Below are 98,796 nucleotides of genomic sequence, written 5' to 3' on the forward strand. Positions count from 1 at the left end.
GGCTCCCCAGACTGGACTCGAACCAGTGACCTACGGATTAACAGTCCGCCGCTCTAACCAACTGAGCTACTAGGGAACAGCATTCAACGGGGCGCAATACTAATGCCAGCTATACCCCCTGTCAACACTTTGAATCACTGATTTTCACTAACTTGAGCTACTTGCATAATGTTTGAACAAAGCGCTGTTTGTAGCAGCAACTTTTTCTGAAAAAAATTAAATTTTTTATATAGCACTAAAAAAACTGAGCTATGCCTAGTGTCTATGCGCACTGCACAGAGTTACCCACAGAATCTGTGGATAACTCTGTGAGTTGTCAGCGTGTTAGTTGGGGAAACACCGGTGTCTATTGGCTTGGCTGCAGGTCAAGCAACTTGCGACGAATATTTTATTTGTTTTATAACAATGAGTTACGTTGGCGTGTCTGCTGTGGCTATGCTTTGCGAGCCGAATTGGCTTTCCTCGGTGGATTTGTGAACTGTTTTACTACAAATGGGGTATTTAGATAAATACCATCATTGAGTAGAAAATCAGGATGAAACGGCATAGCTTGCACTCAGGCTTTTCTTTACAATGGCGCTACGTCGGATCCAATTTGTAATTATGACCAGAAAAAAAAGCACCTATTCATTAACTAAAGACGATATTCAAGCCACGCTTGTCGCTATGACATTGCCAATGTTAGTAGGCATGATTACGTTAATGACGTTTTCTTTGGTCGATACGTTTTTTATTAGCATGCTCGGTACGGTTCAACTTGCCGCTATCAGTTTTACCTTTCCGGTATCTTTTGCCCTAATTAGCTTATCTATAGGCTTAAGCATTGGAACCTCTGCAGTTATTGCTAAAGCTCTGGGTGCAGGGCGTTTAGATGATGCCCGAAATGACGGTCAAGTTGCGTTAGCGTTGTCGTCAGCGTTAGTTGCAATATTGGCGGTGTTGGGGTTTTGTTTTAGTGCACCGCTATTTTCCTTGCTGGGTGCTGATGCCGACACCCTCGTTTATATTCATCAATATATGGACATCTGGTTTTGTGGCGCGGTGTTATTAGTGCTACCCATGGTAGGAAATGCAGTGCTTCGTGCTGCCGGCGATACGAAAACGCCGAGCATTATTATGGTGTGTTCAGGTTTAGTGAATGCGGTGTTAGACCCGATACTTATTTTTGGTTTGGGGCCAATACCGGCGATGGGTATGCAAGGCGCGGCTATTGCAACCCTTGCTTCTTGGGTGTTGGGCGCGGTGCTTATTCTGCATTTATTAATCAAACGCCAACTGATTAGTACCCATTGGATCAACGCTGTTGAACTGCTTACTATTTGTCGTAAAATTTTGCGTATTGGTTTACCCGCTGCTGGTGCCAATATGTTAACGCCGTTAGCGATGGCTATTTTAACGGCCATGATGGCAAGCTATGGTGCGCAAGCGGTTGCTGCTTTTGGTGTTGGTGCAAGGCTAGAAAGCATCGCTTGCATAGTCGTGCTGGCATTATCGATGACCTTACCGCCTTTTATTAGCCAGAATTACGGCGCAGGCATTATGCAGCGGGTGCAACAAGCGTATCGTTTGTGTGGCCGTTTTGTGCTGTTTTGGCAGTTTGGCATCTATCTAGTGTTAGCCGTACTGGCGTATCCGCTAGCACGAGTATTTAGTGACGAGCCAGAAGTGGTACGTATTGTGTGTTTATTTATTTGGCTGGTACCGTTAGGGTATGGTTTACAGGGCATCACTATTTTAACGAATTCATCGTTTAATGCGCTACATAAGCCCGGTAGTGCGTTGGCACTGAGTTTAGTGCGCTTATTTATATTTTATGTGCCGATGGCATGGTTGGGCGGAAATTTATTTGGTATTACCGGCTTATTTATTGGCTGCGTTATCGCCAATCTGTGTACTGCAGTGCTAGCGTGGCGCTGGTTTAATTATGCGGTAACGCGCACGGTATCTGAGGTTACAGCATGACACGTCATTTTGAATTGGTTTCGCAATACAAGCCGGCGGGTGATCAGCCTCAAGCTATAGATAAATTGGTTGAAGGTCTTGAGTCTGGCTTAGCCCATCAAACCTTACTGGGTGTTACTGGCTCGGGTAAAACCTTTACCATGGCCAATGTTATTGCACAGGTTGACCGGCCAACGTTAATCATGGCGCATAATAAAACTTTAGCGGCGCAACTATACGGCGAAATGAAAGAGTTTTTTCCGCATAATTCGGTCGAGTATTTTGTTTCGTATTACGATTATTATCAGCCAGAAGCGTATGTGCCCTCTACCGATACCTTTATTGAAAAAGATGCGTCGATTAATGAGCATATAGAACAAATGCGTTTGTCAGCAACCAAAGCACTGATGGAGCGCCGTGACGTTATTATTATTGCCTCGGTTTCTGCGATCTATGGTTTGGGTGATCCAGAATCGTACATGAAAATGTTGCTGCATTTAAAAGTGGGCGATATTGTTGACCAGCGTTTTATTTTGCGCCGTTTGGCCGAGTTGCAATATAGCCGCAATGATATTGAGTTTCAGCGCGCAACTTATCGTGTGCGCGGCGATGTTATTGACGTGTTTCCGGCTGAATCTGACGATATTGCGGTGCGTATCGAGCTGTTTGATGAAGAAATTGAGCGGCTGAGTATTTTCGACCCGCTAACTGGCGCCGTAGAAAAAGTAGTAACTCGTTTTACCGTGTACCCGAAAACGCACTATGTGACACCACGCGAGAAAATTTTGGCGGCGGTAGATGAAATAAAAATAGAATTAAAGCAGCGCCGTGAAGAGTTAATTACCAACAATAAGCTGGTAGAAGAGCAACGTCTAAGCCAGCGTACCTTGTTTGATATTGAAATGATGGTAGAGCTGGGGTATTGCTCAGGTATCGAAAACTATTCACGCTATTTATCTGGCCGAGCCAATGGCGAGCCGCCACCAACCTTACTAGATTATTTTCCCGCTGACGGCTTGATGTTTATTGATGAGTCGCACGTTACGGTGTCGCAAATAGGCGCTATGTATAAAGGCGACCGCTCACGCAAAGAAAACTTGGTTAACTATGGTTTTCGCTTGCCGTCTGCGTTGGATAATCGGCCATTAAAATTTGATGAATTTGAAGCCATAGCGCCACAACGCATTTATGTATCGGCAACACCTGCCGTATACGAGCTTGAGCAGTCTGCTGGCGAGGTTGTTGAACAAGTAGTAAGACCAACCGGCTTGCTTGACCCAATCATTGAAATTAGGCCGGTAGCCAGTCAGGTAGACGATTTACTGTCTGAAGCTTTTATTCGTGCTGAGCGAAAAGAACGGGTTCTGGTAACCACGCTAACGAAAAAAATGGCCGAAAACTTAAGTGAGTATCTGCATGATCATGGTGTTAAGGTGCGTTATTTACACTCAGATATCGACACTGTCGAGCGGATGGAGATTATCCGCGATTTACGCTTAGGCGTATTTGATGTTTTAGTGGGCATTAACCTATTGCGTGAAGGCTTAGATATTCCTGAAGTGTCATTAGTGGCTATTTTAGATGCGGACAAAGAAGGCTTTTTACGCTCAGAGCGCTCGCTGATCCAAACTATTGGCCGTGCCGCGCGTAACTTATCAGGCCGCGCTATTTTGTATGCAGATCGTATTACCGGTTCAATGCAACGGGCTATTGATGAAACCGATCGCCGCCGCGTAAAGCAGCAGCAATTCAACCTAGATCATGGTATTTCGCCAACCGCGATTAAAAAGAAAATATCTGATGTAATGGATTTGGGGCAAGACACTAACCAAGCGTTACCTATGGTGGCGGAGAAGCTGCGCTTAGTTAAAGGTAAAACACCGTACCAAGTTGAGGCCGAAATTAAGCAGCTTGAACAAAAAATGCTGCAACATGCGCGTGATCTTGAATTTGAGCAAGCGGCTGCGCTGCGAGACAAGGTGCATATGCTTAAACAAGCGTTATTAGAATTATAAATGCCTTGTAGAGTTAGCTAAATAGCCCGAATTCATTGATCGTTCAGACATAGCTGCTAACATGCGCCCGATCTGGCATACCTGCTCGATCACGTGCATTTATTTAGTAAGGGACAATTATGAGACGTACAATACTTGCAACCTTGGTTACGGTTTTTTCGGCTTCGACATTTGCTAGTACTTTTCAACATCAGACAGACGCTAACTTTGGCTGGCTTGATATAAATGGCGCCGAGCTGCAACAGTGGAATTTAGCGCATCAATTTTATCTTGCCCCAGTTAATTTAAATGGCAAAGCGCCTTTCGCCGAAGCCGGCTTTTTAAGCCGCATTGCTAGCGTTAACGGCACATATAGCTACACAGATATAGATTTAGGTGCTACTAGCCAAAGTAGCAGCAATTGGTCTATTGGTGGCGAATACAAAGATATAAGCCACAACTTTTATGCGAGCGCGCAATTATTAGAACTGAATGGCAGTAAAGACCGCGCCATCTTAGCCAGCGCTGGTTTGTTTATTAGCTCTGATTGGCTGGTTAAACTCGATGCACGTAATATCAGGCCAGACAGTGTTGGTAGCTATACTGAATATGGTATTAGCACGAAAAAACTGATGGCGTTAGATAATGGTAACTTTATTAATATTGAAGCCAGTTTTATGGACGTGCGCGGCGATAACGACTCGGAATACAGCGTAGCGGCAGATTACTATTTTGGCCGTAATATTGCGTTAGGTTTAGCCTATGATTGGACCTCAGATGACGTGGTTAACGCCAACAGCGATAGCATAACCGTGCGGGGTAGTTGGTATTTGCAGCCGAATATTGCACTGCGTGCTGCGGTTAGCTTTGACTATCTTGGCTCTGGTGAAGAGCAATATCAGTTAGGTGCTAGCTACCGTTTCTAGCACGATAGCAGCAGTTCGCTTCAACTTACCCGCCAACTTGGCGGGTTTTTCCTTTCTGAATTAAATTAACAGGTTTATACTTAGCCGGCACATACCCCTATGTTGCTGTTATTGCGCAAAATATCGCCAATAAGCTAGGCTATACCTGTTAATTTGATTGTTAGGAACCCTTACTATGCCAGCTAAGAACCTGCTGTGTTCTGCTTTTATACTCTCTGTTGTATTTTTTCTTAACGCGTGTGAGCACGCTACAGAGCAGGTAACAGAGCCTTTAATTCGGCCGGTTAAACTGTTTACCGTCAATGCCGGTGGTGCAGGGGTGATCCGGCAGTTTCCGGCGGTAGTCGAGCCTAGCGAAAATGTAAGATTAACCTTTAGGGTTGGCGGTAAGTTAACTAAGGTATTGGTGCGACCTGGGCATAGTGTTGTGGCTGGGCAACTTTTAGCCAAGCTGGACGACACTGACTTAGCCCTAAAAGTAGAGCAAGCTAATGCGCGTTTTGAGCTGGCCAAAACCCAATACGAGCGGGCAGAGCAATTGTTAGCGCAAAAACTGGTATCACAATCGGTATTTGATGAAGCTAAAGCCCAGTTTCAGGTAGCATCAGCAGATTTAAAAACCAGCACAACCGCGTTAAGTTATACCGAGCTACATGCGCCTTTTGCCGGCATTATTTCTCATCAGTTAATTGAAAATCATGAAAACGTGGCCGCGCAACAACCTATTTTAGAGCTGCAGTTACGTGGCAGTATCGATATTGTAATCCAAGTGCCAGAAGATGTTATTTCTAGCGTAAAAAAAGAGGTCGATTATAAGCCCGATGTGATTTTTGACACGCATCCAAAATATCGTTATCAAGCAAAAATTAAAGAATGGAATACTCGCCCAGACGCAGCAACGAATAGCTATAAAGTGGTGTTTAGTATGCCGAACCCAGAAGAGTTTAATGTGTTTTCTGGCATGACGGCTAACGTTATTGTGCAGATGGATAAAGTTAGCCGTCACGACAATTATATTAGTTATATTCCCGCCAGTGCGGTGTTTAGCCCTGCAGCGCAAAGTGTGGATGAGCAACAGAATTATGTTTGGGTGTATAACCCTGAATCACAGCAAGTTAACCAACGTTTAATTACCATTGGCGAACTAACGAGTGCCGGTTTAGCCGTAACCTCAGGTGTGAAAGTGGGCGAGCAGATTGTTAGTGCTGGCGTGCAGCAGCTTAGTGAAAAACAGCAAGTAAGGCCGTGGGTGCGTGAGCGGGGGCTGTAATCATGGATTTTGCCGCTTACTTTATTAAAAACCGTACCTCATCATGGCTGTTTGCCTTAATTTTATTATTTGGCGGCGCTATTGCTTATAGTGGTTTAGGCCGTTTAGAAGATCCGCAGTTTACGCTAAAACAAGCCATGATCATTACGCAGTATCCAGGTGCTTCACCGCAACAAGTGGAAGAAGAAGTTAGCTATTTGCTGGAAAATGCCATTCAACAACTGCCTTATGTCGATCATGTTACCTCGGTGTCTAGTGCTGGTATGTCGCAAATTATGGTTGATATGAAAGACACTTATCGAGCTAAAGAGCTAAAGCAAATTTGGGACGAACTACGGCATAAAGTCAGTGACTTACAAGGCCAACTGCCACCTGGTGTTGGTGCGCCCAGTGTCCGCGACGATTTTGGCGATGTCTATGGTATTTTATATGCGGTTACCGGTGATGGTTTTACTGATGATGAGCTGCGTGACTACGTTGATTTTCTGCGTCGTGAATTAGTTACCTTGTCGGTGGTAGGTAAAATAGTGGTTGGTGGTGCACAGCAGGAACAGGTAATTGTTGAAATTTCTCGCTCACGCTTAGCCGCAATTGGTATTTCACCCGCGCAGTTGGCTAACCTGTTTCAAAGCCAAAATGTGGTGTCAAATGCAGGTTCAATTAAAGTTGATGCCGAACGTATTAGAATTCACCCTACTGGCGAGTTTCAGCATGTATCTGAACTTGAAAGCCTAATTATAAGTAACCCCGCCGCAAGTGAGCTAATTTACCTTGGCGATATTGCCACCGTGTATCGCGCGCCAACCGAAACACCGATGCAGGTGATCCGCCAAGCCGGTAAAAATGCCCTTACTTTGGGCATTTCGTTTAGCTCTGGCGTAAACGTAGTAAAAGCTGGCGAGCAGGTTGCGCTGCGTTTACAACAGCTAAATTATAATCGGCCAATGGGTATAGAGCTGCACACCATATACAACCAGCCGGATGAAGTATCGCAATCGGTAACCGGGTTTATTATTAACTTGGCCGAAGCTGTGGCTATTGTGGTTATCGTGCTGCTGGTATTTATGGGGCTGCGCAGTGGCTTTTTAATAGGCTTAATTTTATTACTTACCGTGCTTGGCACCTTTATATTTATGCGGCAAATGCAAATTGAACTGCAGCGCGTGTCGCTTGGGGCATTAATTATTGCTTTAGGTATGCTGGTTGATAATGCCATTGTGATAACCGAGGGCATATTAATTGGTATGCAGCGCCGTTTAAAATTAGCAGACGCGGCATCGTTAATTGTTAAGCAAACTCAGTGGCCACTGCTTGGCGCCACCGTTATTGCGATAACGGCATTTGCGCCTATAGGTTTATCTAGCGACGCTACTGGCGAGTTTGCGGGCAGTTTGTTTTGGGTATTGCTAGTGTCATTGTTACTCAGCTGGGTAACAGCCGTTACCTTAACGCCATTTTTTGCCAGTATGTTATTTAAAGATCGGTTGTCGCCAGCAAATTCTACAGAAAACAATACACAAACTAATGATGCGGACCTATACAAAGGTGTTATTTTTAACGTCTATCGCACGGCTCTGCGCTTAGCGCTGCGTTATCGCGCCCTAACTTATATCTTAACTTTAGCGTTGCTAGTTAGCAGTCTATTGGTATTCACCAAGGTAAAGCAGGTGTTTTTTCCGCCCTCTAATACGCCTATTTTTCTCGTTGATTTGTGGCAGCCTGCTGGCACAGATATTCAGTATTCCACGGCGCAAGCAGAAGAAATTATGGCCTATTTGCAACAGCAAGAGGGTGTAATTAATATTACCTCAACCTCTGGCCGCGGCGCTGAGCGCTTTATGCTGACTTACCAGCCAGAAAAAATATATGCTGATTACAGTCAGCTCATTGTGCGCATGGCAGATAAAGCCATGTTGCCGGCAATAATGGCTCAGGTGCGCGAGCATATTTATCTGCATTATCCCAATATTGAATCTAAGCTAATGCGCTTGGAAGTAGGGCCATCAACCCCTGCTAAAGTTGAAGCGCGGTTTAGCGGCGCTGATCCTGATGTGTTACGGCAGTTATCTGAGCAAGCACAAGCGATATTACTCGCCGATGCCGGTGCGCATAATGTTCGCGACAACTGGCGTAATAGGCAAAAGCTGATCCGGCCAAGATTTAATGAAGCTATGGCGCGCCGTGCCGGCATAAGCAAACAAGATATTGATGATGTGATGCTTAGCAGTTTATCGGGTAAAACCTTTGGTGTGTATCGTGACGGTACGCATTTATTACCTATTGTTGTGCGCTCTCCGCTTAGCGAACGTGATAATGTTGATGCCTTATATGACTTACAGGTATACAGCAGTAAACTTGGCCGCTATATCCCTATTACCCAAGTGGTTAATGGTTTTGATTTGCAGTGGGAAGATGCACAAATACAGCGCCGTGATCGTAAGCGCACCATAACAGTAATGGCTGACCACGATATTCTTGGCGACGATACCGCAGCGAACTTGCTAGCGCGAGTAAAAGATAAGATTGAAGCCATACCCTTACCTGCGGGTTATTTTTTACACTGGGGTGGCGAATATGAAAAGCAGCAAAAAGCGCAAAAGGCGCTATTTGGTTCGCTACCTTTAGGTTATCTGGTAATGTTTATTATTACCGTGTTGTTGTTTAATTCATTACGCTCAGCGCTAGTGATCTGGGCCTGTGTGCCGTTAGCGGTTATTGGAGTCAGCTTTGGTTTAAGCTTAATGGGCGCCCCTTTTGGTTTTATGGCGCTATTGGGCTTTCTTAGTTTGTCCGGCATGCTGGTTAAAAATGGTATTGTACTGGTCGAGCAAATTAAGCTTGAGTTAGAGCAAGGCAAAGAAGCGTATTTAGCCGTATTTGAAAGTGCGGTTAGTCGGGTGCGGCCGGTTGCTATGGCGGCAATAACCACTATTCTTGGCATGGTGCCGTTACTCGTAGACGATTTTTTTGCCAGTATGGCAGTAGTTATTATGTTTGGCTTAGGTTTTGCGACAGTACTCACCTTGTTATTCTTACCTGTGTTGTATTGCACAGTATTTAAAATAAAAACGAGAACAGAATAATGATCAGTAAGTTTATATCTCCAGTATTCGTTAGTACCGTACTGTTAAGTGCGGGTGCTTTTGCCGCTACTGATTGGTTACCCCCATTACCGCAGTGGCAGGGGGCGAGTGAAGCCTTAATTAAAAATAAAAATCATCCTTGGGTTAGCCCAGCTGAGCTTACTGATTTAACTGATAGCCCCAATTATGCCGCTACCTTAGCGTATCTACGCAAACTGGTTGATAGCTCTGATTTACTAGAGCTAGAGCAGCTAGGCTCAAGTGCGCAGGGGCGGCCGTTGTACTTAGTTAAGGCCAGTTCGGCACTGCATAAGATTGCACAAAACCCACAAAGGCCAATGTTATTAGTGCAAGCCGGTATTCATAGCGGTGAAATTGACGGTAAAGATGCAGGTTTAATGTTACTGCGTGATATTGCCCATGGTGATAAAGCTAATTTACTCGCTAATACTGATTTGTTATTTATCCCGGTATTCTCGCCAGATGGTCACGAACGTCGTTCGGTTACCAGTCGGATGAACCAGCGCGGTCCAATAACCCAAGGCTGGCGCGCAACTGCGCAAAATCTGAATTTAAACCGTGATTACGCTAAAGCCGACACGCCAGAAATGCGCGTATTAATTGATGTAATAAACCGGTATCAACCGGATTTATATATCGATATTCACGTTACTGATGGCGAAGATTATCAGTACGACATTACTTATGGCTTTAACGAACCCTTTGCTGCGATTAGCCCCAATGGTGCCAGTTGGTTAGCCAAATTATATCGGCCCGCGGTAAATGCTGCACTAACTCATGCTGGGCATATTCCCGGACCGTTAGTATTTGGTGTTGATAGCAAAGATTTCAGTAAAGGCATTAGCGGCTGGACAGCTAGCCCACGTTACTCTAATGGTTATGGTGATGTTAGGCATTTGCCAACGGTGTTGGTAGAAAACCATAGTCTCAAACCTTACCGTCAGCGGGTACTCGGTACCTATGTTTTGCTAGAGCAAACGTTAAAATTACTTAATGAGCAAGGCAAAGCGCTTATTTTAGCCCGACAAGCTGATTTACAAGCGCGGCCTAAACGCATGGTGTTAAGTTATAAAGCCAGTGAACAGCCTGAATTTGTCGATTTTAAAGGTATGGCTTATCAACTTAAACCTTCAGCCGTTAGTGGCGATACCTATGTGTACTGGACCGGCGAGCCGAAGTTATACGAAAAACTGCCAATATTTTGGGATAAAGTAGCAGATAAAGAAACTGTTATTCCTAAAGCTTATTGGTTGCCACCTGAGCAGCACGAGGTGATCCAGCGTTTGAAAATACATGGCATTGAGTTAAGTGTATTAACCGCGCCACAAAAACTGACTGCACAGCAGTTAACGGTAACCCGTCATAGTTTTACTAATGCCCCGATTGAAGGGCATTTTATGCCGCAAAATGTGCAATTTAGTAAGGAAAATGTCAGTCGTAACTTAACTGCGGGTTGGATAAAGGTGAGTACAGATCAGCCGCTGGGACGGTTGGCGGTAGCGCTGCTAGAACCAAGTGCGCCAGACTCATTCTTTAGTTGGGGCTTCTTCCCAACCCTATTTGAGCGTACTGAATACTTTGAGCCCTATGCGATAGAGCCGCTAATTAACGCCATGCTAGAGCAGCAGCCCGATTTAAAGCAGCAGTTTGAACAAGCACTGGCAAATGATGCAGCACTGCGTAGCAGCCCTCGTGAGCGTTATAACTGGTTTTATCGCCAGATGCCGTATTACGACCAAAATTACCTTAAATATCCGGTATTAATAGAGATGTAGGCTTGCGCTTGCATCTCTATCTCGACTTAGCCTAAAGCTATACTTTTAAACCCCAATCGTGCCAAGCCTGTTCAGCTAGGCTGGCCCGAAATTCGGGGGCGGCAATATCAATTAGCCCGCGCGCGCGTTCGGTTAAGCTTTTTGCTCTTAGGTTAGCAATACCGTATTCAGTCACAATATAGTGGGCGTGAGCACGGGTAGTAACTACACCGGCACCAGGGCTTAATAGCGAGCTAATACGTGATACCTTACCACCGGCGGCAGTAGCGGGCAGGGCGATAATAGCGCGGCCGCCCTCAGATAACGAAGCACCACGAACAAAGTCCATTTGCCCGCCGACACCTGAATATACTTTAGTACCTAACGAGTCAGCACAGACCTGACCGCTTAAATCGACTTGTAACGCACTATTAATTGCCACAACCTGCGGATTTTGGCGTATTACTGCCGTGTCATTGGTGTATTCCACATCAAGAAAGCTAACCAGTGGATTATCGTCGATAAAGTCATATAGCTTCTGGCTACCCATAGCAAAGGTGGTAACAATTTTGCCGCGGTGTTTGCGTTTATTTTGGTTGGTAATAACGCCGCTTTCAATCAGTGGCAATACACCATCTGAAAACATTTCGGTATGAATACCTAAATGCTGGCGATCAGTAAGATAACGCAATGTCGCATCAGGAATCGCGCCAATACCCATTTGTAAGCAATCACCATCGCGAATAAGGCTGGCTACATTGCTACCTATTTTGTCGGTTATCGCATCCTGTGCTGCCGGTAAGTGCAGTGGAATAGCCGCGGCATGCTCAACATAGCGGTCAATTTGGCTAATATGAATAAACGAATCACCATGAGTGCGTGGCATCATTGGGTTAACCCAAGCAATCACTTTTTTTGCCATTTGTAACGCGGCACGAGTGGCTTCAACTGATACGCCAAGGCTGCAAAAACCATGATTATCTGGTGGCGACACCTGAATTAATGCAACATCTAATTTTTGTTCGTGGCGACGAAATAGCTTAGGAATTTCTGATAAAAAAATCGGTACATAATCGGCTCGGCCACAGTTAACCGCATTGCGTGTGCTGCGACCAACAAAAAAACAGCGCTGGCGTAAATGGCCTTCAAGCTCTGGCGCACAAAGCATTTCGCTATTTTCAGTATGCAGTTGCAGCAAGGTTAGGTTGCGCTTGCTAAGTGCAACCTTGGCTAGCGCTTGTAATAGGTAGTAGGGGGTAGCCGCCATTGAATGGCACCAGATTGAATCATTATCGGATAAAATTTGTAGAGCTTGTTCTGCACTATCAACTCGCATTGGTGTGATCTCCTAGCGTTTCTAGATTAAGTAACATTTAGCCTAACCGTTTTCTGTGCGCACATTATGACAGGGATCAAAGAGTTACAGCCAGTGTTATAAAACTAAAGGATAATGAATAAGGTGTTAGTAATGCTACCGCTATTAATTTTTTTAATCTGCTCGTTAGAGGTATTGTCGAAATGAAAAAGCCCCGCGGCGTGATGCCAGCGGGGCTTTTGCTTAAAGCAAACAGCTTAGTTGTTTTTAGCTGCTTTCTTTTCTTTTTCTTTAGCTATTACCGCTTCAGCTACGTTGTTAGGGCATGCAGCATAGTGAGCAAATTCCATAGAGAACTGACCACGACCTGATGTCATTGTACGCAGGCTGCTGATATAACCAAACATTTCTGATAATGGCACGTCAGCTTTGATCCGTACGCCAGAAGCGCCAGCTTCTTGACCAGAGATCATGCCGCGACGACGGTTTAAGTCACCGATAACATCACCAACGTGATCTTCTGGGGTGAACACGTCAACCTTCATGATTGGCTCAAGTAATTGCGGGCCTGCTTTTGGCATACTTTGACGGAATGCACCTTTAGCCGCGATTTCAAACGCGATAGCTGATGAGTCAACGGCGTGGAAACCACCGTCTACCAGTTCAACTTCAACGTCTAATACTGGGAAACCGGCCAGAGGACCTGTAGTCATCATAGACTGGAAGCCTTTTTCAATGGCTGGGAAGAATTCTTTCGGAACGCTACCACCAACTACTGTAGACTTAAATTTAAAGCCAGTGTTTTGCTCGCCAGGGCGAATGAAGTAGTCAATTTTACCAAACTGACCAGAACCACCAGATTGCTTCTTGTGCGTGTAGCTATCTTCGATTTCGCGAGTAATAGTTTCACGGTAAGCAACCTGAGGCTGACCAACAACTAAATCAACACCGTAGGTACGTTTTAAAATATCTACTTTGATATCTAAGTGTAATTCACCCATACCACGTAAAATGGTTTCACCTGAATCGGTATCAGTTTCAACACGGAAAGTTGGATCTTCTGAAACCATCTTACCAATAGCAATACCCATTTTATCAACTGAGTTTTTGTCTTTTGGCGTTACAGAGATTGAAATTACTGGCTCTGGGAATACCATTGGCTCTAGCGTACATTCATGCTTAGGATCACACAATGTGTGGCCAGTTTGGGTATTATTTTTCATACCTACTAGCGCAATGATGTCACCAGCCTGAGCTGAGGTTAAATCGATACGGTCATTCGCGTACATTTCAACCATACGGCCGATACGTTCAGTTTTACCCGTGAATGAGTTAAGGATGGTATCGCCTTTGTTCAATACGCCAGAGTATACGCGTACGAAGGTTAGGGCGCCAAAACGGTCATCCATGATTTTGAACGCTAATGCGCGGAACGGCTCGTCAGCAGAAACAACGGCGAACTTGCCATTTGGGTTGCCTTCTTCATCAGTCAGAGGCTGTGGGTCAACTTCAGTTGGCGATGGTAAATAGTCAACAACCGCGTCTAATACTAATTGCATACCTTTGTTTTTAAAGGCAGAACCACAGTATGTAGGGAAGAATGCTAAATCACGTGTGCCTTTACGAATACAACGCTTTAAATCTTCAATTGAAGGCTGTTCGCCTTCCATGTAAGCCATTAATAAATCGTCGTCTTGCTCAACAGCCGTTTCTACTAACTGCTCGCGGTACATTTCAACGTCATCAGCCATATCAGCTGGTACGTCAGATACGGTGAAGTTATCAGGGTTACCTGAGTCATCCCAGATGTAAGCTTTACGAGTTAATAGATCAACTACACCACAGAATGTTTCTTCACGACCGATAGGTAAGGTCATGATAAGTGGCGTTGCGCCTAATACTTTTTTAACTTGTTCAGTTACGCGGATAAAATCTGAACCGATACGGTCAAGTTTGTTGATGAAGATTAGACGAGCTACTTCTGCATCGTTCGCATAACGCCAGTTGGTTTCTGACTGAGGTTCAACACCGCCAGAACCACAGAATACACCGATACCGCCATCCAGTACTTTTAATGAACGGTAAACTTCAACCGTAAAGTCAACGTGGCCCGGGGTATCAATAACGTTAAAACGGTAACCTTTCCAAAAACAAGTTACAGCAGCTGACTGGATAGTAATACCACGCTCAGCTTCTTGTTCCATAAAGTCGGTAGTTGTTGAACCATCGTGCGTATCCCCGGCTTTATGTATTTTACCGGTCAGTTTCAGGATACGTTCCGTAGTGGTGGTTTTGCCGGCATCAACGTGGGCGAAGATACCAATGTTTCTGTATAAGGATAAATCTGCTGACATAGTAATCTCATTAAGCTAGGGTTTGAAAATAGTGCGACAATATACAGGATTTCAAATCGATTTACCCGAAAAAAAACAAGATAAAGCGATGGTTTTTTATTCGTGCTGCAATATTGTCTTGTAAAATTGTCGATCTACGCTGTTAAAGCTATGTAGTTTTACCACTGCTTACTAATGTGTAAGCCAACAGTACTAAGGCCCGCAGTAGGCGTGATCTGAAAACCGTAATAGGGTTTACTAAAATAATAACTGGCAGCAATACCAATTAATGCACCAGCGACAACATCGCCAGTATCATGATGATCATTTTTTACTCGGGTATAACCAACGTAGGTAGCTAGAGCATAAGCGGGCGCACCATACTGCCAACCGTACCGGCGTTGTAAAAAGGCCGCACCTTGAAAGGCCATGGCACTGTGACCGGATGGAAAGGCATCGTTATCTGAGCCATCCGGGCGATTTTTATGAATAGTACTTTTTAAGGCATAGGTCGCGGCAATAGTGCTGGCAAAACTATAATAGAATTGCGTTGTACCCTCGTCATCGCCTAGATATTGGCTCATGCCCCAGGCTGCTGCTGGTATGGCAATACGCAGTACATCAGCAGCTTTATCTTCGCTATTAGCCTGCGCGTTTTGCAACGGCATAAGGCTTAGTAGTGCGCTAATGGCCCAGTAATAAATGCGCGGTTTCATGCTTACTCCGTAAATTTTTGCTTAGATAGCGATAATATTTAAAGCCCAAGTTGTTACAACGCGCATTATTAAAACTCAATATACTGCGGCCAACCCAGTAAAGGATTGGTTAAGCCTTGTTTACCTTCCAATGCGTCAAGCCGTTCTGGCGTGGCGTCGGTTAAGGCTAATGCTTGATAGTCTTTCGCAAAGGATAAAGTACGCAACAGCGCGGGAATAAAGTGCTGGCCTAAATCTTGGCGGATAGCCTCGGCGTTAGCCGCTGGCAATTGCGCTAAGGTTGCTTCGGTTTGCAGTTCAATAAAGGTCGGGTTAAACCAATGCTCTTGCAGTGTAATAGTGCGTAGCCGTTGTTTTAAATCTTGGCGTACTTTATCGCTGCCAGTTAGAGCGCGATATAACACCACTTCGGCCAGTACTTCTTCCAAACTAAAATGATCAAACTCATCAAAGTGCGTGCGTACGTAAAACTGTTGTTGTAATAGCTGCATTGACTGGCTGCGGCGATGCTCGGTTAAGGCGGTTTGATAGTGTGCCCAACCGTGCCAATCTTCTGCATCTGGTGGGCTAGATATATTTTGCACTAACTGTTCTTCTACATCACCGTACAGCGAGTTTTTACCCGTTTTTTTACTTACCGTTGCCAGCATACTCCAGCCTTTTTGAAACGGCTTTACAATACCTTCTGGTGCGAGCAATAGCCCAAGTGCGCGTTCGGTATCGTTATCGCTTAGCTCTTGTAGCCCCAAGCTTACTATGCCGATGATGTCGCAGGCCGCTTGCTCTAGTAAATGCATTTTATATTTATTATAAAATTTATCGGCAAATTTAAGGCTCATTAACACCGCTTTGCTTTTCAGCTGAGTTAGCTGTGCGCTGCTTAAGGTTTCTGCGGCCTGAGCTTTGCTGATCACCTGGGTTAAAAACGGGCCAAAACTGCCATCACGTAGTATTAACTGCATGAAATATACCCTTAATCGAGGAAGCTAAACATGTCGTCTACTTCGCTGTACTCGTTATCAACGGCTTGGTTTTTCTCTTTGGCTTGCATTACTAGCTCAGCAGCAAATTTATTAATAATACCTTCCCAGCCTGAGTTTTCATTACGAATAAGTGCTTTTATTGCCTGCTCTACGTCAGGGGTTAACTGGCGAATTAATGCCAGTAAACTGCGTGGATCATCCATGCTCAGGTTATGCACATCTTCTACTTGTTGCCGTTCGGTGTAGGCTTCAGCTTCTTCTAGATGCTCTTCATCTTCGTGTAGCTTGTCTTCCCAGTAGTTTTCATACTCCAACACTTCGCCACGGTATAGCTCAATAAAGGGAATGCTTAAATAAAATAAACCGGCCGGATCTTCGGCAATACAGTCTAAAATAGCCGCTTGTTTTTCTTCAGTTTCTTGGGTACGAATGAGGTAGGTTAAAAAATCAAAGGTGTGCTGTTTTAAATCTTCAGCATTATTTTTAATTTTCTCTTCCCAATACAGCGGTTGCTGACAGACGATATCGCGAATACGCTCTGGGCTCATTAGCTCGGAAATAATCGATGGGAACGAAATGTCATGTTCGCTGTTAATCTGGGTTAGCGTAACAATATCAATGCCTTCAATAACCTCTACCAGCTGCGCATCGCTCATCGTATTGGCAATGATTTCAAATCGTTTGCTGGCTTGCTTCGGTTCAATAACGGCTAATTCTTTAATTTCTGCGACAGCGATTTCAATTAAGTTGGTGCTCATTAAACTTACTCTCCCTTAAAGCGTATATCGTCGTATTGGTCGTTATAACCGTCTTCTTCGTCTTCATCGTCGTCGTTCGTGTAATCGTCGTTGTCGTAGTTATGCTCGGCATCAGCGTCATCATCATCGTCGTGCTCTGGCTCTGCAGCACTGCTACGACTAGTCGGTTTCACCTTGTCATTTTCTAATAAAAACAATACCGCGCACGCTTCAATTAATGCCGCTTCTGAGTATGAGCGAACTGCTTTTACGAGCTCTAAATCAGGGTTGCTAAAGGCGACTGAGGTTTTAAACTCATCCCAGCTTGGCACGCTAGCTTTACTGATCCATTGTTGCCATTGAGTTGTGTTAGCCGCTGAAAACTTAACTCGGCCATACAGTGCAATCGGTAAATATTCTGGTAATGACTCCAGTAGTTTTGGCTCGGCCAATAAAATGGTTTTTATCTTTGCCGTAAATTGTTCTAACGCATTTGGCGTTTCAGGATCCATGTACGAATGGATGTTTTCTAGTGCATCAGTTTGCAACGCATGCACGCGTGTCATATTCAATTTTGTCGTCATAGTAGTCTCACGAAAATCGGCTTACGAATAGTATTGATCCCACAACTCCTGCATGGCAGAGGCCGGATCGTTAACGATGACATTGTTAAAATCTTTAATAAATGCCGCTTTTTGCTTTGCATCTGATAACACATTATAGGCAGCGGTTATGCGTTGCAGCTGCTCGTTGGCGTGTTCTTTTTCATCGTCGCTAGCACTATGTAGTTTATCTGGATGGTATTTGTTAGCTAAGCGACGATAGGCTTTTTTAATATCGTCATCGCTGGCATTGGTTTTTACGCCAAGAACGCGAAAGTGGTTAATCATAAGTTATCCTGAAACACGAAGACCTAAATAACAAGACCGGAAACACCAAGAAAAAGCGTGTTTGCCTGCTGTGCTAATGGGTAAATAGCAAACAGCAGGCAATAATAACAGATCGCGTGCGCCAGTTCACCTGATGCCGTAATTGTGCTTACTTTAGATTATGAATAAACCAAATTGGGTCAACGCTGACACGAAATAATAACGGTGCAAATTTATTAAAGTTGTTGGCGTTAGCTGGGCATTGAATATTGTCGGGGTAATGCTTTTTCCAGGCATCATTTACCAGATACAAGCTATCTTTATATACCGCAACGCCTTCTACTGCGGTTTGTACCATTTTTTCGTAAGCGGGGCAGTTACTGTTACTGCCCGTGGGCGCGTAGTAGCTCATTTGCATGACAAAAGGTGGTTGTTGTTGGCTAATGTCGATGATCCATAATTGGTCGTCATTTCGTGCTACGGCAACTAAATAACCCGGATGGTTTGCTTTGGGGCTGGGTAAGTAATCCAGATCGTTAATCGGGTGGTCTTTATCGTCTGGCACCGGCAGGACAAAGGCACTATCTTGCACTTTTACATAATCATCGTGCAGCCAAAACTCTGTGTTATAAGGTGTTTTGAATATCATTGGTGCATTAGCGGCATTTTGCTCTAAGGCTAAATACAGATTACCACTGTTATCAAAGGCTAAACCTTCAATGCCATCGTTAGGCGCATTGCCTACCAATGCCGCTTTAGGAAACTGCACTGGCCGCACTGCGGTAATTTGCGCTTGTGTTAAGGCTTTATCGGTTTCAATTTTCACTAATAGCGTAGGGTAGTCGGTTGAGTTGGTTTCACCATAACGTGCTTTACATTCTGGGCTTAGGCTCACAAAGCGCGAGTCTTCGGTAACGGTAATTAGTACGGTATCGTCGTGGCGATCCCAAGTTAATGCTTCAAAATCGGGATATTGGCGAAACAGCTCACCAAAGCAGCCGTTTAGTACTTGGTCTGATACTGTAATGGCAATTGGCGGCGCATTAAGCTGTGCGGTTTGTGGGTTAACTTTCAGTAATTTATTGCGCATCGCTTCAATCGCGCTATTGTCACCTAAATGAATAATTTCGTTATGGCGCCAGGTAAATCCTGAACTTTGCGGATCAGTTAAGGTTTCACCTTGTAAATCGGTAAGCCAGATACCGGCGGCGTTACCGAGTTTTACTTCATTGGCGGCGCTGGGCAGTGCAGTGCAAGCTAAGCCCATTAAGGCAACAGTGGTGACAAAAATAGAGCGCTGTATAAACATATAAATACCAAGATAACGATTAGTGTTTTAACTAGTGTGCCAGCGAAATGTGACAAACAAAACTCTTAGGGTAGATTTAACGCTCTGCCACCATCTAATTCAATTATTTTCCCGGTCAGATACCGGCTTTGTAGTAAATAGAGCACAGTGTTGCTTAGTTCGCTGGCGCCTGGCTCTATTTGCAGTAATGACTTGTTCAACGCCTTGGCTTTATAGGCATCATCATCGTGCTGGTTAAACATCAGTAGCGCCGGAGCGATGGCATTTACCTTTACCTTGGGCGCTAACGCACGAGCAAAACTTAAGGTTAAGTTAGTCAGTGCTGCTTTAGATGCCGCATAGGCCATATGTTTTGCGCTACCCACGCTGGCAACAAAATCGGTTAGATGAATAATATCACCCGCGAGGGCACTTTTGGCCAGCAGTGGTGCCAGTGCGCGATTAAGAATATAGGGTGCTTTTGCATGTACGGCGTGCATAGCATCAAATATTGCGCTATCGGCGGCAATATCCAAATCGGGATTGTTTTGGCTTGACGCATCGGCATGCCAGTCAGAGGCATTATGGATCAGTGCACGTAGTTCGTTAGTCTGGGTAAAAATATGTCTAATAAAATCTGCCAGCGCAACACTATTGGTAACATCAAGCTGAAAGCATTCAATGCCGGCTTGGCGTAGTCGAGACAGCCCTGGTTTTTCACTGCGATAAGTGGCGATAACGCGATAACCAGCTTGGTTAAGCGTTAAAGCACAGTGCAAACCGAGGCGCTGTGCGGCGCCGGTAATAATAATGACATTAGACATTCAGAGTTCCTGTGAACCAAAGGTAAAGTGCAGTATGATGTAACCGATACGTTACATCGCCGCTTTGGTTTAGTTTTTTGCTTTGTGCTGGCAATTAATCCAATCAGCAACTAAAACTGTATCTGTTACACCCACAATAATAACAACATCCTACGCAAAACAGTAAACACATCAATGAGGAGTCATTATGACGACCAGCAGAAGACGTTTTTTAAAGTTATCAGCCGGAGGTTTAGTTGGCCTAAGTGTTGGCGGTATTAGTTTAAAGGCATTTGCTAATGAACATGTCGACCCAGAAAGCCCGCAGGCAAAGGCATTACAATATGTGCATAAATCAGAAAAAGACGGTGCCATTTGCAGCAACTGTGCGTTAGTTCAAGGTGCTGATGGCGAAGAGTGGCGTCCGTGTGCCATTTTCCCCGGTAAACTGGTAAATAAAGACGGCTGGTGTGCCGCCTATGCAAAAAAGCCAGCGTAACTGAGTAAGATTTATTAGTAATATCAGCGAACTGGCTGAGAGCAAGTCAGTTCTCGTTTAACTAGTAAGCATGATACTTAGCGGGCTTAATATGTTGGCTTTCATCAAGCTAATTGCAGGCAAAGCCGATGCAAAATAGCAGCTGTTGCACCCCAAATAAATTTATCTTGATACGGCATTGCATGCAGCTGTTGCACTTTACCCCGCAGCGGTAGGTTAAATTGATGTCGGTTTTCTTGTTGTAAAAAATGCGTTAGTGGCACTTCAAAAATACCGGCTACTTCAGCCGGTTGCAGTAACCAGCGTTGTTGCGGCGCTAATAAACCCACCCAAGGCACGATATTAAAACCGGTGCTAGTCGGTTGCAGCGGCAAGCGGCCAAGTAAAGTAACCGCATTAGGCGTTAAACCGATTTCTTCTTCAGCCTCACGCAGTGCCGCCTCAGCGCTTTGCTCACCCGGCTCAATACGGCCGCCGGGAAAGCTAATTTGCCCAGGATGATGGCGCAAGTGCAGCGCGCGCTGAGTAAACAATACTTGCAGCCTGTCGCCATAATCAATTACTGGCACCAATACTGCAGCTTGGTGTTGATCGCTGCTAGGTACCGCATCACCGGCAGCAGTAGGGTGTAACAAAAACCGTTGGCGAAACTCACTAGCAAGCATAGGTTTTATTCTGTGTTTGCTAAAACCGGCAAAATTTTATTTACCTTATCTAGCGTCTCTTGATATTCGCTGTCTACTTCTGAGTCGGCCACTATACCGCCGCCAGCTTGACAATATATGTTGCCATCACAGCAAATTAGGGTGCGAATAGCAATGTTAGTATCCATGTTGCCAGCGCTATTAATATAGCCAATAGCACCGCAATATACCGAGCGACGCTGCGGCTCAAGTTGCTCGATAATTTCCATGGCGCGCACTTTAGGCGCACCAGTAATAGAGCCACCAGGAAAGGCACCACGCAACAAATCACTCGCGCTATATTCTGCCGCTAAAGTGCCGGTAACGGTGCTGACTAAATGATGTACTGCCGGAAAACTTTCTATGGCAAATAAACTGGGCACCTCAACACTGCCTGATACACAGACTTTGCCTAAATCGTTACGCAGTAAATCAACAATCATCACGTTTTCAGCGCGATCTTTCGCCGAGTGCCTAAGGTTGTCGGCTTCTACTGCATCGGTCATGGGGCAAAAGCCGCGAGGCCGAGTGCCTTTTATCGGTTTAGTTTCTACCTTGCTCTCGTGTAGCTGCAAAAAACGTTCAGGCGAGATGCTTAATACCGCGCCCTCAGGTAAGCGAATAAACGCTGAAAACGGCGCGGCATTTTTATCACGTAGTTGTAAATACGCCTGCCATGCATCACCTTGATAACGGGCACTAAAGCGCTGAGTTAGGTTAATTTGATAACAGTCGCCACTAAGCAAATATTGCTGCACCTTATTAAAGCGTGCGCTATAGCCGGCTTTATCCATATTGGCTTGCCAAGGGCTAGTTAAGGTAAACGAGGTAGGCGGCAGGGTGTGTTGTAAACGCTGAACCAGTTTTTGCCAACCCGGTTCGGCTTGGCCTTGATAGTCGACATACCATAAGCATTGCTGCTGTTTATCTAAAATAAGCGCCCACTGATAAAAACCGATCGCCATATCGGGCAGGGTAATATCTTGCTCGGCTATACTGGGTAGCTGTTCAACATAGCGGCCTAAGTCGTAGCCAAAGTAGCCCAATGCGCCGCCGACAAACGGCAGTGAGCTGCTTGGTTTATCTGGGAAATAGCGTTTTAGTGCACCATCCAATACAGTAAAAGGGTCGTGTTGGTATTCGTGCACGCCTTGGCTATCGCGTAAAATGCACACACCTTGCTTAGCTTCTAAGGTGGCAATAGGTTCGGCCACTAAAATATCATAGCGGCTATTGATATGCGCCTGCGCCGCTGAGTCAAGCAGCATGGCCCAAGGCTGCCCAGCGAAATAACTGAACAGGTTTAGTAGGTTTTCTGGTGTATCACCAAAAGTTTCAGACGGAATAAGGTACTGCTGCATGAATGGGGCTAGCCGCTGTTTCTGATGCGCGCTATCATAACAGCACCGACACTAATAGTTAAATAAGGCGCTGTTAGAAGCGTTTGAGGACAAGTAAACATGACGGTTATTCGCCAGCAAGATTTTATCGACAGCATTGAAGATGCGCTGCAGTATATTTCGTATTATCACCCGCTAGACTTTATTCAAGCCTTAGAAGTTGCTTATCACAAAGAACAAAACCCAGCGGCAAAAGATGCTATTGCACAAATTCTCATTAACTCACGCATGTCGGCTGAAGGCCATCGGCCAATTTGTCAGGATACCGGCATTGTTACCTGCTTTGTTAAAATAGGTATGGATGTTAAGTGGGATAAAACTAATTTAACCGTGCAAGAAATGGTAAACGAAGGCACCCGTCGTGCGTATTTAAACCCAGATAACCCGTTACGTGCGTCTATTGTTGCCGACCCTGCTGGCGCGCGTAAAAACACCAAAGATAATACCCCTGCGGTAGTGCATATAGATTTAGTAGCCGGTAATCAGGTAGAAGTAATGATTGCCGCTAAAGGCGGTGGTTCAGAAAATAAAACTAAAATGGCAATGTTAAATCCGTCAGACTCTATCGTTGACTGGGTATTAGAAACCTTACCTAAAATGGGTGCCGGTTGGTGTCCGCCAGGTATGTTAGGTATAGGCATTGGCGGTACGGCAGAAAAAGCCGCAGTATTGGCTAAAGAATCATTAATGGAGCCGGTGAATATTCAGCAACTTATTGATAAAGGCGCAGAAACCGCCGAAGAAAAACTGCGTTTAGAGCTATACGAAAAAGTGAATAAACTGGGTATCGGTGCCCAAGGTTTAGGGGGTTTAACTACCGTGGTGGATGTGAAAATTAATAGCGTACCCACCCATGCCGCTAGCTTACCCGTGGTTATGATCCCAAACTGTGCCGCAACTCGGCATCTACACTTTCATTTAGACGGCAGTGGCCCGGCCGAAATTACGCCACCAAAATTAGAAGACTGGCCGCAAGTTACTTGGGAGCTAGGCAGTAATGTACGCCGGGTTAATTTAGATACCTTAACACCTGCCGAGGTGCAAACCTGGCAAGCCGGTGAAACGGTATTATTAAGCGGCAAAATGCTAACTGGGCGCGATGCGGCACATAAACGCATTGCCGATATGTTAGGTCGTGGCGAAGCCTTACCGGATGGCGTAGATTTTAAAAACCGGTTTATTTATTACGTTGGCCCAGTAGATGCTGTAGGTGATGAAGTGGTTGGCCCAGCAGGCCCAACTACGGCAACGCGAATGGATAAATTTACCGATATGATGCTCGGCCAAGCCGGCTTATTAGGCATGATTGGTAAATCAGAACGTGGCGATAAAACCGTTGCCAGCATTAAACAGCACAAAGCCGTGTACTTAATGGCAGTGGGTGGTGCGGCTTACTTAGTGTCTAAAGCGATTAAAAAATCACGTGTTGTTGCTTTTGCCGATCTCGGTATGGAAGCCATTTACGAATTTGATGTGCAGGATATGCCGGTAACCGTTGCAGTTGATTCAAATGGTAATAACGTGCACCAGCAGGGGCCGGCTATTTGGAAGGTGAATATTCAGCAAATGGACCAAGCATAACGCTTGCTCTTAAAAGGCTGTAGCAATGCTACGGCCTTATTTTTTCAGCCTATAACAACAAAAAATAGGGATACGCATGAAGAAGACGTTAATAACATTATCGCTACTGCCAGCATTGTCGCTATTAGCGGCAGGTGCAGTGAGCGCCAATGCGCCGCTAAGTGTCGAACATTTAAATCAGCTTAATAAGTTACACGACGTGGTGTTATCACCTGATGGTAGGTTTTTAGCTTATGGCCAAACTAATGGCGGTTTTAGCCCAGCAGATACGTCATCTGATCTGTATTTAATGGATTTATCAAACCTTAACAAGGTTACACGCTTAACGCAGAACGCCAGTCGTGAAAGCCAGTTGCAGTGGGCAGCAGATGGCCAAAGTATTTACTTTATTGCCAATCGCACAGGCTTAAGCCAAGTATGGCAATTACCGTTATATGGTGGTGAAGCATTACAAGTAACCGATTTACCGGTGCCGGTAGAAGGGTTTAAAGTTTCAGCTGATGCTAAGCAGTTGGCTTTGGCACTGTCGGTTAAACCGGGTTGTCAAACTTTGCAATGTACACTTGATGCTAAAGCTGCTGAGGCAAATAAAAAAGACAGTGCCATGGCGTACGACCAACTGATGGTAAGGCACTGGGATAGCTGGTTAACGCCATATCGTAGCCAGTTACACGTTGCAGCCTTAGGTAAGGGCGTAGTTAAAGATGCGACTAACCTGATGAGCGAGTGGAATACCGACATTGCCGGCATCAGTGAAGTTGCTTTTACTCCCGACAATAGCCGCTTAGTGTTTAGTGCAAAAATTCCGGCAGCGGATCAAGCTTGGCATACCAACTTTGATATTTTTATGGTGTCGATAAACGGTGGTGAAAAGCAAAACCTGACCTCGTCTAATCCGGCATGGGATGCCCAGCCGTCGTTTTCAGCGGATGGCCGTTTTATGGCCTATAAAGCCATGAGCAAACCGGCATCAGAGGCAGACAAATTTAGCCTGATGTTACTCGATATGGTAACTGGGCAACGTAAAGAGCTGGCACCAGAATTCGACAGCTCAATTGGTGAATACCAATTTGGTGCCGACAACCGTACCGTTTACGTTACTACGCAAGACGTTGGTCAATATAGTATTTACGCTATTAACACTAGCTTTGGTGATGTGCGTAAAGTGTACGGTGATGGCACTGCTGGCGCGTTAAATATTGCTAGCGATAAAATTGTATTTACCAATCATAAACTCGACATGCCCGCTGAAATATTTCAGCTTAATGTTGATGGTACAGGTTTAAGCCAGTTAACCGATATTAATGCCCAGTGGCGTAAACAGGTGAAGTTTGGCGACTATGAGCAATTTAGCTTTAAAGGCGCCAATGACGATACCGTTTATGGCTACTTGGTAAAGCCGTGGAATTTTGACGCTAAGAAAAAATACCCCATGGCATTTTTAGTGCACGGTGGGCCACAGGGTAGCTTTGGCAATATGTTTAATGAGCGCTGGAACGCGCAAATGTATGCCGCCAAAGGCTACGCGGTAGTGATGATAGACTTTCATGGTTCTACCGGTTACGGCCAAGCTTTTACCGACTCGATTAGCCGTGACTGGGGTGTTAAACCGCTTGAAGATTTAAAGAAAGGCTTTAACTATATTGTGCAAGCACAGCCGTGGATTGATGGTGACCGTGCTTGTGCGCTTGGCGCATCTTACGGTGGCTACATGATGAACTGGATTGCCGGTAACTGGCCAACCGGTTTTAAATGTTTAGTTAACCATGCGGGTTTATACGATATGCCAAGCTTTTACGGTAGTACCGAAGAGCTGTGGTTTCCAGAATATGATTTAGGCGGCCCAGTATGGCAAGAGGGCTCTGATTATCAGAAGTTTAACCCAGCTGCATTAGCCGATAAATGGCAAACACCTATGCTGGTGTTGCACGGTTTAAAAGACTATCGCGTGCCGTATGCGCAAGGTTTAGGGGCATTTACTAACTTACAGCGTAAAGGCATTGATTCACGCTTGGTTATTTTTCCCGATGAAAACCATTGGATCTTAAATAAAGATAACCGTGTACGTTGGTATAACGAAGTGTTTCAGTGGTTAGATAAATACACTAAAGCTAATTAAATTAAACCTAATTAAGCTAAACCAAAGAAAAGGACAGCGTCGCTGATGAATATGCCAGAGGTAGTTATTGTTGGTAGTGCGCGCACTGCTATTGGTAGCTTTGCTGGCAGTTTGTCAGCACTCAGCCCGGCAGAGCTTGGCACTGCAGCCGCAATAGCGGCTATTGAGCGGGCCAATATTACGCCAAGCGATATCGACCATGCTGTATTTGGCCATATTATTACTACCTCGGCAGCCGATGCATATTTGGCGCGGCATATTGCGCTTAATAGCGGTATGCTAACAACATCAGTGGCGTTTAACGTAAACCGATTGTGCGGCTCTGCAGTGCAATCGGTTATTTCTGCGGCACAATTAATTCAGCTAGGCCAAAGTAACATTGCGCTAGCCGGTGGTGCAGAAAGTATGAGTAATGGTGCTTATATTCTGCCTAAACTGCGCCAAGGTTTACGCATGGGCCATGGCAATATAACTGATTTAACTTTAGGCATTTTAACTGATCCTTTTGCTAGTGGTCATATGGGCCTTACTGCAGAAACTATCGCTAAACACTATGGTTTTAGTCGCGCTGATTTAGATGCTTATGCCGCGCAAAGCCACTATCGAGCTGCCTATGCGCAGCAGCAAGGTTATTTTGCTGAGCAAATTGTACCGGTATCAATAGCTGATCCGCGCAATAAGCAGAATACGCTGGTATTTGCGCATGATGAACATATTAGACCTGATACCACGATACAAAGCTTAGCGAAATTAAAACCCGCATTTAAACAAGATGGTGTCGTTAGCGCAGGTAATGCCTCAGGATTAAATGATGCTGGCGCCGCCATAGTATTAACCAGCCGTGCTGAAGCTAATAAACGCGGGTTAACCGCACAAGCCCGTATTGCCGGTTATAGCTTTGCCGGTGTTGAGCCCGGTGTAATGGGGCTTGGACCAATACCTGCGGTGCAAAAACTATTAAAGCAAACGGGATTAGCGCTGGCTGATATTGCGCTAATTGAATCAAATGAAGCTTTTGCTGCTCAGGCAATGGCGGTTACACAAAGCTTGGGCTTAGACCTTGCTAAGGTTAACCCCAACGGCGGCGCGATAGCTATGGGACATCCAGTAGGTGCTACGGGGTCAATTTTAATTATTAAGTTATTAGCTGAGCTGCAGCGTATTAATGGCCGTTTTGGTGTAGTAACTATGTGTATTGGTGGCGGCCAAGGTATCGCTCTGTTGCTTGAGGCGCTTTAAGTCATTTCGCTGGCTATTTGCAGTAATGCCGTGGCAAGTTGTTTAGGCTCTTGTGCGCCAGAGATTAAATACTGATTATTAATAATAAAGGCTGGTACTGATGAAATACCCGCTTGCTTATATTTTGCAATATCGTCATTTACCTCATCGATATAATCGTTGCTGGCTAATATACGCGCCGCTTTGGTTTTATCTAACCCCGCTTGCTCGGCACATTCTGCTAATACCTGATGATCGGCCACATTTTTTGCCTCACCAAAATAAGCGTTAAATAACGCCAGTTTCATCTCGTCGGCTTTTTGCTGGCTTGCGGCCCATTTTACTAAACGATGGCCATCAAAGGTATTACAGGTATAACGCTGTTGTAGCTTAGTAAAGTTAAGCCCTAAATCAGCAGCAATTTTCATCATTTGTGCCTGATTTTCGGCCATTTCTTGCTCGCTACGGCCATATTTTCTGCTAAGAGCCGGTAATATTGGTTCTTGCGGCGCGTTTTTATCAGGGTTTAACTCAAAAGCATGCCATTCTAGCTCAACCGGAATTTGCGGTAGTGTGCTTAATGCTTGTTGTAGCCTTGCATAACCTATTGCACACCATGGGCAGGCAATATCCGACACTAAATCTATTTTTATGGTTTGCATTTACGTCATCCTGTAACTGAAGTGTAAATAACTATAACGAATAGCATAGGTGTTTTATAACGCTGACTCAATAGTTTTACTTATCAGCATATCCCACGGTTCAGTGTAATTGTCCCAATCAGCTAACGCATGCATCGCCGATAGGGTAAAAATAGCAATTGGGTTATAGTTAGTAGTATTATTTTGCCTCTGCGCTTTATTTTTTAAGGAGTTACCCATGAACATGATTAAAACTCGCGCCGCTGTGGCTTGGGGCCCGGGCCAGCCATTGTCTATTGAAGAAGTAGATTTAATGCCACCACAAAAAGGTGAAGTGTTAGTAAAAATTATCGCTACAGGTGTTTGTCATACTGATGCTTTTACCTTATCAGGCGATGATCCTGAAGGTATTTTCCCGGCTATTTTAGGCCATGAAGGTGGCGGCATTGTTGAAGCCATAGGCGAGGGCGTTACCTCGGTTGCGGTGGGCGACCACGTTATTCCGTTATATACGCCAGAATGTGGCAAGTGTAAGTTTTGTTTATCGGGCAAAACCAATTTATGCCAAGCTATTCGTGCGACTCAAGGCAAAGGCTTAATGCCTGATGGTACAACCCGCTTTTCGAAAAACGGCAAACCTATTTATCACTACATGGGCACCTCAACATTCTCAGAATACACGGTACTACCGGAGATATCTTTAGCCAAAATTAATAAAGCTGCACCACTAGAAAAGGTGTGTTTATTAGGTTGCGGCGTTACCACCGGTATGGGCGCGGTCATTAATACCGCTAAAGTACAGCCGGGTGATACGGTTGCCGTATTTGGTTTAGGTGGTATAGGTTTATCTGCGATTATTGGTGCAGTAATGGCCAAAGCCGGACGTATTATTGCTATTGATATTAACGAAGATAAATTTGAAATAGCCAAGCAACTTGGCGCAACGGACGTTATTAACCCGAAAAAGTACGATAAACCTATTCAAGACGTTATTGTTGAGATGACCGACGGTGGTGTCGATTTTTCTTTTGAATGTATTGGTAACGTTAACGTGATGCGCTCAGCCCTAGAGTGCTGCCATAAAGGGTGGGGTGAGTCGATTATTATTGGTGTTGCCGGTGCAGGCCAAGAAATTTCTACTCGTCCGTTTCAGCTAGTAACAGGTCGGGTTTGGCGTGGTACTGCTTTTGGTGGCGTAAAAGGCCGCAGCGAATTACCAGAATACGTTGAGCGTTATTTAAATGGTGAGTTCGAGCTAGATACCTTTATTACTCATACCATGGGGCTTGAAGATATTAATAAAGCCTTTGATTTAATGCATGAAGGTAAATCAATACGTACGGTGATTCATTTTTAACTTGAAATTGTAACAGTACGATAGGGGTAGGTTGGGATCCCGTTAGCGCAGCCACAGAGTGTCTGAGCCCTGCCGTAGGCATTAGGGCGAGTTGCTGTGGTGAGCATAGCGGGAATCGCAACCGACAATATTGAGACTTACGTGATGGATAGCCAATGACAAATTCGACATTAATTAAACTAAGCGAACAACTTACCTTTGGTGGTAAACAAATCCGCTTTAAGCACAGCTCGAAAACCTTAAATTGTGAAATGCAGTTTTCGGTGTTTTTACCAGAGCAAGCGCAAACAGAGAAAGTGCCGGCGCTGTATTGGTTATCGGGTTTAACCTGCACTGATGAAAACTTTTCCAGTAAAGCCGGGGCGCAGCGTGTTGCTGCCCAATTAGGTATCGCATTAATCATGCCCGATACTAGCCCGCGCGGTGACGGCGTAGCCGATGACGAAAACGCTGCCTACGATTTTGGTTTAGGTGCGGGTTTTTATGTTAATGCCACAGCCGAACCTTATGCTAAGCACTATCAAATGTATGATTATATTGTAACCGAGCTACCCCAGTTACTCGAGGCGCAATTACCACTATCAAACAAGCGGGCTATTAGCGGTCATTCTATGGGCGGCCATGGTGCCTTAGTTATTGGTTTACGTAATCCAGAACGCTATAGCAGCATTTCTGCGTTTTCACCCATTTGCAACCCGATTAATTGCGCTTGGGGTATTAAGGCTTTTACCGGCTATTTAGGCGACAATAAGCAACAATGGCAGCAATATGATGCCTCTTTGCTATTAGCCGCTACTGAAAAACCCTTACCAATTTTGGTTGATCAGGGCACAGCAGATACTTTTTGGCCGGATCAGTTAAACACTGATAGCTTAATCACTGCGGCCAAACAACATAATACTGATATAGAAATACGTTATCAGCAGGGCTATGATCATAGCTACTATTTTATTGCCAGCTTTATTGAACAACATTTACGCTTTCATGCCAAATACTTAACCTAAACCGATGCGTTGGCGTTACCTGCCAGCGCTTGCTAATTGGATGATGCAATGAATTACGATACCAACAATATTTTTGCCAAAATTTTACGCGGTGAAATACCTAGTTTTAAAGTGTATGAAGATGCATATACCCTGGCATTTATGGATATTATGCCGCAGGCCGATGGCCATACCTTGGTTATTCCCAAATTTGCCGCTGAAACCTTATTAGATATTCCTGCTGATATGCTGGCGCATACAATGACGACGGTACAAAAAGTGATGTCGGCATTAAAGTCAACTTTAGGCGTAGAAGGCGTAGTGCTAATGCAACTCAATGGCAGTGCTGCAGGGCAAACAGTGCCGCATTTGCATTTTCATTTAATACCCGAGCACTTATCGAAATTAAAGGGCCATGGCTCGGCAATGGGCGATATGGACAAAATTAAAGCGTTAGCGGTAAAAATTAGTGCCGCATTATAGATAATTATTTGGGCAGCTCTTTATGCGATTTATTTCGATACTCTTTTCGTTAGCATTATTACTAAGCTGTAGCACAACGCCGCCACCAGAGGTGGCGCTGCGTTTAAGTATTATTCATATTAATGACACCCACTCGCATTTTGACCCTAGCCCAGCCACCGTTACCGATGTCGATAATCAGGCGCTGTACACTTATATTGGCGGCCATCCACGCATACTTACGCAAGCGAATAAATTACGCCAACAAGCTGCAAAGCAGGGCACGCCAACCCTGTTTTTACATGGCGGCGATGCGTTTAAAGGTAGCGCGTATTTTGAGTTATTTGAGCAAGAAATTAATATCGATATGCTCAATCGATTTGGGCTTGATGCCATGGCAATGGGCAACCATGAATTCGACATAGGCCTAACCAAGCTTGCTGATTTTATTGCTAAAGTTAACTTTCCGCTGTTAGCCGCAAATATTGATAGCCAAGCGGAACCCTTGTTAAGTAACGCCGTTAATTTACTTCCCTATCAGTTATTTATCTTGCAGCATAATCAGCTTAAGCCAGTGGCGAATATTAACCCCGCAAATACCGAGCAGGTAGTAGCGGTATTGGGCTTAGCGCTAGAGGATATGCGAGCCATAGCAACTAATACTGGCAAGCTGGTATTTAACAATGAAATTATCACCGCACAGCGCACGGTTGATGCACTAAACCAAATGGGCGTTACGCATATTATTGCCCTAACGCATTTGGGAAATCAGCGCGATTTAGCGTTAGCGGCTGCCGTTAATGGCATTGACGCTATCGTTGGCGGGCATTCGCATAGTTTACTAGGCGATTTTAGCCATTGGCATTTAGGCACGCAGCGCGCCTATGCGCAGCTAATTACTAATGCCGACGGTAACGGCCAAACCTGTGTGGTACAAGCCGGTGAATTTGCCCAAGCAATAGGGCAGGTAAACCTTGAATTTAACCGCGCTGGTGAGCTACTAAGCTGCGCCGGTAATAATACAATATTAGCCAGTAATGACTATTATCTTGCACCAAAGCGCGATGCAAACAGTAAAATAGCTGCAGATCAACAAGCCGAAACTGAGCGCTATATTGCGGCTTTACCCCGCACTGCAATAGTTAAAGAAGACGCAACCCTGCGCAACGTCTTAAATACGCAGTACTTACCTGCGGTGCAGCAAGCTTATGGCACAGCAATTAGCTATACCGATAAACTCATTCAGCATGTGCGCTTACCCGGTTCCGACGGTAGCAACCAGCATGGCTCTGAACTGGCGGGTTATATTGCTGACGGCATTACCTTTTGGCTAAACCAACCTCAGCTACAAGCGAAAACTGGCCGGCAGGTTGATTTCGCGCTAATTGGCGCAGGTAATATTCGCGCACCATTACAGGCAGGTACTGTGTATGAAGGGCATATTCGCCTAGAAGTACTGCCGTTTGATACGCCTTTATCCGTTATGAGTATTAGTGGCACGGATATTAACGCGCTATTAACCGACATTATTAGTGCCAGCTTAGCGCCAGGCGCGCACACCGGAAAATATCCCTATAGCGGTAATTTGCGTTATATCGCCAAGCAAACCGCAGCAGGCCAAGCTAGCTTAACCCAGCTACAAGTATGGCGAGATGGCAAGTGGCAAGACATACAGCCTGATACTACATACACCATGGCTACCACCAGTTACTTAGCCGATGGTAACGATGGCTGGCAACATTTACAGCAAATACAACAGCAACATAGCGACCGGCTAGATATTATTTTACAACAGCAGCAACCCAGTGTATTTGCTGTAATACGGGTTAATGCCACACAAGATAGCAGCGGCAGCACATCATATAAAGCGCAATACAAAACGGTAGAAGACTTGCCGTGCAAAGCTGAGGGCACTGATTGCAAAGCCGCTGCCAAAGCCTTTATTGATTACTTAACCGCCAAGCCAGAGCTTTGGCAAAAACCGAGGCAAGCGACAGTGACACTAGAGCAATAAAGCGGCATTGCCACACTGGCCAAACTTAACAATTACACCGCTGTGCGAAGTTAAAAACTTAACCTGCCAACAGTGATACTGCGCGCTGGCCTGAACCTGTTGTTAGGCCTGTTGGCCAAGGCACCACCATTGAACAGTTGTCTCGTCATCCGGTTGTGTAACATCGTGGCCATGTTCGATAAGGCTTTGTGGTAGCAGCAACCCTAGTTTTTCAGATATACGCTCTGGTGCGAGTGAATTCTGCTCCCCAAGAAAACCTTTGTAGTAATCCTGGCTGTAGAAAATGGTTACTTCGCTCCGGTGTAACCAAGGCCATGTAAGCAAGCAGGCTACCCGATAATAGCCTTTTGGATTGTCAGGAGCTGCGTCAGCTAAATATTTCGCCGCTCTCAAAAGTTGCATAACGCAAAATGCTTGGATTTCAATGGTTGTTTGGTTGCCTTCCACAAGTGCTGAGTGGATTGGAATTTTCCAATTGAAATACTTTTCTTTTGATGTCGATTGAGGGCGTGATAATCCTTCAAAGCGTGAAGCCCATTTCTCCAGAGACCGGAGGCGACGAGGTATACCTCTTAATTTTTTATTGCTAACAGCGATCTGCCTCATAAAGGCCTAACGCCTCAATCAGCCGGCGCGTCAGCGGTCGGCTGCATTGAATTGTTAGGTAACTCTACACCCTCGCCAATCAATATGGGCAATATATGATTTCTACTTAGACGATGGTGCGTTGCATTTTTATATTTACTATCGTGTGCATTTAGCAAGAGAACGATCAAGAGATCTCGATTCGGAACAAACTGAATCAGAGCGGTGTAACCATAGTCAGTGCTGCCCCCCATCTGAATGATCGGTTCACCATTGATTTCGACCTGAGCTAAACTACCTAACAACCACCGTTCATTTGCTTCAGTAAAAACTGGATTTGACGACCCAGCGGAGAATATTGTCCCATTTTTAAGTGCAGCAGACCAAATAGCTAAATCATCAATTGACGTAACCATGCCCCCAGCACCAACTAGCGCCCAAGTTAACCCTTTTTCAAAAGTGGTACTGCCTTGATCATCGCCGCCGTATCCACGAGCCATGTTGTGGACTGAAATTCGTTGATCTTGATAGAAACCGGTGTTATTCAAATTTAACGGAACAAGTAAGTTGTCGTGAACGTAATCTTGAAATGACTGACCGCTCACTTTCTCGACAATAGCCGCCAACAGGGTATAACCTGCATTAGAATACGCAATTTTCTCGTCCGGCTTCGCAATTAACGGCATAGCTAAGATTCTGCTTTCAGCCTGAGCTTTATCCATTAATTCAAAGTCAGAATCATTATGAAAGTTATCCAAACCACTTGAATGCCCCAAGAGCTGCATAATTGTTATCAGCTTTACTTCATCGGGTGCCGTTGGATAAAAATCTCCAATCGTGTCGGAAAGTTGCAACCTTTCATTTTGGGCAAGTTGTAGCACTGCGGCTGCCGTAAACGTTTTCGCAATTGACCCCATATCAGAGATAGCGGCGACACTATTTTTTTCGGAGCCTTCTCTGTCTGCACAACCATAAGTACTTTTAAATAAAACAGTATTACCCTCAGCAACCAGCACCAACCCGTCAAAAGTACCCGCCATGTGTTCTCGCTGAAGTTCACCCGCCAAATTAGTGATAATCTCGTTGTCCAACTGAATGATTGAAGACACATTACGGCAGTCAGGCACGCCACTACAGCCTGAAAGAAATAGGACAAATAAAAAAATAGCTATCCGATACATAATATTCCTAAGTTACCTAACGCCGTTCATAACCGGCGACTCCGAAGGAGGCGTCCGGCGCGCGCCTTTTGCGCGCAAAGTTTATGACTTTGTTAGGCAAAATTACTGCTGCGTACGGTTGCAGGCAAAAATTACTAAATCGTCCTTACTTGAACCTGACACTAGCTCGGCCCACTGAACATTGTCGTACATCTTGATATTGGATTGTCGGTCTTCTCCATAACCCAAGTCTTGGTAACGTCGATTACTACAATCAATACGTGTCACCGAATATCCGTGGCTAGAAGAGCTAATACGACTGTGTACGGTCCGCACATACTCCCCATCAGGTTCGCTTGTGATCAAGTAATAGCTGGCCTGTTCTGACATGCTCCTTGGGATTAACTCACCCTCTACTACGGGAGTGGCTTGCGACTGCGAGGGTGCGGCCGAGGATGAACCATCGGAACACGCAGGTAGTAATGTGCTTGCAGTGATCAAAGCCAATATTTTCAACGATTTCATGGAGCCTCCTAGTGAATGCCTAACGCCCAAATTTAGCGCGGAAAGCCGCGCAGCGGGTTGACGTCGCAGCCAGCGCTTTTTGCTGGCGATAAGATTTTTTTGTTATGTTCACTTGCTATTTTAAATGCACCCATGCAAAAAGCTTTAAAAAAATACAATTAGTTAATCCAGCAAAAGCCTATCCTGAAAAGGTTTGGCTGACTAACTTTGAAAAATTCTCTTTCTGGTAATCTTCCATTGATGCGTAAAATGCAACACACCCAAGCACTAAAACCAAAGCAGTGTATGCAGCTGTTTTTCTTAAATTTTTACTCATGTGTAACTCCGTAATTATGATTTGAGGTGAATATAACGCCCGGCTTTGGGGCGGACTTGTAGCCGCGCAACGGCGGAAAGGCCGTCCCAGCCACGAAGGGGCGACAACAGCCGTTTGTTATGTGATTTGAAGGTAAGACTAGACACCGGCTAGAACCATATCTTTGATCTTCACCGCTTTCTCGAAGTGATCCAATTTGTGAGTTTCTATCCACCACCGAGCCGCTTCCATGAGAACCTCTGGCTGATCGTTTTTATTCTTGAAGAACGCGTAAAACGACAGCCCGACCGTCGTGCCCTTTTTGTTGATTTTTAAATCACATACTTCGACAATTTTTTCTCTAAGTTCTTTCCGCAAAGCAGTATTCCTTCATTGGGCTGATCACATAACGCCCCGCGCATGCGCGCGAACTCGTGAGCGTCGCAGGGGCTGAAGGCCCCGAATGACGCGGATTGTTATGTTGTAATGAACTCTGAACGGAGCAAGCCGAAACATTTGAGATCATGATACTTATTCTTCCAATATCCACACTCACGCCGAAGCCCTTCTTCTTTAAATCCAAGCTGACGAAGCAATGATTCAGAGGCACGATTACCTGGAACTGTATCTGCTTGAACTCGATGCAATTCACCACACGGAAGCTTTCCTGCAAATCCAGCACTAATAATGGCGCGAACAGCTTCTGAGGAATAACCTTGTCGCCAAAATTCAGGAAGCAGGTCATAACCGATGACGGCATTATGCATTTTGCTGCTCCACGAGTTAAAGCCGCAGGTGCCGATCAATCGACCAGATGACTTTAACCGGATTGCCCACCTGATACCTTGCTGCTCCTCATATCTTGATTTAAAAAGGCTAATCAAATTGGCTGCTTGGCTATGTTCGCGAAACACATCTAAATCGTAGTATTCGACCACAGATGGATTGGAAAACAATTTGAACAGATCAGCTTCATCATCAACACGAAGTTCCGTAAGTAATAGCCGATCAGTTTCTAGTGATGGAAATACCATCTAAATTCCTTTTTCAACATAACGCCCGCCACACACGCGAGCAACTTGTTGCGAGTCGAGCGCCGCAGGCGCGTTGTGCTGGCGATTGTTAGAGCTCACAGCTTGATTATTGCCAACATATCTTCACCATCTTCATCCAAACCCACTTCCTGAAAGCCAAAACTTGAGTAAAAATCTTTGGCCACTGGGTTTTCAGGGTCATAGCAAATTTCTATTTCTTTTACTTTGTCGCAAGCTTTGATTTCATTTAAAGCCAAATTTAAAGCCGCTCTACCAATCCCTGCTTTTTGATAGCGCTGATCAACCATAAAACGCCAGATAGATACTTTCTCAGGCGTTTCAGATACCCACATAAAAAAACCTACAGGGATGTCGTTCTGGTATATTGCTCTGCAGGTATGGCCTTGGCAATAATGTGATTCAACTAGCGACCACATATTGCTGGCAACATACTCCTGCTGCTCATCTGTGACATCCAAGTCGCAAACCGCTTCATAATTTGAACTAGTAACTTCTTCCAGTGTGATACTCATGACTTTCCTTAGCTCTAACGCCAAGCTAAGCGGCGCGCGTTAGCGCGTCCTTGCTTGAGCGCCTTGTTAAGCGTCATTGCTCGGAAGGTGCAAGATTTCACCTATGAGCAGATACGTATTTAAAAATAAGGCTCTTGCTTCCTCTACAGTAACCTCATTGTGGACGCCAGTAGATACCCGGTCATAAAGGTTGGCCAAATTTTGGCGGAATCTCTTTTTCCTTGTATTGCTGTCGATCCGCTGATGAATATAGGCATTAATCCTGTTTTGGTGTCGATTAGCTGCCAATGACAGTTGATTGCCGCCAATTTCAATAGTTTCTTCTGATGGAGGGAAAATACTATCTGCGAAAGAATCTATAACTCTGCGACAAGTTGTAAGTGATTGACTTATTGCCTCTTGATCGCCTTCTGCTAGGCGGCTCATTACAGATGGAATTTGTTCAAGAACATCCCCACACGATTCAGCGATTAGGCTATCTACGTCGCTTTTGTATCTCTCAAAGATAGATTCGGACAAACTATCAAACTGCTTTTCGTAATATATTTCACTAACAAACGCGTGCAGTTGCGCCAAAACTCTGGTTCTAATTCCGCTCAATCTAGAAATGTTGTTGCTTGCCTGAGTCATTGCGTTGGTTACATTGGCAATTGCGACACTGGCCCATTCACCACTTGAGTCTGGAGTACGAAGTGCAGCGAGTTTTGCTTTCTCAGCTTCTATGGCTGCTTCTTGTTGGGCAAGCGGCCCCCAGTATCCAGTTTGTTTCTCCCTATTTAACCAACGACCTGTGATTCCCATATATTTTATTGATATTTCATTAGAGCCGTTATAGCCTCCCATTTCGAGCTTCAGCCAATAGCGGATTTCTTCAGAACCAACCCATCTAGCTAATCTTGATGCTTTTAAAATTAAGCTCTCTGCACTTGTACGACTTAGCTCAATGTCATCCAGAAGCTCTTTAGCCAATTCAAGAATGTGTTCTGATCTACTCTGGTCTGCCACGACCTCTCCTTTTGACGCTTAACGCTTATTGGGCGGAAAGATCCGTATTTAAACACGGAGTTTTCCGCTTTTGTAAATATAGTGTGATGACATTACATCGGTTATTGTTTAAGTACAATAGGTTATAGGTACAGCAGGTTTTGTGGTGGCGACAAATGCGGAAAGGTCAGTCTAACAACACTCACTCGGCAGTAGTGGTTTAATGCAGTGGCTTAATAAAGCCGCACTGCATTTAGCGCTTAAATTTAGTTTCTAAAATAACCGACGAGTTAGTGCGTTCTACGCCGTCTAAATTACCAATGTCGTCAAGAATATGGCTTAACTGCTCGGTACTTTGCGCTTGCACTATAGCAATGAGGTCGTATTCGCCGCTGATGGCATATAGTGCGGCGACTTGTGATATTTGCTTTAGCTCGATATTGGTTTTGGCGGTTAGCTTTTGCTTTACCTTAATACTTACGTGGGCTGATACCAAAGAGGCTAAATAGTCTTCACCGTAATCGACAGAATAGCCTTTAATTATGCCGCTTTGCTCTAGCTTGGCAATGCGGGTTTGCACGGTAGAGCGGGATAAATCTAGCATGCGGGCTAAATCTGAAATGCTGGCACGCGCTTGGTGTTTTAACACAGCTAATAGCTTTTCATCTTCCTTGCTTATCATTTTGATTAATCCTTACGTTAAATTGGCGTGCTTGCTAGCTAAATTGCTGATAATGATACTGCAATATGACAGCCCTGAGCAATATAATAGGGCACGTTTTTCGCGCCTGCCACTTATATAGATTGATAAAGGCTGGGCTCTTCCTACTGTAACAGTGAGGTATTTATGCAAGTTTCAAGAAGCTTATTCGACGAAGTAATGGTGCCCAATTATGCACCTTCAAAAATTATTCCAGTAAAAGGCCAAGGCTCACGCGTGTGGGATCAAAATGGCACTGAGTTTATCGACTTCGCCGGCGGCATCGCTGTTAACTGTTTAGGTCATTGTCACCCAGCATTAGTTGGCGCGTTAAAAGATCAAGCGGATAAAATTTGGCACTTATCTAACGTAATGACTAACGAGCCGGCATTGTTATTAGCTAAAGCGTTAGTAGACGCTACCTTTGCGGAAAAAGTGTACTTTGCTAACTCTGGCGCGGAAGCCAACGAAGCGGCGTTAAAGCTGGCCCGTCGTTATGCTAAAGACAAATACGGTGAGCAAAAAGATCAGATTATTTCATTTAAGCAAGGTTTTCACGGTCGTACCTTCTTTACTGTAACCGTAGGCGGTCAGTCTGCTTATTCTGATGGTTTTGGTCCTAAGCCTGAAGCTATAGTACACGCCGAGTTTAATAATCTGGCTAGCTTAAAAGCCATTATTAATGACAATACCTGTGCGGTAATGGTAGAGCCAATTCAAGGCGAGGGCGGGGTATTAGCCGCTACTGCCGAATTTATTAAAGGCGTGCGTGAGCTGTGTGATGCACACAATGCCTTACTTATTTTTGATGAAGTGCAAACGGGTGTTGGCCGTACTGGCGATTTGTACGCTTACATGGGTTATGGCGTAACGCCTGACATTTTAACTACCGCTAAAGCCTTAGGTGGCGGTTTCCCAATTGGTGCCATGTTAACCACTACTGACATTGCTAAGCATTTAGTGGTGGGTACGCACGGTTCTACTTATGGTGGTAACCCATTAGCCTGTGCGGTAGGCCTTGCTGCAGTAAATACGGTAAATACGCCTGAAGTATTAAATGGCGTAAAAGCTAAAGCGCAATTATTCCGCGACGGTTTAGAGAAAATTAATGCTAAGCACCATGTATTTGCTGAAGTGCGTTGCTACGGCTTGTTAATTGGTGCGGTATTAAAACCAGAATACAGCGGTAAAGCCCGCGACTTTATGGTTGCCGCGGCGGATCAAGGTTTAATGGCCTTAGTGGCTGGTACTAGTGTGGTGCGTTTTGCACCGTCGTTAGTTATACCCGATGCCGACATTGTTGAAGGCTTAGCCCGTTTTGAAACAGCGGTAGCTAACGTAGTAAAAGGTTAAACCATGTTAGTTATTCGGCCGATAAACGCCGCTGATTTTACCGCGCTTAAAACTATCGCTATTGAGTCAGGCGCGGGTTTTACCTCATTGCCGGTAAATGATGAGCGACTAAAGCAAAAAATTCAGCATGCTGAACATAGCTTTGCGGCCAAGGTGGAGCAACCTGGTGATCAAGGTTATCTGTTTGTGTTGGAAGATACACAAACAGGTGAAATTGTTGGTACCACAGGTATTGAAGCCGCGGTGGGCACTGGCACGCCGCTGTACCATTTTCAGCAGAATACGGTTATTCACCACAGCGCTGAGCTAAATGTGTTTAATCAGCTAAAAACACTAACGCTATGTAACGATTACACCGGTGCATCAGAAATTTGTACGCTGTTTTTACGCGAAGATTACCGCCGTAACCATGCTGGACGCTTTTTATCTAAAGTGCGATTTTTGTTTATGGCAGAGTATCCAGAGCGTTTTAGTGAGCGGGTTATTGCTGAAATGCGCGGTGTTGCTGATAAAGACGGCCAGCCACCATTTTGGCACTGGTTACAAAAGCTATTTTTAACTATCGATTTTACTACCGCCGATCATCTAATTGGCATTGGTAAAAAAGCCTTTATTGCTGAACTAATGCCACGCCACCCAATTTATGTGGGGTTGCTGCCAGAAAGTGCACAAGAGGTTATTGGCCAAGTGCATCAAAACACTAAGCCGGCGCTTAACTTATTAGAAAATGAAGGTTTTACTCATAAAGGCTATATCGATTTATTTGACGCTGGGCCAACGGTTGAAGCGCAACTTAAGCAAATTAAATCGGTAGCTGAAAGCAAAAAAGTGCCAGTGAAAATTGCCGCCGTGCAAGGCGAGCAAACTTTGGCGGTTGCCAATACCTCATTGCAGCAGTTTCGTGCCAGCTTTAGCACTGAAGCGCAGTATGACGCTGAGCAAGAGCTACTGTTGTTAAGTGCAGAATTTGCCGCTGCACTGCAGCTGCGCGATGGCGATATGGCAAGATTTATAGTTTTAGACAAGGCCTAACGGCCCAACAAGTAACAACTGATAAACGTAAAGGCGGATTTTAAATGCATACTGATGTAAAAGTGTTGTTTGCCAACTTATGGCAAGACTATGTAGCGGTAACTCCATCTGCCAAAAACGTGCACCGTTTATTAGGCAGTTCGCAGCAACAAGATATTATTAATGATCATATTGCGCTGCGCACGTTTAATTTAGAAAAAGTGGGCTTAGAAAAGTTAGCGGCGCATTTTAAAGCGCTGGGTTATGAAGAGTGCGGTGAATATCATTTTGAAGCAAAAAAGTTATATGCCAAGCATTATGAACATCCCGATCGCAGCCTACCTAAGGTGTTTATTTCTGAGTTATTGCTAGATAAATGTTCTGATTATTTGCGTGAAACTATCACGGCATTAGTTGAGCAAATTCCAGCAGAAGCCGTAACGGCAGATAATTTTTTATATAGCGGCACGCATTGGCAAGTAAGCCAAGCCACCTATGAAAAATTATTAGCCGAAAGCGAATACGCAGCTTGGGTATCAGCTTGGGGCTATCGCGCGAATCACTTTACCGTAAGCGTGAATGATTTAGAAAGCTATGACAGCTTAGAGCAAGTAAATAGTGCGCTAAAACAAGCGGGCTTCTTACTTAATACCTCAGGTGGCGAAATTAAAGGCACACCAGAGGTGTACCTTGAGCAAACCTCTACCTTGGCCGATTTGCATACTGTGCAATTTAGCGACTGCAGCGCAACTATTCCAAGTTGCTTTTATGAGTTTGCCCGTCGTTACCCCATGAGCAATGGTATGTTGTATACCGGTTTTGTTGCCGCATCAGCCGACAAAATTTTTGAAAGCACTAACGCGCGTTAATTGTTCAGCGGTTAATTAATGCAAAAGCCAGCAAGATATTGCTGGCTTTTTTGTTGTACTAGTAAAAACATTGACGTCATGTTATTAGTTCTACACTGTATTTTACTGAGTTACTCATAATAATGCGTGCAGGTTTCGCTGTTGGTTTCGTTTTTGTTGCTATGCATAGTGTTGCGGCAGAGCAGGTACGTTTTGATAAAGTAGACATACCCTTAGCGCACCCGGCCAATGGCAGTCTATTAGTTTTGCCGAAAAAACAACAATTGTTGGTATCAGGTTTTAACCAGTTTGAGCGTTGGTTAAGCCAGGTATCGCTTGCTGATTTTAGCGTGACGCCTATTGATATACCCAATAACGCACAATTTTTTTCTAGTGCCATTTTAGCGAATATTTCTGCTGAGCAGTTGGTGTTTCTTACAACCGATGGCGTAAGCTTGCGGGCGGAAAATGGAGCCATTAAACCTCTAGTAACCAGCAGTTCGTTATACCGAGTTTTAGACCCAAGCCGTTTGCGTGAGCATAATTTTGTTATTCATTTGGGCTCTGAATTAAGTGATTTTTTAATACCCGATTTTAATCATTTACAGTTATATCGGCAGCAGCCCGATGGCCAGTTTGTGCACTATGCGCTTAAAACGCCAGCCTTACTGGAAAGCTGGAATAAAGGCCTAAATTATCAAGCCCGTCCTTACTATCTGCTAGATACCAATATGGACGGCTTACTCGATATCGTCGTAGTGCAACAAGGCCAGTTTTATGCTTTTTTGCAACAGTCTGATGGGGCGTTTTTAACCGACGCCCAGGCCTTAGCTTGGCCGGTAAGTTTATCGACAGAGCAGCAAAGCGATCAACGTAACGATGCAGGTAGTACCTATGCTGGTAAGCACATTGATAGCTTAAATAAAATTACTGATATTGATGGCGATGGCGTGTTGGATATTGTGGTTAATCGTGAGCAGTTTATTGATGCGTTAGAGCGCAAGAATAGCTTTCGCGTACATTTTGGCGAAAAAACTGCAACAGGCCTTAGGTTTTCAGCACAACCTGACACCACTATTAATACGGATTCATCACCATTAGAGGTAAGAATTGGTGATATTAATGGTGACGGTAAACAAGATTTTTATATTACCAGCACCCATTTTGGCGTAGGCACTATTATTCGAGTGCTACTGCGCGGCAGCGCGAATTTAGATGTCGATTTTTATTTATTAGATGAACAGCGCCGTTACAAAACTAAAGCTGACTTTCGCCAACGCGCAACTATTGACGTTAGTATTGGTAACTTTCGTTTTGATATGCCATTGCTGCAACTGACAGATTTACATAATGACGGAAAAAGCAGTTTGCTCATTGGTGATGGCTTAACTAAATTGAAATTTTATTTACCTGATAACAAACGTTTATTTCAACGCAGCAGCGTCGAGCTAAGTGTTGATTTGCCGCGTGATGCTAAGCAAGTAAAGGTTGTTGATGTAAACAATGATAATAAACAAGATATTATTTTACCCTTCTCAGGCCAAGATAATGAGCAACAAGGCAATCGGCTTATATTATTGTTAAATAGCACCTCTGACAAAAGCTAATACCCATAATAAAAAAAGCTAACCGCAGGTGGTTAGCTTTTTTGTTAGGAAATGCCGTTAGTTATTTTTCAAAGAAAAATGCTTGGCGTTTTTTGTTACGAAGGCCTATTTCATCTAAGGTGTTGGCGTCAAATAACCGACCATTGACCATAGTATGGCTTACCTTATCGCTAACCCTAATATCAGTTAGTGGGTTGCCATCAATAACAATTAAATCGGCGAGTTTACCGGCCTCAAGGCTGCCTAGCTGATGGTCCATACCAAAGGTTTTTGCTGGGTTGATAGTGGCGGTTTTAAGCGCTTCTAGTGGGCTCATGCCACCTTGAGCAAACATCCATATTTCCCAATGCACACCTAAACCGTCACGCTGACCGTGGGCACCAATATTAGTTACGACGCCTAAGTCCGACAATTCCTTGGCTACTTTAGCGACCGAGAAATGATTGTAATGATTATCTGGCGCCTTAGGTCGGCGCATACTACGAGCGGCGAGCTGATCACGAGGTACTAGATTTTGTAACTTAGGGTGCTTCCACACTTCAGTTTTATCATACCAGTAGTTTTCGCCCCAAATACCGCCATAGGCGACAATTAATGTTGGCGTATACGCAGTTTTACTGGCTTGCCACAGCTGCTTTATATCATCATAAATTGCTGCTGCCGGTAATGAATGTTCAACGGTAGTGTGGCCATCAACAACCATGCTCAGGTTATGTTGCATTAATGAACCGCCTTCTGGCACCACCATCATATCCAGCTCACGCGCGGCTTGAATCACTTGTTGACGCTGGTTTCGTCGTGGCTGGTTATAGCTTTTTACACTAAATGCGCCAACTTTCTTTAAACGTTCTAAATGAAATTTAGCGTCATCTAGGCTATCAATATGCGAGGTATAACCGGCACCTTCGGCGCCATATAATATTGTGCCGGTAGAGAAAAGACGTGGTCCGGCAATAATGCCGGCCTTTTGCATTTCGCTAGCGGTAAATATTTCACGGCTATCATTAGACGGATCATGCGATGCGGTAACACCAAATGCTAACGCAACGTAGTTTTGCCAGTTTTGTTGTGGTATTAACTGGTTGCTACCTTGCGAGCCATGTGCGTGAGCATCAAAAAAGCCTGGCATAATGGTTTTGCCACTTATATCCATTACTTTTGCATTGCTTGGCACCACAACGTCGCCACGCTTTCCTACGGCTTTAATTTTATTGTTTTCTACTATGACTATACCATCTTGAATAACGTCGTCGCCATTCATGGTGATGACCTGACCGCCAACAAAAGCAACTACGCCATTTGGTATATCGGCAGGCACACTAAAGCCTAAATTAACGCCATTTTTTGCGGCAAAATCGGTTTTGTCAGTAAAGTCGAATAAGCCTTCAATACTAGTATGGTATAGCTCAGGGCCAAGGCTCCAGTATAGATTGCGGCTATTGCTGCTCCAGCTAAGGTATTCACCAGCGCGCACTGACAGTTGTTTAACCGGAAATTGCTTATCGTTACCGCTAATATCAATGGCGCTGCCACGCTCAGTAAAAGGCGTAACAAACACTTTAAACCGATCGGCAAAGGCTAAATATTTGCCATCAGGAGATAGTTTAAATTCAGTGCCAAATTTGGCGGTGTATAAAGTTTGTTGTGTTAGCTTGGTAAGGTCAATGCGAATTAAACTCGGTGCTGAGCCGTAATTCATGGCATAAACGGCATTGCTTTGCGCACCAAACATTGGGTTATAGCCATTACGGCTAATCAGCTCTGGTGTACCACCATTACTACTGATTTTATATAAACCGGTATTTAACGACCATTGTTTTGCTAATAAACCACCTGGCCCGGTTTTACGGTAAACCACGGTTTTTCCATCTGGGCTAAATACCGGCTCAACGTATTTGCCTGGCTCGTTGGTTAGCTTAGTGATGCGGCCATTGCGTAAGTTAAGTAGATTTACCGCACCTTGTTCATTGTCATTCCAACTAACGAAAACCAATTGTTTGCCATCACGCGAAAACTGCGGATAAAACTCAAAATCGCTACTTTGTTTGGTTAAGCGTCTAGGTTTAGGGTTGTCGATATCGGTAATATATAACTGGCCTAGTGCGCTAAACACCGCTTGTTTGCCATCGGGTGATACCTGAACAAAGCGCAGCATTTTGCTATCAACTTGGGTTTTATCTAGGTCTTGCTTAACGCGTACCGCTGTTTGAATTTGCTTATCAGTATTAACGCTAAACGGAATGGTCGTAACCTTTTTATCCGCTAGTTTTAGCTGCTTAATTTCGCCGCCAGCCCAAAATAATAAGGCCTTATTGTCTTTGGTCCAGCTTAGGCTAGGGTACACACCATGAATAGCCCAGGTTTCTTGCATGTCACGGTCTAAACCGTCATACAGCTTAATATGTTCGCCACTGGTTAAGTCATATAAAAACAGTGTGCTTTGAAAATCTACCCGACGAATATAAGCGAGGTATTTACCATCGGGTGAGGGAGTTGGGCGAATTGCACCACCTTCGCCATCTAGTATTACATCCCACTTTCCGGTTTCACGCTCAAAACGTTTTATTTTATAAATACCGCTTTCTGAGTCTTTGCTGTAATGAAAGGTTTTACCCGGTGTGTCGTCTTGTGAAAAGTAAACATATTTACCATCTGGCGAAAACGCTGGTTCGCCTAAATCTTTCTGATCATTATCTCGACTGGTAAGCATAATGCCTGTGCCACCGGTTTTGTGATATTGCCAAATTTCGCCGGCACCGAGTGAACGACTCGCAGTAAAGTGCTTACGCGCGACCAAAAACTCGCCATCTGGGCTCCAAGCTGGGCTATTTAATAAACGAAAGGTTTCGTTAGTGACAGCTCGAGGCGCTGAACCATCAGCATTCATTAGCCAAATGTTATCGCCACCACCTTCATCATTGGTATAGGCAATGTGTTTGCCATCAGGGCTAAAGGTCGGCTGCATTTGCCAACCAATATCCGAGGTTAACCGTGTTGCGCTACCCCCGGTAATTGGCATGGTATAAATATCACCTAATAGATCAAAGGCAATGGTTTTGCCATCAGGGCTAACGGCAATATTCATCCAACTACCTTGAGATACGTTGATGTTTACCGTTTCAAATTGCCCTTGGGGCGCATTAACATCCCAAGCTGGTGCTTTATCTGTTTCTGCGTGTAGAAAAAAACTGCTAATAGCCAATGCCAGCAGTGACGGCGCAAATGGTTTCATAGATCTATTCCCGTATGTTCTAATATTATTTTAGTTATCATTTATATGCAGCTAACTCAGAGTGACATAAACTGACAACAGAGTTAAGTTATTCAAAGCGGCTTGCGTTAGAAGCATAGTAATAGTCGATAAGTTTAGGAGAGCGCTGTGATTGAGTCACCTTGTGTCGCTTGTTGTCGGCTTAACAGCGATAAATTTTGTGTCGGCTGTTATCGGCATATTACGGAAATCGTCGGCTGGGGTAGGCGGCCTGATGACGAAAACCTACTGATTTTAGAAAAAATTATTGAGAGAAAACAAGACCCTATGTTACAAAATATACCTGATGCGAAAACCAGCCCAATTACGCAAGCTGAATGGCAAGCCGCTAAATTGCAAATCAGTTTATTAAAAGGATAGTGTATGTTGGACTGGCAGTTAATTTTTAGTATTCATCCTTTTAGTTGGACGGCTCTTGGTGCAGCATTAGTCAGTGGTTTTATTATCGGAATTGAGCGGCAACTGCGCGGTAAACCGGCCGGCATTCGTACCTCTATTCTTATTGTTATGGGCACTTATGTGTTTATTGCTGCTTCTATGTCTATTAACAGTGAGATGACTGATCCGTCACGTATTATTGGTCAGGTTATAACCGGCGTTGGCTTTTTAGGCGCAGGGGTAATGTTAGCCAGAGACGGCATGGTGCTTGGTGTAACATCGGCAGCAACAATATGGGTGCTGGCCGCGATAGGCGTAAGTATTGGTATTGGTTTTGAGCTAGTGGGAATAAAACTCTCGATATTGGTGGTAGGTGTACTTACGGGCATTGATTTACTAGAGAATTCTTCATCAGCACTGCGTCGTGGTGTACATCGCACCTATAGTGAATGGCTAAACGGCAGCTATGGAGGTTTATTTAACCGACGCAAGAGTGACAAGCCGAAACCTCAGGATATTGATGATCCACATTAACTCAGCAGCAACGGTATTAGGTTAGTATATTGAATTGATATAAAAGGGAACGGTAATAAATGCTTGAAGCGGTCTGGATAGGTTTTGCTTTTTCTCTTGGTTTATTGGTCCGAGCTATAGGTTTACCGCCACTAATCGGTTATTTGATAGCAGGCTTTGTCATATCGGCTACTTCTGCCGATTTAAATTACCCGTCTGAGGGTAACGACATTATTCATCACGTTGCGCATTTAGGTGTGTTGCTACTGCTATTTACTGTGGGTTTAAAGCTTAATGTCCGCAGTTTAGGTAAGTCTGAAGTGCTGGGTACTAGCATGCTGCATTTCGGGTTATCAATAGTTTTAACTTTACCCGCAGCACTGTTTATTTTTGATGTTAGCCTATATCAGGCATTATTACTGGCGGTAGCCTTAGCGTTCTCTAGCACGGTGTTAGCAGCCAAAGTGTTGGAAGGTAAACGAGAAATACGCGCCTTTCATGGCCGAGTTGCCATCGGCATTTTAATTATGCAAGATTTACTAGCATTATTAGTAATGAGCATTGCTAACGGCACTGCGCCTTCACCTTGGGCGTTACTGGTGTTTTTATTACCTTTGCTGCGGCCAGTGTTATATAAATTGCTTGATGTTAGCGGCCATGAAGATTTACTTATTTTGTTTGGTTTAATGCTGGCATTAGTGGTTGGCGGCCAAGGCTTTGAAATGGTTGGTTTAAGCTCTGAGCTTGGTGCTTTGGTGTTTGGCGCAATATTGGCAAAACATCCCCGTGCAGGCGAGCTGGCGAAATCATTATGGAGTATTAAAGAGTTTTTCTTAGTTGGGTTTTTTCTACAAATTGGTATTGATGGTTTACCCGATGCCAATGCATGGCTATTTGCCGGTGTTATGTCGCTATTGTTACCGATAAAAGCACTACTGTTTTTCTTGTTATTGGTGTTTTTTAAACTTCGGGCACGTAGTGCATTTTTAGCCAGTTTAAGCCTAACTAATTACAGTGAGTTTGGTCTTATTGTTGCTAGCGTGGTGTTGCCGCAGTGGCTAATTCCGTTGGCGTTAACGGTTGCTATCTCTTTTGTTATTTCAGCGCCACTAAACCGCTTTGCCCATCCGTTATATGACCGGTTATGTAATAGGTTATTAAAGTTCGAACGCAATATTCATCACCCTGATGAGCAACCTATATCTCTAGGCGAAGCAGAAATACTCATTATGGGCATGGGCCGTACGGGTAATGCGGCTTATCATTATCTTGAAGATAAGCGTAATATTATTGCTATGGATTCAGATCCAGCTAAAGTGCTGGAACATAAAAGTAAGGGTATTAATATATTTTATGCTGACGCAGAAGATCAGATATTTTGGCAGGGCTTAAACTTTGGTGCTGTTGAAGCCGTCATTTTGAGTATGAATGATGTTGAGGCAAAAATGATTGCTGCGAGAAAATTGCGTGATGCTGGTTTTAAAGGCTTTATTGTTTCGCATAGTATGCATGATGATGAAGCGCGAGATATTATTGCTGCTGGTGCAGACCAAACCTATTTAACCATGTCAGAAGCGGGTGTGGGTATTGCCGAACACGTAAAACAACATTGCTTTAATAAAAGTGCATAGTTAGTCATAAAGCAGAAACAAACAAGGCGCCATTAGGCGCCTTGTTTTATATATTCAGCGTATTAGCTAGCGCTACGCTCTTTGATGGCAGCGATAATAGGTGATGCACCAAAGCCATTGCTTGCTGCCCATTCAACGTCACCTGACGCAGCAACTTGGCTACCAGGTAATTGGCTGATAATAAAGCCAGCAGCATCTGCAGCATTATGCTTAATAGCATGACGAACTAATGGTAAACCATCACAAACGATACCGTCATACACGTTACGTAAACGTAAGCGGTTATCCGCTAAGGTTTTACGCAGGTTGTTTTTGCTATCAGCGGCTACATAAGAACAAATAGATTGTGCCAGCTGTTCGTCAGCTGCAACTGGAGTGCTGATAAATGAAGTTGCTGCGATGATCGTAGCTAAAGAAAGTAATTTTGCGTTCATAGTCGTGCTCCAAAATGAGTTATTTCACAATCAATAATTAAGTAATTTCAATTATTTAAAGTACTTATCGCGAAAGGACATGCAGCATGTCGAGTAACTCTGACGGAGCAGAATAAACATCGCATTTGCGACGGCAGCCCAGCTATCGTAGATGCCATACTATGGCAACCCTTAGACCTGAAGCTTTGCGTGTACACCCTTTCGGATGACTTGCCTTTCGATTGTTAACATTTTAAATAGTGCCGGTTTTTTATGCAAGCTTAATTTTATTATTAAGCGGTTAATACCTCAAAAGCGTAGATAGTTTACATATAGTCGTTATAAATACTTCATTTAACGCTACAATTAACCGCAACGCAGCATTTAGATAGTAAATACACTATTTGTTATCGCTAAATTTGGAGTACTTATGATCGTTACCTTTAAAACTAAAGCCAGTGGTAATTTAATTTATTTTAAAGATGTGGCTATTAAGCTACTAGCGTTAATGGGAAGAGATGACAAAGTACCTTCTGCGCTGTTTGCTGAGGATGTAGCTGCGGCTCTGGCTAAACTACAACACGGGCTAGCCGAGATAGCACGAGAAGAACAAGAAAAAGTAAAACAAAATGAAAATTTGGCGGAACAGCGGGTATCCTCGGCTACAACAAAAGCCTACATTAGTTTAAATGTGCGCGCTGAACCCTTGCTTGAGATGCTACAAAAGGCCGTAAAAAAACAGTGTCCAGTACAATGGGAGTAAAAGTTAAACGGGTAACGCTACATTAGTGCTACCCGTTTTTATTAAGATAAACTTATAGAGTTAAGGCTTTTTTACCCACTTGCCATCAAGTAAAATAAAGTGTCCAGAGTTAGTGCGTTCTATCGCTTTTTTACCGGCCATGGCTTCTACATCGGCTACGGCAATATTATTTTGCTGAGCTAGGCGGCTATATTCAGCGCGTCTTGCATCGTTAATTAATTTAACGATGTCGTTGGCATCCGCATTCGATGTCACTGCACCTAGGTAGCCGTTAGCTTGTTCACCAACTAAACCTTGAGCTTTCGCTTGCCCCAACGTTGCCATAGCCTGCTGCAAATTCATGGCTAGCACCGGCAAGCTAAGTGCAAACAGGGCCGGTAACAACAGCATTTTTACTTTAGTCATTAATTTCATCTTGGGCTCCTTAGAATAAACCGCTGTCGTCGCTGAACAATTCATCTAATTGTTTATCGACTTTAATAAAAATTTCGTGCTGAATTTTAACATTCAAATTAATGTTAATCGGCTCGGATGGCAGCGCTACTTGCACCTTAGGTGTGCAGGCGCCAAGTAGCAGTACCAGCATGGCTGAGGCTGTTAATTGTTGGATCATGGTTTAGCTCCATTAGCGCGGTTTGCGCTTGATTGTTGTATGCGTTGCTGTACCCGTTGCTTAATTTTGTCGCTGATTTTGCTACTTAATTGCAAACTGGTGATCAATGCGGGTATATCTTCCTCTAAATTTATATTGAGGTTTATCGCTCTACCACCTTCCAACGCAGGGTTACTGCCTTGCAAGTTAAGCGTTAATATAAGTTGGCCTTGATTGTTATAGCTTACATCACTGGCCAGCACTGAGTAATGAAAATCGTTTAATGCATCTAATACTACCTTCATGCCTGAATTACCTGCCGCCATGTTTTCTGCGCCAGTAGGGCGGTATTGTAGTTCTCCACCTGGGCTTTCTGCGGCAATATGACCATTTTTTATGGTTGCGCCACTGCGATTAATAAGTAAGGGAACAGTACCTGAGATACGGCCATTACCGGTTAAATCGGTAGTGGGGTGTTGTTGCAGTAACTTAGCTAGGTTGATCTGGCTTAACTGCAATATCACTTCTTGTTGCTCTTTCGTTAGGTCAAGAGTTACTGGCTGCACCGTTATTTGGCCGCCCATGGCTTGTAATAGCAGCTGAGTAACGGTCAATTTACCGGCGACGGGGGCACTAGCTAAGGCATGGTATTGAGCCGCTAATTTTAATGGGCCAACGACTACCCCGTGATCTATTTCTTTTAATGTCGTGTTTTCGGTAGTAAGCGTGATTTCATTGGCATCGTAGTTTAGATTAAGCTCGGCTGATAAGTCTTTAAATAAGCTGCGATCATAAATACCACTTATACCGGATAAATTAAGGTTAGCTTGGGCCTTTAAAGAGTCAGTATAGTGAAGACTACCGCTAGCATTCATTCGCCCTCGGCTAAACTCTAATAACGCTGGCCAACTGGTAAAAGAGGCCATTAACGGGTTACCCGCCAATAAAAACATCTCATCAAGTTGCCAGTTAAGTTCTAACTGCTTATTTTGATACTCTAGTTGATGATTAATACCTAAATTAGCATGGTTGCTAAGTGCGCCGTTAACCGTTAATGCATGTTGCGATGCAGTAGTAAGGTCTAATTTACCGCTAATATCCGCTTGCCACTGCCAGCTTTGTGTTAATAACTCTGTCTGCTTAATACTGCCTAATGTCAGCGCGATCTGGCTTTTAAAATCGATACGGTGAAATTGACTATCACCATTGAATTTGCTTGGTGATATATCTAACTGGATTGTTTTAGCACTGATATCGTTGACACTCAGGTGTTGTAAAATGAGCTGAGCAGTTTTTATATCAAGTTGCCAGCTATCGTCTAACCAATTGGCAGTAAACTGACTGTGTAAGCTGAGTTGTTCCAGCCTAGTTTGTGGTGTAGGGGTAAATGTTTGCTGCTGCAGCGCTAGCTCACTGTGTTGCAGCGTTGCACTTAGCGGCGGTATAAGGTTAATTATTGCAGCACTATTAAACGAAATATTAGTGGCGCCTTGTGAGCTAATACTCACCTGTACTGGCAACGCCGTGAATTGTGGCTTAGTTTTACCATCGGCATAAAGCCTAATATTAACAATGTCAGCTTGTATACCTTTTTGTTGCAAGGCATCAGGCAGTATTGGCTGCAGCAGTGCAAGCTCGCTGTTTAATTTATAAAGGCTTAGTTCACCATCACTTAACCCTATTTCTAGTTGCAGCTGACCTTGTAATTGACCAATGCCTGGCACTGACAGCGGTGAGGGTAAATGAAGGGTTAGTTGTCCGTTACCACTAGCTTGTTGGCTAATACTGATTAAATCGAGTTGCTTAGGTAAATCAAACTGCCAATCACTGTTGAGTGTTACCGGAGCAGTAAATTGTGCAACGGCATCCGCGGGTAATTCGAGTTGCCAAGCGCTAATTTGTTGTAATAACCATGGAGATGGCGGGGCTATTTGCAGCGTTATATTGCCGCTTGTATGCAACAGCTCTGGTTGTTTACCAACTTGTTGGCTCAAGGTTTGTGCTAAATTTAGGCTAATACTATCATCAAACGTTAATTGGCTATTAAGTAAGGGTAGGCCTTGTACGGTTTGGTAATCACCTTGCAGGTTTAACCTTAGTATGTCCGCATTAGCAGCGTCATAACCATACAACTGATAACGTAAATGTTGCTCTGCTATTTGTAGCTGCGCAGCTAATAGATAATCGCACTGGCCTGCTGGGCAAGGTAGGCTGAGCATCAGTTGCTTTATATCTATTTGCTTCGGGAACTGAGTTGGTATTTGCCAGTTGCTTGGCAAGCTATAGTTTAGTTCTGCTAGTGGGTCTTTATCTGGTGCCGAGCGCGGCCACTGTGTAAGTATTACTTTGCCACTGCCAAGGCTAATCTGTTGCAGAGTAGGGCGAAATAACGACGGAAAATGCCAACGTATTACAAGATCATTAAGTTCAGCTTTTACTGCAGGTTGTTCTAGCTCAAAGCTTAAATGCTTAAGTTGCAGTTGATGTAGGCTAAGGGTTTTTATGCCAAATTGCAGGTTATGTATGGCTAAAGTCTGCAGTGTTTTTTGCCAATACCAGTAGCCTGCAGAAAAAAGCAGTACAACGAGTATTAACATTGTTAGCAGTACTTTAGGCCAGTGACGCATTGAATATCCTTAATTTACTTCAGCAGACACTACGCTGAACTGACTGAATAGCTTATGAATAATTGAGACCAATAGAAAGGGTAGCCTAAGCTACCCTATACAACAATAACAGCTGTTATTGCTTATTTACGAGCATTCGCTGAGGTATCACGCAGTGCGCGAAACTCATTGGTTTTGTTCCAATTTGGCCATTCGCGGCTATTTGCCAACTCATTACCCACTTGGTAGAACAGGAATAAATCTTGTTGTGCACCACGTAAATCCCAGTTGTCGTCCCACTCGTCGGTTACTTTGTGGTAGCAGCATTTATTGTATTCAGCACTTTGCGCTTTACCCCATTCGATACCTTTTTCAAAGTGATCGTTGCCGCCTTTAGCGTACAGTATAGGTACACCTTTTTTCGATAGGTTAAAATGGTCCGAACGATAGGCTGTGCCTGCCGCAGGGTTTGGCTCACGCACGGCATAACGGCCTTGTTGTTTAGTATATTTGATTAAAATATCCTCGGCATTATTATTACCAAGACCAACCACCACCATATCTTTCATTGGGCCATATACGTTCATCACGTCCATGTTAATGCCCACTACCGTTTTCTCTAATGGGAATACTGGGTTAGCGGCATACCACGCCGAGCCTAATAGGCCGCGCTCTTCTGCCGTTACCGCAACAAATACAACTGAACGTTCTGGTTGTTTTTGTTGGGTAAAGTACTCTGCGAGTGCTAATAAGCCGCCCGTACCAGAGGCGTTATCTTGTGCGCCGTTAAATACTTTGTTACTTGGGTTGGAAAAATCCATACCTAGATGATCCCAGTGCGCCATATAAAGCACGTATTCATCGGGATATTTGCTACCTTCGATATAACCCACTACGTTGCTTGAGGTAAGTTCACGTAGATTGTTTTTTACACTAATTGATGCAGTTGCATCTAAGGCCACGGCTTTGAAATCTTTTTCTAGTGCTTTTTTATGCATTGTTGCTAAGTCGGTACCGATATGTGCAAGTAGCTTTTCGGCTGACTCAGTGGTGATCCAACCTTCAACCTTGGCTAAATCGGCGTTTTTATTTTCATTAACCAAGTCAAATTTAATTGGCGAGCCGTGTGCAACCACACCCCAACCATAACTGGCGGCGTCGGTTTCATGAATAATTAATGCCATTGCCGCACCTTGACGTGCTGCTTCTTCATATTTATAGGTCCAGCGGCCGTAATAGGTCATGGCATCGCCATTAAATAATGCGGGATCTTTAGTTGCAAAGCCTGGATCGTTAACAAACATCACCACGGTTTTGCCTTTTACGTCTAAACCTTCGTAGTCGTTCCAATTGTATTCTGGCGCAACAATACCATAACCAACAAAGACCATTTCGCTGTCGGTTACTTCAACTTGCTCGGTAACTTGCTTAGTCCAGGCGGTCATATCATCGCGGTAATTAAACTGCGCCGGCAAGTTTTTACCTTTTAACGTCATTGCTGATACTTGAGTCGGATCAATTTGCACTAAAGAAACAGGTTGTTTATAGCTGTCACCATTAATTGGCTTTAAGCCAATACGACGAAAGTTATCTTCTAAAAAAGCGACAGTTAGCTCTTCGCCTTTAGTTGCTGGCGCGCGGCCTTGAAACTCGTCAGATGATAAGGTTTTAATATATTCACCTAACCGCGGGTTAACCTCGGTTATTTTAAATTCATTTTGCAATTCAACCGCAGGCTTGACTTGAGCCGTTGTTGTATCTGCTGGTTGCTTTGAGCAGGCACTAAGTAGCGCACCTGCCGCCAGTAAACTGGCAAGCGTGGTAAACCTGGAAAGGGTTGTCATGGTTACTCCGTAGTTTTTATCGTTATATGTTTAGCTATTTAGTGCCGCTGTCACGGCAGCTGTTGTAAAAACACTTTATCTTAACGCAACTCTGTAGCCTCAACCAGTAAACTGGTCGATAAAGCTCGACGATTAGTCTTTATAGCCCCATGGCAACGGCGGTAATGCCACCGGTTTTGTTAAATCAAAATCAACTCGAAATTCTCGTCCTTCACGAATTAAGCGATAGCTAAAAGTGGTAGGATAAATATACATTTGCCAAATGTTGCTGTTAGATTGTGGCATGCCTAAGCGAGTAAACAACTCTTTAGAGTACTGATCTGCGGGGAAGCTTTGCACCGTTGGCCAACCGGCATCTAAAGTATGGCCGCCATACATGGTTGACTCATCATAGCTACCGTCTTTCATCCGGTGATCATGCTTTAAACTTAAGCCTGAACCAGTTTTAGTAATAATCCAGGTGCGAGAGTGATCGTTGCCAACATGAAACGGGATCTGCAGTTGGTTGTCAGTACAATTACGCACATGCATAATTAATGCACCGTCAAAACCTCCGCTTGCCGGATTATCCATTACAACTTTACCAGCATAAGCTTTGCCGCAATGTGCGCGTAAATTATCAAAATAAGCATCATGGCTGACAATAGATACTAATGGCGCATTTTGTATGGTGTTAGCAAATATACTGGTCGAAAATATTAACGTTAAAGCGCCGGTAATCATGGACTTGTGCATTTATCTCTCCTTGTAATTTGGCCGGACTATAACCTTTGTACGTAATAGCTGCAAACTGGTGTTATTCTTAAGTTGTAGGTAACAGGAGCAAACACAAATGCAAAACGAACTTGATGGTAAATTTTTATTAACGGTATTTGGTAAAGTGGAACAACATGGTCAGCCAATAAAGAATGAGCTGGGTGCGGGGTTTACACTAGATGGTATGACGGTTAATTCAGGTTTTGACGGTTATGAGGTGTATTTTAATGATGGTAAAGTGCAATTAACACTGGGTTTTCATAATAAATGGCACAGTGATGCTAAGTCAGAGAAAGATATGGACGACTTTATTACGCAGTTGAAAAAAATTAATGAAAAGTACTAATTTTTTTCACATTGCTAAGGATTTGTTCAGTTACACGCGTTAAAATAGCGCCGAATTATAAGCGCTGGCAGTATACAGTAGTAAGCTAACCTATAACTTTGTAATTTAGACGGCTATAAGGCTATTGTCTGGATTGAAAAAACAAGGTAAGGTAATGCCCGTCAATCATATTAGATAGACCAGAAGAGGTGCGTTAGCCAGGTAACTCGGGACAGATGTCTATACATCGTAGCCCGAGTGAGGGGGCGTAACGCCGAAAAAAACACCAGTATAGAACAGTGTTTTTTGGCCGTATCGGTTGAATCCGTGCGACTGTCACCTGAATTTCGGTGGAGAGCTTCTGGCCTTTGTTAATTATAGAAGCGGTCTGTTTTTTCGTTTTGCTATTAGCAAATGCCATGCTCTGCTTATTATGTTTTATAAGGAGAGATCCCTTTTGTCCAAGCTTATAGTTGCAAAATTCGGCGGCAGTAGTGTTGCTGATTTCGACGCCATGTCTCGTTGTGCTGATATCATTTTAGCCGAACCCAATATCCGTTTAATCGTAGTGAGTGCCAGTGCTGGCGTTACTAACTTACTGGTTGCCATTACCAAGCACTGTGACATTAGCGAACGTTACGTTTGCTATCAAGGTATTGAGGCTATCACGCTCTCGGTAATTAACCAGTTGCAGCAGCCAGAGTGCGTAGCCGCAGAAATTAAACATTTACTACTCGCCCTTAAGCATTTAATTGAAAATGGAGGAGTGGTATATGGCGCAGCACAAAAAGATGAAATTCAGTCATTTGGCGAGCGCTTAAGCTCGGTATTATTTGCGCAAGTACTGCGTGAGCGTGGCGTTGCCGGTTTGTGTTTTGATATCAGACAAATAATGCGCACTGACAGTCGTTTTGGTAAAGCCGAACCGCAAGTGGCCAATATTAGTGCACTATGTGGCCAGCATTTGCAGCCGTTACTGCATGATAATATTGTTGTTACCCAAGGTTTTATTGGTGCTGATGAGCTAGGGCAAACCACTACCTTAGGCCGTGGCGGCTCTGACTATAGCGCAGCACTATTAGGCGAGGCATTATCAGCATCTACAGTACAAATTTGGACTGACGTAGTAGGTATATTTACAACCGATCCGCGCCTAACTGAGCAAGCACGTTGTATTAAAGAAATTAGTTTTGATGAAGCGGCTGAAATGGCTACCTTTGGCGCTAAAGTGTTGCACCCGGCTACGTTAATACCTGCTATGCGGCGCAATATTGCTGTTTTTGTCGGCTCTAGCCGAGAACCACATGCTGGTGGTACATGGATTGCCAAAGAAGTAAAAGAGCGCCCGCCGTATCGCGCTATTGCGCTGCGTAAATCGCAAACCTTAATTACCGTTAAAAGCCCCGCCATGCTGCATGCTGCTGGTTTTTTAACACGGGTTTTTGATACCTTAAGTCGGCATCAAATTTCGGTAGATTTAGTAACCACCTCTGAGATTAGTGTGGCGTTAACACTTGATGAAAATGGCATGTCCACGGCGTTTAGTGCATCTGTTGAACCTGCATTAACCGAGCTTAAAACCTTTTGCGAGGTTAGTGTCGAGCAAGGGTTAAGTTTGATTGCCGTTATTGGTAACCATTTGCATGGCAGCAAGGGGATCCCTGGCGATTTATTTAATACTTTGGAGCGGGTTAATATGCGTTTGATTTGCCATGGCGCATCTAAACATAACCTGTGCTTTTTAGTGCAAGACGCTGATGCGGCAAATGTTGTAAAGCAACTGCATCAACGCTTATTTACTGCAGGCTGACATAAGCACTGCAGTAAATGCAGTTAGTATTATTCGTAAGGGAGCGGGTCAGTGGCGTGATTTAACGTAAATGCCTCTAAACGCTCCTGACATGAACCACACTTACCACAAGCTTTTTCACGGCCATTGTAACAAGTCCAAGTTTTACTGTAGTCCAGTCCCATAGCAATACCATCGGCTAAAATATCAATTTTGGTGTGGCTTAAATAGGGGCTAACAATGTCTACCGCTTCATAGTTGGCTATCTGACACACATCATGCATTTTCTGTACGAATTCTGGGCGGCAATCAGGATAAATAAAATGATCACCAGAGTGCGCACCATAGTATACCTGTGATGCACCAATCGACACGGCGTAGGCCACAGCCAAAGATAGCAAGATCATATTACGGTTAGGCACTATGGTTGATTTCATGTTGTCAGCAGCGTAATGGCCTTCAGGAATATCAATATTGTCTGTTAGTGATGAGCCAGCAAGTAGCTGATTAATAGCTGAAATATCTACTATTTTATGATTGATGCCTAATTCAGCACAGACCTGTGCGGCACACTGCAACTCTTTAACATGGCGCTGACCGTAATTAAACGACAATGCATAAACATCGTGACCGGCCTGAATAGCTTTATGTAAAACTGTGAATGAATCCATTCCTCCGGAGTAAATCACGACAACTTTGTTCGGCATAGCGGGCTCTCTCTTGTATAATACAACCAAATGTTTTGCGGATTACCCCGACAATACTGTCGGGGCGCGCATTGTACAGTAGTTCAGCTGTAGGCTAAAGGGCTAAGCATAGAGTGTATAAAGTTAACGAAGTTTTTGAAACCATTCAGGGCGAAGGCAGTTTTACTGGTGCGGCGTCTATTTTTATTCGCTTACAAGGTTGCCCAGTAGGCTGTAGCTGGTGTGATACCAAGCATACTTGGCCGGTTAGCGCGCAAATGCAACAACCGCTAGGCGATATTATAATAAAAACTGCGGAAACCGAGCACTGGGCCGCGGTGTCGGCTGCGCAATTAGTTACGTTATTTAGCCAGCAAGGCTATCAAGCTAAGCATGTGGTTATTACCGGTGGCGAACCTTGCATGTACGATTTAACCCCGCTGTGTGAATTATTACATAGCAAGGGTTACAGCACGCAAATTGAAACTAGCGGCACCTATGAGATAAAAGCACCAGAACAAACCTGGGTAACTGTGTCGCCTAAGGTGAATATGGCCGGTGGTTATAAGGTGCTGAAAAGTGCGCTGGATCGAGCTAATGAAATTAAACACCCGGTTGCAATGGAAAAACATATAGATGAGCTGTTGCAATTATTGCAACAAACCGATTGTGCAGGTAAGCTAATTTACTTACAACCGATTAGCCAACAACGCCGTGCCACAGAACTAGCGATAGCCATGTGTAAAAAATATAATTGGCGTTTAAGCGTGCAGGTACACAAATATTTAGGGATTAGCTAAATGCAAACGGTAGCCGATTTTTTTCAGCTGTATGCCAAGATATACGTTAATTGTGAACTTGACAGCTTTAGTGAATTTATTTCGTTACCCAGCATGCTGTTGGTAGGCGATACGAAAATACTGTTTACTGACATAGATAATCTGCACCGTTATATTCTGGCAAGAATTGAAAAATACCGTAGCCTAGGTGTAGTGCATGCCGATTTTGTATTGCAGCATCAGCTTCGCTTATCAGAGCAAATGCAATTTGCCAGTTTGTATTGGCGTTTTTATAATGCTGAAAACAAAATTATCTTCAGCTGCCACACCTCTTACACATTACAGCGCTATAGCGAAAAGTGGCAGGTAGTGGCAATTATTTTAGATGATGAAGACGCTAACTTTGTAAAATAGCGGGCTAGGCATAGTTGGCAAGCCACGCTTGCAAGCTATTTAGACACGGAGTGGGGGTCTGCTCTAGTGCTAGCTGCTGTTTTAGTGCAGGTTTCATCGGTAACAACTCCAAATAGCGAGACGCCAGCCACGCTGCATCACGGTATTTAGGCTCTGGATATAATGCCATTAGCTCTGGATGCTGTTGCAGTAGCTTTTCTAATTGCTTAACCAGCGGATGATATTCATTGGCAATATCATGCATAGGCCACGTTGTTAGTACTTGGGTATCGGCAACATATAGCCCGTCCGACTCTTGCCAACGATTAGTTATTAATACTTTTTCTACACCAATTACCGTAACGCCTAGCAAGCCGTCATCTAATTGCTCAAAATCGTCAATACGCACAGCCGTCGCCAATGACAAAATTCGTTCAGGGTGCTGCTGAGCAACATAGGGGTTAATTTGCGCGATAGCAAAATTACGCTTACCCGAACTTGCCTCGCTTATTAAACGCACATAACGGCGCTCAAATACCCGTAAACGCATACGGCCTTCAGGTAATATAAAGCTATTCAGCGGAAATAAAGCGAGTTCATTCATATTGCTACAGATTAAATTGTATAGTTACGTCTTATACGTCGCTTAGTTAATAGTGGTTTGCCCAAATAGAGGATTTATGACAACAGAGTACTGGATGTATGTATTAACCGGCCTTAGTAGCCTTAGCCTAATTGTGCTGTTAATAATGCTAGTGCGTAAAGCGCCCGGCAGTGGTCTTAGTGAGCAGTTAGCGCAGCATAAATTAGAGTTGGTACAACAACAGGGACAGTTTCAGCAACAGTTATCTGAGCAGCTGCATTTACAACGCCAGCAGCTATTGCAACAACAACAAGAGCATTTGCTGCAGGTACTACAAAAAATATCGGATACCCAGCAAGCAGCGCGATTTGAGCTTAGTAAGAATTTACAGCAACAAGCCATAATGTTAGCCGAGCAAGTAAAACAGTTAACTCAAAGTATCGATCAACGTTTAAAGGATATCGCCGGACAGGTAGAGAAACGTCTAAGTGATGGTTTTGAAAAAACCAATCAAACCTTTACTGATATTGTGAAACGACTCGCTCTGATTGATGATGCGCAGAAAAAAATAACCGAGTTATCTAATAACGTGGTTAGCTTGCAAGAAGTGCTCGCCGATAAACGCTCACGCGGAGCTTTTGGTGAGGTACAGCTAACCGCACTTATTCGCAATGTTTTGCCAGAGCAACACTTTTCATTACAACACACGCTAAGTAATGGTCGTATTGCTGACTGTATGTTGTTTTTACCCAAACCCAGCGGCGATATTGCGATAGATGCGAAGTTTCCGTTAGAAAGCTATAAAAAAATGACCGACTTACACAGCTCAGCAGAAGAGCGAAAGCAGGCTCAGCGGCAATTTAAAATTGATATTAAAAAGCATATTAATGATATTGCCGATAAATATATTATTGCCCATGAAACTGCAGATGGTGCCATTATGTTTTTACCTGCTGAAGCTATTTTCGCTGAGTTACATGCGTATCACCCTGATATTGTTGAAGAAGCTTATCGACGCAGAGTGTGGCTAACATCACCCACCACCTTAATGGCAGTGCTAACAACCGCTAGAAGTGTGTTAAAAGACGATGCAACACGTCGACAAATTCATTTAATACAAGAGCATTTAATTAAACTAGCCGTTGATTTTTCCCGTTTTCGTGGCCGGTTCGATAATTTGGCCAAGCATATTGATCAGGCTGCCGTTGATGTAAAACAAATTCATACGTCAGCGGATAAAATTAGTAACCGTTTTAGCCAAATTGAAAAAGTAGAATGGCTCGACGATGCCGAATAAGCTAACTGCTTAGCATGGTGCAGTAGTAAAAGATGAGATACTAAAAAAGTAAGGCAATAAAACGGGTTTAGTATTAACCGCTAACGACAAGATAAAACTTAATCGCTAGCGGTTAATATAGTGGCAATTAACGGCGTGGATCATCTTTTAATTTGGGAATTTTTAAGCCTAACTCTTGGCCACGATTTCGAGCATAATAGGTACAACCGATAAACATAGCGCAGGCTAGCACAAACTCTAACAATGCCAGCACCTGTTGCATGCCAGTGCTTACCCACGCGTTAGTTAAACTATGTAGAAAATAAATCATCACAATAAAATTGGCCCAAGCAATAGTGTAAGCATGGCCCTTAATTATGCCATACAGCGGCAACCATAATGGCAACCAAAGTAGGGTTAATAACACATAAGCATTACCTAGCTGCGGTGGTGCAAGCAATAAAATCCAAAGTGGCTGCAGCAACCACAAACCCCAAAAGCCGATGCGGCCAATTAATAAATAACGTGCGGTTTGTAAAGCTAACGGCGTACTACTGTGTTGCATGTTTAACACCTATGTTGTTTAAGTTGCTGACTTAACGTAGCTAAGCGTTTGCCAAATGCAATAGCAAGCCGTTGTTCTTCAACACTAAGTTTATTATCAGCATTATGACCACTAACGTGCGATGGGCCATAAGGCGTGCCGCCCGTTTTAGTTTGATGCAGTTCAGGTTCGCTATAGGGAATACCGGTTAGCAGCATACCATGGTGTAGCAAAGGCAAACTCATACTTAATAATGTGGTTTCATTGCCACCGTGCATGCTACCCGAAGACGTAAACACACCGGCTGGTTTATCTATTAACTCGCCTTTTAACCAAATGCTGGTGGTGTTATCCCAAAACGCTTTAGCGTCGGCCACCATATTACCAAAGCGTACTGGGCTGCCAAAAGCCAAACCGTCACAGCGTTGTAGTTCAGTTTGGCTAACAATAGCGTGACGGCTGGCATGCTGAGTGTCTAATGGTGGTATGCAGCGTACTAAAGCTTCAGCGCCAGCTTGTTGCACGCCAATAGCAATTTTATCTGCCAGTGCGGCTACCGCGCCGTGACGCGAATAATAAACAACTAGAACCGTTGCGCTCATGGCAGGAGCGTCAGTACATTGCTTGCCGGTCGGCCAATAACGGCTTTATTACCGCAGACGACAATAGGGCGCTCAATGAGTTTTGGCTGAGCAACCATGGCGGCAATCAATTGTGCGTCCGTTAGGCTGGTGTCGGCTAAACCTAATTGCTGATACTCATCTTCTTTATTGCGTATTAGTTGCCGTGCGCTAATACCCAGTTTAGCTAAGATCTGCTGTAATTCTGCGGCAGAAGGTGGTGATTTAAGATATTCGATAATCTCAATCTGCTGGCTATGTTGTTGTAATAACTCAAGCGTCTCGCGGCTCTTGGAGCAGCGCGGGTTATGATAAATGGTAAACATAAAATATCCTGTATAAAGATGTTACATACGGCGCAAACGGTCAAATTCGGTTTGTAATTGACGTTTTTTCGCTTCTAAGCGGCGGTTTTCCAGCTTTTCTTCTGTTTTTAAATGATTAAGTGCTTCGTTAATATCATCAATTGCGCGTGGGTAATTGGCATATTGATAATTTAAATCAGCTCTCGCTTCATAAAACTTGGCCATATCACCTGCTGCTTTATAAGCGTCGGCCAACAAGCCATACGCCAGTACGTTATCACTTTTATAAAACAACAAGCTTTTTAGTAAATGAATGGCTAGGCGATGAGCGCCCGAAACCAGTGCGACGTTGGCATAGTTTAATGTGACGACCTGATTGTTAGGTCGCAGCAAGTATTGCTGTTCTAGTAACTCTAAACAGCGTTGATACTCTTTTTGTCCAAGTAGAATATCGGTATAAACATCCATGTAATATAAATTATGTTCATCAGTTTCTAACAGCTTTTCTATTAATTTGCGCGCCGGATCTAGGCTACCGTTATCCAACAATGCTATAGCTAAGCCGTACTGATTCGCTTTAGTGTTACCGCTAGGTTCAGTAAGTTTTTTTCTGAAAACGATTTCAGCATCTGCTTTATCGTAATGGTAGCGCGCCAGAACCCGAGCTTTGCTTAGGGTAAAGTCTTGACTATCTGGAATAAAACGTTGTGGAAACTGTTCTGCACGAAGGCGAGTATCACTAACTCGGCTTTGCGATAATGGGTGAGTTTGGAGAAAAGATAATTGCTGGTTTAAAAACCGGCTTTGTTCCGTTAGCTTCCGAAAAAAGTTAGGCACGGCATAAGGGTCAAAACCGGCTTCGACCATAATGGTCATGCCAATACGGTCGGCTTCTTGCTCATTACCGCGGGTAAAGTTAATGGCACTTTGTGCTGAAGCGCCCTGGGTTGCCATTAACGCCGCCATGCCAGCTTCTGGGTTTACCGTGGCTAAAATAATGGCGCCCAACATGCCAGCTAAGGTTATTGGTGCTTGTTGGTTTCGGGCCTCAAAAAAGCGGGCAATATGACGTTGTGTAACGTGGGCTATTTCGTGCGCCATTACTGAGGCAAATTCACTTTCACTGTCGGCAATCGCCAGTGTGCCGGTGTGAGAGGTGATATTTCCGCCAAGCGTAGCGAAAGCATTAATATTTTTGTCATTAACCCAGTGAAATTTAAATGGAAATTTAACGTCGTTGGCCCGCGATACTAAGCGATTACCTATAGCGTTAATATATTCATCTAATAGCGGATCGTAAACCATAGGCAGGCTGCCGCGAGTTTCGCGCGCCATCACATCGCCGAGTTGTTTTTCTTTTTCCGTACTAATGGTGCTAAATGCGTTACCACCTAAATCCGGCAAGTCTGCTTTTGTCTGCCCCGAAAGTGGCAGCGTTAATGCTACTATTACGCATAATAAAGTGGGCTTAGTTACTACAGTGAAAGTCATGTGAAAAACACCTGCCCTGTTGTCGAGTCAATGTCATAATGCTGAGTTTGTCTGGATTTTTATTAATTAGTTCCAGTTATCCAAGCCGTTAATTTAACATATATTTACCGGTAACAGTCGGTTTAGTATCAAATACGCTATTTTGTTCGGTATACTCAAAAACGCTAAGGTATTTTCGCCGTATTGTCTGGTGCTGGAGTCTTAATATGCTGGGTTGGTTAAAAAAATGGTATGCCAATAAGTTTTCAGATCCGCAAGTCGTCACCTTATTTTTGTTATTACTAATTGGTTTTATGGCTATTTATTGGCTAAGCGGCATTTTGGCGCCAGTGCTTGTGGCTATTGCCTTTGCGTATTTGCTTGAGTGGCCAGTTGTGAGGTTATCTAGGCTAGGTTTGTCACGGTCAATTGCAACCATTAGTGTTGTCGCGGGTTTTGTTGGTTTAGCCATATTAACCCTAATGTGGATTATTCCTATTGTTTGGTATCAAGGACGTAACCTATTACGTGATTTACCGTTAATGATCGAACAGGGTAGAAGCTATCTGCTTGAATTGCCTGAATCTTTCCCAGGTATGGTTAGCGTAGAACAAATCAATATTTTAATACATTCCGTTGATGAGCGGCTGATGGTATTTGGCCGCGATATGCTGCAATTATCGTTAACCTCTATTGTCGATTTGGCGGCGTTACTGATTTACTTAGTATTAGTGCCCATGATGGTATTTTTTATGCTTAAAGATAAGTCGCAGCTTACTGCTAGTTTTGTGCAGATACTACCAACCGAGCGCAAGCTAATTAGCCAAGTATGGCAAGAAATGAACGGCCAGATTATGAATTATATTCGTGGCAAAATTCTGGAAATTCTAATTGTTGGTTCAGTAAGTTATGCTGCCTTTGCCATTTTTGGTTTAAATTATCCGTTGCTGTTAGGCGTGCTAGTGGGGTTGTCAGTGCTTATTCCATATATTGGTGCCGCAGCGGTAACGATACCGGTAGCGCTAGTTGCATTTTTTCAATGGGGCCCCACCGCAGAGTTTGGCTACCTGATGTTAGTGTATGGCATTATTCAAGCTTTAGATGGCAACTTGTTAGTACCGGTGTTGTTTTCTGAAGCCGTAGATTTAAATCCGGTGTTTATTATTATTGCTGTATTATTTTTCGGTGGCTTGTTTGGTTTCTGGGGAATATTTTTCGCTATTCCTTTGGCGTCGCTAGTAAAAGCCACTATAAATGCCTGGTCGACCAGAGTTTATCCGCAAATTGAAACGATTTAATAGTGTAATAAACCGGTGAGCTCATTTTACACACTGGCTTATCGCAAACTGGTTTATTAGGCACCGGTTTATTAATACGCTATTGCATTTATGTTTGGTTATATTTTATTTAGAGGCGGGTCGTAAACGAATTAACTGGCCATTATTGCTGTCAGTTAACAGGTAAATTGAGCCATCGGGGCCTTGTGTTACATCGCGGATCCGTTGGCCAATCATAATACGCTCTTCATGAGTAACTTTATTATTGTTCAGTTCTAAGCGCACTAACAGACCAAATTTTAATGAGCCAAGTAAAAGGTTATTTTGCCATTGGCTAAATAGCTCTGCGGTATAAAATAACATGCCACTGGGTGCAATAGATGGGGTCCAGTAATGCAAAGGCTGCTCGAAGCCATCTTGTGTGGTTTTACCAATAACACCACCGCCATATTCTTCACCGTAAGTAATAACGGGCCAACCATAATTTTTACCTGATAGCGCAATATTAATTTCATCACCACCTTGTGGCCCATGTTCATGGGTCCAAAGTTGACCAGTCACTGGGTGCAAAGCCGCACCTTGTATATTGCGATGACCATACGACCAAATTTCAGCTTTAACATCGGCTTGATGTAAAAAAGGATTATCGTTAGCCGCTGTACCATCGGTATTGATATGGATAACTTTACCAAGATGATTATCTAGTTTTTGTGCCTGATGCCGTTCACTACCACGATCGCCTGTGGTAATAAACAAATTACCGTTCCTGTCTAATACCAAGCGGCTACCAAAGTGATGACGGCTGTCATATTTAGGTGATTGGCTAAAAATAACTTTAACATTGCTTAGTTGATTATTATTTAATGTAGCTGAAGCCACTGCGGTGCTGTTGCCTTTTAGGCCCGGTTCACTATAGCTAAAGTAAATTTGCTTACTGCTGGTATAATCAGCGGCTAAAATGACATCTAATAATCCGCCTTGGCCTCTAGCATCAATGCTGGGTAGCCCTGTAATTGAGATGCGGGTTTTACCGTCTGCGCTTAGTTTTAGTAAATCACCATTGCGCTCGGTAACCAACATCTCGCCATCAGGTAAAAACGCTAAGCTCCAAGGATGATTTAAGCCTTCGGTTACGGTGTAAAGTTCCAGTGTCACTTTTTCGCTAACTAGCGACGTTGATGCTGCTTGAGCAGACAGTGCAAAAGTGACGACAATTAAACTAGAAAATAAACGTTTTAGCATGTCTAACTCCAGCAAGGGTAACGGCACATTGTTTTAATGTTGCGCGTTAAGATAAACGCCAAAACATTAAGCTTGTGACAATGAATGTGGCATAAATTTATGCTAAATAATCTAGTACGACTTGGTGGTGATCTTTAGTTTTAAATTTATCGAACACTTTCTCTACTTTGCCATCCTGGGCAATAAGAAAACTAACGCGGTGCAAGCCGTCGTAAGTTTTACCCATAAATTTCTTTTCACCCCAAACGCCAAAAGCATCGGCTACGTTATGATCTTCATCTGACAACAGCGTGAAGTTTAAGTTATCGCGTTCAGCGAATTTTGCTAGCCGTGCGGGTGCATCAATGCTTATGCCTACTACTGTTACGCCCTTACTTGTTAACTCCTGCATACTGTCGCGTAAACCGCCAGCTTGAACGGTGCAACCTGGCGTCATGGCTTTAGGGTAGAAATACACTAGCACGCGGTTTTGCTGTAATAGCGTGCTTAACTGGATCTGCTTATTATGCTGATCAGTTAACGTAAAATTGGGTGCTAAAGTGCCGGCGGTAAGATATTGCATAGTAAATCCTTATTAAGTTTGTGCTTGAAAGCTGCCGGTTAAGTTCATGTCGTTTATCAGCGCCATAACGTCGGTTTCAATTTGCTGTGCGGATTCACCTTCAGGCAGTTCTAATGTCATAACGGTATGCATTAGGTTTTGGCCATGTTTATCCGTTTTGCTTTCAGACTGCAGTGAGCCGATATAGATATCACGGCTAGCCAACAAACCCGTTATAGCACCTAGTGTACCGACGCGGTCTAAGCCTTTGTACTCTAATACATAGTGCGCGGCGACAGGTTTAGGCTGATGAGCACTGGTACGCTTAGTCATTGTCGTTAGATCAAGTTCTAAACCTAACCCCGGTAATAAATGCTCTATTCTACTAATGGCAACTGAGTCGCCGGATAACAGCATAATAAAAGTAAATTCGCCGCCGAAAATAGCCATGCGACTGTCAATAATGTTGCAATTGCAATCGGTAACTAAACGCGCCAATCTACTAACAATGCCGGTGCGGTCATTGCCAATGGCGGTTACTACAAGTTGTTGTGGCATAATATAAAACCCTGGTGGCAAACTAAAAACGTTAAGAAAAATATCGGCGACAAGTGTAACATACCGCAAGATTATATCATCGGTTTGTCTAGTGAGCACATAACCGCATCAGGATTCTTGTGTTTAGGCCAGTGTCTCTTTAACATAGCCCTCCTTACTGGTTTAACAGGATTGTAATTAACATGTTCAGAGGAAGTTGGGTTGCGCTTATCACGCCGATGTTGGCTAACACAGATATTGATTATCTTGGCTTAAAACAGCTGGTTGATTTTCATCTAAAAAATGGCACCCAAGGTTTAGTGATAATGGGTACTACGGGTGAAGCCGCAACGATTAGTTTTGCTGAACAATTAAAGGTTATTGCGGCAGTATGCGAGCAAGTGAACGGGCAAATTGGCGTGATTGCGGGTAACGGCACTAATGCTACCGCAGAAACCATTGAGCGTACCAAAGCGCTGTCTTTACTGCCTATTGATGGCTTCTTAACGGTTACGCCGTTTTATAATAAACCCATGCAAAAGGGCATGATTGCGCATTTTAATGCCGTTGCGGCAGTAACGGATAAGCCGGTATTGTTGTACAATGTGCCCAGTCGTACCGGTATAGATTTATTACCCGAAACGGTAGCCGAGCTAGCTAAGACCAGTAATATTGTTGGTATTAAAGAAGCCACTGGGTCGATGCAGCGTTTAGCGCAGTTGCAACAGTTATGTCCGGCAGATTTTATGTTATTAAGTGGCGATGATGCCTCAGCGGCGGAGTTTATGTTACGTGGTGGTCATGGCGTTATTTCGGTTACTACTAATATTGCACCGAAAAAAATGGCGCAATTATGTGCCGCCGCATTAACGCAACAACGTGAGCAAGCTGAATCAATTGATAACACCTTGGTCGCGTTACACAAAGATCTCTTTATTGAAGCAAATCCCATCCCTGCGAAATGGGCACTGCAAAAAATGGGTCTGATTAATTCAGATATGCTGCGATTACCGCTTACACGGCTTGAACCAATTCATGGCGCGGCAATCGAACAGGCGTTAAGGTTAGCAGATATTCAGTTCTGAAATAGTCAGGCTACAGAGTACCAAATTTAGGAGTAGTACCGTGCAAAATTGGGTTAAAGGTAGTGTTGTCGCGAGTGTGTTACTGACGGGGTGTTCTGTGTTTCAGTCAGAACAAGAAGTTGCGAGCCGTTCAGCATATAACCATGCAGAGTTAAAACTGCCGGCTGGTTTGGCGCAGCCAGCAAAGCCTGGAAAATATGATATTCCAGAGATCAGCAGCACGGTAATTAGTGAAGCAGATACACATTCACCGGCTTTGGTGTTGGCTACTGCTGGCAGCAGCAGGATAGAAGAAGGTGATAAGCTATCCCGTGTATGGTTTGACCGTAATGATTCAACCGGCGAGCTAGTACCGTTTTTACAACGAATATTGCAAGCGCAATTTGCCGAACAAGCGATTGAGCTTACTGCCGATGAAACGGGACTAACTTATACCACGGGCTGGATAGCTAAATCAGAGAAGGAAGGCTTTTGGTTCTGGCAATCATCGCAGCAGCAAGAACAGGCACGTTTTAAAATTAGCATAGAGCCACGCCCTCATGGCCGTGCCGCCAGTATGATGGTAACGATGTTAGAACATCAGCACTTTAACGCTGAGGCTAAGCTTGAAGGCCGTGAAGCACAGCGCCAAGAGGTTGCGTTACTCAATCAAATTATTGATCGTATTGGTAAAGAAGAAATTATCGTCGCGCGCGCAAATAAAGCTAAAGCGCCAGATGTTTCATTGGAACCGGGGATTGATGCCGAAGGCCATCCGGCATTAATTACTCAGCAGTCAATTGACGTTACTTGGTCTCAGCTTGAAGCCTTGTTAGCGGAGTTAAATTTTGCTGTTACTGATATGAACCGTACCGAGTTTACCTATTATATTAATTACACCAAACCTGAACCGGGCTTTTGGTCAAAGTTATGGGGTAGTTCTGATAAAGTCGTATTGCCGCTGACTAATGGGGAATATCAGCTGGTGTTAGGCCGGGTTAATAAGCAGACGGCTATTGTGCTGCGCGATAAAGATGGCACCTATTTAAATACAGAAACAACATTAGCACTGCACGAACCCTTTGTGCAGGCGATTCGTCAGGCCCGAATTGAATTATAAAGTGTAATGAGCAGTATTAGCTTATTAAATAAAGAATAATTATTTTGTGCTTGTTGCTTATGTCTTTATTGCTTTAGCTTGGTGTTATAACTAATGCTGCAACAGAGCCACTATAAAGTGGCTCTGTTGTTTATAACGCAATAAAATAAGCCGATTAAAAATTACATTGCGCGTGGCTATAACGGAGGTAACGCATGCTAGAAATACAGGATTATTTAAAAATACTGATAGGTATCTTCGCTATTCTTAATCCGCTAGGCGCATTACCGCTATATTTATCGTTAACACAGCGCCATACGGCTCTTGAGCGTAAACAAACCGCAGCTAGCGCCGCAAAAGCTGCCACCATTATTCTATTAATCACTTTATTTTTTGGTGAATTCATTCTTAGTTTTTTTGGTATATCGGTAAACTCTTTTCGTGTCGGCGGTGGCATACTTATTCTGCTAATGGCGATCTCTATGTTATATGCTGAAACGAGTAGTGCAAAAAATACGGATGCCGAGCGCGAAGAGGCGGAGCAGCGAAAGTCGATAGCGATAGTGCCCTTAGCTATGCCGATGTTGGCTGGGCCTGGCGCCATAAGCTCAATTATTTTGTATGCTAATCGTAGTGACGGTTGGCAACACTACGCCATTATGTCGGCAGAGTTGGTGTTAATTGGTGCCACGCTTTGGGCGTTAATGCGTGTAGCTGATAAAATTTCAGCCCGCTTAGGTCAAACTGGTATGAATATTATTACCCGAGTAATGGGGCTTATTTTAGCCGCAATTGCCGTTGAGTTTATCAGTGCTGGCTTAAAAGGCATTTTTCCAGTTTTGGCATGAGGTAACAAATGATAGATAGGATATGGCGTGTTTTGGCCGCAATGGGTGTGGTAATGAGTGTTGCAGCTAATGCTGGGCAAGTGGCTGATTTATATCAAGCTAATGTTGCCGCTGACAGTGCGCAGTGGCAGCGCGATGCGCTATTACAAGTGTTAGTGCGTGTAACTGGCAAGGCAGATATTGCCACAGAGCCAGCACTAGCTAGCGAGCTAAAGCAGGCATCAGGTTACATCAAGCAATACGAAGCGATACGCCATGCACAGGGTAATCAGATGAAAGTACTGCTGGATGCCACTAAGGTTAATCGTTTGCTACAGCAAAATAACATCGGCATTTGGGGCGCATTACGGCCCGATATTTTAGTGTGGTTTGTGCAGCAAGATAATGGAAATCGCAGCTTTGTTCGGCGCAGTGATGACGGTTTAAATGCGGTAATGCGTCAGGCATTTCAGCAAGCAGGGTTACCGTTAATAAGCCCATTGTACGATATGGACGACTTACTTAATTTGTCTGAAACAGATGTTTGGGCTGGATTTTGGCAGTCAATTAGTAAAGCGAGTGCGCGCTATAATGCTGATGTAATATTAAGCGTAACCACTGACAAAGTAGTACAAGATAATGAAAGCTTATACCGGCTTAGCTGGCAGCGACAAGATGATGGCCGAACCTATCGTGATGAAGTAACCGCGATTGATGAAACCAGCTTGATGCAACGTTTTGCTGCGGTGTTAGCCGGGCAATTAGCTGAGCGTTATGCCAGTGTAATGACAGGTCAAAATAGTGCAGAGTATGTACTGCAAGTGCAGCAGTTAAACAGTTTGGCTGACGTGGTACAGGTACAAAAGTTATTGCAACAAGTGGTAGGTATATCCGAGGTGACTGTGAGTCGTTTTGATTTAGGCACGGTACATTATCGCTTACAAAGTGATGTAAGTGCCGAAAGCTTGATCAATGCGCTGCGTTTTAACCCTAAACTGCGGATAGTTCTCGCCAGTAATAACATGGCCGAGAGCGTTGCTGCGGTTAATGCTGTAAGTGTGCCAGTACTAGCAACGTTTGAGTATCTTCGACCTTAATGCAACCACTACAGTACACCTTAGCGGTAACCTTACCGGAAGACGAAACGCTCGACAGCTTTTATGCGGCCGGGCAAACTGCGGCTGTGGTATTTTTAAAAAATTATCTGCAACAAACTACCCAGCAAAGCCCAGTATATTTATTTGGTGCCAGTGGCAGCGGTAAATCGCATTTGCTTTATGCTGCTTGCGTACAAGCACAAGAGCAGGGGCATACCAGCCAGTTAGTGGCATTAGATGAATGCAGACAGTTTAGCCCGCGCTTATTAGATGACTTGGAGCAACTTGATTTAGTCTGTTTAGATAATATTCAAGCTATAGCGGGCGATCTAAGCTGGCAAACCGCAGTGTTTGACTTATATAACCGAATGTTAGAGCAGGGCAAAGCACTGATCATTGTTGGTAACGAAGCGCCAGCACAACTTGGCTTGCAGCTAGCCGATTTAGTGTCGCGCTTACAAGCATGCACTGCATTTCAACTGCGTTTACTTACTGATGATGACAAACATAAATTACTACAGCAAAAAGCGAAACTTCGCGGTATTGAGTTGCCTGATGAAGTAGCGCGCTATTTATTAAACCATCAAGATCGCGATATTCGAGCGTTAGTGTCTACATTAGATAAACTGGATAAAGCTACGCTAGTGCATCAACGCAAACTTACCATCCCTTTTGTCAAAGATATTTTAAATTAATCGCACTCCTTTTTAGAAAAAATGCCGTAACAACCTGCGTTTAGCATTAATTCTGGTGTATCATTGGCGGCTTTGTTATGTATTAATACCTAGCTGCTTTGAGGACACGCATGAACCTAACAGCAATATTGGAAAACGCCTTGCAGGCCGTTGCCGCCGCCGCAGATATTCCAGCACTGGAAACTATCCGGGTCGAGTTTCTTGGGAAAAAAGGCAGTATTACTGAATTATTAAAATCTTTGGGCGCGATGGACCCCGAGCAACGCAAGCAAGCTGGCGCCGAAATTAATGAATTAAAGCAGCAAGTACAAGATGCGTTAAATGCCAGACGCGATCTGCTGCAACATGCTCAGTTAGCTGAAAAGCTAGCGCAAGAACAAATTGATGTTACCTTGCCCGGGCGTACGCTAGACATTGGCGGTTTTCATCCAGTAACACGCACAATCGAGCGCATTTCATCATTCTTTGCCGAGTTAGGTTTTGAGGTTAAACATGGTCCTGAAATTGAAGATGATTTTCATAATTTTGATGCGCTAAATATACCCGAGCACCATCCGGCGCGTGCTGATCATGATACTTTCTACTTTAACCCCAAGTTAATGCTGCGCACACAAACCTCTGGCGTACAAATACGTACGATGGAGCAGCAACAGCCGCCACTGCGGATTATTTCACCGGGCCGAGTATATCGTAACGATTACGACCAAACTCACACGCCGATGTTTCATCAGGTTGAAGGCTTAATGGTTGATACCAATGTTAGCTTTACTGAGCTTAAAGGTATTTTGCACGATTTTTTACAGAACTTTTTTGAAGAAGATCTACAAATTCGTTTTCGCCCGTCGTTTTTCCCGTTTACAGAACCCTCAGCTGAAGTAGATGTAATGGGCAAAAATGGGAAATGGTTAGAAGTGCTAGGTTGCGGCATGGTACATCCAAACGTGTTGCGTTCAGTCGGTATTGACCCAGAAGTTTACAGCGGCTTTGCCTTTGGTATGGGTGTTGAGCGTCTTACTATGTTGCGTTACGGCGTAACCGATTTACGCGCCTTCTTCGAAAACGATTTACGTTTTTTAAAACAGTTCAGATAAGCGGAGTTAATTTAGATGAAATTCAGTGAAGCCTGGTTACGCGAGTGGGTAAACCCAGCCATTGACACCAATAACTTATCTGAACAGCTGTCGATGGCGGGTCTAGAAGTAGATGGCATCGAAAAAGTTGCCGGTGAGTTTACAGGTGTTGTGGTAGGTGAAGTTGTCGAATGCGGCCAACATCCCGATGCCGATAAATTACAAGTTACGAAAATTAATGTGGGTGGCGCAGAGCTATTTGATATCGTCTGCGGTGCTAAAAACTGTCGTAAAGGCTTAAAAGTTGCCGTGGCAACTGTTGGTGCAGTATTACCGGGTGACTTTGTTATTAAAGCGGCCAAGTTACGCGGCCAACCGTCTAACGGCATGTTGTGTTCATTATCTGAACTGGGTATGGCAGATGATTCTGACGGTATTTTAGAACTGCCACAAGATGCGCCAATTGGCCAAGATATTCGCCAGTACTTACAGTTAGATGACCGTATTATTGAAGTGGATTTGACACCTAACCGCGCTGATTGCTTAGGCATTAAAGGTTTAGCCCGTGAAGTGGGTGTGCTTAATAAGCTGGCAGTAAACGAAGCGCCTATTAGCGTAATTACACCAAGCATTAGCGATAAAAAAGCGATTACTTTAGCTGCGCCAGATGCCTGCCCACGTTATTTAGGTCGGATAGTGCGCAATGTTAACGTAACTGCGCCAAGCCCATTATGGTTGACCGAAAAGTTACGCCGCTGTGGTGTGCGTAGCATTGATGCTATTGTTGATATTACTAATTTTGTGCTGTTGGAGTTGGGTCATCCAATGCACGCCTTTGACTTAGCCAGTATCCATGGTGACATTAGCGTGCGTTTGGCCAATGATGGCGAAAAATTAGTGCTACTTGATGAAAGCGAAGTAACGTTAAAAAGTAACACCTTAGTTATTGCTGATGATAAAAAAGCCCTCGCTATGGCCGGTATTTTCGGTGGTTTGCATAGCGGAGTTACCAGTGCGACTAAAGATGTATTTTTAGAAAGTGCCTTTTTTGCGCCGTTAGCTATAGCAGGTAAAGCGCGCCAATACGGTTTGCACACCGATGCATCGCACCGTTATGAACGCGGCGTTGATCCAACTTTGCAGCATGCAGCAATGGAGCGTGCGACTGCATTACTACTTGAAATTTGTGGTGGTGAGGCCGGCCCAGTAGTTGAGGCAGTATCGGCAGCACATTTGCCGAAGGTTGCAACGATTAACCTAACTGAAGCTAAGTTAACCCGTATTTTAGGTATAAGTATTGCCAAAGCTGACGTTAGCGCTATTTTTACCCGCTTGGGGTTAATGCTTGAAGAAACTCAAGACGGCTGGCAGGTAACGATACCGGGTTATCGCTTTGACCTGCGTATTGCTGAAGATTTAATTGAAGAAGTGGCACGGGTTTACGGCTATAACAATATTCCTAACCTTGCGCCAAAAGCCAGTTTAAAAATGCGTACTTTCTGTGAAGCGCAGCTTAATGTGCAGAATTTACGTACGGTGTTAGTTGACCGTGGTTATCAAGAAGCAATAACCTACAGCTTTGTTGACCCTAAAGTGCAGCAACTATTATTTCCGCAACACGAAGCTTTGGTGTTACCTAACCCTATTTCAGCTGACATGTCAGCAATGCGCTTAAATTTATGGCCAGGTTTATTGCAAACTGTGCAATATAATCAAAATCGTCAGCAAAGCCGTATCCGTTTGTTTGAATATGGCCTAAAGTTTATTCCTGATGCTACGGCTGAAGGCGGCGTGCGGCAAATACCGGTAATTGGCGGTGTTATTGTCGGTTCAATGCATAATGAGCATTGGAACATGGAAAACCGTGCGGCGGACTTCTACGATATAAAAGGTGATGTTGAAGCGCTGTTGGCCCAAACATCCGCAAGTGCAGAATTTCGTTTCGCAACTGGGGAACATTGTGCATTACATCCGGGTCAGACTGCAGCAATATATCGTAATGATCAGCAGGTTGGCTATGTGGGAGCGTTGCACCCAGAAGCCGAGCGTAAGCTGGGCATTAAAGGTAAAGCTTACCTATTTGAATTAGATGTAACGGCTTTGGGGTTACGTAATATTGTACAAGCTACGGAGCTGTCAAAGTATCCAGCTAATAGGCGCGATCTAGCGGTAGTGGTAAAATCAGAGGTGCGTTTTTCTGATATTGCTGCTACTATAAAAAAAGTTGGCGGAAATCAATTAGTTGACCTAAAATTGTTTGACGTATATACAGGAGCAGGTGTGGCAGAGGGTTTTAAATCACTTGCCATTGCTCTGACCCTGCAGGATATAGCGCGTACACTGGAAGATAAAGATATCCAACACTTGATAAATCAAGTGGTTAACGCGCTTAGTGAACAGTTCAACGCATCGTTGAGGGATTAAGAATGGCGCTTACCAAAGCCGATTTAGCAGAACGTTTGTTTACAAAGTTTGGTGTCAGCAAACGCGACGCTAAATTGATAGTCGAAGCTTTTTTTGAAGAAATCCGTATGGCGTTAGAGTCGGGTGATCAAGTAAAGCTATCCGGCTTTGGCAACTTTGACCTTCGGGTTAAAAATGAGCGGCCAGGTCGTAACCCAAAAACGGGTGAAGATATTCCTATTTCTGCGCGCTGCGTAGTAACATTTCGCCCGGGGCAAAAGCTAAAAGCTCGAGTTGAAGTGGGTACTAGTAAGAAGTAGTTAGTGGCTATATCCGAAAAAACGGCAGGTTGCGTAAGCAAGCTGCCGTTTTTTTATGCGCAAAGTTATATGCGTTTAAATTTAAACTTAAACGGCCTAGCGTACGTAGTAGTTAGCAAATAAAAAAGTTGGTGGTGTTATGTCAATTAAAATAGGTATTAGTGCCTGTGTGCTCGGTGAAAAAGTGCGCTACGACGGTGGCCATAAGGCCTCTGGTTTCTGTGTTAGTCAGCTTGCACCCTTGGTTAGTTATGTGCCTATTTGTCCCGAAATGGCTATTGGTATGAGTGCGCCGCGCCCAGCAATACGCTTACAGCTAGACAATGAGTTACGTGTCCAATTGGTGCAAAGTAACGATAATAGCATTAACCACACCAGCGCCATGCTCGCCTTTACTGAAAAAAAACTGCCACAGTTAAATCAATTAAGCGGCTATATCGTTTGCGCTAAATCACCCAGTTGTGGCATGGAGCGAGTACGGTTATTTGATGCGAGCGGCCATCAATTAGGCAAACAAGGCGTAGGTTTATTTACGCAACAACTAATGCAAAGGTACCCTTGGTTACCGATAGAAGAAGACGGGCGCTTATTTGATCCTGCACTAAAAGAGAATTTTATTTGTCGAGTGTTTAGCTGTAACGACTATCAACAAACTATGGCCGATGGGTTTACTGTAGGTAAGTTGGTAGCATTTCATAGTCGATATAAATTTTTAGTAATGGCACATAGCCCTGTAGCTTATCGTGAGTTGGGCCGATTAGTAGCGCAAGCTAAGTTATTTTCGCCCGCCGAGTTGCAGCAACGCTATTTGCTAGAATTAATGCAAGCGCTAAAAAATATTGCTAACCGCAAGCAGCATACAAATGTGTTACAACATTTGCAGGGCTTTTTAAAAACAGGTTTAACCGCACAGGCGAAACAGGAATTATCTGAGCTAATTCATCGTTATCGCCAAGGTTTTGTGCCGTTACTCGCGCCCATTACCTTGATCCAGCACCATTTAGCGCAGCGACCCAATGCCTATGTTTCAGCGCAACGTTATTTTACACCTTATCCAGAAAATTTAGGTTTAAGGGGCTAGTCATGAATAGCCTAAACCTCGTGTGGTTACGTAATGATTTGCGCAGTTATGATAACGTCTGTTTACACAGTGCAATAGAGCATGCAAAGCGCACTGCAAGCCAAGTATTAGTCTTGTTTATTGCTACTCCAGATACCTGGCAGCTGCATGACATGGCAGCAATAAAACAAGATTTTCTTCGACGTCGAGTTTTGCAATTACAGCAAGAACTTGCCGAGCTTGCTATACCTTTACTCGCGATTGAAGGTAGCAGCTATGCGGATACCCCGCAGATATTTGCTGCGCTAAGTAAGCGCTTTGTACTTAACGTTTTTCTACAAACGGAATACGAACTACGCGAGCAACAGCGCGATGCTGCTGTAGAACAGCTGGTATTAAGCTCGGGCGGGCAGTTTATCCGGTTTGATAGCCAATGCATTATGCCGCCAGGCGCTATACGCACGCAGCAAGGGGCGATATATAAAGTATTTACGCCATTTAAGCGTACCTGGCTAAGCGCCTTACACAGTCAAGGTGTGACGTGTTATCCCAGACCTAAAACTATTGAGCAAGCAGCATTAATGCTCCCTGAGTTTACGCCAATGCAGACCGGTGATAATAGCTCGGTCGATTGGCCAGTTGCAGAGCAAGACGTGCTTAATTTACTGCGCGCGTTTTGTCGAGAAAAGGTAGCCAATTACACTAATGCACGGGATTATCCCGCCATTGCTGGCACATCAAAGCTGTCGGCGTATTTAGCTATCGGTGTGGTGTCAGCCGCACAGTGCGTTGCTAGATTACAAATGGAAATGAAAGACAGTTGGCAGCAGGATAAAAGCGGCGCCGAGGTTTGGCTGTCAGAGCTTATTTGGCGTGAATTTTATAAACATATATTAGTCGCTTACCCAAATCTAATTAAGCATCAGCCGTTTCAGATAGAAACAAACGGCATACGCTGGAGTAATAATCAGGCATTATTTCAAGCGTGGTGTGAAGGTAAAACCGGCTACCCGATAGTTGATGCGGCGATGCGCCAACTCAACCAAACCGGTTGGATGCATAATCGGTTACGCATGATTACCGCTAGCTTTTTGGTAAAAGACTTACATATCGATTGGCGTTGGGGCGAGCGCTACTTTATGTCAAAACTGATTGATGGTGAATTTGCAGCTAATAATGGTGGCTGGCAGTGGGCAGCCTCTACCGGTACCGATGCTGTACCTTACTTTAGAATATTTAACCCAACCAGCCAAAGTGAGAAGTTTGATCCAAGCGGCGAGTTTATACGTTTATACGTACCTGAACTGCGTCATCTGCAAGAAAAATCGATACATTGGCCGCATAATAATGGACTGGTTTTGGCGTATCCCGCACCAATTGTCGATCATGCCGTAGCACGTAAATATACACTCGAACTTTTTGCAGAGGTAAAAAATCGGTATGAACACAGCGCCAACACCACGCATTGAGCAATTTTTAACGTTTTATAACAATTTATCGAGCGCTAATTTAGAGCAATTAGCGCAATTGTATCATGCGGATATTACCTTTATTGATCCCGTGCATCAGCTTAATGGTCGACAAGCATTAAGCCACTATTTTGCTCATGCTTACGAACGGTTGCAGCAGTGTCGGTTTACGGCTGCTGAGAAGTTAGAGCAAGCAGAGCAAGGTTTTATTAGCTGGAAAATGCAGTTTGCTCACCCAGCAATAGCTAAGGGTAAATTACTTGAGGTTGACGGTTGTAGCGTACTTAGGTGGCAAGACAATATGATAATTTATCAGCGCGATTATTACGATTTAGATGCAATGGTATTCCAACATCTACCAATTTTAGGTTGGCTTACCGCTAAGGTAAAGCACCGCATGGCCAACAGCAACGCTTAGCATAGGCTATAGCAAAAGGAGTAGTATGCGTATAGCAGTTATTGGTGGTGGTATTGCAGGCATGATGACCTGGTACCTGCTGCAAAGAAAACACGACGTTACCCTAATCGAGGCTAATAGTTACTTGGGCGGCCACACCGCAACGGTTGACGTTGAAGTGCAGGGTAAACTTTATGCGATAGATACTGGTTTTATTGTGTTTAATAATTGGACCTATCCTATTTTTAACCGCTTTATTGCTGAACTAGGCGTGGCGTTTCAGCATACACAAATGAGTTTTTCGGTAAAGAATAGCGCACAAAATCTTGAATATAACGGCAATACCTTGACCAGTTTATTTGCGCAGCGGCGTAATCTATTTCGGCCATCATTCTGGCTGATGTTACGTGATATCGTTAAATTTAATAAGCTGGGTAAACGCTTGTTAACTGAAAATTCAGCTGATTTAGAGCTGTCTTTGGGCGACTTTCTTATAAAATATAATTTTGGCGTAGCAATTCGCGATAACTACCTTATGCCTATGGGTGCAGCTATTTGGTCGGCGGGTTTGTCAGATATGCCCGCATTTCCGGTAAGGTTTTTTCTACGATTTTTTAATAACCATGGCTTGCTTAATATTACTGATAGGCCGCAGTGGTCGGTAATAAAAGGCGGTTCAAAGCGCTATGTTGAAGCATTACAAGCCAAGCTTGGTAGCGAAAACGTAAAGTTAGGTCAAACCGTTACTTCAATTAAGCGCGATGCTAACGGCGTAACCATTAACTATGTTGATGGCCGCACTGAGCAGTACGATAAGCTAGTATTGGCTTGTCATAGTGACCAAGCATTGAAGTTATTAGCCGATGATGCAAGCCAAGACGAGCGCAATGTGCTTGGCGGTATCGCCTATCAGGGCAACGAAGTAATACTGCACACCGATACGCGTTTACTACCCACGAGGCCGCGGGCGTGGGCAGCATGGAACTATAATTTAGACACCAGTATCAACCAACGTGCGACCTTAACCTATAATATGAACTTATTACAGGGCATAACAGCACCAGTGACATTTTGTGTTACGTTAAACAATTCAGCAGCAATTGACAGTTCAAAGGTGCTAGGCCGCTATCACTATGCGCATCCGGTATATAACCATCGCACTTTGGCCGCACAACAACAGCGGCATGTTATAAATGGTGTTAACCATACCTATTTTTGTGGCGCATACTGGTATAACGGCTTTCATGAAGATGGTGCCAGAAGCGCTGTCGATGTTGCCGGCTTATTGGGGGTTGAGTATTAATGCAAGCTGGACATGCCGTATATCAAGGTGAAGTAGGGCATTTAAGGGTATCGCCGCGTAAACACGGCTTTAGTTATCCGTTGGCGCACTATTGGCTAGATTGCCATGAACTTACCAAGGTGTCACTTGAGGCGAAAGGTATTAAATACCAGCGTTTTGGCGCATTAAGTTACCGACGTAAAGATTATCTTGCCGGTGCTGATTCGGTATTTCAGGCAGTGAGCGATAAGGTAAAATTGCTAGGCGGTGAGCTAACACCGACTAGCGTATTTATACTGACGCCTTTGGCAAATTGGGGAGTGTATTTTAGTCCGCTAACCTTGTATTACTGCTTTGATGCACAGAGTAACTTTTGTTATTTATTAGCCGAGGTAACAAACACACCATGGAATGAGCGGCATTATTATCTGCAAACCATAAGTGGCAACCAACAGCGTTATCGACATGATAAAGCGTTTCATGTGTCACCTTTTAACCCAATAAATATGCAGTACCACTGGCAAATTACCTCGCCAGATGACAATTTACTCTGCAGTATTCGTAATACGCAGGATGATAAGCCGATTTTTAGTGCGTGGATTAAACTGCAACGGCAAGAGCTGACGGCAAGTTGGAAACGTAATTGGCTGATCCGTAATCCGTGGCAAAACGTACAGGTAGTACTGCGCATTTATTGGCATGCGCTGAAGTTATATTTCAAAGGTATACCGGTGCACGCCCACCCTAAAACGAAGGAAAAAAAGCATGACAATGAGTCTAACTGAAACGTCTGTTTTCGCTAATTTGACGTGGTTTGACCGCTTATGCCGTAAGTTTGCACTGGATTTTATCAGTCAGCTAAAACATGGCGATATTACGGTAGTGGAAGGCAATCAGCGTTATTGTTTTGGTGATAGCGCTGCTGAATTAAAAACGGTAATAACGGTGCTTGAGCCAGCGTTTTATAGAAAAATGGTGCTGTCGGGTTCAGTTGGTGGTGGTGAGGCCTATATTAATGGTTTTTGGCGCTGCGATAATTTAACGGCGTTAGTGCGTATTTTTGCACTTAATTTAGACACACTAGATAAGCTTGATTCAGCGATAACACGGCTTGGTCGGCCAATATTAAAGTTAATAGACCGGGGTAATCGAAATTCTAAACAGCAAGCGAAAAAAAATATTGCCGCGCATTATGATCTAGGCAATGACATGTATCGCTTGTTTTTAGATGACAGCATGATGTATTCCAGCGCAGTTTATAAAGATGACAGCGTTAGCTTAGCCCAAGCACAGCAAGATAAATTAAAACTTATTTGTGAAAAGCTACAGTTAAAATCAACTGATCATCTAATAGAAATAGGCACCGGTTGGGGCGCAATGGCGATCTATGCTGCCCAGCATTATGGCTGCAGGGTTACCACTACGACGATTTCGCAACAGCAGTACGATTACGCCAAAACGCGTATAGAGCAGCTAGGCTTGCAAGATAATATTACTTTGTTGTTAGAAGATTATCGTGATCTTAGTGGCGAATACGACAAGTTAGTGTCCATTGAAATGGTAGAAGCGGTGGGCGAGGCATACCTTGATACTTACTTTGAAAAATGTGCCAGTTTATTAAAACCTGACGGTTTAATGGTGTTACAAGCGATAACAATAGTAGATCAGCGTTATCAGCAGTATGTAAAAGAAGTCGACTTTATTAAACGCTATGTCTTTCCGGGAGGCTGTTTACCTTCAGTTAGCCGAATGACCGACGCGATAAGCCGTAACACAAACTTAGTGGTTCGCCATTTACAAGATATCGGTTTTGATTACGCACGCACACTTAAACATTGGAGCGATAACTTTATGCACTCGCGCGATAAGGTTCATCAGCTTGGTTACGACGATAATTTTGTTCGTTTATGGCAGTTTTATCTAAGCTATTGCGAGGGTGGTTTTTTAGAGCGTTCAACTAGTGCGGTGCATCTAGTGTTATCAAAGCCAGGCAACCGTAGTTATATATAGTAATAGTTAAGTTTATCAGCTTACTGAATTAATTCGCATATAATTCAGTAAGCTCGTTCTAATGTTGGCAAATGAACGCTAGTTATTCACTAAAATAATGCCCTCGTCTAAAATGACGATTTTCTTTTCTTTATATAAGCTGCCAATAGCTTGTTTATAGGCTTTTTTACTGACGCCAAATGCGGCGTAAATCAGCTCTGGTGAGCTTTTATCTGTTAAGGCTAACTTGCCACCATTTTGTTCTAACTTTCGCAGCACTTGCTCTGTTAGCTCTAATGCCTGTTTAAAGGTCGATGCGTTTAGGCGTAAGTCAATTTTGCCGTCGTCGCGCACTTTAACAATAAAAGCCAACATTCTTTCGCCACGACGTAACGGTTTAAACACTTCGCTTTTATACAATACACCCCAATGCTGATTATTCACTACCGCCTTGTAGCCAATATCAGTTTGCTCAGAAATAATAATATTTACTTTATCTCCGGCATTATAGTGCGCAGGAGTTTTGTGTATGTGGCGGTCTAGTTTGCTTGAGGCAACAATGCGGTTACTGTTATCGACATAGCAATACAGTAAATATTTTTGCCCTTCTTTAAGTGGAATTTGCTGTTCGCTAAAGGGGACGAGTAGGTCTTTCTTTAAGCCCCAATTAACAAAGGCGCCTACTTTTGTTGTGGCGACAACATCAAGCTGTGCTATTTCGCCCACCTTTATTTTTGGCCGTTCAGTAGTGGCAATTAACTGATCTTCAGAATCAAGATAGAGAAAAACATCAATTTCACTACCAATCTCTAAACCCGCAGGAGCGACGTTATTGGGCAGTAAAATTTCGCCCCAACTTAAACCATCCAGATAAAAGCCAAATTTAACCTGTTTTTTAACCGTTAAACGGTTTGTTTTTCCAAGAGCAAGCATGCGGTACCCATAAGTTAGCCCAAGCGGGCATAATGTAATGATGACTATTGTAACGGTTTTTTTTACTCACCGCTGTATATTAGCCACGGCATGATAAACTTAACCTCTTTGACCAATTTAAAGGCCAATGTTTAGGTGTCTTCAGAGCAATTACTTCATCCACGTAACCCGCATCAAGGCAGTTATAATTTTGCTGAGCTGTGTGCAGCAACGCCTAATTTAGCCGCGTTTGTAAGGCTAAATCCTAAAGGTGAGTCAACCATTGATTTCGCTAACAGCACTGCGGTAGTTTTGCTTAATCAAGCGCTGCTGGCAAAGTTTTATCAGGTCAAATATTGGCAGTTACCTGAAGGGTATCTTTGCCCACCAATACCGGGCAGAGCAGATTATGTGCATTACTTGGCTGATATTTTAGCAAAAAATAGTCCACAGCCAATCAAAGGTAAGCAAATTACACTATTGGATATTGGCACCGGCGCGAACTGTATTTACCCGATTATTGCCAGCCAAAGCTATGGTTGGCAGGTAACCGGCAGCGATATTGACGCTGTAGCAGTAAAGGTTGCATCAACCATTGTCGCCGCTAACCCAGTGCTTAAATCTCGGGTTAATATTGTATTACAGCCAAACCCACAGGCAATATTTAGCGGCGTTATTAATGCAAGCCAACGCTTTGATTTAACGATGTGTAACCCGCCATTTTTTAGTTCTCAGGCCGAAGCTAATGCGGCGAATATGCGTAAATGGACGAAGTTAGAACAGCCGGCGCAAGGACAAAACCGCAACTTTGCCGGCCAGCAACATGAGCTATGGTGCGACGGTGGCGAGCTGAAATTTATTAAACAAATGATTACTGAAAGTCAGTTATTTAAGCAGCAGGTATGTTGGTTTAGCAGTTTAGTATCGCAGCAAAAACATATTGCACCGTTACAAAAGCTACTACGTAGCGTAGGTGTAAAGCAAAGCGACGTAATTGCAATGCGCCAAGGGCAAAAAGTAAGCCGAATCTTAGTTTGGAGTTATTTGACGGTTGCACAACAAACGCAGTGGTTAAGCTTAGATGCAACGCCAGATATCTAACTCTTTCGTGTTAATAGCACACAGATTGTTAGTTAATCGATTTTAATAATTCAAACGTATAACATACAACAATACGTTGGAGGCGGGTATGGATTGGCGGCAATGGTTAGATGTAAAACAGTATGAGTTTTTACTACACTGGTTTATGCGTCGGCAACGGGAGCTAAAGTTAGCTGAACTCAATGAGCCGTTAGCGTATGACGGGTTTAGCGTTTACGATCAGCTGTGCCAACAAATGTTAAAGGATGCTGGGGTTGCCTATCTAGAACGATTCTCACAAGTTGTCGTGCCGATTGCGCTGACCAATATGTTGCATTTAGCTGAGCTAGAGTTGGCGGGCAGACCGCCAAAGCCAGTGAGTAAAAGCATACATTAATAAGCTTAGTTTACTCGGTCGGTTGTTCAATTCGCTTTAATGCATCGATTAGCATCGGCAAGTCTAGTTTGTCGTTTAATGGTAATAGGGTGCCTGCAGACCAGGTACCAAAACTGCCATCAGAGCGCAAAATAACCATTTTATCTTTTTTAAAGCTAATAATTTCTTCGCCACTAATGGTTAGTTTGGGTAGAGCGTTTGGTTTTAATAAGTTATCGCCTAACCAATTTCCATTGTCGCTGCAGCCTGCTTGCGCCAATAAAGTAGGAAACCAGTCAAGGTGCTGAGTTACTTGGTAAGGATGCAATTTTTGCAGCGCCCGCCAATTTGACCAAACTTGAGCTGGAGCCAAGCTAAATTGCTCGTGCTGGCCAGTTAAGCCCATAACGACGATATTGTCGTAGGCCTGATACCGTTGCCAATGTTGTAGTGGCGAGTTATCAAATACTATCGCAAAAGGGCTGAAAGGCGCTGTATTTACCCAAGGTAAAGTACTTATTTCCGTGCCTTCAGCACGGCTAATACTTATATTTCCAGAAGGTAGCGCACTAAACCAGCCTGGCGCAGTTGCTAAAATGTGTTCAGCATCGTCGTTGACACTGAATTTGCCATACAGTAGATGCAGTAGTGCTTCGTTATTGTTGCGCGGTGCAAAGTGTTGCTCTAACTGTTTAAAACCTTTGCCACTGAGTTGCTGCGATACGCTTGCGGTTAGGCTGTTGGTAATCAGCAATAACGTTGATTTACCTGCTTTTGTGCCATTACATTGCAGTAAATGGCCGTTGGCAAATTCACTTGGTAAACTCATTTTGTCTAATTGGCGTTGGGCACGGCTATTTAAATTTACTAATTGATGGCGTGCCAAAAATGTTTTAGCGGTAGCGGGGTACGATAATGGCAGCACGTTATCTTGCTTAGTAACATCGTATTTTAAGTTAGCATCGGCATGAATATGTAGTAAGTGGCTACACATAAAACTGCCAATAAACAGCATAAATAAGGGCGCAGCAACCGCCGATTGTTTTAAGCGTTCAATTTTTTTCCAGCAATAATTGCTTAGTGTTAGTTCAAGTGACAGCAGGCACGCGGCAACGGCTACAACAATAAACACAAAATTGCGTAAGTTGGTAACAATTTGCTGGCGTAGTAAATCAATGGTTTGCTCTAACGAGGCACTACCAATGTGATAGCCTAAACTGGCGTATACGTAGGCATCGAAAATAATTGCGACTAGTGCACCGGTGGCTAAGATAGCCGCTAGCCCACGAACATGACGTTGATAAGGAAACACTAATGAGATTGGGAAAATAGTTAAGATAAAAAACACAAAGCACAAAAATGCTGTATGTCCGACCCAGTTTAGTAATAGATACAGCCAACCGAGAAACGACACCGGTGACGGCTCTGCCAGCCAATACGCCGAGGTGACTGCAAGCGCCAGCAAAATATTAAAAAAGCTAAACCAGTGCCCCCAATTAAGTAACCGGTTAACTTTTTTAACTAATGACAGGTTTTTTTCTAGCACCATGAGCGCTTAGTTAACCTTAGTATTTACGGCATCTGCTAATGCCTGATTAAAATGTGTAACAACAGCAGCCCGTTGCGTTGCTGGCACGCTACTATTAACCACGTGGCTAATAGCATTGCCCAAACACATTAGGCTTAATTCTGTGGTAGCTTTTTCTGTGTGAAGCACGTCAAGTAACTGGTTTACCAGTTTTTCAATTTGCACTGTAGAATACTTTGATACAATTGGCATGAATTATCCGCAAGTCATATAGATTAAACAGTTAGAATAGTAACAGAATTCATTTTAAACAGGAAAAGTTATGTCAGTAGATGTACAGCAGTTGGCGATAAATTACCTTGAACTAGATGAACACGCACGTAGCAAGGCGCATTATCGTGCGGCATTGGTTACACCTACGGCGGCAGTTGCGCATTTAGTAGAGCAGTTGCATCTGGCTTATAACGGTAAACCAGCTAAAGGCTACGCTGCATTTAATGCTAAAAAAGATCAACAGGTAGTCACCGTGTTGCAAGACTGGCAAAAGCAGAATAGTGACTTTATGGTGCTATCTAACACCGCGACCGCCGTGCTAGAGCAGCAACTTACCGCGCACCAACTACCTGAAAGTGGTTATTTGCTAGTTTGTCATTATCGCTATCTTACTAGTGACTATTTATTGTTTTGTTTGTTAGGCAGTAAAGATCATTTTTCGCTTACGGAAGAGTTAGAGTTAGCAGCGTCGCGACATTTAGATATTGCGCGTATGCAATTGGCAGCAAGAATTGATTTAACTGAATACCAAAGCTCACCAGAGCAGGGTAAATATATTAGCTTTATTCGCGGTCGAGCAGGGCGCAAAGTTGCTGATTTTTTCTTGGACTTTTTAGGCTGTGAAGAAGGCACCGATGCAAAAGCCAACAGTAAGGTGGTATTGGCCTCGGTAGAGGAATATTTTTCTGCGGCAGAATTTGATGGTGTTGAAAAATCAGATGCGCGTAAGCAGGTATATAACTACTGTGAAGAACGGGCTAAAGCTGGGCAAGATGTGGTATTGACAGAGTTGTCAGCGGTAATAGATGAGCAAGAACAACAAGGTTTTTTACGCTATTGTCAGGAGCAACAGCTTGCTGTAGCAGAGCAATTTCCGATAGAAGTGAAAGAATTAAAAAAGCTGATTAAATTTAGCGGTCAAGGCGGTGGGCTGAGTATTGGGTTTGACCAAAAGCTGTTAGGTGATCGGGTGCAGTATGATGCGCACAGTGACACTATTTTAATTAAAGGCACGCCACCAAACTTACGCGATCAGCTGCAACGTTTTATGCAGGGCTATTCGGCGTTTGATCGTGAGAATTCAAGCGAATAAATAACTGCATGGTTATTAGCATAACACCTAACAAATATTGATAACGTACCGGTCATAAATATTGTCGAGGTGTTGTAGTACCAAGCTTTGTTCGGTTACAGGGTGTGTCCGAATAAAGCTTCGTAGTATATCGACACTAAAGGCGGCCATATAAGGCTCAGATAATGGCTGGTAGCTAAGATGCCAAGGCTCCGCAGCGACACCGCCATTGTAGTGTGCATAAGGTAAAAAAAAGCCATAGCTGGCAGCATGCTGGTTTAGCCATTGTGTCAGTTTAAAAAACGGACCGCCGGCTTGGTATTCATGTGGTTCTAACTTGGGTTTGTAGTCAGGCGTTATCGCAGCCGCATCATAAATATCTAACTCGGTGCCCCAGTGATGCCGACTGGCGCCTGGCAGCGCAGAATATAACAATACTGCATCGAGTTTTGCTTTGTCACTTAATTCATTAATATTAACTTGTTGGCCTTGCAGATTATGCACCTTACGCAAGCCCGACAATTTACCGTGCCAAATAATAGCCTGGCGCTGGTAAGAGCGAAACGCTGACGCGATTTCAATCTCAATACCCTCGTTTGCTGCGGCTTTGCATAAAGCATTAAAGGGTTGCTCTACTTGTTGATGCAGCATAAAACCGTCAGCGCGCGTTAATAGGTGCTGTTCTGTTAGTCCAGTTAATATATCAACGCTTACTATATTCATACACTAGGCTTATTTATACGATTTATGTTTATCATCTTTATTTACCAAAAATACTTTGGTAATCAGCTATTGTAAAACCCAAATAATATTTCTCGTCGTGTATCAACAGAGGCCGTTTTATCATTGCTGGTTGTGCCAGCATAAGCGCAAGGGCCTTTGTTTCGGTTAAATCGGTTTTATCTGCCTCGGCTAATTGCCGATAGGTGGTACCGCGCGTGTTAAGTAGGTTCTGCCAACCACAAGCGTTCGCGAAGTTGGTTAATTGCGCCAGAGTTAACCCGTCGGTACGGTAATCAACAAATTGATAAGCAATATTATGAAGCGCTAACCAATTGCGTGCTTTTTTTATCGTGTCACAATTTTTTATGCCGTAAAGTATTGTCATAATGCGTGATTCTTCAATTGAATAGTAAAAGCCGTATCTTCAGCTGCTGTCACAAAACGTTCTGCACTAAGCACGGTACTAATAGCCGAATGGGGTAAAATTGTTAGTACCACCCAATCAGCATTGCTATGCTGCAATAACTGCAAATCTAGGCGGATAACAGCCTGCCCAGCTTGCACTTGCTGCCCCGAATTAACGAGATGACGTATCGCAACACCATGCCGGTAAGTTTTACTATCAGCTAAGTCGAGTTGCATAGTTAAGCCACTTTTATGTTTAAACCGAAGTCGGCGGCCATCTAAAAAGCTGCAGCTGTAGCTACTAGCAAAAGGTGCAACCAGTGTACCGTGCTGTAATTTAATACACAAAGCCTGTGGTAATACATTGGCATTAAATAGCCGTTCTGGGTGCGACGTTAATGGCAGAATATCGCCTGTTACTGGGCTTTTTATTGGTAAGCCTGGCATGGTATCAAGCTGTGTGATCCACTGAGTCATGTTTTACGTTCTACCATTTAGTTAGCTAAACAGACTATTAAAAGCCATGCTAGTGCTGAGCTTTACTCGATTGTTACTGTTTTTTTATAAACTGTCCATCAAGTATTAATTAGGTGTAATGCATCGTAAATGTGTTTTTTGGCACTTATCCTCCTTAAGTTGGTTGAAGTGGGGTTTTTAGTAGGTGGTTTATTGAGTAATATCCGAAGTTTTATTGAGCAGTATGGGATGTTGTTGTCCACAGATTTTGTGGATAAGCCTGTGAGTAACAGTGTTTAACTATCATAGAGTAATGTTTTTAAATGATATTATATGTTGGCATATTTATTGTTAGTTTATGCTCAACGCAAATTGGTCAGCAAAGTGCTTTAAACGCTGGTTTAATGTTTATTAATAACTTAAGGCTACATAAAAACTAGCTTACTAGTAGTAATGTTTATTAATTAGCCTAGAAAAGTTTTTTTGTCTACTATTTAGTAAACATGTTTAGTTTTAGTTTGGTGTGACAACGACGCAAGAAAAAGGTAAGGTGCTACATCTGTGTTATCGTTTAACCGTGATCTAATAGTGGGAGAGTGCAATGCAGTATCCTCTTTACTCAACACTTCGTGCCGGCCGTGAATACGGTAAACAGTGGCCATTAAAAGCAGAATTAAACAGTTTATTTGTTGAGAACAAGGTTATTTTGCTGACATCGTTAGCGGGTCGATTTTTGCCGCCATCGGCCTTGCTATGTGCAGTGCTTCAATACGTTTATTTAGGTAGCGAATTTCTGCCACAAATTTTAACGATGATGTTGTTTGTCGCAACCTTACCGCTGCAAGGCTGGTATTGGCTGGGAATACGCTCGGCTAAGCCATTACCACCGGCAATTGCCAGCTGGTATTTTCAGATCAGAGACAAAATGCAACAACAAGGCATTAGCCTTTCGCCAGTAAAACGTTCAGGGTGCTATAAAGATTTGGCAATATTACTACAACAGGCGTATCAACAGTTAGACCGAACTTTTGTAAAACAATGGCTATAACAACTTGTTATAGCCACTTTTAGGTATAGTAAAAAGGTTAGTTAAATACCGACCATACTGGCGCATGATCTGATGGGCGCTCAATACCACGTAATTCGTAATCGATACTGCTTTCAACGCAGCGTTTGGCCAACGGCGCTGTTGCCATTACAACGTCAATACGTAAGCCGCGATTTTCATCAAAACCTTTAGATCTGTAATCAAACCAGCTGTATTGCGCATCTGCATTAGGGTGTAGTTGTCGGAAAGTATCGATCAGCCCCCAGTCTTTTAACCGCTGTAACCACTCACGCTCTTCAGGTAAAAATGAGGTTTTTCCGGTGCGTAACCACCGTTTTGCGTTTGCTTCACCAATACCGATATCAAGGTCAATAGGTGAAATATTAATATCACCTATTACGGCAAGGTGTTCGTCAGGGGTATGGTGCGTTGTTAAATAGTGTTGCAAATCAGCATAAAACTTCGTTTTAGCTGGAAATTTAATAGGATGGTCTCGGCTTTCACCTTGTGGGAAATAACCATTTAATACGGTGATAGGGGTGCCGTCAGCCATAGCAAAACGACCAATTAGCATCCTACGCTGTGCATCATCTTCGTCGGTAGGGAAGCCATATTGCATATTAATGGCAGGCAACTTACTTAAAATAGCGACGCCATAATGGCCTTTTTGACCAAAATGATAAACGTGGTAGCCCATGGCTTCAACATTGGCTAACGGAAACTCATCATCATGCACTTTAATCTCTTGTAAGCCGATAATGTCAGGTTGATGCTTATCAATCATGGCTTGCAGTTGGTGTAGCCTTGCTCGAATACCATTGATATTAAAAGAAATAATTTTCATGTTACGAGTGACCCTTAATCGGTTAAATACGGCAAAATCGAGTAGATAATAACACTTTTATCCGTGCTGTGGCACAATGCTCGCTTGTTAATCTACCACTAACTCGGCTCTTGGAGAGTATGTTGTCTGCGCTAATGATAGAAACCGATTTATTTAGTTACATGGTCCATTACAGCATTAAAAGGCGCAGCATTGCTTTGCAAATTAAGCAAGGTCAGCTAACAGTTAGAGCGCCAACCGCGATCAGTTTGCCGGATATTCAGGCATTGGTGCGAAAAAAACATAACTGGATTTTAAAGCACATGCAGCAAGCTAAGCAGCATGTTAAACCAGACTGGCTAGCACGGCAGCAAGTGCCATTACAAGGGAAGCTTTTAACGCTGCAGTTGCAGTCTGCTTCACAGTCGTTGGTAATATTCGATGATGATCGTGTTATCGTTAATATTTCAACACGTGTTCAAGCCTTACGCCACAATATTAAAGCGCGGGAGCTATTACAACAATGGTACAAAAAGCAAGCCTTACAGTGGTTTACACAACGGCTTGACCATTGGCAAAACCAAATGAGCTTGCACGCCAAAGAGCTAGTTATTGGGAATTGGCAAAGTAAGTGGGGCTATTGTAAACAGTCAGGGGAGATTGGCTTTAACTGGCGTTTAATGATGGCGCCATCATGGCTAGCCGATTACGTTATTGTGCACGAGTTAGCACACCTAAAGCATCTTAATCACTCAGCTAGCTTCTGGCGCTTGGTGCAGCAATATTATATTGATATAGATTCGGCTCAGAGTTGGTTAAAACAGCATCAACACTGGATGGAAATATAACGACTTGAGTGATAAAAAAGCGCCGGCAATAACGCCGGCGAAAATACTAGGACATCGGAAATACAGGGGAGAAACGGTACTACTTAACAACTACTGTAAGATAGGACTGTAGCTTTACTGATTAATTCAAAATATTTTCATTTATTTTTTGTATTGTGGTTTTGCATTCCGGCTGCCATCTAGTTTAAGCTCCTCCGTTAGCAAGAAACAGTGCATGGTATTTTTAGATGGCCGGTATGGCTGCATCGCTTTGTGGACCCTATTATGACTAACATTTTACGTTTGCAGCAATTGGTTAAGTTGCTTGATATTACTCGATTACAGGATGACGAAACGACGATATCCTTTTTACAATGGTTGGAAACAACGCCGCCAATATCAGCTGCAGCCTATTGTGTTTATCCGCAGTACTTAATGGCGCTACAAGGCTGGCACTCTAGGCAACCGCAAATGGCGTTAGCTACAGTGGTTAACTTCCCTTCGGGTGATTTAGCTACTGATCAAGTCTGTGAGCAAATTCAGCAGGCGATAGCGCTCGGTGCGACAGAAATTGATTGTGTACTACCTTATAAAGCACTAATGCGCGGTGAACACGGTTTTGTAAAAAACTTCCTTTATGATGTGCGCCAAGCTAGTACCGGTTGCTGCCTGAAAATTATTATTGAGTCAGGTGAACTTGTTACAGCGCAGCAAGTGGTTATTGCATGTGAACTGGCTATTGAAGGTGGCGCAGATTTTATAAAAACCTCAACCGGCAAAGTGCCTGTCGGTGTAACTGAGGAAGCCGCACGTATTATTTTGACCGTAATTGCGGCCGCGAATCGTGATGTTGGTTTTAAGGCATCAGGTGGTGTGCGCTCTATAGAGCAAGCGCTCGCATTAGTCGCATTGTACGAAGAGATCACCGGTAAAATTGCGTTGAGTTCAGGTATGCGTATTGGTGCAAGTGCGCTAGCGTTTGAATTAGCAGAACAGTTGGCTACTAACTAAATTAGCGACGTAGCTCTTCGCGTAACTTGGTAAACTGCTGTAATAATTCTTTGTAACGTGCGCGATGATGTTCAGGTAATGGCATATTATCAACTACGCGAAAGGTTTTTTTACAGCGGTCAAACAGCTCAGTTGATTTGTGTTTTTGCTGCCGGTTTAGCTGTTGAAGTGATGCTTGAATTAAATTAAGCGCGCTGCCGGTATTCATAGGTGCTAGTTCTAGAGCAGTTTCAAACTGTGTTATTGCGGTAGCAAAATTACCCTCTTTATAACTTTTTATGCCTGCTTTGTTTAATTCAGCAAATTGCAGTTGTTTTTGGCCAACAAAGTTTTGTTGATCGCTAAAAAGGGTGTTGAGTAATGGGTTTTTCATTAGCTCTGCTGGTACCAGCTTTGTTAGCGTGCTCGCTTGCTCAAATTCGCCAATTTGATTCAGCAAGAATATGGCATCGGGTAATATTTGATGTTGTTCTGCTAATTGTTCTGCCACGGCGGCATAGGTTTTTTTCGCTTGAAATTGCGCGCCGCTCAACGACTCTAGCCTCGCTTGGCAAAGCATTTCAAATAAACTAAAGTCAATCTCGCGGATCATTCCATCGTCACGCTTTACGCGCTGTAATGCTAACGACACCTCTTGAAAATAGCGATTACGTTGCGTAGGGTCATCCTCTCTTACTGCGGCATCGATAATGGTACGAATATAATTTAATAGATGCACCACGTCTTGTTTAATAGAGCGTCGAGTTATTTCGTAGAGTTGCTTACTCGCATTAACTTGCTGAGGAATATTATCAAGCTCACGGGCTATTTTTATAACTAAATATTGACGCGGCATACTAAAAGGAGCAATTTCAGCTGCGGTTTGTATGCTGCTAAAAGCTTGATCTAGTTCGCCCATTGCGAGATAAGTCTGTGCCATTACGTCATACGCTTCAGCAAAATAGCGATTACCCTCTATTGCCTCTTGGCATAAGGCTAAGCTTTCTTGAAAACGCTGCTGTAAAAAACATAACTTAGCTTGTAAAAATAGAGCCCAACCACTTCGACGTTGTTCCAAGCTATGTTGTAAAATAACTTCTGCTTCGCCATAACGGGAAAGGTTAATAAGGTTTTCGACTAATACCCGTTTACAAAACTGTTGGTATCGTCCTTCTTTAGCAATTTCTTGCTGGCACAAGGTAATTACTTGCTCTGCTTGTCCATCAAATAATGCTTGATATAGCGTCGCTAAATGGGCTTTTTTTCGTTGAATACGCTGGATCCGGCTGCGCAGTACGCTTTGTGAAAAGGGTTTAACCAAATAATCGTCTGGCTCAAGTTCTACTGCGCTCATTACCATAGGTACTGTATTTTCACCGGTAACCAACATAAAAATACTGTTGGGTAGTAAAAGCTTTTTTTCTCGGAGATCTTCAAGCAGCTGTTTACCATTTTTACCTACACCTAAATGGTAATCAACAAAGAGTATGTCATAGCCGATATTGGTGCATTTTGCTAAAGCCTGTTCACCGGTAGGTGCGAAAGCAACATTAGTCGCGCCCATAGAATACAAAATTCCTTTAAACATAAGTTGAAAGGCTCGTTGATCGTCAACTATTAATACCCGTTGATTCTCAAGCGTTTTGTTATCCATTGGCACCACATTTTATCAGTAATAAATACAGCTAAGTGTCGGAAATAACAGCGGCATTAGCAAGCGATATAATGATATTGGTAGAGTTGTTTTTGAGTTTTAGCAGGAAATAATAGATAAGATGGTGGAGGGGGAAGGATTCGAACCTTCGAAGGCATTGCCAGCAGATTTACAGTCTGATCCCTTTGGCCACTCGGGAACCCCTCCACGAGTGGACGGCATATTATCAAACTTACTTTTGATGTAAAGCATTAACTAAACTTTTTTCACTGACTGCCGATAAATCATGCAATAACACGAAAATAACGTATAAATTGGCTGTGATCCATCATGATAATTAATGAGTGGCAATTAAATACTAAGCTTAATACGGCGCTGCAACAGACGCACCGTGCCGATTTTGCGCTTTATTTAGCGTTGCTTTCGCCTGCAGTTGACGAGTTTGCTGAGTTTTTTACGCCAGAACCTCAAACCGACGTAGTTAAACACGACATCTATAAACAGCTAGACGTTAAGAAAGGCCGGCCTTATGAGCTAATGGACGGTGATATTGAGGTTTTAGCACAACACAGCCAAGCACTTATCAATAACGGGTTCGCCCAGCTTAAATTGGCGTCTTACCTTACACCACCGCCTTTAACTCAATTTAATGATAAAGCCCGATTAGATTCTGCCGTTTGGCAAAACCTTAGTTTACATAGCCGTAGGCGCTTAGAGCAACCACAGCAGCCTAAACCCAATGCTGATCCCGCTGCATTATATGAAGTACTACAGCAGTTAAACGATAAAGCCGCTTAACTACGAGTATTCAATTACCGGATAGTTGATGTGTAAAGCACTGCTTAAATTTTTTACCGCTGTTGCATGGGCAAAAATCATTCCGGCCAATTTTAATAGGTGGCTTGTCGGCCAAAACACCATCTATATATAACCAAGTGGTATCAAAAACAAACCGAGAACGCTCTGTAAATTCACAAAGTAAATTATTTTGTATATACATCACATTAAAACAGACGTAACCATCGCTAGTTGTTTGTTCACTGGATAAGACAGTAAGCTTGGTAAAATGCACACTATTAGCAAATTCCTCAATGGCAGATAGAGAATTAATCGGCCGCACAGAGGGATGATAGGTATTATAAATATAAGTTATTTCATGATGGCAGTAAGCGCTGTAGCGTGAACGCATTAACTGTTCACAGTTGCCAATAGTAGCTTGCCCAGCAATATAAGGTTGGCAGCATGCACTAAACATGCTTGCCGAACCGCAAAAACATAACATAAGTGACATTTTGCTCTGATAAGAAAAACTCTAATGTTAACTTACGCTAGCAAAGATGTCTTGTATCAGTATATAAAGCTTAATGAGTTAATTGCTCTTGTTGCATCGCCTCACATTGGTAAAACCAAGTATCGTTAGCTAATGCTAACTTGCGACATTCATTAAGTTGCTGCTTATTAAGCTGCGGCGCAAAATTGATAACAACTTTACAGCTAGGCGATTTAAGTGCTTGCTCTATTGTTGAGGTTAAGTCTTGGATTTGCTTATGATGCACCATCAGCACGTTATGCATAGATAGTTGATACTGTTCAGCCCAGTCTTTATCGGGGATATGCGCAGGAGCTACAAGCAAAATCCAACCTGTTTGGTTTTGATGTTGGCGCATCAGTTGTACCAAACTGTGTTTGGAATTCTCCGTTTCAGCAATATCAGTGTCGGTAACTGAATGTATTCGAGTCAAACTACTATTGCTATAAATACTATCTGTCGTTGCGTAGAACCTATTACTTACAGAACGATGATACATACCAATCCCTACATGTTTATTTGTACAGTGTATGGATATACAGTATTTCTTGTCTGAGTAAAAAGCAAGCATCTTTGATAAATTTTTATTGCGCTACTGGCTAGACCATTTACTATGCAATATTGGGTAGAATGATACTCCTTGATAATAAAGAGTTAGCGGTCAATGTTGTTAGAAAAGTATGTTCAGCAGAATAACGAAGGTTTTAGTTTCAGCAGAAAGCAGGCAAGTGAGTTTGCTAAACAGGTAGCCACAGATTTTAACCCGATCCACGACGAAGACGCGAAGCGGTTCTGTGTTCCTGGAGATTTGCTCTTCTCTTATTTACTAACCCGTTATGGTTTATCTAAGCAGCTTAGCTGCCACTTTTCTGGAATGGTTTCAGCAGAGGTGCCTTTACACTGTAAAGAGCAGGGTAATATTATTAGTATTTGCGACGCACAGGACAAAGTTTATTTGTCTTTAACTCACAGTGGCGAATACCAGCATGACTTAACCGTCATTGAACCGCTTATAAAAGATTACGTGCGTTTTTCCGGACAAAACTTTCCTCATATACTGCAACCTTTAATGCAACAGCATCAGGTTATGATTAATCCGCAGCGTCCATTAGTAATATACGAGAGTATGGCACTAAGCTTCGAACGCTTGCCAACCAGTAAAGTTGAATTGACGCTAACGGCGTCTTCTTTATTAGTTGATGGTAAAAGAGGTAATGCATTACTTGAGTTCTCGTTGACTGAACAAGGGCAGCTGATTGGTCGGGGCGAGAAACGGATGATTCTGAGTAATTTAATGACATACGACGAAGTACAAATGCAGGAAATGATTACTAAGTATAATAATCGTAAAGATTGTGCGTAATTAATCAGCAAAAACGGCTGCTTTGTGCAAAAAAATAGCAGTCGCACCACTTTTCATGATTTTGCGCTTGCACGACAATTAAAACGCCCTATAATGCGCGCCATGCCACGGGGTAGAGCGCTAGCGCACTCTCCGAGGGGTTTTAGAAATAGAGTCAAAAATCTTTTAAAAAGACGCTTGACACTAGGGCTTAAATCTCTAAAATGGCGCCCTCGCTTCACGGTGGTAACTAACGCGGTGAAATGAGAGAGTAAGTTAAGCCTGACGAGTGTTTTTGATAAAGAATCATCGTCACGCTTGACTTAAAAACTGGGAAGTGTAACATACGCCTCCCGCTTCTTAAGCAGAAGCACGCTCTTTAACAATTCGCAATCAATCATCTGTGTGGGCACTTATGATGGATTTCACAAAAATGAAATACATCGG

Annotated in this window: 98 protein-coding genes, 2 tRNA genes, 1 pseudogene and 2 riboswitches; of the genes and pseudogenes, 51 read left to right on the forward strand and 50 right to left on the reverse strand. The window is 43.6% G+C overall.

All coding sequences use genetic code 11. The annotated features are described in order from the left end of the window. Positions 1 to 2 precede the first annotated feature (2 nt). Positions 3 to 76: transfer RNA gene (locus MN199_RS04950), tRNA-Asn, on the reverse strand. Positions 77 to 603: 527 nt separating this feature from the next. Between MN199_RS04950 and MN199_RS04955 the strand changes: the two genes are divergently transcribed. From MN199_RS04955 to MN199_RS04980, 6 genes are all read left to right on the forward strand, one after another. After that, positions 604 to 1,962, forward strand: a complete 1,359-nt coding sequence (locus MN199_RS04955; RefSeq protein WP_132582951.1) for an MATE family efflux transporter — start codon at positions 604 to 606, stop codon at positions 1,960 to 1,962. After that, entirely contained in the window at positions 1,959 to 3,956 is a 1,998-nt protein-coding gene (uvrB, locus tag MN199_RS04960; RefSeq protein WP_335738609.1) for an excinuclease ABC subunit UvrB, read from the forward strand. The genes MN199_RS04955 and uvrB overlap by 4 nt, the downstream gene beginning before the upstream one ends. 119 nt (positions 3,957 to 4,075) lie before the next feature. Continuing rightward, positions 4,076 to 4,861, forward strand: coding sequence for a putative porin (locus tag MN199_RS04965; RefSeq protein WP_132582955.1), 786 nt, complete (start codon positions 4,076 to 4,078; stop codon positions 4,859 to 4,861). Between the two features lie 175 nt (positions 4,862 to 5,036). After that, positions 5,037 to 6,131: an efflux RND transporter periplasmic adaptor subunit gene (locus MN199_RS04970; protein ID WP_132582957.1), complete on the forward strand. Its 1,095-nt coding sequence runs from the start codon at positions 5,037 to 5,039 to the stop codon at positions 6,129 to 6,131. A 2-nt stretch (positions 6,132 to 6,133) separates the two neighbouring features. After that, a complete protein-coding gene (locus MN199_RS04975) occupies positions 6,134 to 9,214 on the forward strand; it encodes an efflux RND transporter permease subunit (RefSeq protein WP_335738610.1) in 3,081 nt (1,026 codons plus the stop codon). After that, positions 9,214 to 11,010 (forward strand): M14 family metallopeptidase, encoded by a 1,797-nt coding sequence (locus MN199_RS04980; protein ID WP_335738611.1) that lies wholly within the window; start codon positions 9,214 to 9,216, stop codon positions 11,008 to 11,010. The genes MN199_RS04975 and MN199_RS04980 overlap by 1 nt, the downstream gene beginning before the upstream one ends. A gap of 37 nt (positions 11,011 to 11,047) precedes the next feature. Here MN199_RS04980 and MN199_RS04985 read toward each other — a convergent pair whose 3' ends face one another. The 9 genes from MN199_RS04985 to folM form a co-directional block, all read right to left on the reverse strand. Continuing rightward, positions 11,048 to 12,325: an acetyl-CoA hydrolase/transferase family protein gene (locus MN199_RS04985; RefSeq protein ID WP_335738612.1), complete on the reverse strand. Its 1,278-nt coding sequence runs from the start codon at positions 12,323 to 12,325 to the stop codon at positions 11,048 to 11,050. Between the two features lie 236 nt (positions 12,326 to 12,561). Beyond that, entirely contained in the window at positions 12,562 to 14,658 is a 2,097-nt protein-coding gene (gene fusA, locus MN199_RS04990) for an elongation factor G (protein ID WP_335738613.1), read from the reverse strand. Between the two features lie 158 nt (positions 14,659 to 14,816). Beyond that, positions 14,817 to 15,353, reverse strand: coding sequence for a phosphatase PAP2 family protein (locus tag MN199_RS04995; protein ID WP_132582967.1), 537 nt, complete (start codon positions 15,351 to 15,353; stop codon positions 14,817 to 14,819). Between the two features lie 68 nt (positions 15,354 to 15,421). Next, complete coding sequence (atcC, locus tag MN199_RS05000) at positions 15,422 to 16,315, reverse strand: cold adaptation protein AtcC (RefSeq protein ID WP_335738614.1); 894 nt, start codon at positions 16,313 to 16,315, stop codon at positions 15,422 to 15,424. 11 nt (positions 16,316 to 16,326) lie between these two features. Next, positions 16,327 to 17,094: a cold adaptation protein AtcB gene (atcB, locus tag MN199_RS05005; protein ID WP_132582971.1), complete on the reverse strand. Its 768-nt coding sequence runs from the start codon at positions 17,092 to 17,094 to the stop codon at positions 16,327 to 16,329. 5 nt (positions 17,095 to 17,099) lie between these two features. Next, the gene (gene atcA, locus MN199_RS05010) at positions 17,100 to 17,657 is read right to left on the reverse strand and encodes a cold adaptation protein AtcA (protein WP_132582973.1); all 558 of its coding nucleotides are present in this window, start codon (positions 17,655 to 17,657) and stop codon (positions 17,100 to 17,102) included. A 21-nt stretch (positions 17,658 to 17,678) separates the two neighbouring features. After that, positions 17,679 to 17,963: a cold adaptation protein ActJcold adaptation protein ActJ gene (gene atcJ / locus MN199_RS05015; RefSeq protein WP_132582975.1), complete on the reverse strand. Its 285-nt coding sequence runs from the start codon at positions 17,961 to 17,963 to the stop codon at positions 17,679 to 17,681. 148 nt (positions 17,964 to 18,111) lie between these two features. After that, complete coding sequence (locus MN199_RS05020; protein WP_335738615.1) at positions 18,112 to 19,251, reverse strand: hypothetical protein; 1,140 nt, start codon at positions 19,249 to 19,251, stop codon at positions 18,112 to 18,114. A 65-nt stretch (positions 19,252 to 19,316) separates the two neighbouring features. After that, complete coding sequence (folM, locus tag MN199_RS05025) at positions 19,317 to 20,054, reverse strand: dihydromonapterin reductase (RefSeq protein WP_335738616.1); 738 nt, start codon at positions 20,052 to 20,054, stop codon at positions 19,317 to 19,319. 187 nt (positions 20,055 to 20,241) lie between these two features. Between folM and MN199_RS05030 the strand changes: the two genes are divergently transcribed. Further along, entirely contained in the window at positions 20,242 to 20,532 is a 291-nt protein-coding gene (locus MN199_RS05030) for a high-potential iron-sulfur protein (RefSeq protein ID WP_335738617.1), read from the forward strand. A 104-nt stretch (positions 20,533 to 20,636) separates the two neighbouring features. Here MN199_RS05030 and MN199_RS05035 read toward each other — a convergent pair whose 3' ends face one another. Together MN199_RS05035 and pabB are read right to left on the reverse strand one after the other, a co-directional pair. After that, positions 20,637 to 21,197, reverse strand: coding sequence for a CoA pyrophosphatase (locus tag MN199_RS05035; RefSeq protein ID WP_335738618.1), 561 nt, complete (start codon positions 21,195 to 21,197; stop codon positions 20,637 to 20,639). A gap of 5 nt (positions 21,198 to 21,202) precedes the next feature. Continuing rightward, positions 21,203 to 22,576 (reverse strand): aminodeoxychorismate synthase component I, encoded by a 1,374-nt coding sequence (gene pabB, locus MN199_RS05040; protein ID WP_335738619.1) that lies wholly within the window; start codon positions 22,574 to 22,576, stop codon positions 21,203 to 21,205. 99 nt (positions 22,577 to 22,675) lie between these two features. Here pabB and MN199_RS05045 point away from each other — a divergent pair, with 99 nt between their 5' ends. The 3 genes from MN199_RS05045 to MN199_RS05055 all read left to right on the forward strand — a co-directional run bounded on the left by MN199_RS05045 (position 22,676) and on the right by MN199_RS05055 (position 27,554). Beyond that, a complete protein-coding gene (locus tag MN199_RS05045) occupies positions 22,676 to 24,196 on the forward strand; it encodes a fumarate hydratase (protein WP_132582987.1) in 1,521 nt (506 codons plus the stop codon). A 76-nt stretch (positions 24,197 to 24,272) separates the two neighbouring features. Next, positions 24,273 to 26,315: a S9 family peptidase gene (locus tag MN199_RS05050; protein ID WP_335738620.1), complete on the forward strand. Its 2,043-nt coding sequence runs from the start codon at positions 24,273 to 24,275 to the stop codon at positions 26,313 to 26,315. Between the two features lie 45 nt (positions 26,316 to 26,360). Next, positions 26,361 to 27,554 (forward strand): acetyl-CoA C-acyltransferase, encoded by a 1,194-nt coding sequence (locus tag MN199_RS05055; protein ID WP_335738621.1) that lies wholly within the window; start codon positions 26,361 to 26,363, stop codon positions 27,552 to 27,554. Here MN199_RS05055 and MN199_RS05060 read toward each other — a convergent pair. Further along, complete coding sequence (locus MN199_RS05060) at positions 27,551 to 28,195, reverse strand: DsbA family oxidoreductase (RefSeq protein WP_132582993.1); 645 nt, start codon at positions 28,193 to 28,195, stop codon at positions 27,551 to 27,553. The two genes, MN199_RS05055 and MN199_RS05060, sit on opposite strands and share 4 nt — an antisense overlap. A 54-nt stretch (positions 28,196 to 28,249) precedes the next feature. Then, positions 28,250 to 28,420 (reverse strand): hypothetical protein, encoded by a 171-nt coding sequence (locus MN199_RS05065; protein WP_335738622.1) that lies wholly within the window; start codon positions 28,418 to 28,420, stop codon positions 28,250 to 28,252. Between the two features lies 1 nt (position 28,421). Between MN199_RS05065 and MN199_RS05070 the strand changes: the two genes are divergently transcribed. The 4 genes from MN199_RS05070 to MN199_RS05085 all read left to right on the forward strand — a co-directional run bounded on the left by MN199_RS05070 (position 28,422) and on the right by MN199_RS05085 (position 32,990). Then, positions 28,422 to 29,531 (forward strand): S-(hydroxymethyl)glutathione dehydrogenase/class III alcohol dehydrogenase, encoded by a 1,110-nt coding sequence (locus MN199_RS05070; RefSeq protein ID WP_472511580.1) that lies wholly within the window; start codon positions 28,422 to 28,424, stop codon positions 29,529 to 29,531. Between the two features lie 155 nt (positions 29,532 to 29,686). Then, the gene (gene fghA / locus MN199_RS05075) at positions 29,687 to 30,535 is read left to right on the forward strand and encodes an S-formylglutathione hydrolase (RefSeq protein WP_132582997.1); all 849 of its coding nucleotides are present in this window, start codon (positions 29,687 to 29,689) and stop codon (positions 30,533 to 30,535) included. A gap of 48 nt (positions 30,536 to 30,583) precedes the next feature. After that, positions 30,584 to 30,997 carry an HIT family protein gene (locus tag MN199_RS05080; protein WP_132582999.1) on the forward strand — a complete coding sequence of 138 codons (414 nt, stop codon included), beginning with the start codon at positions 30,584 to 30,586 and terminating at the stop codon, positions 30,995 to 30,997. A gap of 22 nt (positions 30,998 to 31,019) precedes the next feature. Further along, the gene (locus MN199_RS05085) at positions 31,020 to 32,990 is read left to right on the forward strand and encodes a bifunctional metallophosphatase/5'-nucleotidase (protein WP_335738623.1); all 1,971 of its coding nucleotides are present in this window, start codon (positions 31,020 to 31,022) and stop codon (positions 32,988 to 32,990) included. Positions 32,991 to 33,092: 102 nt separating this feature from the next. On the opposite strand, the gene MN199_RS05090 is transcribed toward MN199_RS05085, so the two are convergent. From MN199_RS05090 to MN199_RS05130, 9 genes are all read right to left on the reverse strand, one after another. Then, entirely contained in the window at positions 33,093 to 33,596 is a 504-nt protein-coding gene (locus tag MN199_RS05090) for a DUF3916 domain-containing protein (protein WP_335738624.1), read from the reverse strand. 14 nt (positions 33,597 to 33,610) lie between these two features. Continuing rightward, positions 33,611 to 34,756 carry a serine hydrolase domain-containing protein gene (locus tag MN199_RS05095; protein WP_335738625.1) on the reverse strand — a complete coding sequence of 382 codons (1,146 nt, stop codon included), beginning with the start codon at positions 34,754 to 34,756 and terminating at the stop codon, positions 33,611 to 33,613. Positions 34,757 to 34,858: 102 nt separating this feature from the next. After that, positions 34,859 to 35,023: a hypothetical protein gene (locus MN199_RS05100; protein ID WP_335738626.1), complete on the reverse strand. Its 165-nt coding sequence runs from the start codon at positions 35,021 to 35,023 to the stop codon at positions 34,859 to 34,861. Positions 35,024 to 35,438: 415 nt separating this feature from the next. Next, positions 35,439 to 35,576 carry a hypothetical protein gene (locus tag MN199_RS05105; protein ID WP_019676112.1) on the reverse strand — a complete coding sequence of 46 codons (138 nt, stop codon included), beginning with the start codon at positions 35,574 to 35,576 and terminating at the stop codon, positions 35,439 to 35,441. 138 nt (positions 35,577 to 35,714) lie between these two features. Further along, positions 35,715 to 35,933 (reverse strand): DUF6500 family protein, encoded by a 219-nt coding sequence (locus tag MN199_RS05110; RefSeq protein WP_335738627.1) that lies wholly within the window; start codon positions 35,931 to 35,933, stop codon positions 35,715 to 35,717. Positions 35,934 to 36,031: 98 nt separating this feature from the next. Further along, positions 36,032 to 36,589 (reverse strand): GNAT family N-acetyltransferase, encoded by a 558-nt coding sequence (locus MN199_RS05115; protein ID WP_335738628.1) that lies wholly within the window; start codon positions 36,587 to 36,589, stop codon positions 36,032 to 36,034. Positions 36,590 to 36,684: 95 nt separating this feature from the next. After that, positions 36,685 to 37,122 (reverse strand): GNAT family N-acetyltransferase, encoded by a 438-nt coding sequence (locus tag MN199_RS05120; RefSeq protein ID WP_132581118.1) that lies wholly within the window; start codon positions 37,120 to 37,122, stop codon positions 36,685 to 36,687. 66 nt (positions 37,123 to 37,188) lie between these two features. Beyond that, positions 37,189 to 38,127 (reverse strand): AbiTii domain-containing protein, encoded by a 939-nt coding sequence (locus MN199_RS05125; RefSeq protein WP_335738629.1) that lies wholly within the window; start codon positions 38,125 to 38,127, stop codon positions 37,189 to 37,191. A 232-nt stretch (positions 38,128 to 38,359) separates the two neighbouring features. Next, on the reverse strand, positions 38,360 to 38,788 hold the full coding sequence (locus MN199_RS05130) for an Lrp/AsnC family transcriptional regulator (RefSeq protein WP_132583013.1): 429 nt from the start codon (positions 38,786 to 38,788) through the stop codon (positions 38,360 to 38,362). A 165-nt stretch (positions 38,789 to 38,953) separates the two neighbouring features. Here MN199_RS05130 and MN199_RS05135 point away from each other — a divergent pair, with 165 nt between their 5' ends. The 4 genes from MN199_RS05135 (at position 38,954) to MN199_RS05150 (ending at position 43,625) form a co-directional block, all read left to right on the forward strand. Next, the gene (locus MN199_RS05135) at positions 38,954 to 40,159 is read left to right on the forward strand and encodes an aspartate aminotransferase family protein (protein ID WP_335738630.1); all 1,206 of its coding nucleotides are present in this window, start codon (positions 38,954 to 38,956) and stop codon (positions 40,157 to 40,159) included. A 3-nt stretch (positions 40,160 to 40,162) separates the two neighbouring features. Beyond that, a complete protein-coding gene (astA, locus tag MN199_RS05140) occupies positions 40,163 to 41,191 on the forward strand; it encodes an arginine N-succinyltransferase (RefSeq protein ID WP_335738631.1) in 1,029 nt (342 codons plus the stop codon). 44 nt (positions 41,192 to 41,235) lie between these two features. Beyond that, positions 41,236 to 42,039 (forward strand): DUF1338 domain-containing protein, encoded by an 804-nt coding sequence (locus MN199_RS05145; protein ID WP_335738632.1) that lies wholly within the window; start codon positions 41,236 to 41,238, stop codon positions 42,037 to 42,039. Positions 42,040 to 42,161: 122 nt separating this feature from the next. Beyond that, complete coding sequence (locus MN199_RS05150; RefSeq protein WP_335738633.1) at positions 42,162 to 43,625, forward strand: FG-GAP repeat domain-containing protein; 1,464 nt, start codon at positions 42,162 to 42,164, stop codon at positions 43,623 to 43,625. A 61-nt stretch (positions 43,626 to 43,686) separates the two neighbouring features. Here MN199_RS05150 and MN199_RS05155 read toward each other — a convergent pair whose 3' ends face one another. After that, positions 43,687 to 46,857 carry an amidohydrolase family protein gene (locus MN199_RS05155; protein WP_335738634.1) on the reverse strand — a complete coding sequence of 1,057 codons (3,171 nt, stop codon included), beginning with the start codon at positions 46,855 to 46,857 and terminating at the stop codon, positions 43,687 to 43,689. A gap of 147 nt (positions 46,858 to 47,004) precedes the next feature. Here MN199_RS05155 and MN199_RS05160 point away from each other — a divergent pair, with 147 nt between their 5' ends. The 4 genes and pseudogenes from MN199_RS05160 to MN199_RS14770 all read left to right on the forward strand — a co-directional run bounded on the left by MN199_RS05160 (position 47,005) and on the right by MN199_RS14770 (position 49,418). After that, on the forward strand, positions 47,005 to 47,256 hold the full coding sequence (locus tag MN199_RS05160; RefSeq protein ID WP_132583023.1) for a DUF1289 domain-containing protein: 252 nt from the start codon (positions 47,005 to 47,007) through the stop codon (positions 47,254 to 47,256). A gap of 3 nt (positions 47,257 to 47,259) precedes the next feature. Continuing rightward, positions 47,260 to 47,808, forward strand: a complete 549-nt coding sequence (locus MN199_RS05165; RefSeq protein WP_132583025.1) for an MgtC/SapB family protein — start codon at positions 47,260 to 47,262, stop codon at positions 47,806 to 47,808. A 59-nt stretch (positions 47,809 to 47,867) separates the two neighbouring features. Next, a pseudogene (locus MN199_RS14765) lies at positions 47,868 to 48,863 on the forward strand (cation:proton antiporter domain-containing protein); the annotation flags it as partial. 153 nt (positions 48,864 to 49,016) lie between these two features. Continuing rightward, a complete protein-coding gene (locus MN199_RS14770) occupies positions 49,017 to 49,418 on the forward strand; it encodes an NAD-binding protein (RefSeq protein WP_418338074.1) in 402 nt (133 codons plus the stop codon). 62 nt (positions 49,419 to 49,480) lie between these two features. Here the strand turns inward: MN199_RS14770 and MN199_RS05175 are convergent, their stop codons facing one another. Beyond that, positions 49,481 to 49,852, reverse strand: a complete 372-nt coding sequence (locus MN199_RS05175) for a DUF3718 domain-containing protein (protein ID WP_335738636.1) — start codon at positions 49,850 to 49,852, stop codon at positions 49,481 to 49,483. Positions 49,853 to 49,981: 129 nt separating this feature from the next. Then, positions 49,982 to 50,077: riboswitch (cyclic di-GMP riboswitch) on the reverse strand. A gap of 184 nt (positions 50,078 to 50,261) precedes the next feature. Between MN199_RS05175 and MN199_RS05180 the strand changes: the two genes are divergently transcribed. After that, complete coding sequence (locus tag MN199_RS05180) at positions 50,262 to 50,594, forward strand: DUF1840 domain-containing protein (RefSeq protein WP_132583031.1); 333 nt, start codon at positions 50,262 to 50,264, stop codon at positions 50,592 to 50,594. A 60-nt stretch (positions 50,595 to 50,654) separates the two neighbouring features. Here MN199_RS05180 and MN199_RS05185 read toward each other — a convergent pair whose 3' ends face one another. The 5 genes from MN199_RS05185 to MN199_RS05205 all read right to left on the reverse strand — a co-directional run bounded on the left by MN199_RS05185 (position 50,655) and on the right by MN199_RS05205 (position 56,371). Then, on the reverse strand, positions 50,655 to 51,008 hold the full coding sequence (locus MN199_RS05185; RefSeq protein WP_132583033.1) for a YdbL family probable chaperone protein: 354 nt from the start codon (positions 51,006 to 51,008) through the stop codon (positions 50,655 to 50,657). A 10-nt stretch (positions 51,009 to 51,018) separates the two neighbouring features. Beyond that, positions 51,019 to 51,207, reverse strand: coding sequence for a YnbE family lipoprotein (locus MN199_RS05190; protein WP_132583035.1), 189 nt, complete (start codon positions 51,205 to 51,207; stop codon positions 51,019 to 51,021). Beyond that, positions 51,204 to 53,813 carry an intermembrane phospholipid transport YdbH family protein gene (locus tag MN199_RS05195; RefSeq protein ID WP_335738637.1) on the reverse strand — a complete coding sequence of 870 codons (2,610 nt, stop codon included), beginning with the start codon at positions 53,811 to 53,813 and terminating at the stop codon, positions 51,204 to 51,206. The genes MN199_RS05190 and MN199_RS05195 overlap by 4 nt, the downstream gene beginning before the upstream one ends. 122 nt (positions 53,814 to 53,935) lie before the next feature. Further along, on the reverse strand, positions 53,936 to 55,636 hold the full coding sequence (locus tag MN199_RS05200; RefSeq protein ID WP_132583039.1) for a M28 family metallopeptidase: 1,701 nt from the start codon (positions 55,634 to 55,636) through the stop codon (positions 53,936 to 53,938). Positions 55,637 to 55,768: 132 nt separating this feature from the next. Beyond that, positions 55,769 to 56,371, reverse strand: a complete 603-nt coding sequence (locus MN199_RS05205; RefSeq protein ID WP_335738638.1) for a hypothetical protein — start codon at positions 56,369 to 56,371, stop codon at positions 55,769 to 55,771. A 97-nt stretch (positions 56,372 to 56,468) separates the two neighbouring features. Here MN199_RS05205 and MN199_RS05210 point away from each other — a divergent pair, with 97 nt between their 5' ends. Together MN199_RS05210 and lysC are read left to right on the forward strand one after the other, a co-directional pair. Continuing rightward, positions 56,469 to 56,738 (forward strand): DUF3081 family protein, encoded by a 270-nt coding sequence (locus tag MN199_RS05210; protein ID WP_132583043.1) that lies wholly within the window; start codon positions 56,469 to 56,471, stop codon positions 56,736 to 56,738. 175 nt (positions 56,739 to 56,913) lie between these two features. After that, positions 56,914 to 57,086: riboswitch (Lysine riboswitch) on the forward strand. Between the two features lie 88 nt (positions 57,087 to 57,174). Next, positions 57,175 to 58,527 (forward strand): lysine-sensitive aspartokinase 3, encoded by a 1,353-nt coding sequence (gene lysC / locus MN199_RS05215; RefSeq protein ID WP_335738639.1) that lies wholly within the window; start codon positions 57,175 to 57,177, stop codon positions 58,525 to 58,527. Between the two features lie 29 nt (positions 58,528 to 58,556). On the opposite strand, the gene queC is transcribed toward lysC, so the two are convergent. Next, entirely contained in the window at positions 58,557 to 59,213 is a 657-nt protein-coding gene (queC, locus tag MN199_RS05220) for a 7-cyano-7-deazaguanine synthase QueC (protein WP_132583047.1), read from the reverse strand. Positions 59,214 to 59,326: 113 nt separating this feature from the next. Between queC and queE the strand changes: the two genes are divergently transcribed. Then, a complete protein-coding gene (queE, locus tag MN199_RS05225) occupies positions 59,327 to 59,992 on the forward strand; it encodes a 7-carboxy-7-deazaguanine synthase QueE (RefSeq protein ID WP_335738640.1) in 666 nt (221 codons plus the stop codon). Then, the gene (locus tag MN199_RS05230) at positions 59,993 to 60,385 is read left to right on the forward strand and encodes a hypothetical protein (protein WP_335738641.1); all 393 of its coding nucleotides are present in this window, start codon (positions 59,993 to 59,995) and stop codon (positions 60,383 to 60,385) included. Positions 60,386 to 60,389: 4 nt separating this feature from the next. On the opposite strand, the gene MN199_RS05235 is transcribed toward MN199_RS05230, so the two are convergent. After that, the gene (locus tag MN199_RS05235; RefSeq protein ID WP_335738642.1) at positions 60,390 to 60,968 is read right to left on the reverse strand and encodes an LON peptidase substrate-binding domain-containing protein; all 579 of its coding nucleotides are present in this window, start codon (positions 60,966 to 60,968) and stop codon (positions 60,390 to 60,392) included. 76 nt (positions 60,969 to 61,044) lie between these two features. Between MN199_RS05235 and MN199_RS05240 the strand changes: the two genes are divergently transcribed. Then, positions 61,045 to 62,244, forward strand: a complete 1,200-nt coding sequence (locus MN199_RS05240; protein WP_335738643.1) for a DNA recombination protein RmuC — start codon at positions 61,045 to 61,047, stop codon at positions 62,242 to 62,244. A 127-nt stretch (positions 62,245 to 62,371) separates the two neighbouring features. On the opposite strand, the gene MN199_RS05245 is transcribed toward MN199_RS05240, so the two are convergent. Genes MN199_RS05245 through bepA form a run of 4 tightly spaced genes read right to left on the reverse strand, consistent with a single transcriptional unit; the run spans position 62,372 to position 65,183 of the window. Then, complete coding sequence (locus tag MN199_RS05245; protein ID WP_335738644.1) at positions 62,372 to 62,788, reverse strand: DUF2069 domain-containing protein; 417 nt, start codon at positions 62,786 to 62,788, stop codon at positions 62,372 to 62,374. Between the two features lie 2 nt (positions 62,789 to 62,790). Continuing rightward, the gene (wrbA, locus tag MN199_RS05250) at positions 62,791 to 63,369 is read right to left on the reverse strand and encodes an NAD(P)H:quinone oxidoreductase (protein ID WP_132583059.1); all 579 of its coding nucleotides are present in this window, start codon (positions 63,367 to 63,369) and stop codon (positions 62,791 to 62,793) included. Continuing rightward, positions 63,366 to 63,713, reverse strand: a complete 348-nt coding sequence (arsC, locus tag MN199_RS05255; protein ID WP_132583061.1) for an arsenate reductase (glutaredoxin) — start codon at positions 63,711 to 63,713, stop codon at positions 63,366 to 63,368. The genes wrbA and arsC overlap by 4 nt, the downstream gene beginning before the upstream one ends. Before the next feature lie 21 nt (positions 63,714 to 63,734). Beyond that, positions 63,735 to 65,183, reverse strand: a complete 1,449-nt coding sequence (bepA, locus tag MN199_RS05260; protein WP_335738645.1) for a beta-barrel assembly-enhancing protease — start codon at positions 65,181 to 65,183, stop codon at positions 63,735 to 63,737. Positions 65,184 to 65,389: 206 nt separating this feature from the next. Here bepA and MN199_RS05265 point away from each other — a divergent pair, with 206 nt between their 5' ends. Next, positions 65,390 to 66,460 (forward strand): AI-2E family transporter, encoded by a 1,071-nt coding sequence (locus MN199_RS05265; protein ID WP_335738646.1) that lies wholly within the window; start codon positions 65,390 to 65,392, stop codon positions 66,458 to 66,460. A 105-nt stretch (positions 66,461 to 66,565) separates the two neighbouring features. Here MN199_RS05265 and MN199_RS05270 read toward each other — a convergent pair whose 3' ends face one another. From MN199_RS05270 to MN199_RS05280, 3 genes are all read right to left on the reverse strand, one after another. Continuing rightward, a complete protein-coding gene (locus tag MN199_RS05270; RefSeq protein ID WP_335738647.1) occupies positions 66,566 to 67,681 on the reverse strand; it encodes a PQQ-dependent sugar dehydrogenase in 1,116 nt (371 codons plus the stop codon). Positions 67,682 to 67,778: 97 nt separating this feature from the next. After that, positions 67,779 to 68,243: a thioredoxin-dependent thiol peroxidase gene (gene bcp, locus MN199_RS05275; protein ID WP_335738648.1), complete on the reverse strand. Its 465-nt coding sequence runs from the start codon at positions 68,241 to 68,243 to the stop codon at positions 67,779 to 67,781. Positions 68,244 to 68,255: 12 nt separating this feature from the next. Further along, a complete protein-coding gene (locus MN199_RS05280; protein ID WP_335738649.1) occupies positions 68,256 to 68,780 on the reverse strand; it encodes a glycine cleavage system transcriptional repressor in 525 nt (174 codons plus the stop codon). 182 nt (positions 68,781 to 68,962) lie between these two features. On the opposite strand from MN199_RS05280, the gene dapA reads away from it, so the two are divergent. The 14 genes from dapA to MN199_RS05350 all read left to right on the forward strand — a co-directional run bounded on the left by dapA (position 68,963) and on the right by MN199_RS05350 (position 83,552). Further along, positions 68,963 to 69,844, forward strand: a complete 882-nt coding sequence (gene dapA, locus MN199_RS05285; protein ID WP_335738650.1) for a 4-hydroxy-tetrahydrodipicolinate synthase — start codon at positions 68,963 to 68,965, stop codon at positions 69,842 to 69,844. A 40-nt stretch (positions 69,845 to 69,884) separates the two neighbouring features. Continuing rightward, a complete protein-coding gene (bamC, locus tag MN199_RS05290; RefSeq protein ID WP_165907377.1) occupies positions 69,885 to 70,943 on the forward strand; it encodes an outer membrane protein assembly factor BamC in 1,059 nt (352 codons plus the stop codon). Positions 70,944 to 71,137: 194 nt separating this feature from the next. Further along, positions 71,138 to 71,770 carry a YchE family NAAT transporter gene (locus tag MN199_RS05295; protein WP_132583076.1) on the forward strand — a complete coding sequence of 211 codons (633 nt, stop codon included), beginning with the start codon at positions 71,138 to 71,140 and terminating at the stop codon, positions 71,768 to 71,770. An 8-nt stretch (positions 71,771 to 71,778) separates the two neighbouring features. Next, positions 71,779 to 72,846, forward strand: coding sequence for a DUF2066 domain-containing protein (locus MN199_RS05300; protein WP_335738651.1), 1,068 nt, complete (start codon positions 71,779 to 71,781; stop codon positions 72,844 to 72,846). Next, complete coding sequence (gene hda, locus MN199_RS05305; RefSeq protein ID WP_132583080.1) at positions 72,846 to 73,541, forward strand: DnaA inactivator Hda; 696 nt, start codon at positions 72,846 to 72,848, stop codon at positions 73,539 to 73,541. The genes MN199_RS05300 and hda overlap by 1 nt, the downstream gene beginning before the upstream one ends. Positions 73,542 to 73,651: 110 nt before the next feature. Beyond that, the gene (gene pheS, locus MN199_RS05310; protein ID WP_132583082.1) at positions 73,652 to 74,632 is read left to right on the forward strand and encodes a phenylalanine--tRNA ligase subunit alpha; all 981 of its coding nucleotides are present in this window, start codon (positions 73,652 to 73,654) and stop codon (positions 74,630 to 74,632) included. A 15-nt stretch (positions 74,633 to 74,647) separates the two neighbouring features. Further along, positions 74,648 to 77,035, forward strand: coding sequence for a phenylalanine--tRNA ligase subunit beta (gene pheT / locus MN199_RS05315; RefSeq protein ID WP_335738652.1), 2,388 nt, complete (start codon positions 74,648 to 74,650; stop codon positions 77,033 to 77,035). Positions 77,036 to 77,037: 2 nt separating this feature from the next. Beyond that, positions 77,038 to 77,334 carry an integration host factor subunit alpha gene (locus tag MN199_RS05320; RefSeq protein ID WP_132583086.1) on the forward strand — a complete coding sequence of 99 codons (297 nt, stop codon included), beginning with the start codon at positions 77,038 to 77,040 and terminating at the stop codon, positions 77,332 to 77,334. 139 nt (positions 77,335 to 77,473) lie between these two features. Next, entirely contained in the window at positions 77,474 to 78,415 is a 942-nt protein-coding gene (locus MN199_RS05325; RefSeq protein WP_132583088.1) for a YbgA family protein, read from the forward strand. Positions 78,416 to 78,417: 2 nt separating this feature from the next. Further along, a complete protein-coding gene (gene phrB / locus MN199_RS05330; protein WP_335738653.1) occupies positions 78,418 to 79,863 on the forward strand; it encodes a deoxyribodipyrimidine photo-lyase in 1,446 nt (481 codons plus the stop codon). After that, positions 79,835 to 80,281 (forward strand): nuclear transport factor 2 family protein, encoded by a 447-nt coding sequence (locus MN199_RS05335; protein WP_335738654.1) that lies wholly within the window; start codon positions 79,835 to 79,837, stop codon positions 80,279 to 80,281. Before phrB ends, MN199_RS05335 begins: the two co-directional genes overlap by 29 nt. Before the next feature lie 25 nt (positions 80,282 to 80,306). Continuing rightward, the gene (locus tag MN199_RS05340) at positions 80,307 to 81,563 is read left to right on the forward strand and encodes an NAD(P)/FAD-dependent oxidoreductase (RefSeq protein WP_335738655.1); all 1,257 of its coding nucleotides are present in this window, start codon (positions 80,307 to 80,309) and stop codon (positions 81,561 to 81,563) included. Beyond that, positions 81,563 to 82,327, forward strand: coding sequence for a DUF1365 domain-containing protein (locus tag MN199_RS05345; protein ID WP_132583096.1), 765 nt, complete (start codon positions 81,563 to 81,565; stop codon positions 82,325 to 82,327). The genes MN199_RS05340 and MN199_RS05345 overlap by 1 nt, the downstream gene beginning before the upstream one ends. Further along, entirely contained in the window at positions 82,308 to 83,552 is a 1,245-nt protein-coding gene (locus MN199_RS05350) for an SAM-dependent methyltransferase (RefSeq protein ID WP_132583098.1), read from the forward strand. The genes MN199_RS05345 and MN199_RS05350 overlap by 20 nt, the downstream gene beginning before the upstream one ends. Before the next feature lie 78 nt (positions 83,553 to 83,630). On the opposite strand, the gene MN199_RS05355 is transcribed toward MN199_RS05350, so the two are convergent. Next, a complete protein-coding gene (locus tag MN199_RS05355; RefSeq protein WP_335738656.1) occupies positions 83,631 to 84,464 on the reverse strand; it encodes a CvfB family protein in 834 nt (277 codons plus the stop codon). Positions 84,465 to 84,599: 135 nt separating this feature from the next. On the opposite strand from MN199_RS05355, the gene rlmF reads away from it, so the two are divergent. Both rlmF and MN199_RS05365 read left to right on the forward strand, forming a co-directional pair. Next, positions 84,600 to 85,544, forward strand: coding sequence for a 23S rRNA (adenine(1618)-N(6))-methyltransferase RlmF (gene rlmF / locus MN199_RS05360; protein ID WP_335738657.1), 945 nt, complete (start codon positions 84,600 to 84,602; stop codon positions 85,542 to 85,544). A gap of 88 nt (positions 85,545 to 85,632) precedes the next feature. Continuing rightward, a complete protein-coding gene (locus MN199_RS05365) occupies positions 85,633 to 85,920 on the forward strand; it encodes a hypothetical protein (RefSeq protein ID WP_335738658.1) in 288 nt (95 codons plus the stop codon). Between the two features lie 10 nt (positions 85,921 to 85,930). Here the strand turns inward: MN199_RS05365 and MN199_RS05370 are convergent, their stop codons facing one another. Next, positions 85,931 to 87,448: a DUF3413 domain-containing protein gene (locus MN199_RS05370; protein WP_335738659.1), complete on the reverse strand. Its 1,518-nt coding sequence runs from the start codon at positions 87,446 to 87,448 to the stop codon at positions 85,931 to 85,933. Positions 87,449 to 87,454: 6 nt separating this feature from the next. Then, complete coding sequence (locus tag MN199_RS05375) at positions 87,455 to 87,679, reverse strand: YejL family protein (RefSeq protein ID WP_132583107.1); 225 nt, start codon at positions 87,677 to 87,679, stop codon at positions 87,455 to 87,457. Positions 87,680 to 87,749: 70 nt separating this feature from the next. Here MN199_RS05375 and yejK point away from each other — a divergent pair, with 70 nt between their 5' ends. Continuing rightward, a complete protein-coding gene (gene yejK, locus MN199_RS05380) occupies positions 87,750 to 88,793 on the forward strand; it encodes a nucleoid-associated protein YejK (protein ID WP_335738660.1) in 1,044 nt (347 codons plus the stop codon). Positions 88,794 to 88,820: 27 nt separating this feature from the next. On the opposite strand, the gene MN199_RS05385 is transcribed toward yejK, so the two are convergent. From MN199_RS05385 to MN199_RS05395, 3 genes are read right to left on the reverse strand one after another with little or no spacing between them, the layout of a single operon-like run. Then, positions 88,821 to 89,495, reverse strand: coding sequence for a M15 family metallopeptidase (locus MN199_RS05385; protein ID WP_335738661.1), 675 nt, complete (start codon positions 89,493 to 89,495; stop codon positions 88,821 to 88,823). Positions 89,496 to 89,532: 37 nt separating this feature from the next. Then, the gene (locus tag MN199_RS05390; RefSeq protein WP_335738662.1) at positions 89,533 to 89,880 is read right to left on the reverse strand and encodes an ArsC family reductase; all 348 of its coding nucleotides are present in this window, start codon (positions 89,878 to 89,880) and stop codon (positions 89,533 to 89,535) included. Continuing rightward, positions 89,877 to 90,377 (reverse strand): PTS glucose transporter subunit IIA, encoded by a 501-nt coding sequence (locus MN199_RS05395; RefSeq protein WP_335738663.1) that lies wholly within the window; start codon positions 90,375 to 90,377, stop codon positions 89,877 to 89,879. The genes MN199_RS05390 and MN199_RS05395 overlap by 4 nt, the downstream gene beginning before the upstream one ends. Before the next feature lie 580 nt (positions 90,378 to 90,957). Between MN199_RS05395 and yfbV the strand changes: the two genes are divergently transcribed. Next, positions 90,958 to 91,404: a terminus macrodomain insulation protein YfbV gene (gene yfbV / locus MN199_RS05400; protein ID WP_132583117.1), complete on the forward strand. Its 447-nt coding sequence runs from the start codon at positions 90,958 to 90,960 to the stop codon at positions 91,402 to 91,404. Between the two features lie 37 nt (positions 91,405 to 91,441). Here yfbV and xthA read toward each other — a convergent pair whose 3' ends face one another. Beyond that, a complete protein-coding gene (gene xthA / locus MN199_RS05405) occupies positions 91,442 to 92,248 on the reverse strand; it encodes an exodeoxyribonuclease III (RefSeq protein WP_335738664.1) in 807 nt (268 codons plus the stop codon). Positions 92,249 to 92,367: 119 nt separating this feature from the next. Here xthA and MN199_RS05410 point away from each other — a divergent pair, with 119 nt between their 5' ends. Further along, the gene (locus MN199_RS05410) at positions 92,368 to 93,075 is read left to right on the forward strand and encodes a M48 family metallopeptidase (RefSeq protein ID WP_335738665.1); all 708 of its coding nucleotides are present in this window, start codon (positions 92,368 to 92,370) and stop codon (positions 93,073 to 93,075) included. 264 nt (positions 93,076 to 93,339) lie between these two features. Next, positions 93,340 to 94,065: a deoxyribose-phosphate aldolase gene (gene deoC, locus MN199_RS05415; RefSeq protein WP_132583122.1), complete on the forward strand. Its 726-nt coding sequence runs from the start codon at positions 93,340 to 93,342 to the stop codon at positions 94,063 to 94,065. Position 94,066: 1 nt separating this feature from the next. Here the strand turns inward: deoC and MN199_RS05420 are convergent, their stop codons facing one another. Continuing rightward, a complete protein-coding gene (locus tag MN199_RS05420) occupies positions 94,067 to 95,698 on the reverse strand; it encodes a response regulator (protein ID WP_335738666.1) in 1,632 nt (543 codons plus the stop codon). A gap of 122 nt (positions 95,699 to 95,820) precedes the next feature. Continuing rightward, a tRNA-Tyr gene (locus tag MN199_RS05425) sits at positions 95,821 to 95,905 on the reverse strand. A gap of 123 nt (positions 95,906 to 96,028) precedes the next feature. Here MN199_RS05425 and MN199_RS05430 point away from each other — a divergent pair. After that, positions 96,029 to 96,496, forward strand: coding sequence for a VC2046/SO_2500 family protein (locus tag MN199_RS05430; RefSeq protein ID WP_335738667.1), 468 nt, complete (start codon positions 96,029 to 96,031; stop codon positions 96,494 to 96,496). 10 nt (positions 96,497 to 96,506) lie between these two features. On the opposite strand, the gene MN199_RS05435 is transcribed toward MN199_RS05430, so the two are convergent. Together MN199_RS05435 and MN199_RS05440 are read right to left on the reverse strand one after the other, a co-directional pair. Next, the gene (locus MN199_RS05435) at positions 96,507 to 96,989 is read right to left on the reverse strand and encodes a YchJ family protein (RefSeq protein WP_335738668.1); all 483 of its coding nucleotides are present in this window, start codon (positions 96,987 to 96,989) and stop codon (positions 96,507 to 96,509) included. A gap of 70 nt (positions 96,990 to 97,059) precedes the next feature. Continuing rightward, positions 97,060 to 97,506 (reverse strand): SulA-like leucine-rich domain-containing protein, encoded by a 447-nt coding sequence (locus MN199_RS05440; RefSeq protein ID WP_335738669.1) that lies wholly within the window; start codon positions 97,504 to 97,506, stop codon positions 97,060 to 97,062. A 165-nt stretch (positions 97,507 to 97,671) separates the two neighbouring features. On the opposite strand from MN199_RS05440, the gene MN199_RS05445 reads away from it, so the two are divergent. Further along, on the forward strand, positions 97,672 to 98,370 hold the full coding sequence (locus tag MN199_RS05445) for a DUF3581 family protein (RefSeq protein WP_335738670.1): 699 nt from the start codon (positions 97,672 to 97,674) through the stop codon (positions 98,368 to 98,370). Positions 98,371 to 98,796 lie beyond the last annotated feature (426 nt).

This window comes from Rheinheimera metallidurans (genome assembly GCF_036983985.1).
GTDB lineage: Bacteria > Pseudomonadota > Gammaproteobacteria > Enterobacterales > Alteromonadaceae > Alishewanella > Alishewanella metallidurans.

Coding starts and splice junctions, on each gene's coding strand:
- MN199_RS04955 (WP_132582951.1), top strand. CDS start 604: ATGACCAGAAAAAAAAGCACCTATTCATTAACTAAAGACGATATTCAA.
- uvrB (WP_335738609.1), top strand. CDS start 1,959: ATGACACGTCATTTTGAATTGGTTTCGCAATACAAGCCGGCGGGTGAT.
- MN199_RS04965 (WP_132582955.1), top strand. CDS start 4,076: ATGAGACGTACAATACTTGCAACCTTGGTTACGGTTTTTTCGGCTTCG.
- MN199_RS04970 (WP_132582957.1), top strand. CDS start 5,037: ATGCCAGCTAAGAACCTGCTGTGTTCTGCTTTTATACTCTCTGTTGTA.
- MN199_RS04975 (WP_335738610.1), top strand. CDS start 6,134: ATGGATTTTGCCGCTTACTTTATTAAAAACCGTACCTCATCATGGCTG.
- MN199_RS04980 (WP_335738611.1), top strand. CDS start 9,214: ATGATCAGTAAGTTTATATCTCCAGTATTCGTTAGTACCGTACTGTTA.
- MN199_RS04985 (WP_335738612.1), bottom strand. CDS start 12,325: ATGCGAGTTGATAGTGCAGAACAAGCTCTACAAATTTTATCCGATAAT.
- fusA (WP_335738613.1), bottom strand. CDS start 14,658: ATGTCAGCAGATTTATCCTTATACAGAAACATTGGTATCTTCGCCCAC.
- MN199_RS04995 (WP_132582967.1), bottom strand. CDS start 15,353: ATGAAACCGCGCATTTATTACTGGGCCATTAGCGCACTACTAAGCCTT.
- atcC (WP_335738614.1), bottom strand. CDS start 16,315: ATGCAGTTAATACTACGTGATGGCAGTTTTGGCCCGTTTTTAACCCAG.
- atcB (WP_132582971.1), bottom strand. CDS start 17,094: ATGAGCACCAACTTAATTGAAATCGCTGTCGCAGAAATTAAAGAATTA.
- atcA (WP_132582973.1), bottom strand. CDS start 17,657: ATGACGACAAAATTGAATATGACACGCGTGCATGCGTTGCAAACTGAT.
- atcJ (WP_132582975.1), bottom strand. CDS start 17,963: ATGATTAACCACTTTCGCGTTCTTGGCGTAAAAACCAATGCCAGCGAT.
- MN199_RS05020 (WP_335738615.1), bottom strand. CDS start 19,251: ATGTTTATACAGCGCTCTATTTTTGTCACCACTGTTGCCTTAATGGGC.
- folM (WP_335738616.1), bottom strand. CDS start 20,054: ATGTCTAATGTCATTATTATTACCGGCGCCGCACAGCGCCTCGGTTTG.
- MN199_RS05030 (WP_335738617.1), top strand. CDS start 20,242: ATGACGACCAGCAGAAGACGTTTTTTAAAGTTATCAGCCGGAGGTTTA.
- MN199_RS05035 (WP_335738618.1), bottom strand. CDS start 21,197: ATGCTTGCTAGTGAGTTTCGCCAACGGTTTTTGTTACACCCTACTGCT.
- pabB (WP_335738619.1), bottom strand. CDS start 22,576: ATGCAGCAGTACCTTATTCCGTCTGAAACTTTTGGTGATACACCAGAA.
- MN199_RS05045 (WP_132582987.1), top strand. CDS start 22,676: ATGACGGTTATTCGCCAGCAAGATTTTATCGACAGCATTGAAGATGCG.
- MN199_RS05050 (WP_335738620.1), top strand. CDS start 24,273: ATGAAGAAGACGTTAATAACATTATCGCTACTGCCAGCATTGTCGCTA.
- MN199_RS05055 (WP_335738621.1), top strand. CDS start 26,361: ATGAATATGCCAGAGGTAGTTATTGTTGGTAGTGCGCGCACTGCTATT.
- MN199_RS05060 (WP_132582993.1), bottom strand. CDS start 28,195: ATGCAAACCATAAAAATAGATTTAGTGTCGGATATTGCCTGCCCATGG.
- MN199_RS05065 (WP_335738622.1), bottom strand. CDS start 28,420: ATGTTCATGGGTAACTCCTTAAAAAATAAAGCGCAGAGGCAAAATAAT.
- fghA (WP_132582997.1), top strand. CDS start 29,687: ATGACAAATTCGACATTAATTAAACTAAGCGAACAACTTACCTTTGGT.
- MN199_RS05080 (WP_132582999.1), top strand. CDS start 30,584: ATGAATTACGATACCAACAATATTTTTGCCAAAATTTTACGCGGTGAA.
- MN199_RS05085 (WP_335738623.1), top strand. CDS start 31,020: ATGCGATTTATTTCGATACTCTTTTCGTTAGCATTATTACTAAGCTGT.
- MN199_RS05090 (WP_335738624.1), bottom strand. CDS start 33,596: ATGAGGCAGATCGCTGTTAGCAATAAAAAATTAAGAGGTATACCTCGT.
- MN199_RS05095 (WP_335738625.1), bottom strand. CDS start 34,756: ATGTATCGGATAGCTATTTTTTTATTTGTCCTATTTCTTTCAGGCTGT.
- MN199_RS05105 (WP_019676112.1), bottom strand. CDS start 35,576: ATGAGTAAAAATTTAAGAAAAACAGCTGCATACACTGCTTTGGTTTTA.
- MN199_RS05115 (WP_335738628.1), bottom strand. CDS start 36,589: ATGGTATTTCCATCACTAGAAACTGATCGGCTATTACTTACGGAACTT.
- MN199_RS05120 (WP_132581118.1), bottom strand. CDS start 37,122: ATGAGTATCACACTGGAAGAAGTTACTAGTTCAAATTATGAAGCGGTT.
- MN199_RS05130 (WP_132583013.1), bottom strand. CDS start 38,788: ATGATAAGCAAGGAAGATGAAAAGCTATTAGCTGTGTTAAAACACCAA.
- MN199_RS05135 (WP_335738630.1), top strand. CDS start 38,954: ATGCAAGTTTCAAGAAGCTTATTCGACGAAGTAATGGTGCCCAATTAT.
- astA (WP_335738631.1), top strand. CDS start 40,163: ATGTTAGTTATTCGGCCGATAAACGCCGCTGATTTTACCGCGCTTAAA.
- MN199_RS05145 (WP_335738632.1), top strand. CDS start 41,236: ATGCATACTGATGTAAAAGTGTTGTTTGCCAACTTATGGCAAGACTAT.
- MN199_RS05150 (WP_335738633.1), top strand. CDS start 42,162: ATGCGTGCAGGTTTCGCTGTTGGTTTCGTTTTTGTTGCTATGCATAGT.
- MN199_RS05155 (WP_335738634.1), bottom strand. CDS start 46,857: ATGAAACCATTTGCGCCGTCACTGCTGGCATTGGCTATTAGCAGTTTT.
- MN199_RS05165 (WP_132583025.1), top strand. CDS start 47,260: ATGTTGGACTGGCAGTTAATTTTTAGTATTCATCCTTTTAGTTGGACG.
- MN199_RS14770 (WP_418338074.1), top strand. CDS start 49,017: ATGGGCATGGGCCGTACGGGTAATGCGGCTTATCATTATCTTGAAGAT.
- MN199_RS05175 (WP_335738636.1), bottom strand. CDS start 49,852: ATGAACGCAAAATTACTTTCTTTAGCTACGATCATCGCAGCAACTTCA.
- MN199_RS05180 (WP_132583031.1), top strand. CDS start 50,262: ATGATCGTTACCTTTAAAACTAAAGCCAGTGGTAATTTAATTTATTTT.
- MN199_RS05185 (WP_132583033.1), bottom strand. CDS start 51,008: ATGAAATTAATGACTAAAGTAAAAATGCTGTTGTTACCGGCCCTGTTT.
- MN199_RS05190 (WP_132583035.1), bottom strand. CDS start 51,207: ATGATCCAACAATTAACAGCCTCAGCCATGCTGGTACTGCTACTTGGC.
- MN199_RS05195 (WP_335738637.1), bottom strand. CDS start 53,813: ATGCGTCACTGGCCTAAAGTACTGCTAACAATGTTAATACTCGTTGTA.
- MN199_RS05200 (WP_132583039.1), bottom strand. CDS start 55,636: ATGACAACCCTTTCCAGGTTTACCACGCTTGCCAGTTTACTGGCGGCA.
- MN199_RS05205 (WP_335738638.1), bottom strand. CDS start 56,371: ATGCACAAGTCCATGATTACCGGCGCTTTAACGTTAATATTTTCGACC.
- MN199_RS05210 (WP_132583043.1), top strand. CDS start 56,469: ATGCAAAACGAACTTGATGGTAAATTTTTATTAACGGTATTTGGTAAA.
- queC (WP_132583047.1), bottom strand. CDS start 59,213: ATGCCGAACAAAGTTGTCGTGATTTACTCCGGAGGAATGGATTCATTC.
- MN199_RS05230 (WP_335738641.1), top strand. CDS start 59,993: ATGCAAACGGTAGCCGATTTTTTTCAGCTGTATGCCAAGATATACGTT.
- MN199_RS05235 (WP_335738642.1), bottom strand. CDS start 60,968: ATGAATGAACTCGCTTTATTTCCGCTGAATAGCTTTATATTACCTGAA.
- MN199_RS05240 (WP_335738643.1), top strand. CDS start 61,045: ATGACAACAGAGTACTGGATGTATGTATTAACCGGCCTTAGTAGCCTT.
- MN199_RS05245 (WP_335738644.1), bottom strand. CDS start 62,788: ATGCAACACAGTAGTACGCCGTTAGCTTTACAAACCGCACGTTATTTA.
- wrbA (WP_132583059.1), bottom strand. CDS start 63,369: ATGAGCGCAACGGTTCTAGTTGTTTATTATTCGCGTCACGGCGCGGTA.
- arsC (WP_132583061.1), bottom strand. CDS start 63,713: ATGTTTACCATTTATCATAACCCGCGCTGCTCCAAGAGCCGCGAGACG.
- bepA (WP_335738645.1), bottom strand. CDS start 65,183: ATGACTTTCACTGTAGTAACTAAGCCCACTTTATTATGCGTAATAGTA.
- MN199_RS05265 (WP_335738646.1), top strand. CDS start 65,390: ATGCTGGGTTGGTTAAAAAAATGGTATGCCAATAAGTTTTCAGATCCG.
- MN199_RS05270 (WP_335738647.1), bottom strand. CDS start 67,681: ATGCTAAAACGTTTATTTTCTAGTTTAATTGTCGTCACTTTTGCACTG.
- bcp (WP_335738648.1), bottom strand. CDS start 68,243: ATGCAATATCTTACCGCCGGCACTTTAGCACCCAATTTTACGTTAACT.
- MN199_RS05280 (WP_335738649.1), bottom strand. CDS start 68,780: ATGCCACAACAACTTGTAGTAACCGCCATTGGCAATGACCGCACCGGC.
- dapA (WP_335738650.1), top strand. CDS start 68,963: ATGTTCAGAGGAAGTTGGGTTGCGCTTATCACGCCGATGTTGGCTAAC.
- MN199_RS05295 (WP_132583076.1), top strand. CDS start 71,138: ATGCTAGAAATACAGGATTATTTAAAAATACTGATAGGTATCTTCGCT.
- MN199_RS05300 (WP_335738651.1), top strand. CDS start 71,779: ATGATAGATAGGATATGGCGTGTTTTGGCCGCAATGGGTGTGGTAATG.
- hda (WP_132583080.1), top strand. CDS start 72,846: ATGCAACCACTACAGTACACCTTAGCGGTAACCTTACCGGAAGACGAA.
- pheS (WP_132583082.1), top strand. CDS start 73,652: ATGAACCTAACAGCAATATTGGAAAACGCCTTGCAGGCCGTTGCCGCC.
- pheT (WP_335738652.1), top strand. CDS start 74,648: ATGAAATTCAGTGAAGCCTGGTTACGCGAGTGGGTAAACCCAGCCATT.
- MN199_RS05320 (WP_132583086.1), top strand. CDS start 77,038: ATGGCGCTTACCAAAGCCGATTTAGCAGAACGTTTGTTTACAAAGTTT.
- MN199_RS05325 (WP_132583088.1), top strand. CDS start 77,474: ATGTCAATTAAAATAGGTATTAGTGCCTGTGTGCTCGGTGAAAAAGTG.
- phrB (WP_335738653.1), top strand. CDS start 78,418: ATGAATAGCCTAAACCTCGTGTGGTTACGTAATGATTTGCGCAGTTAT.
- MN199_RS05335 (WP_335738654.1), top strand. CDS start 79,835: ATGAACACAGCGCCAACACCACGCATTGAGCAATTTTTAACGTTTTAT.
- MN199_RS05340 (WP_335738655.1), top strand. CDS start 80,307: ATGCGTATAGCAGTTATTGGTGGTGGTATTGCAGGCATGATGACCTGG.
- MN199_RS05345 (WP_132583096.1), top strand. CDS start 81,563: ATGCAAGCTGGACATGCCGTATATCAAGGTGAAGTAGGGCATTTAAGG.
- MN199_RS05350 (WP_132583098.1), top strand. CDS start 82,308: ATGACAATGAGTCTAACTGAAACGTCTGTTTTCGCTAATTTGACGTGG.
- MN199_RS05355 (WP_335738656.1), bottom strand. CDS start 84,464: ATGCTTGCTCTTGGAAAAACAAACCGTTTAACGGTTAAAAAACAGGTT.
- MN199_RS05365 (WP_335738658.1), top strand. CDS start 85,633: ATGGATTGGCGGCAATGGTTAGATGTAAAACAGTATGAGTTTTTACTA.
- MN199_RS05370 (WP_335738659.1), bottom strand. CDS start 87,448: ATGGTGCTAGAAAAAAACCTGTCATTAGTTAAAAAAGTTAACCGGTTA.
- MN199_RS05375 (WP_132583107.1), bottom strand. CDS start 87,679: ATGCCAATTGTATCAAAGTATTCTACAGTGCAAATTGAAAAACTGGTA.
- yejK (WP_335738660.1), top strand. CDS start 87,750: ATGTCAGTAGATGTACAGCAGTTGGCGATAAATTACCTTGAACTAGAT.
- MN199_RS05385 (WP_335738661.1), bottom strand. CDS start 89,495: ATGAATATAGTAAGCGTTGATATATTAACTGGACTAACAGAACAGCAC.
- MN199_RS05390 (WP_335738662.1), bottom strand. CDS start 89,880: ATGACAATACTTTACGGCATAAAAAATTGTGACACGATAAAAAAAGCA.
- MN199_RS05395 (WP_335738663.1), bottom strand. CDS start 90,377: ATGACTCAGTGGATCACACAGCTTGATACCATGCCAGGCTTACCAATA.
- yfbV (WP_132583117.1), top strand. CDS start 90,958: ATGCAGTATCCTCTTTACTCAACACTTCGTGCCGGCCGTGAATACGGT.
- xthA (WP_335738664.1), bottom strand. CDS start 92,248: ATGAAAATTATTTCTTTTAATATCAATGGTATTCGAGCAAGGCTACAC.
- MN199_RS05410 (WP_335738665.1), top strand. CDS start 92,368: ATGTTGTCTGCGCTAATGATAGAAACCGATTTATTTAGTTACATGGTC.
- deoC (WP_132583122.1), top strand. CDS start 93,340: ATGACTAACATTTTACGTTTGCAGCAATTGGTTAAGTTGCTTGATATT.
- MN199_RS05420 (WP_335738666.1), bottom strand. CDS start 95,698: ATGGATAACAAAACGCTTGAGAATCAACGGGTATTAATAGTTGACGAT.
- MN199_RS05430 (WP_335738667.1), top strand. CDS start 96,029: ATGATAATTAATGAGTGGCAATTAAATACTAAGCTTAATACGGCGCTG.
- MN199_RS05435 (WP_335738668.1), bottom strand. CDS start 96,989: ATGTCACTTATGTTATGTTTTTGCGGTTCGGCAAGCATGTTTAGTGCA.
- MN199_RS05440 (WP_335738669.1), bottom strand. CDS start 97,506: ATGTATCATCGTTCTGTAAGTAATAGGTTCTACGCAACGACAGATAGT.
- MN199_RS05445 (WP_335738670.1), top strand. CDS start 97,672: ATGTTGTTAGAAAAGTATGTTCAGCAGAATAACGAAGGTTTTAGTTTC.